107 protein-coding genes (2 of these 107 only partly in view) are annotated in these 112,741 nt (G+C 63.9%); 48 read left to right on the top strand and 59 right to left on the bottom strand.

Annotated features, from left to right (window positions below):
- A protein-coding gene (locus LB569_RS14990) for a LysR family transcriptional regulator (RefSeq protein ID WP_224692995.1) crosses the window boundary here: on the bottom strand, positions 1 to 640 show its 5' portion. Its footprint begins 263 nt before the window's first position; the window shows 640 of its 903 coding nt (coding positions 1–640); the start codon lies at positions 638 to 640; its stop codon lies beyond the left edge, outside the window.
- Positions 641 to 742: 102 nt separating this feature from the next.
- Between LB569_RS14990 and LB569_RS14995 the strand changes: the two genes are divergently transcribed.
- The 3 genes from LB569_RS14995 (at position 743) to LB569_RS15005 (ending at position 3,278) form a co-directional block, all read left to right on the top strand.
- On the top strand, positions 743 to 1,732 hold the full coding sequence (locus LB569_RS14995) for a zinc-dependent alcohol dehydrogenase family protein (protein WP_224692996.1): 990 nt from the start codon (positions 743 to 745) through the stop codon (positions 1,730 to 1,732).
- Between the two features lie 183 nt (positions 1,733 to 1,915).
- Positions 1,916 to 2,215 carry a zf-TFIIB domain-containing protein gene (locus LB569_RS15000; protein WP_140705369.1) on the top strand — a complete coding sequence of 100 codons (300 nt, stop codon included), beginning with the start codon at positions 1,916 to 1,918 and terminating at the stop codon, positions 2,213 to 2,215.
- A gap of 70 nt (positions 2,216 to 2,285) precedes the next feature.
- Positions 2,286 to 3,278 carry a Tim44 domain-containing protein gene (locus LB569_RS15005; RefSeq protein ID WP_224692997.1) on the top strand — a complete coding sequence of 331 codons (993 nt, stop codon included), beginning with the start codon at positions 2,286 to 2,288 and terminating at the stop codon, positions 3,276 to 3,278.
- 25 nt (positions 3,279 to 3,303) lie between these two features.
- Here LB569_RS15005 and LB569_RS15010 read toward each other — a convergent pair whose 3' ends face one another.
- Positions 3,304 to 4,401 (bottom strand): lactonase family protein, encoded by a 1,098-nt coding sequence (locus LB569_RS15010; RefSeq protein ID WP_224692998.1) that lies wholly within the window; start codon positions 4,399 to 4,401, stop codon positions 3,304 to 3,306.
- 201 nt (positions 4,402 to 4,602) lie between these two features.
- On the opposite strand from LB569_RS15010, the gene LB569_RS15015 reads away from it, so the two are divergent.
- The 8 genes from LB569_RS15015 to LB569_RS15050 all read left to right on the top strand — a co-directional run bounded on the left by LB569_RS15015 (position 4,603) and on the right by LB569_RS15050 (position 12,161).
- Entirely contained in the window at positions 4,603 to 5,154 is a 552-nt protein-coding gene (locus LB569_RS15015; protein ID WP_140705363.1) for a MaoC family dehydratase, read from the top strand.
- Positions 5,155 to 5,156: 2 nt separating this feature from the next.
- Positions 5,157 to 6,317, top strand: a complete 1,161-nt coding sequence (locus LB569_RS15020) for a CaiB/BaiF CoA transferase family protein (protein ID WP_224692999.1) — start codon at positions 5,157 to 5,159, stop codon at positions 6,315 to 6,317.
- A 20-nt stretch (positions 6,318 to 6,337) separates the two neighbouring features.
- Positions 6,338 to 7,483, top strand: a complete 1,146-nt coding sequence (locus LB569_RS15025; protein WP_181173683.1) for an extracellular solute-binding protein — start codon at positions 6,338 to 6,340, stop codon at positions 7,481 to 7,483.
- A 24-nt stretch (positions 7,484 to 7,507) separates the two neighbouring features.
- On the top strand, positions 7,508 to 8,695 hold the full coding sequence (locus LB569_RS15030; protein ID WP_224693000.1) for an ABC transporter substrate-binding protein: 1,188 nt from the start codon (positions 7,508 to 7,510) through the stop codon (positions 8,693 to 8,695).
- A gap of 81 nt (positions 8,696 to 8,776) precedes the next feature.
- Positions 8,777 to 9,514, top strand: coding sequence for an ATP-binding cassette domain-containing protein (locus LB569_RS15035; RefSeq protein ID WP_224693001.1), 738 nt, complete (start codon positions 8,777 to 8,779; stop codon positions 9,512 to 9,514).
- Positions 9,507 to 10,250 (top strand): ATP-binding cassette domain-containing protein, encoded by a 744-nt coding sequence (locus tag LB569_RS15040; RefSeq protein WP_224693002.1) that lies wholly within the window; start codon positions 9,507 to 9,509, stop codon positions 10,248 to 10,250. Before LB569_RS15035 ends, LB569_RS15040 begins: the two co-directional genes overlap by 8 nt.
- A complete protein-coding gene (locus LB569_RS15045; protein ID WP_224693003.1) occupies positions 10,247 to 11,191 on the top strand; it encodes an ABC transporter permease in 945 nt (314 codons plus the stop codon). Before LB569_RS15040 ends, LB569_RS15045 begins: the two co-directional genes overlap by 4 nt.
- Position 11,192: 1 nt before the next feature.
- Positions 11,193 to 12,161, top strand: a complete 969-nt coding sequence (locus tag LB569_RS15050; RefSeq protein WP_224693004.1) for an ABC transporter permease — start codon at positions 11,193 to 11,195, stop codon at positions 12,159 to 12,161.
- Between the two features lie 65 nt (positions 12,162 to 12,226).
- Here LB569_RS15050 and LB569_RS15055 read toward each other — a convergent pair whose 3' ends face one another.
- Positions 12,227 to 13,066, bottom strand: a complete 840-nt coding sequence (locus LB569_RS15055; protein WP_224693005.1) for an amidohydrolase family protein — start codon at positions 13,064 to 13,066, stop codon at positions 12,227 to 12,229.
- 64 nt (positions 13,067 to 13,130) lie between these two features.
- Entirely contained in the window at positions 13,131 to 13,916 is a 786-nt protein-coding gene (locus LB569_RS15060) for an IclR family transcriptional regulator (RefSeq protein ID WP_224538462.1), read from the bottom strand.
- A 167-nt stretch (positions 13,917 to 14,083) separates the two neighbouring features.
- Between LB569_RS15060 and LB569_RS15065 the strand changes: the two genes are divergently transcribed.
- From LB569_RS15065 to LB569_RS15100, 8 genes are all read left to right on the top strand, one after another.
- Positions 14,084 to 15,403, top strand: coding sequence for an ABC transporter substrate-binding protein (locus LB569_RS15065; protein ID WP_140705343.1), 1,320 nt, complete (start codon positions 14,084 to 14,086; stop codon positions 15,401 to 15,403).
- A gap of 126 nt (positions 15,404 to 15,529) precedes the next feature.
- Positions 15,530 to 16,426 carry a carbohydrate ABC transporter permease gene (locus tag LB569_RS15070; RefSeq protein ID WP_224693006.1) on the top strand — a complete coding sequence of 299 codons (897 nt, stop codon included), beginning with the start codon at positions 15,530 to 15,532 and terminating at the stop codon, positions 16,424 to 16,426.
- Positions 16,427 to 16,443: 17 nt separating this feature from the next.
- Positions 16,444 to 17,310, top strand: a complete 867-nt coding sequence (locus tag LB569_RS15075) for a carbohydrate ABC transporter permease (protein ID WP_140705339.1) — start codon at positions 16,444 to 16,446, stop codon at positions 17,308 to 17,310.
- Positions 17,311 to 17,313: 3 nt separating this feature from the next.
- Positions 17,314 to 18,411 carry an ABC transporter ATP-binding protein gene (locus LB569_RS15080; protein ID WP_224693007.1) on the top strand — a complete coding sequence of 366 codons (1,098 nt, stop codon included), beginning with the start codon at positions 17,314 to 17,316 and terminating at the stop codon, positions 18,409 to 18,411.
- Between the two features lies 1 nt (position 18,412).
- Entirely contained in the window at positions 18,413 to 19,525 is a 1,113-nt protein-coding gene (locus tag LB569_RS15085; protein WP_224693008.1) for a mandelate racemase/muconate lactonizing enzyme family protein, read from the top strand.
- 9 nt (positions 19,526 to 19,534) lie between these two features.
- Positions 19,535 to 19,864: an L-rhamnose mutarotase gene (locus LB569_RS15090; protein WP_224693009.1), complete on the top strand. Its 330-nt coding sequence runs from the start codon at positions 19,535 to 19,537 to the stop codon at positions 19,862 to 19,864.
- The gene (locus LB569_RS15095; RefSeq protein ID WP_224693010.1) at positions 19,857 to 20,933 is read left to right on the top strand and encodes a Gfo/Idh/MocA family protein; all 1,077 of its coding nucleotides are present in this window, start codon (positions 19,857 to 19,859) and stop codon (positions 20,931 to 20,933) included. The genes LB569_RS15090 and LB569_RS15095 overlap by 8 nt, the downstream gene beginning before the upstream one ends.
- A complete protein-coding gene (locus tag LB569_RS15100) occupies positions 20,930 to 21,379 on the top strand; it encodes a MaoC/PaaZ C-terminal domain-containing protein (protein ID WP_224693132.1) in 450 nt (149 codons plus the stop codon). Before LB569_RS15095 ends, LB569_RS15100 begins: the two co-directional genes overlap by 4 nt.
- Before the next feature lie 11 nt (positions 21,380 to 21,390).
- Here the strand turns inward: LB569_RS15100 and LB569_RS15105 are convergent, their stop codons facing one another.
- The 9 genes from LB569_RS15105 to LB569_RS15145 all read right to left on the bottom strand — a co-directional run bounded on the left by LB569_RS15105 (position 21,391) and on the right by LB569_RS15145 (position 32,146).
- Complete coding sequence (locus LB569_RS15105; RefSeq protein WP_224693011.1) at positions 21,391 to 22,188, bottom strand: ABC transporter permease subunit; 798 nt, start codon at positions 22,186 to 22,188, stop codon at positions 21,391 to 21,393.
- Positions 22,189 to 22,190: 2 nt separating this feature from the next.
- Positions 22,191 to 23,051: a 2-aminoethylphosphonate ABC transporter permease subunit gene (locus LB569_RS15110; RefSeq protein ID WP_224693012.1), complete on the bottom strand. Its 861-nt coding sequence runs from the start codon at positions 23,049 to 23,051 to the stop codon at positions 22,191 to 22,193.
- Complete coding sequence (locus LB569_RS15115; RefSeq protein ID WP_224693013.1) at positions 23,044 to 24,189, bottom strand: ABC transporter ATP-binding protein; 1,146 nt, start codon at positions 24,187 to 24,189, stop codon at positions 23,044 to 23,046. Before LB569_RS15115 ends, LB569_RS15110 begins: the two co-directional genes overlap by 8 nt.
- Before the next feature lie 32 nt (positions 24,190 to 24,221).
- Complete coding sequence (locus tag LB569_RS15120; RefSeq protein WP_224693014.1) at positions 24,222 to 25,250, bottom strand: 2-aminoethylphosphonate ABC transporter substrate-binding protein; 1,029 nt, start codon at positions 25,248 to 25,250, stop codon at positions 24,222 to 24,224.
- A gap of 254 nt (positions 25,251 to 25,504) precedes the next feature.
- Complete coding sequence (locus LB569_RS15125) at positions 25,505 to 26,515, bottom strand: 2-hydroxyacid dehydrogenase (RefSeq protein WP_224693015.1); 1,011 nt, start codon at positions 26,513 to 26,515, stop codon at positions 25,505 to 25,507.
- Between the two features lie 2 nt (positions 26,516 to 26,517).
- A complete protein-coding gene (locus LB569_RS15130; RefSeq protein ID WP_224693016.1) occupies positions 26,518 to 27,876 on the bottom strand; it encodes an aspartate aminotransferase family protein in 1,359 nt (452 codons plus the stop codon).
- Between the two features lie 70 nt (positions 27,877 to 27,946).
- Positions 27,947 to 29,404 carry a phosphonoacetaldehyde dehydrogenase gene (gene phnY, locus LB569_RS15135; protein ID WP_224693017.1) on the bottom strand — a complete coding sequence of 486 codons (1,458 nt, stop codon included), beginning with the start codon at positions 29,402 to 29,404 and terminating at the stop codon, positions 27,947 to 27,949.
- Between the two features lie 261 nt (positions 29,405 to 29,665).
- Positions 29,666 to 30,922, bottom strand: a complete 1,257-nt coding sequence (gene phnA, locus LB569_RS15140) for a phosphonoacetate hydrolase (RefSeq protein ID WP_224693018.1) — start codon at positions 30,920 to 30,922, stop codon at positions 29,666 to 29,668.
- Positions 30,923 to 30,946: 24 nt separating this feature from the next.
- On the bottom strand, positions 30,947 to 32,146 hold the full coding sequence (locus LB569_RS15145; RefSeq protein WP_224693133.1) for a 2-aminoethylphosphonate--pyruvate transaminase: 1,200 nt from the start codon (positions 32,144 to 32,146) through the stop codon (positions 30,947 to 30,949).
- A gap of 259 nt (positions 32,147 to 32,405) precedes the next feature.
- Here LB569_RS15145 and LB569_RS15150 point away from each other — a divergent pair, with 259 nt between their 5' ends.
- Entirely contained in the window at positions 32,406 to 33,275 is an 870-nt protein-coding gene (locus LB569_RS15150) for a LysR substrate-binding domain-containing protein (protein ID WP_127870513.1), read from the top strand.
- Positions 33,276 to 33,282: 7 nt separating this feature from the next.
- Here the strand turns inward: LB569_RS15150 and LB569_RS15155 are convergent, their stop codons facing one another.
- The 4 genes from LB569_RS15155 to LB569_RS15170 form a co-directional block, all read right to left on the bottom strand.
- Positions 33,283 to 35,760 (bottom strand): FAD-dependent oxidoreductase, encoded by a 2,478-nt coding sequence (locus tag LB569_RS15155; protein ID WP_224693019.1) that lies wholly within the window; start codon positions 35,758 to 35,760, stop codon positions 33,283 to 33,285.
- An 82-nt stretch (positions 35,761 to 35,842) separates the two neighbouring features.
- Positions 35,843 to 36,631, bottom strand: coding sequence for a DeoR/GlpR family DNA-binding transcription regulator (locus LB569_RS15160; protein WP_224693020.1), 789 nt, complete (start codon positions 36,629 to 36,631; stop codon positions 35,843 to 35,845).
- Positions 36,632 to 36,757: 126 nt separating this feature from the next.
- Entirely contained in the window at positions 36,758 to 37,339 is a 582-nt protein-coding gene (locus LB569_RS31945) for a hypothetical protein (protein ID WP_318013112.1), read from the bottom strand.
- A 1-nt stretch (position 37,340) separates the two neighbouring features.
- On the bottom strand, positions 37,341 to 37,808 hold the full coding sequence (locus LB569_RS15170) for a hypothetical protein (RefSeq protein WP_224693021.1): 468 nt from the start codon (positions 37,806 to 37,808) through the stop codon (positions 37,341 to 37,343).
- 35 nt (positions 37,809 to 37,843) lie between these two features.
- On the opposite strand from LB569_RS15170, the gene LB569_RS15175 reads away from it, so the two are divergent.
- Entirely contained in the window at positions 37,844 to 38,026 is a 183-nt protein-coding gene (locus LB569_RS15175; protein WP_224693022.1) for a hypothetical protein, read from the top strand.
- Between the two features lie 153 nt (positions 38,027 to 38,179).
- On the opposite strand, the gene LB569_RS15180 is transcribed toward LB569_RS15175, so the two are convergent.
- The 11 genes from LB569_RS15180 to LB569_RS15230 all read right to left on the bottom strand — a co-directional run bounded on the left by LB569_RS15180 (position 38,180) and on the right by LB569_RS15230 (position 48,846).
- Complete coding sequence (locus tag LB569_RS15180) at positions 38,180 to 38,860, bottom strand: GntR family transcriptional regulator (protein WP_224693023.1); 681 nt, start codon at positions 38,858 to 38,860, stop codon at positions 38,180 to 38,182.
- Between the two features lie 155 nt (positions 38,861 to 39,015).
- Positions 39,016 to 40,017: a N(2)-acetyl-L-2,4-diaminobutanoate deacetylase DoeB gene (doeB, locus tag LB569_RS15185; RefSeq protein WP_224693024.1), complete on the bottom strand. Its 1,002-nt coding sequence runs from the start codon at positions 40,015 to 40,017 to the stop codon at positions 39,016 to 39,018.
- Positions 40,018 to 40,022: 5 nt separating this feature from the next.
- A complete protein-coding gene (doeA, locus tag LB569_RS15190) occupies positions 40,023 to 41,201 on the bottom strand; it encodes an ectoine hydrolase DoeA (RefSeq protein ID WP_224693025.1) in 1,179 nt (392 codons plus the stop codon).
- A 136-nt stretch (positions 41,202 to 41,337) separates the two neighbouring features.
- Positions 41,338 to 42,330 (bottom strand): ectoine utilization protein EutC, encoded by a 993-nt coding sequence (gene eutC, locus LB569_RS15195; protein ID WP_224693026.1) that lies wholly within the window; start codon positions 42,328 to 42,330, stop codon positions 41,338 to 41,340.
- Positions 42,327 to 43,319 (bottom strand): hydroxyectoine utilization dehydratase EutB, encoded by a 993-nt coding sequence (eutB, locus tag LB569_RS15200; RefSeq protein WP_224693027.1) that lies wholly within the window; start codon positions 43,317 to 43,319, stop codon positions 42,327 to 42,329. Before eutB ends, eutC begins: the two co-directional genes overlap by 4 nt.
- Before the next feature lie 5 nt (positions 43,320 to 43,324).
- On the bottom strand, positions 43,325 to 44,104 hold the full coding sequence (gene eutA / locus LB569_RS15205) for an ectoine utilization protein EutA (RefSeq protein ID WP_224693028.1): 780 nt from the start codon (positions 44,102 to 44,104) through the stop codon (positions 43,325 to 43,327).
- A 3-nt stretch (positions 44,105 to 44,107) separates the two neighbouring features.
- A complete protein-coding gene (gene ehuD, locus LB569_RS15210) occupies positions 44,108 to 44,767 on the bottom strand; it encodes an ectoine/hydroxyectoine ABC transporter permease subunit EhuD (protein WP_224693029.1) in 660 nt (219 codons plus the stop codon).
- A 34-nt stretch (positions 44,768 to 44,801) separates the two neighbouring features.
- Complete coding sequence (gene ehuC / locus LB569_RS15215) at positions 44,802 to 45,461, bottom strand: ectoine/hydroxyectoine ABC transporter permease subunit EhuC (RefSeq protein ID WP_224693030.1); 660 nt, start codon at positions 45,459 to 45,461, stop codon at positions 44,802 to 44,804.
- Between the two features lie 160 nt (positions 45,462 to 45,621).
- Positions 45,622 to 46,473 carry an ectoine/hydroxyectoine ABC transporter substrate-binding protein EhuB gene (gene ehuB, locus LB569_RS15220; RefSeq protein ID WP_140705292.1) on the bottom strand — a complete coding sequence of 284 codons (852 nt, stop codon included), beginning with the start codon at positions 46,471 to 46,473 and terminating at the stop codon, positions 45,622 to 45,624.
- 70 nt (positions 46,474 to 46,543) lie between these two features.
- Positions 46,544 to 47,335 carry an ectoine/hydroxyectoine ABC transporter ATP-binding protein EhuA gene (ehuA, locus tag LB569_RS15225; protein WP_263494616.1) on the bottom strand — a complete coding sequence of 264 codons (792 nt, stop codon included), beginning with the start codon at positions 47,333 to 47,335 and terminating at the stop codon, positions 46,544 to 46,546.
- A gap of 125 nt (positions 47,336 to 47,460) precedes the next feature.
- Positions 47,461 to 48,846 (bottom strand): PLP-dependent aminotransferase family protein, encoded by a 1,386-nt coding sequence (locus LB569_RS15230; RefSeq protein WP_224693031.1) that lies wholly within the window; start codon positions 48,844 to 48,846, stop codon positions 47,461 to 47,463.
- An 83-nt stretch (positions 48,847 to 48,929) separates the two neighbouring features.
- On the opposite strand from LB569_RS15230, the gene LB569_RS15235 reads away from it, so the two are divergent.
- From LB569_RS15235 to hutH, 5 genes are all read left to right on the top strand, one after another.
- On the top strand, positions 48,930 to 49,421 hold the full coding sequence (locus tag LB569_RS15235; protein WP_140705286.1) for an Lrp/AsnC family transcriptional regulator: 492 nt from the start codon (positions 48,930 to 48,932) through the stop codon (positions 49,419 to 49,421).
- A gap of 129 nt (positions 49,422 to 49,550) precedes the next feature.
- Positions 49,551 to 51,044 carry an NAD-dependent succinate-semialdehyde dehydrogenase gene (locus LB569_RS15240; protein WP_224693032.1) on the top strand — a complete coding sequence of 498 codons (1,494 nt, stop codon included), beginning with the start codon at positions 49,551 to 49,553 and terminating at the stop codon, positions 51,042 to 51,044.
- Between the two features lie 36 nt (positions 51,045 to 51,080).
- The gene (locus LB569_RS15245; protein ID WP_224693033.1) at positions 51,081 to 52,460 is read left to right on the top strand and encodes an aspartate aminotransferase family protein; all 1,380 of its coding nucleotides are present in this window, start codon (positions 51,081 to 51,083) and stop codon (positions 52,458 to 52,460) included.
- Positions 52,461 to 52,469: 9 nt separating this feature from the next.
- Entirely contained in the window at positions 52,470 to 53,573 is a 1,104-nt protein-coding gene (locus tag LB569_RS15250) for an alcohol dehydrogenase family protein (protein WP_411970231.1), read from the top strand.
- A gap of 130 nt (positions 53,574 to 53,703) precedes the next feature.
- Entirely contained in the window at positions 53,704 to 55,200 is a 1,497-nt protein-coding gene (gene hutH, locus LB569_RS15255) for a histidine ammonia-lyase (RefSeq protein WP_224693035.1), read from the top strand.
- A gap of 17 nt (positions 55,201 to 55,217) precedes the next feature.
- Here hutH and LB569_RS15260 read toward each other — a convergent pair whose 3' ends face one another.
- From LB569_RS15260 to LB569_RS15305, 10 genes are all read right to left on the bottom strand, one after another.
- A complete protein-coding gene (locus LB569_RS15260; RefSeq protein WP_224693036.1) occupies positions 55,218 to 56,660 on the bottom strand; it encodes an NAD(P)-dependent oxidoreductase in 1,443 nt (480 codons plus the stop codon).
- Between the two features lie 55 nt (positions 56,661 to 56,715).
- On the bottom strand, positions 56,716 to 57,981 hold the full coding sequence (locus LB569_RS15265; protein WP_224693037.1) for an NAD(P)/FAD-dependent oxidoreductase: 1,266 nt from the start codon (positions 57,979 to 57,981) through the stop codon (positions 56,716 to 56,718).
- A gap of 22 nt (positions 57,982 to 58,003) precedes the next feature.
- Entirely contained in the window at positions 58,004 to 58,786 is a 783-nt protein-coding gene (locus LB569_RS15270) for an HpcH/HpaI aldolase family protein (protein WP_224693038.1), read from the bottom strand.
- Between the two features lie 17 nt (positions 58,787 to 58,803).
- Entirely contained in the window at positions 58,804 to 60,498 is a 1,695-nt protein-coding gene (locus LB569_RS15275; protein WP_224693039.1) for a GMC family oxidoreductase, read from the bottom strand.
- A gap of 10 nt (positions 60,499 to 60,508) precedes the next feature.
- Complete coding sequence (locus tag LB569_RS15280) at positions 60,509 to 61,987, bottom strand: aldehyde dehydrogenase family protein (RefSeq protein WP_224693040.1); 1,479 nt, start codon at positions 61,985 to 61,987, stop codon at positions 60,509 to 60,511.
- Positions 61,988 to 62,074: 87 nt separating this feature from the next.
- Positions 62,075 to 62,929, bottom strand: a complete 855-nt coding sequence (locus tag LB569_RS15285; protein WP_224693041.1) for an amino acid ABC transporter ATP-binding protein — start codon at positions 62,927 to 62,929, stop codon at positions 62,075 to 62,077.
- Positions 62,926 to 63,609 (bottom strand): amino acid ABC transporter permease, encoded by a 684-nt coding sequence (locus LB569_RS15290; protein ID WP_411910159.1) that lies wholly within the window; start codon positions 63,607 to 63,609, stop codon positions 62,926 to 62,928. The genes LB569_RS15285 and LB569_RS15290 overlap by 4 nt, the downstream gene beginning before the upstream one ends.
- Positions 63,610 to 63,659: 50 nt before the next feature.
- The gene (locus LB569_RS15295; RefSeq protein WP_224693042.1) at positions 63,660 to 64,502 is read right to left on the bottom strand and encodes a transporter substrate-binding domain-containing protein; all 843 of its coding nucleotides are present in this window, start codon (positions 64,500 to 64,502) and stop codon (positions 63,660 to 63,662) included.
- Between the two features lie 30 nt (positions 64,503 to 64,532).
- Positions 64,533 to 65,525 carry a proline racemase family protein gene (locus tag LB569_RS15300; protein WP_224693043.1) on the bottom strand — a complete coding sequence of 331 codons (993 nt, stop codon included), beginning with the start codon at positions 65,523 to 65,525 and terminating at the stop codon, positions 64,533 to 64,535.
- Between the two features lie 3 nt (positions 65,526 to 65,528).
- Positions 65,529 to 66,209 carry a GntR family transcriptional regulator gene (locus LB569_RS15305; protein ID WP_140705262.1) on the bottom strand — a complete coding sequence of 227 codons (681 nt, stop codon included), beginning with the start codon at positions 66,207 to 66,209 and terminating at the stop codon, positions 65,529 to 65,531.
- 112 nt (positions 66,210 to 66,321) lie between these two features.
- On the opposite strand from LB569_RS15305, the gene LB569_RS15310 reads away from it, so the two are divergent.
- The 3 genes from LB569_RS15310 to LB569_RS15320 all read left to right on the top strand — a co-directional run bounded on the left by LB569_RS15310 (position 66,322) and on the right by LB569_RS15320 (position 71,685).
- On the top strand, positions 66,322 to 67,752 hold the full coding sequence (locus LB569_RS15310; protein WP_224693044.1) for an NAD-dependent succinate-semialdehyde dehydrogenase: 1,431 nt from the start codon (positions 66,322 to 66,324) through the stop codon (positions 67,750 to 67,752).
- Between the two features lie 160 nt (positions 67,753 to 67,912).
- Positions 67,913 to 69,793 (top strand): ABC transporter ATP-binding protein, encoded by a 1,881-nt coding sequence (locus LB569_RS15315; RefSeq protein WP_411970232.1) that lies wholly within the window; start codon positions 67,913 to 67,915, stop codon positions 69,791 to 69,793.
- A complete protein-coding gene (locus LB569_RS15320; protein ID WP_224693046.1) occupies positions 69,793 to 71,685 on the top strand; it encodes an ABC transporter ATP-binding protein in 1,893 nt (630 codons plus the stop codon). The genes LB569_RS15315 and LB569_RS15320 overlap by 1 nt, the downstream gene beginning before the upstream one ends.
- Before the next feature lie 53 nt (positions 71,686 to 71,738).
- Here the strand turns inward: LB569_RS15320 and LB569_RS15325 are convergent, their stop codons facing one another.
- The 9 genes from LB569_RS15325 to LB569_RS15365 all read right to left on the bottom strand — a co-directional run bounded on the left by LB569_RS15325 (position 71,739) and on the right by LB569_RS15365 (position 81,774).
- Positions 71,739 to 73,163, bottom strand: coding sequence for a DHA2 family efflux MFS transporter permease subunit (locus LB569_RS15325; protein ID WP_224693047.1), 1,425 nt, complete (start codon positions 73,161 to 73,163; stop codon positions 71,739 to 71,741).
- 293 nt (positions 73,164 to 73,456) lie between these two features.
- Positions 73,457 to 74,239, bottom strand: coding sequence for an ABC transporter ATP-binding protein (locus tag LB569_RS15330; RefSeq protein WP_140705255.1), 783 nt, complete (start codon positions 74,237 to 74,239; stop codon positions 73,457 to 73,459).
- Positions 74,240 to 74,249: 10 nt separating this feature from the next.
- Positions 74,250 to 75,017, bottom strand: coding sequence for an ABC transporter permease (locus LB569_RS15335; RefSeq protein ID WP_224693048.1), 768 nt, complete (start codon positions 75,015 to 75,017; stop codon positions 74,250 to 74,252).
- A gap of 121 nt (positions 75,018 to 75,138) precedes the next feature.
- The gene (locus LB569_RS15340) at positions 75,139 to 76,149 is read right to left on the bottom strand and encodes an ABC transporter substrate-binding protein (RefSeq protein ID WP_224693049.1); all 1,011 of its coding nucleotides are present in this window, start codon (positions 76,147 to 76,149) and stop codon (positions 75,139 to 75,141) included.
- A 240-nt stretch (positions 76,150 to 76,389) separates the two neighbouring features.
- On the bottom strand, positions 76,390 to 77,682 hold the full coding sequence (locus tag LB569_RS15345) for a hypothetical protein (protein ID WP_224693050.1): 1,293 nt from the start codon (positions 77,680 to 77,682) through the stop codon (positions 76,390 to 76,392).
- 107 nt (positions 77,683 to 77,789) lie between these two features.
- A complete protein-coding gene (gene hutC / locus LB569_RS15350; protein ID WP_224693051.1) occupies positions 77,790 to 78,521 on the bottom strand; it encodes a histidine utilization repressor in 732 nt (243 codons plus the stop codon).
- 32 nt (positions 78,522 to 78,553) lie between these two features.
- The gene (locus tag LB569_RS15355) at positions 78,554 to 79,579 is read right to left on the bottom strand and encodes a zinc-dependent alcohol dehydrogenase (RefSeq protein WP_224693135.1); all 1,026 of its coding nucleotides are present in this window, start codon (positions 79,577 to 79,579) and stop codon (positions 78,554 to 78,556) included.
- 15 nt (positions 79,580 to 79,594) lie between these two features.
- The gene (gene hisD, locus LB569_RS15360; protein WP_224693052.1) at positions 79,595 to 80,917 is read right to left on the bottom strand and encodes a histidinol dehydrogenase; all 1,323 of its coding nucleotides are present in this window, start codon (positions 80,915 to 80,917) and stop codon (positions 79,595 to 79,597) included.
- Between the two features lie 83 nt (positions 80,918 to 81,000).
- The gene (locus LB569_RS15365) at positions 81,001 to 81,774 is read right to left on the bottom strand and encodes an SDR family NAD(P)-dependent oxidoreductase (protein ID WP_224693053.1); all 774 of its coding nucleotides are present in this window, start codon (positions 81,772 to 81,774) and stop codon (positions 81,001 to 81,003) included.
- 215 nt (positions 81,775 to 81,989) lie between these two features.
- Here LB569_RS15365 and LB569_RS15370 point away from each other — a divergent pair, with 215 nt between their 5' ends.
- The 7 genes from LB569_RS15370 to LB569_RS15400 all read left to right on the top strand — a co-directional run bounded on the left by LB569_RS15370 (position 81,990) and on the right by LB569_RS15400 (position 90,042).
- Positions 81,990 to 83,093: a histidinol-phosphate transaminase gene (locus tag LB569_RS15370; protein WP_263491219.1), complete on the top strand. Its 1,104-nt coding sequence runs from the start codon at positions 81,990 to 81,992 to the stop codon at positions 83,091 to 83,093.
- Positions 83,094 to 83,225: 132 nt separating this feature from the next.
- The gene (locus LB569_RS15375; RefSeq protein WP_224693054.1) at positions 83,226 to 84,509 is read left to right on the top strand and encodes an NAD(P)/FAD-dependent oxidoreductase; all 1,284 of its coding nucleotides are present in this window, start codon (positions 83,226 to 83,228) and stop codon (positions 84,507 to 84,509) included.
- 257 nt (positions 84,510 to 84,766) lie between these two features.
- A complete protein-coding gene (locus tag LB569_RS15380; protein ID WP_224693055.1) occupies positions 84,767 to 86,116 on the top strand; it encodes an ABC transporter substrate-binding protein in 1,350 nt (449 codons plus the stop codon).
- A gap of 96 nt (positions 86,117 to 86,212) precedes the next feature.
- Positions 86,213 to 87,151 carry a sugar phosphate isomerase/epimerase family protein gene (locus LB569_RS15385; protein ID WP_224693056.1) on the top strand — a complete coding sequence of 313 codons (939 nt, stop codon included), beginning with the start codon at positions 86,213 to 86,215 and terminating at the stop codon, positions 87,149 to 87,151.
- A gap of 80 nt (positions 87,152 to 87,231) precedes the next feature.
- Entirely contained in the window at positions 87,232 to 88,077 is an 846-nt protein-coding gene (locus tag LB569_RS15390; RefSeq protein ID WP_224693057.1) for a carbohydrate ABC transporter permease, read from the top strand.
- Positions 88,077 to 88,970, top strand: coding sequence for a carbohydrate ABC transporter permease (locus tag LB569_RS15395; RefSeq protein WP_224693058.1), 894 nt, complete (start codon positions 88,077 to 88,079; stop codon positions 88,968 to 88,970). The genes LB569_RS15390 and LB569_RS15395 overlap by 1 nt, the downstream gene beginning before the upstream one ends.
- 1 nt (position 88,971) lies before the next feature.
- On the top strand, positions 88,972 to 90,042 hold the full coding sequence (locus LB569_RS15400; RefSeq protein WP_224693059.1) for a Gfo/Idh/MocA family oxidoreductase: 1,071 nt from the start codon (positions 88,972 to 88,974) through the stop codon (positions 90,040 to 90,042).
- Positions 90,043 to 90,135: 93 nt separating this feature from the next.
- Here the strand turns inward: LB569_RS15400 and LB569_RS15405 are convergent, their stop codons facing one another.
- From LB569_RS15405 to LB569_RS15415, 3 genes are read right to left on the bottom strand one after another with little or no spacing between them, the layout of a single operon-like run.
- Positions 90,136 to 90,942 carry an SDR family NAD(P)-dependent oxidoreductase gene (locus LB569_RS15405; RefSeq protein WP_224693060.1) on the bottom strand — a complete coding sequence of 269 codons (807 nt, stop codon included), beginning with the start codon at positions 90,940 to 90,942 and terminating at the stop codon, positions 90,136 to 90,138.
- Positions 90,939 to 91,793 carry an NAD-dependent epimerase/dehydratase family protein gene (locus LB569_RS15410; RefSeq protein WP_224693061.1) on the bottom strand — a complete coding sequence of 285 codons (855 nt, stop codon included), beginning with the start codon at positions 91,791 to 91,793 and terminating at the stop codon, positions 90,939 to 90,941. The genes LB569_RS15405 and LB569_RS15410 overlap by 4 nt, the downstream gene beginning before the upstream one ends.
- 38 nt (positions 91,794 to 91,831) lie before the next feature.
- The gene (locus tag LB569_RS15415; protein WP_224693062.1) at positions 91,832 to 92,029 is read right to left on the bottom strand and encodes a hypothetical protein; all 198 of its coding nucleotides are present in this window, start codon (positions 92,027 to 92,029) and stop codon (positions 91,832 to 91,834) included.
- Here LB569_RS15415 and LB569_RS15420 point away from each other — a divergent pair.
- Genes LB569_RS15420 through LB569_RS15430 form a run of 3 tightly spaced genes read left to right on the top strand, consistent with a single transcriptional unit; the run spans position 92,028 to position 94,500 of the window.
- Positions 92,028 to 92,672: a cysteine hydrolase family protein gene (locus LB569_RS15420; RefSeq protein ID WP_224538573.1), complete on the top strand. Its 645-nt coding sequence runs from the start codon at positions 92,028 to 92,030 to the stop codon at positions 92,670 to 92,672. The genes LB569_RS15415 and LB569_RS15420 overlap by 2 nt on opposite strands.
- Before the next feature lie 44 nt (positions 92,673 to 92,716).
- The gene (locus LB569_RS15425; protein ID WP_140705221.1) at positions 92,717 to 93,265 is read left to right on the top strand and encodes a MarR family winged helix-turn-helix transcriptional regulator; all 549 of its coding nucleotides are present in this window, start codon (positions 92,717 to 92,719) and stop codon (positions 93,263 to 93,265) included.
- A 41-nt stretch (positions 93,266 to 93,306) separates the two neighbouring features.
- Positions 93,307 to 94,500, top strand: coding sequence for an amidohydrolase family protein (locus LB569_RS15430; RefSeq protein ID WP_224693063.1), 1,194 nt, complete (start codon positions 93,307 to 93,309; stop codon positions 94,498 to 94,500).
- 57 nt (positions 94,501 to 94,557) lie between these two features.
- Here LB569_RS15430 and LB569_RS15435 read toward each other — a convergent pair whose 3' ends face one another.
- Together LB569_RS15435 and LB569_RS15440 are read right to left on the bottom strand one after the other, a co-directional pair.
- On the bottom strand, positions 94,558 to 95,142 hold the full coding sequence (locus LB569_RS15435) for an amino acid synthesis family protein (protein WP_224693064.1): 585 nt from the start codon (positions 95,140 to 95,142) through the stop codon (positions 94,558 to 94,560).
- A complete protein-coding gene (locus LB569_RS15440) occupies positions 95,139 to 95,723 on the bottom strand; it encodes an amino acid synthesis family protein (RefSeq protein WP_140705215.1) in 585 nt (194 codons plus the stop codon). Before LB569_RS15440 ends, LB569_RS15435 begins: the two co-directional genes overlap by 4 nt.
- Positions 95,724 to 95,977: 254 nt before the next feature.
- Between LB569_RS15440 and LB569_RS15445 the strand changes: the two genes are divergently transcribed.
- The 6 genes from LB569_RS15445 (at position 95,978) to LB569_RS15470 (ending at position 102,633) form a co-directional block, all read left to right on the top strand.
- Complete coding sequence (locus LB569_RS15445) at positions 95,978 to 96,982, top strand: BMP family protein (protein WP_140705213.1); 1,005 nt, start codon at positions 95,978 to 95,980, stop codon at positions 96,980 to 96,982.
- A gap of 103 nt (positions 96,983 to 97,085) precedes the next feature.
- Positions 97,086 to 98,654, top strand: a complete 1,569-nt coding sequence (locus LB569_RS15450) for an ABC transporter ATP-binding protein (RefSeq protein ID WP_224538710.1) — start codon at positions 97,086 to 97,088, stop codon at positions 98,652 to 98,654.
- The gene (locus tag LB569_RS15455) at positions 98,651 to 99,691 is read left to right on the top strand and encodes an ABC transporter permease (RefSeq protein WP_140705209.1); all 1,041 of its coding nucleotides are present in this window, start codon (positions 98,651 to 98,653) and stop codon (positions 99,689 to 99,691) included. Before LB569_RS15450 ends, LB569_RS15455 begins: the two co-directional genes overlap by 4 nt.
- Positions 99,679 to 100,665: an ABC transporter permease gene (locus LB569_RS15460; RefSeq protein WP_140705207.1), complete on the top strand. Its 987-nt coding sequence runs from the start codon at positions 99,679 to 99,681 to the stop codon at positions 100,663 to 100,665. Before LB569_RS15455 ends, LB569_RS15460 begins: the two co-directional genes overlap by 13 nt.
- Before the next feature lie 10 nt (positions 100,666 to 100,675).
- The gene (locus LB569_RS15465) at positions 100,676 to 101,689 is read left to right on the top strand and encodes a nucleoside hydrolase (protein ID WP_140705205.1); all 1,014 of its coding nucleotides are present in this window, start codon (positions 100,676 to 100,678) and stop codon (positions 101,687 to 101,689) included.
- 11 nt (positions 101,690 to 101,700) lie between these two features.
- Positions 101,701 to 102,633: a nucleoside hydrolase gene (locus LB569_RS15470; protein ID WP_224693065.1), complete on the top strand. Its 933-nt coding sequence runs from the start codon at positions 101,701 to 101,703 to the stop codon at positions 102,631 to 102,633.
- Here the strand turns inward: LB569_RS15470 and fghA are convergent.
- The 7 genes from fghA to LB569_RS15505 all read right to left on the bottom strand — a co-directional run bounded on the left by fghA (position 102,630) and on the right by LB569_RS15505 (position 109,214).
- A complete protein-coding gene (gene fghA / locus LB569_RS15475) occupies positions 102,630 to 103,475 on the bottom strand; it encodes an S-formylglutathione hydrolase (RefSeq protein WP_224693136.1) in 846 nt (281 codons plus the stop codon). The genes LB569_RS15470 and fghA overlap by 4 nt on opposite strands.
- A 163-nt stretch (positions 103,476 to 103,638) precedes the next feature.
- Positions 103,639 to 104,199: an FMN reductase gene (gene msuE, locus LB569_RS15480; RefSeq protein ID WP_224693066.1), complete on the bottom strand. Its 561-nt coding sequence runs from the start codon at positions 104,197 to 104,199 to the stop codon at positions 103,639 to 103,641.
- Between the two features lie 199 nt (positions 104,200 to 104,398).
- A complete protein-coding gene (locus LB569_RS15485; protein WP_224693067.1) occupies positions 104,399 to 105,418 on the bottom strand; it encodes an NADP-dependent oxidoreductase in 1,020 nt (339 codons plus the stop codon).
- A gap of 25 nt (positions 105,419 to 105,443) precedes the next feature.
- Positions 105,444 to 106,769 carry an LLM class flavin-dependent oxidoreductase gene (locus LB569_RS15490; RefSeq protein WP_224693068.1) on the bottom strand — a complete coding sequence of 442 codons (1,326 nt, stop codon included), beginning with the start codon at positions 106,767 to 106,769 and terminating at the stop codon, positions 105,444 to 105,446.
- Between the two features lie 151 nt (positions 106,770 to 106,920).
- Entirely contained in the window at positions 106,921 to 108,036 is a 1,116-nt protein-coding gene (locus LB569_RS15495; RefSeq protein ID WP_224693069.1) for an alkene reductase, read from the bottom strand.
- A 32-nt stretch (positions 108,037 to 108,068) separates the two neighbouring features.
- Entirely contained in the window at positions 108,069 to 108,359 is a 291-nt protein-coding gene (locus LB569_RS15500; RefSeq protein ID WP_140705194.1) for an ArsR/SmtB family transcription factor, read from the bottom strand.
- A gap of 135 nt (positions 108,360 to 108,494) precedes the next feature.
- On the bottom strand, positions 108,495 to 109,214 hold the full coding sequence (locus LB569_RS15505; protein ID WP_224693070.1) for a Crp/Fnr family transcriptional regulator: 720 nt from the start codon (positions 109,212 to 109,214) through the stop codon (positions 108,495 to 108,497).
- A gap of 571 nt (positions 109,215 to 109,785) precedes the next feature.
- Here LB569_RS15505 and LB569_RS15510 point away from each other — a divergent pair.
- The 3 genes from LB569_RS15510 to LB569_RS15520 all read left to right on the top strand — a co-directional run.
- Positions 109,786 to 110,757, top strand: coding sequence for an SDR family oxidoreductase (locus LB569_RS15510; protein WP_224693071.1), 972 nt, complete (start codon positions 109,786 to 109,788; stop codon positions 110,755 to 110,757).
- Between the two features lie 10 nt (positions 110,758 to 110,767).
- Positions 110,768 to 112,480: an HAD family hydrolase gene (locus LB569_RS15515; RefSeq protein WP_224693072.1), complete on the top strand. Its 1,713-nt coding sequence runs from the start codon at positions 110,768 to 110,770 to the stop codon at positions 112,478 to 112,480.
- 107 nt (positions 112,481 to 112,587) lie between these two features.
- Positions 112,588 to 112,741: the beginning of a plasmid stabilization protein gene (locus LB569_RS15520; protein ID WP_224693073.1), read on the top strand. 164 nt of this gene lie beyond the right edge of the window; 154 of the gene's 318 nt are visible here — the first part of the coding sequence; its start codon is at positions 112,588 to 112,590; its stop codon lies beyond the right edge, outside the window.

Consider the following 112,741-nt stretch of genomic DNA (forward strand, 5'->3'; position numbering starts at 1 on the left):
CGATCGCGGTTTGTCCCTCGCGCGGAAACAGCCAGGGCTGAACGATCATGCCAAGCCGGCGGTAGACAATCGCCTGATGATCGGCGAGGTCTCCGATCCGCCGAGGTTCGCCTTGGATTTGCAGATAGGAAGGCGCGGCACAGACGACCATGTCCTGACGCGCAACGCGGCGCGCGATCACGCCGGCCTTGTCGTCGAGATCCCCGGTCCGGATCGCCAGATCGTAGCCATCCTCGGCGAGATCGACAAAGCGGTCGCTGAGCGACAGGTCGAGCTCCAGCGTCGGATACCGCCGCGCCAGTTGCAACAGTACGGGGGTGACGCAGTGACGGCCGAAATGCGCCGGCATGGTGACGCGCAATTTTCCGCGCGGCTCTGAGAGCTGGTCGGCGGCGAGCGCATCGGCGGCCTCGGCCTCGGCCAGCACCAAGCGGCAGCGTTCATAATAGGCACGACCGAAATCGGTCAGGCTCTGGCGGCGCGTGGTGCGGTTGATGAGACGCACGCCCAGCCGCTCCTCGAGAACCCGGACATGCTTGCCAACCATCGGCCCCGACAGGTCCAGCGCGGCCGCCGCGGCCACGAACGAACCGAGATCGACCGCCCTGACGAACACGGCCATGCTCTCGAGCCTATCCATATTCGGAACTCCTGGTTTCTACTGTTCTATTCGTATCATTATTTATCGCCTTCGACGTACGCGACATAGATCATTCGGTTCATATGATTTGGAGTCAACCGAATGACATGTGTCGTGCGCTTTCACCAGCATGGTGGCCCCGAGGTTCTGCGCATCGAGGATATCGACCTTCCGCCTCCGGGCCCGGGCGAGGTGCAAATCCGCGTCAAGGCGCTCGGGCTCAACCGCGCCGAGGCGCTGCTGCGGGCGGGCAGCTATATCGAGACACCCACCCTCCCCTCCGGCCTCGGGCTGGAAGCGGCGGGCGTCATCGAGACAATTGGCGAAGGCGTCACGGAGTTGGCGGCTGGCGATGCCGTCAGTATCATCCCGCCTCGATCGATGGTTCGCTGGCCGGCTTACGGCGAGCTTGTCACCTTCCCCGCCGGGCTCGTCGTCAAGCATCCGCCGTCCCTCGACTGGCAGTCCGCGGCGGCGATCTGGATGCCGTACCTCACCGCCTATGGTGCGTTGATCGAGATCGCCGGGCTGCGCGCAGAGGATTTCATCATCATCACGGCGGCGTCGAGCAGCGTCGGGCTTGCGGCGATCCAGATCGCCAACGGCATTGGTGCGACAGCTATCGCGGTGACGCGGACATCGGCGAAGAAGCAGGCCCTACTCGACGCAGGAGCGGCTGAAGTCGTGGTCCTGGCCGAAGAAGATCTCGCTGCACGATTGAAAAAAATCGCCGGGCCGCAAGGCGTGCGCGTGGTCTTCGACCCGATCGGCGGTCCGATCTTCGAGCCACTGACGGCGGCGATGTCGAAGGGTGGCATCCTGATCGAATATGCTGGCCTCAGCCGCGAACCGACGCCGTTCCCCTTGCCTGCCGTGCTGGGCAAGACATTGACGCTGCGCGGCTACCTCGTCCACGAAATCACTGGAGACCACGCAAAGCTGGAGGCCGCCAAGACGTTCGTCCTTGAAGGGCTGGAGACCGGCACACTCAAGCCGATCATCGACCGGACCTTTGCCTTCGACCAGATCGCCGAGGCGCATCGCTATCTCGAATCGAACGACCAGTTCGGCAAGATCGTGGTGACGGTGTGAGCAACAAATCACGCTTGCGGACAAGAATCGCCCTTGAAGGTGCCGCCTCGCATTCCTAACTTTCCCGTGCGGGCCGGGCCCCTCTGACTGTCGCTTCTGGCGACCGTGATGTCGGACCGCTTCAACGGGCCCGTTTTCCATTCTTTTCGGTCAAGGGCTCTTCTTTCTGGTTAGGAGCCCCGCATGACATCTTCCCTCCTTGGTATGGTTTGCCCCTCCTGCCGCGTCGCGCTCGTGATGAGCGAACGCCAGGGTATCGAGATCGACTATTGTCCGCAGTGCCGCGGCGTCTGGCTCGATCGAGGCGAACTCGACAAGATCGTCGAACGGTCCGGCAGGGAGGCGTCGCCCGCGCCGCAGCCACAGCCGGCAGCGTTCTCCCAGCCACACCATGGCCGGGACCGTGACGACGACTATTCCCGCTCGCATGGCCAACGCTATCCCAAGCGAAAAAAGTCATTCTTCGAAGAGCTGTTCGATTGACCATATGACGCCAGCCACACGGCCGGCGTCTTGCTGAATTTCCGAAACCATATCGACAAAGGTCCCCCCGATGATTTCCCGCACAAGCCGATTCGTCACCCTCCTTGCCGGCCTGTTCCTCGCTTTCTCCATGGTCGCGATCGATCATGCCGAGGCGCGTCGTGGCGGCAGTTTCGGCAGCCGTGGCACGCGCACCTTCCAGTCGGCGCCGCCGACCAGGACGGCGCCGGCTCCGACCACGCCGGTCGAGCGTTCGATGACGCCCAACACCGGTGTGAACAATGCGGCCCGGCAGCCGCAGGCCGGCCCACAGAGGCCCGGCTTCATGAGCGGCTTCGGCGGAACGATGATGCGCGGCCTGCTGATCGGCGGCCTGATCGGCCTGCTCCTGGGCCAAGGTTTCGGCGGCCTCGCCGGCATGTTTGGATTCCTGCTTCAGGCCCTGCTGATCGGTGGCGCAATCATGCTGGCCATCCGGTTCTTCCGGTCGCAATCCGCCCGAGGCCCCGCCCCCGCGCTCGCCGGGATGGGCAATGCCCAGGCTTCACGGTTCGAGAACCGCGCAACAGCGCCGGAGGAGACAGGCAGGGCTGGCTCCTTCACGATTCCGGGCTTTGGCGGGGGATCGGGCGGAGGCTCCGCTGCCACCGAATCCGAGGAGATCACGCTGGCCCAGACCGACCTCGACGCGTTCCAGCAGCTGCTGACCGAGGTCCAGGAAGCATTCGGCCGCGAAGACCATGCCGCATTGCGCCGGTCGGTGACGCCCGAGATGGTGTCCTATCTGTCCGAGGAACTGGCCGACAACGCCCAGAAAGGTCTCAGGAACGAGGTATCGGACATCCACCTGCTGCAGGCCGACATCGCGGAAAGCTGGCGCGAGGACGACCGCGACTATGCGACCGCCGCATTGCGCTACGAGTCGCGCGACGTGACGCGCGAACGGGCCAGCGGCAAGGTCGTCGACGGCGACGAGGATCATCCCACGGAGACGACCGAGTTGTGGACGTTTACGCGTCAGAATGGCTCGAGCTGGAAACTCTCGGCCATCCAACAGGCTTGATCCCAGCGAGTCTACCGGCGGGCGGTCAAGCCGCGATCCTGACGCACATCGGCGTGCCGATCTCGATGACGCGCCCGGTGTCGGTCAGCATGCCGCTGCCGGGGTCGCGGGCGAAGATCGAGATACGGTCGGCGTTCTGGTTGGCGGAAAACAGATGGCCTCCCGATGGCGTCAGCGCCAGGTTGCGCGGCGTGGCACCCCCACAAGGAACATAGTCGACAAGGCTCAAGCCGCCGGTCTCCTGATCGACGGCCATGATAACGACGCTGTCATGGCCGCGGTTTGAACCGTAGACGAAACGGCCATCCGGCGAGATCTGGATGTCGGCGCAATGGTTGTCGTTGCGCGCTTCGGCTGGCACTGCGGGCTTGGCGTCGAGGATCGACAGTTTGCTGGTGGGTTCGTCGAACGTCATCGAAATGATGGTCGAATCCAGCTCGTTCATGACGAAAACGAAGCGGCCATTCGGATGCAGCGCGAGATGGCGTGGGCCTGCACCGGGCGGCAGAGCGGATTCGGCAAGTCTGGTCAGATTGCCATCCTGCTCGATCCGATAGGAGACCAACCGGTCGATGCCGAGATCGGCAACGATGGCCACTCCGCCGGCGATGGTTTCGGTGACGCTGTGGGCGTGCGAACGCTCCTGGCGCGCCGCGTTGGGGCCGGTGCCCTTGTGCGACACGCCGGCCAACGGGGCCGACAAGGCGCCATCCCCGTCGAAACCATAGACCGCCACGGCGCGGTCCGGTCCACCCTCGCCCATACCGTAATTCGCGACCAGCAATTTCGTACCATCACGCGTGATGGTGTTGTGCGCCGTGATGCTGCCGAGCGACGGCTGCTTGTTCAGATAGGCGAGCCTGCCCGAGCGACGATCGAAGCTGTAGGCCGACACAGTTCCCTCGCGCCAGGCAAACACTTCCGAATTGGCGTAGATGCGCGAGCCGTCCGGCGTCACCGACAGGAATGTCGGATTGTCGACGTCGTTGGTCTCGGCCAGTTTCCGTGTTTCCAGCGTTTCCTCGTCGAAGCTGTAGACCCCGAGGCCGACGCCGCGCGCGCCCTGAAAATAAGGCGCCTCCCGGTTCAGGCTGCCGACGAAGACCAGACTGGCATTGCGCATGTTTTTCCTCCCCTGCCCGCCAGCCTCGAAGTGCTGTCGGAACAGCCAAAATTTCGCTTGTCCTCGCTTGCAACGCAACCCCATATGTGAAAATAGTATTTACAAAAGAAGATTGACGGGAGGAGACGTCGTGCAATCAGGCGCCTTGATGCGTGCTCGAATGCTTGCCCGGCCTCTCTCACGAGACCGATGGATTGAGCCATGAACGATTTCGCGCCGACCGTCGGCGTTGCCTCGACGCACCCCAGCAATATGCCTGCTGATCATGCCGCGTTGCCGGTGTGGAACGCCGAGAACTGGTTTTACGAAGACTGGCCGGTTGGCCAGAAAATCCGCTCGCTGCGGCGCACGATGGCCGAGGGCGACAGCCACCTTTTCAACACGCTGGTGCTCGACATCCATCCCTATGTGCAGGACCAGATGTTCGCGGAGAGCGAGGGCATTTTCGGCAAGCGGCTGATTGCCGGCGCGTTCGTCTTCTCGGCGGGGCTGGGGCTGGTCGCCACCAACTGCGTCAACGCCTTTTCCTATGGCTACGACAAGCTGCGCTTCATCAAGCCCGTCTTCATTGGCGATACGATCTATTCGATCCGTTCCAATCTCGACAAGCAGCCCCGCTACAAGGAGATGGGGCTGATCCGCGCCAGCTACGAGGTATTCAAGGGCGAAGGCGAACTCGTTCTCTATTGCGAGCATCTGCAGACGGTGAAGTACCGCAACCCTGCCGATTTCGTCGGAAAGACGGAGAAATAGCAATGCCGGCAGCAGCCGATTTGCCGCTCGCTGGGCTCGTCGTCGTCGACATGAGCCAGTTCCTGTCCGGGCCCTATTGCTCGCTCAGACTGCTCGACCTCGGCGCCCGCGTGATCAAGATCGAGCGGCCCGATGGCGGCGACCTGTCGCGCCGGCTCTATCTCAGCGACACCGAGATCGGCGGCGATTCCACCATCTTCCACGCCATCAACCGGGCCAAGGAAAGTCTTGCCATCGATTTGAAGAACGAGGCGGACCTCACGGCACTGCGCGGCCTCCTGGCCAAGGCCGACGTGCTGATCCAGAATTTCCGGCCGGGTGTCATCGAGCGCCTCGGCCTCGATTACGAAGCCGTCCGCCAGATCAATCCGCGCCTGGTCTACGCCTCGATCAGCGGCTATGGCGAGGAAGGTCCGTGGGTCAAGCGGCCCGGCCAGGATCTGCTGGCCCAGTCGCGTTCGGGCGTGATGTGGCTGAACGGCGACGAGGACCAGGGACCGGTGCCGTTCGGCCTCGCCATTGGCGACATGCTGGCGGGCGCGGCCTGCGCCCAAGGTATACTGGCCGCATTGGTGCGGCGCGGCATTACCGGCCAGGGCAGCCACATCGAGACCAGCCTTCTGGAGGCGCTGGTCGATTTCCAGTTCGAGGTGCTGACCACGCATCTCAATGATGGCCGCCGCCTGCCCAGGCGCTCCAGCTTCCGCAGCGCGCATGCCTATCTGTCGGCGCCTTACGGCGTCTATCCGGCCAAGGACGGTTACCTCGCCATCGCAATGACGCCGATCCCCAAGCTCGCCGATCTGTTGTCGCTCAGCGAACTGGCCCCCTATCGCGACAGACCGGCATCCTGGTTCACCGCGCGCGACGACATCAAGGCGATCATCGCGCAGAGGATTGCGACCAGGAGCATCGACGAGTGGCTCGCCATCCTGGAGCCGGCCGACATCTGGTGCGCCAAGGTGCTGACCTGGCCCGAGATGCTCGCAAGCGAGGGCTTCCAGTCGCTCGACATGCTGCAGACGGTGACGCGCGAGGACGACGTGTCGATCCTCACCACCAGTTCGCCGCTCAGGGTCGACGGCATCAGGGCCAAGGTCGATCGGGCGGCACCGCGTATCGGCGAGCACAGTGCGAAAATCCGCGCGGAGTTCGGCCTGTGAGCGTGCGTAAACTCAAGGGCATGACCTGGAGCCACCCACGCGGCTACGATCCGATGGTCGCGTGTTCATCCCTGTGGGAGCGGAAAACCGGCGTTGCCGTCGCGTGGGACAAGCGCTCGCTGCAGGATTTCGAATCCTTCCCGGTCGAGGAACTGGCGCGCGCCTATGATTTGATCGTCATAGATCATCCGCATGTCGGCCAGATCACGGCGGAGCGCTGCCTAGAACCGCTCGACGTCGCCGGCCGCGAGGCGGAGCGCACGGCGCTCGCCTCGGGCAGCGTCGGCCAGTCCTATCCGAGCTACAGCTGGCAGGGCCGGCAATGGGCGTTTCCGATCGACGCGGCGGCGCAGGTGCAGGCCTGGCGGCCGGACGCGCTCGAAGCGCCGGCGGCGACTTGGCGCGAGGTGCTCGATCTCGCACGGCAGGGCCGCGTGCTGCTGCCGTTGCGGCCGCCTCACTCGCTGATGACCTTCTACACGCTGGCCGGCAATCTGGGACGCCCTTGCGGGACCGACCCCTCCCACGATCTCATCGATGTCGAGACAGGCACAGAAGTCTTCGAAAGAATGCGTGAGATCGCGGCGCTGGTCGATCCAGCCTGTCTCGAGATGGACCCGATCGCCGTTTTTGAACGGATGGCGGAGGCCCACTCCCGGTTCGTCTGCGCACCGCTGATCTACGGCTATGTTCCCTACGCCGTTGCCGGTTTTCGCACCCATCGCCTGGCCTTCGCGGACATGCCGGTTGTCGGTGCCGGCGGCCCTATCGGCTCGGCGCTCGGCGGCACCGGAATAGCGGTGTCGGCCTTCTCGAAAGCCAAGGCGGCCGCGATCGATTTTGCCTACTGGGTCGCCAGCGGCGATGTCCAGCGTGGGCCCTATGCCGCAGCCGGCGGTCAACCCGGCCATGCGGCTGCCTGGGAAGACCGGACCATCAACGAAGCGGCCGGCAACTTCTATCGGGACACGCGCGCGACGCTGGAGGGCGCATGGGTGCGGCCGCGCCATGACGGCTACATGGCGTTCCAGCAAGCGGCGTCCGATCGCATCAATTCCGGCATGACATCGGGCCATTCGGCTGGCCAGGTCGTCGCCGATCTCATCAGCCTGTTCCGGGACAACTCTCCGGCGCAGGTGTCCGGCGCTGCCGGTGGAGGAGCCTGAACCAAACCGAACGGAGGAGACAAAATGAAGAACATGATCCGCGGCCTGTTGGCCGCAACCGCGCTGGCCTCGCTTGCGACAAATGCTCTTGCCCAGGATGTACAAGGCGTCATCGGTGGGCTGCCTGATGAACTCAAGGCGCAATATGACGGCGCGCCGCAGAAGGTGCTGCCTTCGGCCTGGGACAATTTCACCCCGCCGCCCAAGCCGTGGAAATGGTGCCACTCGGAATCCTACCAGGGCAATCCGTGGCGAGTGACCGTCACCAAGGAACTGAAGCGGCTTGTCGACGGGCTGATCGCCGACGGCACCGTGTCCAGCTTCGAAGTATCGGACTCCAACAACGACGCCAGCCAGCAGATCAACCAGATCCGCGCCTTCATCGACAAGAAGTGCTCGATCATCACCTCGATCCCGGGCTCGGCGACGGCACTTGACGATGCGATCGACGCCGCCGCCAAGGCCGGCATTCCGTTCATAACGGCGGCCGGGTCGGTGACCAGCTCGAACGCGATCAATGTCGATTCCAACTATGCGCGCTGGGGCTATGACATGATGACGGCGATCGGCAAGGCTGAGCCGGATGGGGCCAGCATCCTTTTGGTCGAAGGCATTGCCGGCCACCCGATCGTCGTGCAGGAGCGCCAGGGCGCCGACAAGGCGCTTGCCGAGAACCCCAAACTCAAGATCTCGCGCAACGTCAACGGCAACTGGACGGCCAACGTCACCAAGACCGTGGTGCTGCAGGCGATCGCGACCAACCCGGCGCCGATCGATGCTGTGTGGACAACCGGCAGCGAAAGCCGCGTCGTCGCGGAGGCCTTTGCCGAGGCCGGCCGGCCAGCGCCGCTGATCACCGGCTCGATCACGGGTGATGCGTTGGGCTACTGGAAGGCCAACCCGGACAAATACCGTTTCGAGGGCCATGCGGTATTGCCGCACTGGACCGCGCAGACGCTGTTTCGCGTCGGCGAGCGCATGCTCGACGGCCAGAAGCCGAAGCTGAACACGCTGCTGATCCCGATCCCGCCGGTACACAACGCCGATCTCGGCGCCTGGTACAAGGACTGCATGACGACGGATGCCGTCTCGATCTTCCCGATCCCGCCGAAGGATCCGATGCCGGAGGAATGGCTCGACGCCTATTTCTCCAACCCGGCACCGACCAAGGACTGGGACTATTCGAAGGTGCCGGATGCCTGTGCAAAATAGCGCCCGCTCGAAGTGACGTCCGCGACAGACCAGCTAGCCGGCTCCCTTCGGGAAGCCGGCCAGCCAGCTTCGAAACACGGCATGCTTGAAATCAGAAACATATCCAAACGCTATGGTGAGACGGTCGCGCTCGCGGATGCCTCGATTGCGTTCCGGGCGGGCACCATTCACACCATCCTGGGCGAGAACGGCTCGGGCAAGAGCACGATGGTCAAGCTGTTGTCCGGCATCGTGCAGCCGGACAGCGGCGCGATTGTTTTGCAAGGCAAGCCGTTCTCGGCGGGCAACCCCTCGGCCTTCAAGGCGCAGGGCTTCGCGACCGTCTTCCAGGAAGTGCTAATCGCGCCGGACCGCAGCGTGACCGACAACATTCTGCTTGGTCTCGATGGACTGGTGCGGCGCACGGTGCCGCGCAACGAACGCCGCGACAGGGCTGCCGCCGCGCTCAAACGCTTCGCCGTCACCGACGTTCCGCTCGACACGCCCGCCGGCCTGCTGCCGCTCGCCGCGCAGCAACTCATCGTCCTCGCACGTGCGGTCGTGCGTAACCCAAAAATTCTGATCCTCGACGAGGTCACCGCCGCGCTCGATTTCGCCGACCGCGAGTCGGTGTTTCTGCTGATGCGCTCGCTCGCCGCCGAAGGTTGCCTCATCCTGTTCATCACCCACCGTATGGATGAAGTGATGTCGCTGTCGGATCGCATCTCGATCCTGCGCGGCGGCAACGTGGTGCGCACCGAAGAGCGTGGGAGCTCGACACCGGCCGAATTGTTGAAAGCCATGGCGCCACGCACGGCGGCGGAGCTGGCGCATGGCTGATCGCGGCACCCTCACCGTTCGCAACCTCGTCATCGCGCCCGGCGCCAGCCCGATCACGCAAGCCATCGCGCCGGGCGAGATCGTCGGCCTTGCCGGTCTCGACGGACACGGCCAGGAACTGTTCCTGAAAATGCTCGCCGGCCTGGTACCGCCGCTTGGCGGCTCGATCACGCTCGACCTGCCCGGCGGGCCGCACAAGATCATCGGGTTCCGCAAGGCCGTCGCCAGCGGCGTCGCCTATCTGCCGCGTGACCGACGCGCGAACGGCATATTTCCCACACAGTCGGTGCTCGACAATTTCGCCGTATCGACCCTGTCGCGCGATACCCGCCTTGGCTTGATCAGTCCAGCGGCGCGCAAGGCGCGCTACGAACTCTACCGCGAAAAGCTGTCGATCGTGGCGCCCCGGCCCGATGCGCCGATAACCACCCTGTCGGGCGGCAACCAGCAGAAGGTGCTGCTGGCGCGGGCGCTGGCGCTGGAACCCGCGATCCTGCTTCTCAACGACCCGACGCGCGGCGTCGACGTGGCGACCCGCCATGTTCTCTACGACGTCTTTCGCGGGCTGGCCGCCGAGGGCATGGGGCTTGTCATCCTGTCCAGCGAGATCGAAGAGATCTTGCTCCTCTGCCATCGCGTGCTGGTGTTCAGGGAAAACGAGGTTGCAGCGGAAATTGCCGGCGAAGCCATGAACACCGATGGCGTGATATCGGCCATGTTCGGACGTGCGGCATGAGTACACGCCTTCTGTCTCTTTCGCGGAGCGTCGGTTTCGCCGTCGTGCTGCTGGTCATCCTGCTGGCGGTCAATCTCATCCTCAATCCGGCACGCTTCCAGCCGGGGTCGTGGGGCGCGCTGATCGGACTGGCGGCACCTTTGATCGGCGCGGCCATCGCCTCGACGCCGGCGATCCTTGCCGGACGGGGCGGCATCGATATCTCGGTCGGGCCGTTGATGGGCTTCGTCAACGCCGCTGTGATCGAGGTGCTGTTCCTCAAGGCCGGCATCTCGTCGCCGCTGCTGCTTGTCCCGGCGGCTCTGCTCATCGGCGCGCTGGTCGGCGTGGCCAACGGTTTTCTAGCGACCGTCGTGCGTATCCAGCCTATCGTCGCCACGCTCGGCACCTATCTGATCCTCACCGGCGTGACGCTGACGATCCTGCCCGCACCGATCGGCCCGGCGCCGGCCTGGCTGAAGGCGCTGGCGGGTCCTTGGTCGATGCTGCCGCTGCTGTTGATGTTCATTGCTTGGGGGCTGGTGCGGCGCATGCCTTACTACGACCAGCTGATGGCGGTCGGCAGCGACGACCGTGCCGCCTACACCGCCGGCGTCGACGTCACGCGCGTGCGCTTCATCGCCTATGTCATGTCAGGTGTTCTCGGCGGCTGTGCCGGGCTGATGCTGACGGCACTGATCGGTTCGGCCGACCCTAATATCGGGCCGACCTACACGCTGATCGCCATCGCCGCGGTCGCTCTTGGTGGCGTCAGCCTGGCAGGCGGGCGTGGCGGCGTCGCGGGTGCCGCGATCGGCGCCGTCGACATCTTCCTTTTGCAGAGCGTGCTGACGACATTCAACGTCTCGACCTTCGTGCTGCAGATCGCCTACGGCGCCATCCTCGTGCTGGCGGTGATGCTGACAGCAGCGCAGGAGCGTCTTGCCATGAGAGGGCGCTGACATGGCGGGCCGAAATCTGTTCGCGACAACCAACGCCCGCGTCGCCGGCGCCTTCTGTGTGGCAGCGCTCCTGCATCTCGCCGGCACGATCCTCATTCCCGGTTACTCCTCGCCATTTGCCGTGCGCGCCATGCTGGTGCTTGCTTCGCTGCTTGCCGTCGCCTCGATCGGCCAGACGCTCGTCGTCATCATGGGCGGTATCGATTTGTCGATTCCCTTCGTCATCGGCTTCGCCAACGTCGTGGCCGCACAGCTCTATGGCGATGGCTGGAATTTTGTCCTTGTCTGCGGCCTCGTCGGCGTGCTGGCATTGCTTATCGGCGGGCTGAACGGGCTGATCTCGCGCAGCCTCGATATCCAGCCGCTGATCGTCACGCTCGGCATCGGCATGGTCGTGCAGGGTCTCGTGCTGCTGTGGACCGCCGGCTTCCCCTCGGGCTCGGCACCGCAAGCGGTCTCCAGCTTCGTCTCGATCGGCGGATCGGCCGGACCGCTGCCGGTGCCGTGGCTGGTGCCGAGCCTCATCGTGCTGGCGGCGCTCGTCGTCCTGGTGCTGGAACGAACGGCTTACGGTCGCCGGCTATACGCGCTGGGCAGCAATCCTGGCGCCGCGCCGCTGGCGCTGATCGACCCGGTGCGCATGTGGGTGGTCACCTATGCGGCGAGCGCCTTCTTCGCCGCCGTGGCGGGCGTGCTGCTGCTCGGTTTCACCGGCTCGGCCTATGGCGATGTCGGCCAGCCCTATCTGTTCCAGACCATCGCAGCCGTTGTCGTCGGCGGCGCGGCACTGGTCGGAGGCCGCGGCAGCTATCTCGGCACGATCGCCGGCGTGCTGGTGCTGACCGAAATCAACACGCTGCTGATCGGCCTCGGCTTCCAGCCCTCGGCGGTGCAGGCGGCGCTGGGCTTCATCATCGTGCTGCTGGTCTCGCTGTACGGTCGCGAGCGGCACGTCTCGACGACCATCTGAGGGCGCCGGGTCTTGCCTCACGCAACTCCCGACGGAAAACCGCTACGCACTTTTCCTGGATTGCACTATTTCAACCGCCACAACTTGCGGGCATTTCCCGACAACAGCCTATCGCGCTCGGCAACGCTGCAGCCGGAAAGCAGCGCATGGGTCGCCGCCACCCAGGTCGACAGGCCGCCGCCAAGCGTGCAGACCGGCCAGTCGCTTCCCCAGACGACACGGTCCCAGCCGAATGCATTGATGGTGTGTTCGACGTAAGGCCGCAGCGTCTCGACGGTCCAGCTGGAGGCATCGGCATAGGCGACAACGCCTGAAATCTTGGCCATCACGTTCGGGCGCCGCGCGATCTCGCTCATATGCTCGCGCCAGGGGTGTTCGCTCTTGCCCTTGATGTCGGGGACGCCGCAATGATCAAGCACGAACTGGACGTCGGGCGCCAGGTCGGCCAGCGCGATCGCCTTGGGGATCTGACGCGGCAGCACCACGAGGTCGAAGGTCAGACCGGTGCCGGCAAGCCGCTTGATGTTGTCCCGAAACAGTGCGCCTTCCGAAAGATCGTCGGGGACGACGTGGAGGACGCGGCGGAAGCCCTTGACGAAGGGATTTGCCTGCTGGCGTTCGAGATAGGCCGGGAAATCCGCCTCCTCGGGCCGGCAAGATGCGATCGCTCCGACCAGCATGCTGCCCGCCTGTCGTGACAGGCCCTCGACATGGGCGGTCTCCGCCTCGATATCGGTCGGATCGACATCGACCTCCATGTGCAGCACGCGCCCAACACCTGCCCGCTGCGCCTCCGCGGCGTATTCCTCGTAGGAGAAGTCGCGGTTCAGCGCCGGCACACCGGCCAGCCAGGGATAGCGCAAGGCCGAGCGATCGATGAGATGCAGATGGGTGTCGATGATCATGGCGGGCTCCTCCCCTAGGCTCTCCGGATCATCTCACGGAGGAATTCTTCATTCAAATAAGAATTTAGACCGATGAGCCTACAGCCGACCCGGCGAGATGCGACAGCTTTTCGCAGGTTGCCAGCAACAGCTCGATGGTCCGCGTGATGTCGGGCGCGGACGGCGCATTGACTACGGTGATGTAGGGGATCGACAGCGCGGCAATGGCATTGCCGTCGGACCCGCGCACCGGTGCCGACAGGTTGAAGACGCCTGCCGTCTGCATGGAAGCCATCATCTCGTAGCCGCGGTCGCGGATCTGATCGAGCCGGGTAAAGAACTCGGCCGGCTGCGCCGTCTTGTCGGTGCTGCGGACGTGCTCCGAAATCATCATCCGCCGCTCTTCCGGTGAACGGAATGCGAGCAGGACATGGCCCGAACCGGTGTCGAAAAGGCTGATGTGGGAGCCGACACGGATCGAGATGCCCCAGTAATTCGGGGCCTCCTGTTGGCCGATGACGACAGCGGAACCACGATCAAAAACAACGAGTTGGTTAGCCTGCTGCGAGGTTTCGGCCAGTTCGCGCATCAGCGGTGTCGCGTAGGAAACCAGCCTGCGCACCGGCGCGTGCAGCTGCGCCAGGCCAAACAGCTTGAGCGTCAGCGAATAGCGGTCGCCATCAAGCCGCGTGACATAGCCGCGTCGCACCAGCCGGTCGAGCATGCGATAGAATTCATTAGGACTGCGGTCGAGCTTCTTGGCGATCTCGGCCTGGGTCAGACCGCCGTCGACGCCGGCCAACAGTTCGAGGATGTCTAGGCCCTTGTCAAGCGCCGGCGCGCGGTACCGCTCGTCTTCGCTGTCGTCCATGGCTCATCCCTTAGTGAATTCAATTCTTCATATACGCAGGAACGCGGCCGGCGGAAACAAATTTCGCCTTGACGTATGGATGAATGTTTTGTTTGTATATGAATGTAGCACTTCTTGTCACGTGACGAGTTGCCGGCGCCGCCAAGGCGCACCCAGGGAGGATACCAATGAACAGACTGCTTTCCGGCGTGTGCGCCGGCGCATTGGTGCTTGCGTCAGGCGCAGGCACCGCCCTTGCCGGCGACCTGCCCGGCAAATTCGAAGGCGTGACCGTCGACGTGAAACTGATCGGCGGCCAGCAATATGAAAAGCTCTACGAGCGCATCCCCGAATGGGAGAAGGCGACAGGCGCCAAGGTCAACATCCTGACCAAGAAGAACGGCTTCGATATCGACAAGGAGCTCAAGTCCGACATCGCCTCGGGCAGCACCAACTGGTGCGTCGGCTGGAACCATTCCTCCTTCGCGCCACAATATACCGGGCTCTACACCGACCTCAGCAAGCTCCTGCCGAAATCGGAGATCGACGCCTTCGTGCCGTCGACGATCACGGCGGCGACCATCGACGGCAAGCTGGAGATGCTGCCGCGCGCGCAGTTCGACGTCTCTGCGCTCTACTACCAGAAGAGCCTTTACGAGAACGCCGACAACAAAGCCAAGTTCAAGGCTAAATACGGCTATGACCTGGTGCCGCCGGACACCTGGAAAGAAGTCACCGACCAGGCCGAGTTCTTCGCCAACCCGCCCAATTTCTACGGCACGCAGTTCGCCGGCAAGGAAGAGGCGATTAATGGCCGCTTCTATGAGATGGTGGTCGCCGAGGGCGGCGAATATCTCGACAAGGACGGCAAGCCGGTCTTCAACTCCGAGGCCGGCATCCGGGCGCTCGACTGGTTCGTCAACCTCTACAAGGCCAAGGCGGTGCCGGCCGGGACCACCAACTACCTCTGGGACGATCTGGGCCAAGGCTTCGCCTCCGGCACCGTCGCCATCAACCTCGATTGGCCGGGCTGGGCCGGCTTCTTCAACGACCCGAAGTCGTCGAAGGTCGCCGGCAATGTCGGCGTCAAGGTCGCACCGAAGGGCTCTTCCGGCAAGCGCACCGGCTGGTCGGGCTTCCATGGCTTCTCGGTGACCGAGAACTGCCCGAACAAGGAGGCCGCGGCGTCGCTGGTGTGGTGGCTGACCAATGAGGACAGCCAGAAGCTCGAGGCCGCCGCGGGTCCGCTACCGACCCGCACCGCAGTCTGGGACTGGGACCTGCAGCAGGCGGCGAGTGATCCTTACAAGAAGGAGGTTCTGTCTGCCTTCCAGGAAGAAGCCAAGCACGCCTTTGCCGTGCCGCAGACGCCTGAATGGATCGAGATCTCGAACGCCGTCTATCCCGAGTTGCAGGCGGCGATCCTAGGCGACAAGACCTCCAAGCAGGCATTGGACGAAGCCGCCGCCAAGGCGACGCAGATCCTTCAGGACGCCGGTAAACTCTAGGCATTGCTCCCAAAGCCGCCTCTCCCATTCACAAATGGGGGAGGCGATCGCCTTTTGGCGGCACTGTTCGTTTCACCATATCGGGCCTCGGCCCAAGATTTGAATGCCAGACACCAGAGGAGCCCGATGAAGGGCCTCAAGCCATCCGCGCCGTTCCTGCTGCTGCTTCCGGCCATCGTCGTGCTGGCGGCGGTCGTCGTGGTGCCGCTGCTTCTGTCGCTCTATTCCAGCTTCACGCCGTTCCGGCTGACCAAGCCCGAGACGTTCTTCGTCTTCATCGGTTTCCGCAATTATCTTTCGATACTGGCCAACACCGATTTCTGGTGGGCGTTCGGGCGCACGGTTCTGCTGCTGACGATCGCGCTCAATCTCGAAATGCTGCTTGGCCTCGGCCTGGCGATGCTGGTCGAGAAGGCGACGCGCGGGCAACGCATCCTACGCACGCTGATGATGTTCCCGATGATGTTCTCGCCGATCCTGGTCGGCTTCCAGTTCAAGTTCATGTTCAACGACAATATCGGCCTGGTGAACAACGCCTTGCAGTCGCTTGGCATGACCAGGGATGCCATCCCGTGGCTGATCGAAGGCCATCTCGCCTTCATCGCCATTTCGGTCGCCGAGATCTGGTCATCGACGGCGATCTTCGCCATTCTCATTCTCGCCGGCCTGCTCGCCATGCCGAAGGAGCCGATCGAGGCGGCGCGCGTCGATGGCTGCACGCCGTGGCAGACATTCCGCTATGTGACGTGGCCGTTCGTGATGCCATTCGCCTACATCGCCATGACCATCCGCTCGCTCGACGTCGCGCGCGCCTATGACATCGTCAAGATCATGACCGATGGCGGACCGGCTGGCCGCACGGAGCTGTTGTGGACGCTGGTGGCGCGCACCGCCTATAGCGACGGGCGCATGGGCATGGCCAACGCCATGGCCTATTTCTCGATCCTGCTGTCGATCGCCTTCACCGTCTATTTCTTCAACAAGCTCGCCGCGGCGCGCACGCAAATCGGCGCCGAGTGGTGAAGGGCGGGGTGGTGAAGATGAACGAGAATTCTTCCGCCCGCCTGAAGCGCCGGCTGCTCGGCATCGTCTATCGCATCGGCCTGTTCCTGGCGATGCTGACCATCTGCCTGCCTGGCCTGTGGATCGTGTTGTCGTCGCTCAGGCCGACAGTCGAGATCATGGCCAAACCGCCGGTGTGGATCCCGCAGGAAATCTCCTTCGACGCCTATGTCGCGATGTTCTCAGGCATCGGCAAGGGCGGCATCCCGGTCATCGAATACTTTCGCAATTCGCTGATCATCTCGGTAACCTCGACGGTGATCGCGGTCGCCATCGGCATGGCGGGGGGCTATGCCTTCGCGCGCTACCGCTTCCGCGGCAAGTCGAGCGTGTTCCTCGGCCTGATGCTGACCCGCACGGTGCCAGGCATCGCGCTGTCGCTGCCGCTGTTCTTCCTCTATGTGCGGCTCGGCATCATCGATACGCATTTCGGCCTGATCCTGGCCTATGTCGCACTCAACGTGCCGTTCACGATCTGGCTGATCGACGGCTTCTTCCGCCAGGTGCCCAAGGATCTCGCCGAAGCCGCCCAGATCGACGGCTGCACGCGCTGGCAGGCCTTTTGGCAGGTCGAGTTCCCGCTCGCCGGACCAGGTATCGCATCGGCCGCGATCTTCGCCTTCCTGACCTGCTGGAACGAGTTCGCGCTGGCCTCGCAACTGACCCGCTCGGTCAGCGCCAAGACGCTGCCGGTCGGCCTGCTCGACTACACGGCCGAATTCACCATCGATTGGCGCGGCATGTGCGCGCTCGCCGTGGTGATGATTATCCCGGCGCTCACCCTCACTTTCATCGTCCAGAAGCACCTTGTCGGCGGCCTGACCTCCGGCGCGGTGAAAGGCTGATCCATGGCAACGGTTTCCCTGAAAAAGCTGACCAAGCGCTACGGTAATATGGAGATCGTGCATGGCATCGACCTCGATATCACCGACCGCGAATTCATCGCGCTGGTCGGCCCTTCCGGCTGCGGCAAGTCGACAACCCTGCGCATGATCGCCGGGCTGGAAGAGATCAGCGCCGGTTCGATCGAGATCGGCGGGCGCGTCGTCAACGATTTGCCGCCGCGTTCGCGCAACATCTCGATGGTGTTCCAGTCCTACGCGCTCTATCCGCACATGACGGTGCGCGAGAATCTCGGCTTTTCGCTCAAGATCGCGGGCGCCGCCAAGGACGATATGGACCGACGCGTCGCGGAGGCGTCGGCCATACTCGGCCTCGACACGCTGCTCGACCGCCGCCCCTCGCAACTGTCCGGTGGGCAACGCCAGCGCGTCGCCATGGGCCGCGCCATCGTTCGCGACCCGGATGTGTTTCTGTTCGACGAGCCGCTTTCCAATCTCGATGCCAAATTGCGCACGCAGATGCGCACCGAGATCAAGAAGCTGCATGCCAAGGTGCAGTCGACGGTGATCTACGTCACCCACGACCAGGTCGAGGCGATGACGCTTGCCGACCGTATCGTCATCATGCGCGACGGCCATATCGAACAGGTTGGCACCCCAGACGAAGTGTTCCGCCGGCCCGCGACGCGCTTCGTCGCCGGCTTCATCGGCTCGCCGCCTATGAACCTGCATGAGGCCACGGTCAGTGACGGCCAACTGGTCTTCGCCAGCGGCGCCAGATTGCCCCTCCCCACCCAGTTCAAGGCCAATGTCGCCGCCGGCGACAAGGTGGTGTTCGGGCTGCGGCCCGATGACATCTATCCGACCGGCCATGGCATCAGCTCCGGCGGTGCCGCGGACGTGCACCAGATCGAACTGCCGATCACCGTCACCGAACCGCTCGGCAACGAGACGCTGGTGTTCGTCGAGTTCAACGGCAGCGACTGGGTTTCGCGCATGCTGAACCCGCGCCCACTGAAGCCTGGCGAGCGGGTGACGATGAGCCTGGACTTGTCGCAAGCGCATCTGTTTGCCGTCGACACCGGCAAGACATTGCGGAGCTGAAATGGCCAGGATCGAAAAGATAGAACTGCGGATGGTCGACCTCGTCCCCAAGGTCAAGCGCACCGACGCCATCCAGAGTTTCGTCAGCCAGGAAACGCCGATCGTCACCATCACGGATTCCGATGGCGCGGTCGGCACCGGTTACAGCTACACGATCGGCACCGGCGGCTCGTCGGTGATGCGGCTGCTCTCCGACCATCTCGCGCCACGTCTCGTCGGCCGCGACCCTGACATGATCGAGGCGATCTGGCACGATCTCGAATTCGCCACCCATGCGACCACGGTCGGCGCGATCACGGCCATCGCCATCGCGGCGATCGACACGGCACTGTGGGATCTCAGGGCGAAGAAGCAGAACCTGCCGCTGTGGAAGCTCGCCGGCGGCGCCAAGGACCGCTGCCCGCTCTACACGACCGAAGGCGGCTGGCTGCACATCGAGACCCAGGCGCTGGTCGATGATGCATTGGCCGCCAAGGCCAAGGGGTTTCGCGGCTCGAAGGTAAAGATCGGCAGGCCGCATGGATCGGAGGATCTCGCGCGGCTCGCGGCAGTGCGCAGGGCGGTCGGTGACGGCTACGAGATCATGACCGACGCCAACCAGGGTTTTTCCGTCGACGAGGCGATCCGGCGCGCCGCGAGGTTGCGCGAACTCGACCTCGCCTGGATCGAGGAGCCGCTGCCCGCCGACGACATAGACGGACACATCAGGCTGTCCAACTCAACGCCGACGCCGATCGCCATCGGCGAGTCGCTCTATTCCATGCGCCATTTCCGCGAATACATGCAGAAAGGCGCCTGCTCGATCGTACAGGTCGATGTCGGCCGCATCGGGGGCATCACGCCCTGGCTCAAGATCGCCCATGCGGCGGAGGCCTTCGACATTCCGGTCTGCCCGCATTTCCTGATGGAATTGCATGTCAGCCTGACCTGCGCTGTTCAGAACGGCAGATATGTCGAGTACATTCCTCAACTCGACCAGTTGACCGGCAAGCGCATGCGCATCGAGGATGGGCATGCGCTGGCGCCCGACGAGCCCGGTATCGGCATCGATTGGGACTGGGACGCGGTCAAGGCCCTGAGCATCGCCGAATTCACCGCGGCGATCACAACATAAGGAGTTGATATGCAGCGGATGGGATTTGTACTCGGGCTGAAGCCGGAGAAGGTCGAGGAATATGTTCGCCTGCATGCCGCCGTCTGGCCCGACGTGCTGACCATGATTTCGGCCTGCAACATCAAGAACTATTCCATTTACCTGAAGCGGCCGGAGAACCTGCTGTTCAGCACCTTCGAGTACCACGGCACCGACTACGTGGCCGACATGGCAAAAATGGCGGCGGACCCGAAGACGCAGGAATGGTGGGCCGTCTGCATACCTTACCAGGAGCCGTTTGCGACCCGCAAGGAGGGTGAATGGTGGGCTTCGATGGACGAGGTCTTTCACCATGACTGAAGGCGGTTTCGACCCTGCCTCACTTGTCCAGGCCTGGGCCAAACCCTCACAACCCCGACCGATCGTCACTTTCGGCGCAGGGTCGATCGTCGGCGACGCGCATTTTCCCGCCTACCGGAAGGCGGGGTTTCCGATCGCCGGTCTCTACGACCCGGACCACGCCAAAGCGCGGGCCCTGGCCGAAAAATGGGAGGTCTCCGTCTTCCGCTCGGTGGAGGAGGCCGCTGGAGTGAACGACGCGATCTTCGATCTGGCGACGCCACCGGGACGGCATGCCGAGATTCTGAAGGCTCTGCCCGACGGCGCGGTCGCCCTGATCCAGAAACCGATGGGCAACTATCTCGGCGAAGCAACCGAAATCCTCGAAATCTGCCGCGCCGGGAATCTCAGAGCGGCGGTGAATTTCCAGCTTCGCTTCGCGCCGATGATGCTGGCGCTGAAGGACGCCGTCGCCAAGGGCTGGCTCGGCGAGGTCGTCGACTTCGACGCCTGGCTGGCACTGGCGACGCCGTGGCAATTGTGGGAATTCCTGCTCAAGGCGCCGCGCGTCGAGATCGCCATGCATTCGATCCACTATCTCGACCTGATCCGGCAATTGCTCGGCGACCCCAAGGGTGTTCACGCCAAGACGCTTGGCCATCCGAATCACAAAGTGGCGCAGACGCGCACCAGCGCCATTCTCGACTATGGCGACACGGTGCGCTGCGCGCTATCGATCAACCACGACCACAAGTTCGGGCGCCGGCACCAGGCCTGCGAGTTCCGCATCAGCGGCACCGAGGGTGCGGCCTATCTCAAGCTCGGTCTCAACCTCGACTATCCCCGAGGCGAGCCGGACATTCTGGAAATCTACCCGAAAGGCGGGAGCGATTGGATCGCAGTGCCTTTGGCAGGCGAATGGTTTCCCGACGCCTTTGTTGGGCGGATGGCCAATGTCCAGCGCTTTGCATCGGGCGAAGACGATGTGTTGATCAGCTCGGTCGAGGACGCCTGGAGCACAATGGCGCTGGTGGAAGCGGCCTATCGCTCGAGCGCGGCGCCAGCGACGCCGATCGCGGAAAGGCCCTGATGGAACAGATCACCTATTTCGAGGACTACGAGATCGGCTCGTCACGCCTCACCAGCGGCCGCACCATCACCGAGACCGACTTCGTCGTCCATGCCGGACATACCGGCGATTTCTTCCCGCATCATATGGACGCAGAGTTCATGAAGACGACGCCGTTCGGCCAGCGCATCGCGCATGGCACGCTGGTGTTCTCGGTCGGCATCGGGCTGACGGCGACGGTCATCAATCCCGTTGCCTTTTCCTATGGCTATGACCGGCTGCGCTTCATCAAGCCGGTGTTCATCGGCGACACCATCCGCACACGCACCACCATCGCGGCCAAGGAAGACGATCCGAAGCGGCCGGCTTCAGGACGCGTGATCGAGCGCTGCGAGGTGATCAACCAGCGCGGCGAAGTGGTGCTGGCTGCCGACCACATCTACATCGTCGAACGCAAGCCGGCCTGAGGCAATGTCCGCTATGCACCGGTGGCACGCTTGGTGATGCGCTCCAGCCCAAGCAGCAGGATCAGCGTCGCCGCTACCAGGATCATGGTCAGTGCGGCACCAGCAAAGATGTCACCGCGATCGGTGAGCGAGAAGATTGACACTGGCAGCGTCACCCAGCCCGGCGGATAAACCATGACGGTGGCGCCGAGCTCCCCCATCGACAGCGCGAAGCTCAGCCCGAAGGCGGCGACCAGATAGGGCGCGAGCAAGGGCAGCGTGACATGCCAGAGCCGGTAGGCCGGCCGTGCGCCGAGGCTCGACGCGACCTGCTCGAAGTCGGGCGACAGCCGCGCCAGCCCGGCCGAGACATTGCCGAAGGTGAAAGCCGAGATCAGCACGAAATGCGCGATCATGACGATGGCGATCGTGCCGTTGAGCAGCAGCGGCGGGTGGCTGAAGGCCACCAACAGGCCGAGGCCGACGGACACCGAAGGCACCGCGCTCGGGATGAAGAACAAAAGGCCGAGCAGCCGCTTCAAAGCAGGCCCTTGAAGACGAAGCGACAAGGCCGCCCAGGTGCCGCTGACCAGCGCCAATGCGCTTGCCGCGAAGCCGGTGACGAGGCTCGCCTTGACCGCGTTCAAGGCCGCGCCCTTGGCGACATCGGCGTAGTGCTCCGTGGTCAAGCCATTTGGCAGCACGCCGTTCCATTGGTCGGCGAGGCTGGACAAGAGGATGACAGCCAGCGGCGCCAGGAACAGCACGCCGAAGATCAGCGCGAAGATCACCCAGATCACCAAGCGGCCGGAGCGCGACCAGACCAGCATGGCTAGAATCCCAACCGGCCGGCGGCGAAACGGTAGAGGCCGAACAGGCCGAGCGACAGCGCGATGTTGACCACGGCGATGATGCAGGCGACCTGGTAGGCCGATTCCTGGATTGCCTTGCCATAGATCAGCAACGGCAGCGTGATCACGCCCTTAGCGCCGATGAACAGCACGATGCCGAATTCGTTGACAGTGAGCAGCAGGCAGAGGCTGCCGCCGGCGATGAGGGCGGGAATTGCCGCCGGCAGGATGATCTGGCGCACGATGCGGAACGGCCGCGCGCCAAGCACGCTTGCCGCTTCGATCTGGCCGCGATCGACCAATGAGAAGGCGGCGAGCAGCGGCCGCAGGATGAAGGGCGTGTAAACCGTGATTTCCGCCAGCACGACGCCCCAGGTCGAATAGAGGAAATCGACGGGCGGCAGCGGCAGCGAGAAGGCCTCCATCAGCCCGGAGTTGAGCATGCCGGCGGAGCCGTAGAGAAAAGTGAAGGCCAAGGTCACCAGGAAGGTCGGCAGGGCGATGAAGGTGTCGATCAGCCGGGCGATGAAGCCGCTACCGGGGAACGGCACGAAGGCCAGGATCAGCGCCAGCACGAGGCCGACGATCAGGCAACCGGCGGTCGCGGTGACCGAGATCGTCACCGTATTGATCAGCGCGTTGACGAAGAAGCGCGAATGCAGGACGCGGATGATCTCCGCGACATTGGCGACACCGGTGTCGTCGAGGAAGGCCTGACGTATAATCAGCGCCAGCGGGTAAAAGAACAGCAGCGCCAGCAGCGCCGCCGGTGGCACGATCCATAGTCGGCCCGGCTCTCGCTTCCTCGCCGTCGGCGCAGCAATGGCGAGCGCTTCAGACACTGGCATCTTCCGGAAGAAGCGACGTATCGGCCGGCGCAAAGAACAGCGGCACCTTTGCGCCAGGTTCGGGCAAGGCGACAGGCAGTTTCGTCGCCGAGACACGCACCGGCGTGCCGTCGACATCGAGAACCAGATGGGTAAGTTCGCCCTGCCAGTGCACTTCGCTCAGCGTGCCGACAATGCGGTTGGTGTGCTCGCTGTCTGCCGTCAGGCTGAGATGCTGCGGCCTGATGCAGAGCAGGCTCTTGTCGCCGGCCTTCTCGTCGCGGCCGGCCCCGGTGAGCACGGCATCACCATGCCTTGCCGTGGCAAAGCCCTTCGGGCCGGCAGCTTCGGCAACCGTCACCGGCAGCAGGTTGGCGCGGCCGAGGAACTCGGCTGTGAAGCGGTTTGGCGGGCGGCGATAGAGTTCGGTCGTCGGCCCATGCGAACAGACCCTGCCGTCACGCATGATGGCGATCTTGTCGGCAAGCGTCAGCGCCTCGGTCTGGTCATGGGTGACATAGAGGATGGTCAGGCCGGGCAGGCTGCGGTGCAGCCGGGCGATCTCCTCCACCATGTTGCGGCGGATCTGCGCGTCGAGCGCCGACAGCGGCTCGTCGAGCAGGAGCACGCGCGGCCGCACGGCCAGGGCGCGGGCAATTGCGACGCGCTGCTGCTGGCCGCCCGAAAGTTCGCGCGGATGACGCCGGGCAAATGTCGCCATGCCGACGGTGGCGAGCGCATCCTTCACCCGTTCGCCGATCAACGCCTTGTTGGCGCCTTGTGCCCGCAGGCCAAAGGCGACGTTGTCCTCGACGCGCATATGCGGGAACAGCGCGTAGTTCTGCACCACCATGCCGAGGCCGCGCTCATAGGGCGGCAGGTCGGTGACGTCGGTCGCGCCGATGCGGATGCGGCCGCTTGCCGGCCGCACGAAGCCGGCCACGGCGCGTAGTGCCGTGGTCTTGCCTGAACCGGACGGGCCGATCATCGCCAGGATTTCGCCCGGCGCGATGTCGAGGGTCAGCGGATGCAGGACGACATGGGCGCCATAGGCGACGCTGACCTTGTCGAAGTGGACGTTGGAGCCGACGCCGCGAATTTTCGCGGCGTCGATATCCATGACACTGGGACCTGTGAAAGCGACGGCCGACATGGCTTGGTCCTCCGGATTTCTGCCCTCGGGTGTCAGCTTCCGGTCGCTTCGTTCCACTTCTGGACGTAGTCGGGGAGCTTCTTCAGCGCCTCGTCCCAGTTCGGCGACCAGATGGTCAGGCCCTTCATCGCCTCCTGCAGCTTGGCGAAGTTGGCATCGGACGGCGCCACGTCCTTGCGGGCGGGCATGCCGATGGCAATCGAGCTTACGGTCGACTGGGCTTCCTTGGACAGCAGGAAGTCGATCAGCTTCTTGCCGTTGTCGCCATTCGGCGCACCGGTGACCAGTCCGATTTCGTAGGGCAGCGCGAAGGTGGAGCGCACGCCGTCGGGACCGGCAGGCCAGAACACCTTGATGTTGGGATTGTCGGCCATCTGCGACATGTTCATCTGCAGGTCGCCATTGGCGACGTGCAGTTCGCCCTTGTTGACCAGCGCGGTCAGCTTGCCGGTCGAGGCGGACGGGCCGACATTATTGTCCTGCAGCTTCTTCATGAATTCGAAGCCGGCGTCCTCGCCGCCGAAGGCATGGATGATCTGCAGCATGACGGCAGTGCCGTCGCCGGCCTGGCCGGGGGTCGAATACTGGATCTTGCCCTTGAACTTCGGATCGAGCAGGTCGTTGTAGCTCTTCGGCGCTTCCGACAGCACGGCGCTGTTGTAGATGAAGTTCATGTAGTTGTTGACCAGCGGCCGGTACTTGTCGGTGCCGCCGTCGATCTGGGACGCGGCTTCGGGCTTGTAGTCCTGCAGCAGGCCATCCGCGGCGGCGCGCTGGATGAAGGGCGGCAAGGTCACCAGCACGTCGGCCTGCGGGTTCGACTTCTCCTTGGCGACGCGCTCGACGACGCCACCCGAGCCTGCCTCGATGTATTGGACGGTGATGCCGGTGGCCTTGGTGAAGGCGGCGAATTCGGTCTCGTACCAGCTGCCATTGCCGTCATGCAGGCCGTCGGCGGAGTAGACGGTGACGACGCCGTCGGCGAGCGCCGGGCCGACGAGAGCCGCCGATGCGAGCAATGCGGTGAAGGCCGCGACCATGGTTGCGTTTCGTGATTTCATGACGAGTTCCCCTTTGATTGAAGGCACATTCTGCGATGCACTAGGACCAACCGGCCTTGGGTCTCTTATGGACGTTGAGCCGGTTGGATGTCTTCGTTGCGACAACTCTGGGGATCGGGGATCGATAAGTAAAATCTATTTATTTTATGAGAGCCAAACTTCCTCTGATATTTGTCATGGAACTGTCGCATCCACGTCGTGGATAGAAACGTGGCCGGGCGGAGACCGGCTATGAGCTTGAAAAATATCGGTTATCAGCCGAACGTAATGCCTGCCGTCTGCGCCCGCAATCGCGGATCATGTGAGCGAATGGTCACCGGCCGCCCGTCGAGAATCTCGAAGCACCGCGCGAGCGTGTCGTCTTCCAGCCGGCGCATGGCCTCGTGGGTGAAGAAAGTAAGATGCGGAAACAGGATCACATTGTCGCGACCGAACAGCGCGCTCATCGGATGGCCTGACTTCGACAGCGGCTCCACCGAATAAACATCGAGGCCGGCCCCGCCGATGCGCCCGGCAACGATCGCCTCGACGAGGGCCGCCTCATCGATCAGCGCGCCGCGCGAGACATTGACGATGATTGCCGAGGGTTTGAGGCAGGCGAGTTCGTGCTCGCCGATCAGGCCGCGTGTCTGGTCGTTCAGCACGCAATGGATGGAGACAAAGTCACAGGCGCCCAGCATGGCATGGAGATCGTCCGCCTTCTCGATGCCGGCGGCGTGCATCGTCGCCGCATCGACACCGGGATCAAAGCCAAGCACGCGGGCGCGAAATCCCTGGCCGGCCATCCGCGCCATGCTGCGGCCGATCTTGCCGCAGCCGACAAGCCCGAGCGTGGCGCCGGAAATATCACGCCCCAGCCAGCCCTGCTCGGGCCAGATCCAGCCATCGCGCGCCATTGCCTGCGTGATCGCCGGCAGCCGCTTGGCCAGCGCAATCATCAGCGCGAAGGCGCCTTCGGCAACGGTTTCCTCGGCATATTCGGGCACGTTGACGACGGGAATACCACGCCGCATCGCGGCGGGGATGTCGATGGCATCGATGCCGACGCCATATTTGACGATGCCCTTCAGCTTCGGCGCCGCATCGATCACTCGCGCGGTGATCGGCGTATAGCACATGAGCAGAAGATCGGCGTCGGCCACTGCCTTGATGAGATCGGCTTCGGGAATGCCATCCGGCAGCGTCACCAGGTCGACGCCTCTCGCCCGCAGGCCGGCGTCAATGCCGGGGCATTCGAGTTCCCGGTCGGTGCGGACGGCCTTCACGGTCAGGCCGCCAGCACCGCGGCTTCGACGATGTCGAGCGCCCGGTCGAGATCGGTCTTCGAAATGACCAACGGCGGCGAGAGTGTCAGCACGTTGCCTTGGCTGACCTTGAAGCTCAGGCCTTGCTCCAGGCAGGTGTAGAAGACACGTTCGGCGAGCTCCCGCGCCGGCAGGCGTGAAGTACGATCCGCGACCAGTTCGACGCCCACCATCAGCCCCCTGCCCCTGACAGCGCCGACATGGGGCGAGCGCGCCATCAGATCCTGCATCCGCCCCAGCATATGGCGGCCAAGCTCGGCCGAGCGCTCGACGAGCCCCTCCTCCAGGATGATGTCGATGGTGGTCAGCGCGGCACGCGTCGTCACCGGGTTCTTCTCGTGGGTGTAGTGGCCGATGGCGAAGCCGCCGGTGACGTCGAGATCGCTGCGTGCGATGACGGCGGCGAGCGGCAAGATGCCGCCGCCGAGCGACTTGCCGAGGACGACGATGTCTGGTGTCACGCCGTCATGCTCGTGGGCGAAGAATTTGCCGGTCTTGCCGAGGCCCGTGGGAATCTCGTCGAAGATCAGCAGCGTGCCGTGCCGGTCGCAGGCCTCGCGCACCCGCTTCCAGAAACCGGGCGGCGGTGGATTGGGCGTCGCGCGCATCGGCTCGGCGATAACAGCCGCCACGTCCTGCTCGCGGCCGAGCACATAGGCGATCATGTTGGCGCAGGCGAGGCCCGATGCCTCCAGGGAATCGTGGCCATAGGGGCAGCGATAGCCGTCCCAGGGCGCGACATGCTCGGTGCCGGTCATCATCGGACCTGATATGTGCGAGCGGAAGGTCGCTTCGCCGCCCACACTGGCGGCGCCAAAACCGGCGCCGTGAAAGGCATCCCAGAACGATACAGTCTTGAAGCGGCCGGTGGCGGCGCGCGCGATCTTCAGCGCGACCTCGATGGCGTCGGAGCCGCCGGTGGTGAACAGCACCTTGCCGAGATCGCCCGGCGCGAGGGCCGCCAGTCTCTCCGCCAGTTCGACGGCCGGTTCGCAGGTGAAGCGGCGTGGCGCGAAGCAGAGATCGTCGAGCTGCTTCTTGATCGCCGCCACCAGTCTGGGGTGGCCGTAGCCGAGATGGTGGACGCTGTTGCCATGGAAATCCATGAAGCGGCGGCCGGCGGTGTCCTCGATCCAGATGCCTTCAGCCTTGGCGATCGTCGAAAGACAAGGGCTGGACAGGCTCTGGTGCATGAACGCGGCAGCATCGCGGTCAAGCAGGCCGCGAATGCGGGGATCGTCCTGGCCGGCATCCCAGCGGCCGCGCGCCGCCGTGGTGTTGGAATCGCCCTCTGTATGCACAAGCTCGGATATCGCGGCCATCGCCCTCTCCAAAACGCGAATGAGGGAGCGTTGGCCGCTCCCTCTGTTTCTGTCCGTCAGTCGCGTCCGGTCAGGACCACGGCAACGAAAATGTCTTCACATTGGTGTAGCTCTTCATCGCCTCGATGACGCCTTCCTTGTAGCCATTGCCCGAATCCTTGATGCCGCCGAAGGGCGACATCTCGATGCGATAGCCCGGCACTTCCCAGATGTTGACCGTGCCGACCTCAAGGCCGGCGATGTATTTCTGCATGCGGGGAAACGAGTTGGTGCAGACACCAGACGACAGGCCGAAGGCGGTCGAGTTGGAGAGCGCGATCAGCGCCTCGTCATCGTCGGGCGCACGCACGATCGGGATGATCGGCCCGAAGGTCTCTTCCATCACCAGTTCGGATGTGTGCGGCACGCGGTCGACGACGATCGGCGGCAGCAGCGCGCCCTGGCGGCCCGGATTGTAGAGGATCTCTGCGCCCTGCTCGGCGGCCATGTGGACGCGGGTTTCGAACAATGCCGCCGCCTTCTCGTGCACGACGGTGCCGAGATCGGTCGAACGGTCCATCGGGTCGCCGAAGCGGATCTTCTTCGCCCGCTCCAGCACCAGCGGCACGAAACGGTCGGCGACGCTTTCCTGGACGAGGATGCGCTTCACCGCGGTGCAGCGCTGGCCGGAGTTTTTCGTCGCTCCGGCCACTGCCAGGTCCGCCGCCTTTGCCAAATCCTCGTCCGACAAATCGTTGAGGATGATCAGCGGATCGTTGCCGCCGAGTTCCAGCACCTGGCGTTTGTAGCCGGCGGTGCGGGCGATCATCTTGCCGACCGGCACACCGCCGGTGAAGGTAATCAGGTCGATGTTCCCGTTGGTGATCATCTCGTTGCCGATGTCGGCCGGCCAGCCGGTCACCACCGACAGCATTTCCGGCGGCAGGCCGGCTTCGTAGAGGATGTCGGCCAGAAGCAGCGCCGTCATCGGCGTCAGTTCGGTCGGCTTGACGACCACGCAATTGTTGGTGGCGATCGCCGGCGCCACCTTATGCGAGACCATATTGAGCGGGTGGTTGAACGGCGTGATCGCCGAGATCGCCTTCAGCGGCTCGCGCATGGTGAAGATCTTGCGCGCCTTGCCGTGCGGGGTCAGGTCGCAGGAAAAGATCTGGCCATCGTCCTGGATGCACATCTGCGCCGACAGCGTGAACACGTCATAGGCGCGGCCGACTTCGTAGAGCGAGTCGGTCTTGGAGATACCGAGTTCGAGCGTGATGAGATCGGAGATTTCCTCGCGGCGCGACGCCAGAGCTTCCGCCGTGCGAAACAGGATCTGCTGGCGCTCGTAGCGCGTCAGCTTCGACCGGTAGCCGGCGGCGATTTCGAAGGCCTGGCGGGCGTGTTCGGCCCCGCCGGCGGGGACGGTGCCGACCACAGCATTGGTATAGGGGTAGTGGACGGGGACGACATCGTCGGCGTCAACCTTGCGCCCGGCGATCCGCATCGGCTCGTGGCGGACTGTGACGGAAGTATCGAGTTTGGTCATGTCGATTCCTAGATGCTCAGAGAGCCAGGTCGATTTTTCGTAGGGAATGGCATCGCGTCCTCCAATGGCTTCCCCCACTCCGTCGCCGCTTCGCGGCGCCACCTCTCCCCCCTCCGGAGGGAGAGGAAGGGAGCCAAGGCCGGCGAAGCGGCACCTTTCCTCTCCCCCGTCGATCGGGGGAGAGGTGGCCCGAAGGGCCGGAGTGGGGGTCGACCAGCACTATCATCGGTGGCTACACATCTTGCCGGCGGTCCAACTCCGCTACGCCAGCGCCGCCGCCATCGTCGCATAGTAGAACGCGTCAAAATTGCGCAAGGTCGGCTCATTGGGCAGATCCGGCAGCACGCGATTGACGATGAACGGCACCTCCTGCTCGGTCAGCCCGCCATGCGAGCGCAGCGGCTCATTGAGGGCAGCGAGATCATGACGATGCTCTGATGTGCCGATCGTCTTGTTCTCGGTCGAGATCAGCACGATGTCGCCGATGCGGTCAGCCGGCAGTTCAAAGCGCTCGCAGGCATCGGGCCTGTCGAGGACCAGCATGATGCCGTCGACCTTGGCAAGCCGCGCCATGATGTCGGCCTGGTCGGCGCCATCAGGCAGATAGGCGGTGGCGAAAGAGCCGAGAGCGCCATGGTGCACGACATAGGGGTCGGTGATCGGCAGGATGACGCGGGCGGCGTCCTTGCCCAGCCATTCGTCTAGGAGGTCCTGAACGTAGACCACGGCGGGCGAACCATCGGCCTTGTGCTTGGGCTTCATGCCGTGGTCGGCGGTAACGACGATGGCCGCGCCCAGCGCATCGAGCTCGGTCAGGTACTTGTCGAACATTTCGTAGAAGGCATTGGCCTGCGGCACGCCGGGCGCATATTTGTGCTGCACATAATCGGTCGTCGTCAGGTACATGATGTCGGGGCGGTATTCCCTGAGCAGCTGGACGCCGACGGCGAAGACGAATTCCGACAGTTCGGCCGAATAGACTTCCGGCACAGGCAGGCCGAAATGCTTCGAGGCATTGTCGATGCCGTGCTCGGCCACTGTCGTGGTGTCCGACTTTTCAGCCGAGAAGCACAGCGCGCGGCCTTCGTCGAAGGCGAGGCCCTTGCCGAGCAGCGCACGCAGCTTGTCCTTGGCGGTCACCACCGCGACCTTGGCGCCGGCATCGTAGAAGGCCTGGAAGACGGTCGGCGCGCGCAGGAAGCGCGGGTCGTTCATCATCACTTCCTTGCCGGTCTCGCGCTCGTAGAGATAATTGCCGCAAATGCCGTGCACCGACGGCGGACGACCGGTGGCGATCGACAGATTGTTGGGGTTGGTGAAGCTCGGAATGACCGAGTGCGCGAAACGCACCGTGCCCTTCTGCTTGATCCTGACCAGGGCCGGCATCAGTCCGGCCTTGATTGCCTCGTCGAGATAGGCCGGCTCGCAGCCATCAAGACAGATGGCGATGGCGGGCACGCGCGGCCAGGCATAAGTGCGGCCATTGACCGCGACATTGATGGGAGACATCTGGTTCATCAAAAATCCTCGAAATCGGCCGCTTCAGGCGGCTAGTTTGGCGCGCTCGGCGATTGCCGCGGCAGGTGGAGCGGCGGTGTCGACGCCCATTTCATCAAGCGACTGCGCCGCCGCCTCGACGACGCGGCGCATGACATGCTCGTCCATCTGGCCGATGCAGCCGACGCGGAAGGAATCCACGACGGTCAGCTTGCCGGGATAGATGATGAAACCCTTGTCCTTCATCAGCTCGTAGAAGCGATCGAAGGCGAAGTTGGCGTGGGCCGGGTTGAAGAAGGTGACGATGATCGGCGACAGCCAACGGTCCCGGAGCAGCGTCTCGAAGCCGAGTTCGCGCATGCCCGCCACCATGACGTCGCGGTTCCTGACATAGCGGGCGCCGCGGCCGACGACGCCGCCTTCGGCCTCGTGCTGGCGCAGCGCCTCCAGGAACGCGGCGACGACATGGGTCGGCGGGGTGTAGCGCCACTGGCCTGATTTGTTCATGTGCGCCCATTGCGCGTGGACGTCGAGCGACAGGGAATGGCTACGCCCCTTGGCGGCTTCCAGTTCGCTCTTGCGGGCGATGATGAAGCCGAAGCCGGGCACGCCCTCGATGCATTTGTTGGCCGAGGAAACCATCGCCTCGTAGCGGATCTCGTTGACGTCGAGCGCGACGGCGCCGAAGGCGCTCATGGAATCGACCAGCAGCTTGCGGCCCTTGGCATGGACGGCTTCGGCGATCTCGGCGACAGGGTTCAAAATGCCGGAGCTGGTCTCGCAATGAATGGCGATGACATGCGTGATCGCGGGGTCAGCCTCGAGCGCGGCCGCCACTTCGTCGCCGCGCGGCGGCAGGTAATCGCCCTTGTCGATCAACGTATAGGCACGGCCGAGATACTGCATGGTCTGCGCGGCGCGCAGGCCGTAGGCGCCGTTGGCCAGGACCAGAACCTTGCCGTCCCTGGGCACGAACGAGCCCAGCATCGCCTCGACACAGAAGGATCCGCTGCCTTGCATCGGCACGCAGTCGAACTCGCCTTTCACGTCGCCGGTCAGCGCCAGCAGGCGGCGGCGCATGTCTGATGTCATGGCGCGGAAGTCACCGTCCCACGATCCCCAGTCGCGCAGCATCGCCTGCTTGACCGAATAGGCCGTGGTGAGTGGCCCTGGGGTCAAAAGATAGGGCTCGCCCAGTGCCGGCCTGGCCAACGGCTCAGCGGCAAATATCGTCTCGGCGCGCATGGTGTCCTCCGACAGGTCGCTGCTTCTTTGATGTGGCGTCATTGTTGGTCCGGACGACATATTTGTAAAATCGTTATTTTGTATCGATGTATAGATTAGAACGATGGTCGAAACGCATTGGACAGGCTGCCTGCTGGTCATGACACGACTGTGAACATCAGCGCCTTCATCCCCAGACATCAGGGAAATCGTTTATTCCCGTCTTTTGGATAGCAAGGCTTATGATAAGGTGCGGTTTCGGGACCTGAAAGGCACAGATATGCGCTACGTCCAGTTGCGGGCCTTTCACCAGGTGGCGATCTCCGGCGGCTTTTCGCGGGCGGCCGAAGCTCTGTTCCTGACGCAGCCGGCGATATCGGACCAGGTGCGCAAGCTGGAGGAAGAGTATGATGTTCTGCTGTTCAACCGGAACAAGAAGCAGGTCACGCTGACCCATTCGGGCCAGAAACTGCTCGAAATAACCCACCGCATGTTCGACACCGAGCAGCAGGCGCTCGAGCTTCTGACCGAGTCGCGCGCTTTGCGTTCCGGTACGCTGCGCATCGTCGCCGATGCCGCGCACCACCTGCTTCACATCCTCGGCAGCTTCCGGGCCCGCTATCCCGGCGTGCAGGTCTCGGTCCGCGCCGGCAACACCGAGACGGTGATCAGCAGCCTTTACAGCTATGATGCCGATATAGGCGTGCTGGGCGAAGTGCCCGCCGGGCGCGACTTCGAGGTGCTGAAACTGAATTCGACGCCGATCATCGCCTTCACCTCCATCGATCATCCGCTGGCGGGGAAGAAGTCGCTGACCTTGAAGCAGCTCGCACAGGAATCACTCGTCATGCGCGAGCGCGGCTCGAAGACGCGCCAGAAGCTCGAAGACCTGGCCGCCGCGTCGAAGGTCGAACTGCGGCCAGTGATCGAGGCCGAGGGCCGCGAGGCCGTGCGCGAGATCGTCGCCTCGGGCGCCGGCATCGGCTTTGTCTCGGCGGCCGAATTCGGCCAGGATTCGCGGCTCGTCCCGATCACCATCGACGCGCCCGAGACCTTGATGGACGAGGCGCTGATCTGCCTGCGCGAGCGCAGCGGCGGCAAACTGGTGCGCGCCTTTCTCGACATGGCGCGCTCGATGTCGGCGGATTAAAATTTTTCTAGGCCGCCGCCTGCATCTCCGTTGCATCCGCCTTCACCCGTTCCGATTTCGGATCGTAAGGGCTGCGCAGGTGCACTGTGGCTGGATGGCGTATTCCGGCTAGATCGATCTCGAAATGGCCATCGCTCAAGAACGAGGCGTCTACGCCCGTTTCCTGTTCGATCAGCCCAAGCGCCACGGAGCGACCGAGCGTATGGCCGTAAGCCGCTGAGCGGGCTTCGCCGACCGGCTTGCCGTCGCGCAGGATCAGTTCGCCGCCCCACAGCATCGGTTCGGCATCATCAAGGGTGAACAGCACGATGCGCTTGGCCGGCGCTGTCGCCGGCTTCGCGGCGATGAGTGCATCGCGACCGATGAAGCCGCCTGGCTTGTCCATCGCGACGGCAAAGCCGAGCCCAGCCTGCCAGGGGTTGATGTCAGGCGTTAGCTCGCGGCCCCAGGCGCGAAAACCCTTTTCGATGCGCAAGGCGTCGAGCGCGTAGTAACCGGCATCGGTCAGTCCGAATTCACGGCCGGCTTCATGCAGCGCTTCGTAGACGCCGACCGCGAATTCGGTCGGCACGATCAGTTCCCAGCCGAGCTCACCGACATAGGTCAGGCGGTTGGCGTAGGCCGTGGCATAGCCGATATCGATTTCGCGGATCGTGGCGAAGGGGAAGCCGGTGTTGGAAAGATCCGCCGATGACAGCTTGCCCAGGAGGTCGCGCGAACGCGGCCCCATCAACGCCAGCACCGCATAGGATGAGGTGACGTCGGTCAGAACGGCATGCGCGTCCGCCGGGGTGTTCCTGACGATCCAGTCGGCGTCGTGGACCGCCTGCGCGGAACCGGTGACGATGAGGAATTTTTCCGCGCCAAGCCGCATCACGGTGAGATCGCTTTCGTAGCCGCCGCGCGCATTGAGCACGCCGGTGTAGACCGACGTGCCGACCGGCACATTGATGTCGCCGGCGCAGATCCGGTTCAGCACCGCACAGGCATCGCGCCCCTGGACAAGCAGTTTGGCGAAGGAGGTCTGGTCGAAGACCGCGACCGCTTCGCGCGTCGCCTTCATCTCGCGCCGCACAGCCTCGTGCCAGTTCTGGCGGCCGAAGGCGTAGTCATTCTCGGCCTTCTCTCCCGCTGCAGCGAACCAGTTGGCGCGCTCCCAGCCCATCTTGGAGCCGAAGCATGCGCCCTTGGCGGCGAGCCGGTCGTAAAGCGGCGAACGGCGGAATGGCCGTGCTGTGTCCAATTCACGGTTCGGCCACGGCATCGCGTAATGCAGGCCAAGCGTCTCCTTGATCCGATCATGCAGCCAGCGCGGATTGTTGTTGAAGGCGGCGAAGCGCCTGATGTCGACCGGCCAAAGATCCATGGTCGGCGCGCCGTTGACGATCCATTCGGCCAGTGCCCGGCCCGCGCCACCGGCGCTGGCGATGCCCATCGAGTTGAAGCCGGCGCCGACATAGAAATTCTTCAGCTCCGGCGCCTCGCCGAGGAGGAAATTGTTGTCGGGCGTGAAGCTTTCAGGACCATTGTAGAATTTCTTGACCTCGGCCTGCGCCAATTGCGGCACGCGCACCAACGCGTTTTCCATCAGGATCTCGAACTGGTCCCAATCATCCGGAAGCAGAGCGAACTCGAAATTCTCTGGAATGCCGTTCATACCCCACGGTTTGGCATGCGGCTCGAAGCCGCCCATCACCAGGCCGCCGACCTCTTCCTTGAAGTAGATGAAGCCGTCGGGGTCACGCATCACGGGCAGGTCCGGATGGACGCCCTCGATCCGGCCAGTGACGATGTACATGTGCTCGGCCGAATGCAGCGGCACCGAGACGCCGCACATCAGCCCGACCTTGCGCGCCCACTGGCCGGCGCAGTTGACGACGATCTCTGCTGCAATGCTGCCATGGTCGGTCTCGACACCGCAAGCGACGCCGTTTTTCACCGTGATGCCGGTGACCTTGACCCGCTCGAAAATTTTAGCGCCACGATTGCGCGCGCCCTTGGCCAGCGATTGCGTCAGATCCGTCGGATTGGCCTTGCCGTCTCCGGGCAGCCAGACGGCGCCGACGAGATCGTCGGTTGCCATGACAGGCCAGAGATCGCCGGCTTCCCTCGGCGAAATGACATCGATCTCGACCCCTTGGGCGCGCGCCGACGCGGCCGTACGCTTCAACACCGTCATGCGGTCGGCGGTGCGCGCAACAGACACGGATCCGCAATTCTTCCAGCCTGTGGCAAGACCGGTCTCGGCCTCGAGTTCGCTGTAGAGCTGCGTGGAATAGCGGATCAGGCTGGTCATGTTGGAATGGCTGCGCAACTGGCCGACAAGACCAGCCGCGTGCCAGGTGGTACCGCCACTCAGCTGTCCCTGCTCGAGCAGCACCACATCGCTCCAGCCCAGCTTGGTCAGGTGATAGGCGACCGAACAGCCAATGATGCCGCCGCCGACAATGACGATTCGAGCCTGGGTGGGAAATGCATGTGCCATGACCGTTCCGCCATTTGAGGGATGGCCGAGACATTATCACGGAAAAACCAAATATCAACTCATAAAGTCACAAAACATCACATCAAACCGCAACAACGAGTTCAGGACCCTTTTGCGAAAGCGCAGCGGCAAGCGCTGGTTCGGGATTGGAGTCGACGATCACCCCGGCAGCATGTTCGAAATTCGGAATCCTGAGCGGCGTCAGCTTGCCGAACTTGCTGGCGTCGAGCACGAAATAGGCCTTGCCGGCGAGCGCGATCATGCGGCCGCGCTGCTCGGCTCCGGCGCGGGTGAAGTCGGTGACCTCACCGTCAGGGGACAACGCGCCGCCCCCGAGAAAGGCGATGTCGACGCGAAAGCGGGCCATCGCATCGAGCGTGTCGATGCCGGAAGCCGCCTCCTCGCCCGGGTCGACTTCGCCGCCCAGCATGTGCACGCGCATGCCGGGAACGTGGCATAGGTGCAGCGCTATCTTCAGGCTGGCCGTGCAGATCGTCAGATCGCGCATATCCGTGAGGGCATGCGCGACGGCCAAGGTGGTGGTACCGGAATCGAGAAAGATCACCATGCCATTCCTGACCAGACCAGCGGCCGCCTTGCCGATCGCTGCCTTGCCATCAGCGTTTTCCCGGCTGCGCAGGCTCATCGCCGGTTCGCTGGGCTCGAAGCGGGCGGCGCCGCCATGGACGATGCCGAGCCTGCCCTGGTCCGAAAGCAGCTTCAGGTCACGGCGGATGGTTTCGCGCGAGACATCGAAGAACCCGGCCAGTTCGGCGACGCTGACGGAACCCTGCGCACTCAGCCGCCGCAGGATCTCATCATGGCGGCGCGGGGCAAGGGCACGTGCCGGCAGATGGCTGACGGGAGACATGGCGATCCTCGTGTCAAGCATTGATGTTGCAATATGTGGCAGCGAATGTGAGCAGAAGCAAATTGTCGCCAGGCTTCACGCGATTTTCCAGCCTCGAAGTGCGGGCGGACAGACCGTGAAGGACGTTCAACGGGTCTGCGGCAGATCGAGCGCGGAGCGCACCCGGCCGACGCCGCGCCTGTAGAGCATCGCACCTTCGGCTGAGGCGAGCAGATCGGCATGCGGCGTGAATTCAGCGATGCGCTTGTTGAAAGCAACCTCGCCGCAACCTGGTACCATGCAGTCGATCTTCTGCTTGGGGCATTGGCTGAATTTGCACAGCCGGCCGAGATAGATATTGCTGCCGGGTTCGATCAGAAAAACGTCCAGCTGATGATCGGCGACGCTGATCCCCATGCCTTTCTCGAACGCTTCGCGCAAGGCAAGAGCGCCGGCGCGACGCAGTTCGCCAAGCCGCTGCTGGGAATCGAGCCAGAGCGCCAGGTCAAGATCGCCACATTCGTGCCAGACCTCGATCCGCGAACGCCGGAATTCGGAGAAACGCGGCACTTCTTTCCAGAGCGGCTTGGCGACAGAGCCGATTACCGCCACCGCAACCACCTCCTGGAAGCGCATCCAGGCATCGGTGACTATATCCGCCGCGGCACGAAACTGCCGCTGGCGTTCCACCATATAGCGGTCCTGTTGCTCGATGGCCGCGCGGCGCATGTCAGGCCAACAGCTTCATGAAATTGCGCTTGCGACCGAAGCGGATCTTCACATCCGCCAGATAGGCGGCATGCGCCGATGCACCGTGCAGCCCGGCCATGCGACCAATCAGTGCTGCCGCTTCGGCATATGCGCCATCACCGCCCAGTTGGGCCATTTGATCGACGCGTGCAGCGTAAACCATCAGTGCCTCTCTCGGATGCGTCGCCTCGCTGGACCGCGCAAGTTTCTGCTTCAGCCCTTCCGACGCGCCATGGTCGTGCACATTGAGCCAAGCCCTTTCAAACTGCTTCTCCTCCATCAGGATGCTGATGAGCAGATCAGCCGGAAAATGCCAGGCGGAAGACTTCGCGCGTGTCAGCCTGGATTGAAGATGCTTGATGGCTTTGTCGCGTGCCGCCGCCCCGGCAGCCTTACACAGACGCTGATAAAGTTCGAGGCTCGGCGCCTTCTCGAAGGCACGCCACAAATGCGCCTCGGCGTCGCCATCTCGGCCGGCCTTGGATGATCGAGCCGATTCGGTTGGCGGCGATGAATCGAGGCTTCAGAACATCCGCGATGAAACGCTCGCAGGCAGCGGTGATGATCAGTTTCTCGTCAGAGGAAAGCCGCTTGACCCACATTTATCGCGCTGCCCGCCTTGCCATCGAGATCGTCCGCGCCCTAACCGCCATGAAACCATGTTAATCGCCCAAGGCTGCGATGCAAGGAGTGCGAGCTGCCCGCCTCAGTGCAAGCGACCGGATGAAGGGCGGCTTAGTCCACCAGCGCCGAAGGCAGTGTCGTCGATCTCCGAGACCCTATTCAGACTGTCAAAGGCATTCGAACCACTCTTTCGGCCTACGATTTTCGCGCCAGCCCGCCGCGCTCTATCGCATTGACGAGCGTCTCACTTCCCTCGCGGAGATGCTGCCTCAGAACGCCCAGGGCTTTCTTGCCGTCGCGCTGGCGGCAAGCGGCCAGTAGGTCGCGATGCTCCGTCTGCGAGCGGGTGCGGTAGTCCAAATTCGACAACAGGATGCGGACATAGCGGTCGGCCGCGTTGTGATGCGCCTCGATCAGGTCAAGCAAACGGCGGTTGCCGCAGGCATCGTAGAGCGACAGGTGAAAGACCCTGTTCAGGGCGCCCCAGCGACCGACATTGCGCTCGGCATCGATCTGGTCGAGAGCCTGCTCGGCTTCTTCAAGCTTGGCGCCGGGCAGGACCGGAACGGACAGCCGGAGCGCCTCGCATTCGAGCAATTCGCGCACCGCGTATATTTCGGCGATCTCGGCTCCATCCATCCCGGCGACATGCGCGCCCTTCGTGGGATGGATGGAAACGATGCCCTCGGCTTCCAATTGGCGAAGCGCGTCCCGGATCGGCATGCGGCTGAAGCCGAACTGCTCGGCCAGTTCATCCTGACGCAGCGTTGTGCCTGCCTTCAGCGATCCGCTGGCTATGGCCTCGCGCAGGACATTGGCAACCTGTTCCGCCACCGTCTGAGGCCTCTCGATCAGGCCTTCCATAAATCCGCGCAATCGATGCTCCTTGCCACCGATCCCCAGCGTAGTGGAAAACATCAGCGGATATAAGTATCCCCGTGTACGGGAGCGCTTTGGTTTCGGGGCCAGAAGAGTGAAACCAGGGATTGTCGATGGAGCGGTCCGCCCCGGTGTGGTCGGGGCGGAATTGGTCAATCGACCTTCACGGCGACCACCGCGGCACAGTCGCCGGCCTTGACCAGTCCGGGGAAATGGCGCGCCGCCAGCAAGCCCGACATGTTCGCGCGGATCTCCTGGGGGGCGACACCAGTGCGGCCGGTCGAATGGATACGAGCCAGCACCGCGCCCTCTTCGACGGACTCGCCGAGATCGACCATGGTTTCGATCATGCCGTCGTCCTCGGCGAAGGCGAAACAATCGCCCGAAGGCATGTCGAGCCATTGAGTTCTAGTCTTCTCGACCGCACCATCGACAATGCCCGCATGGCGCAGCACGTTGAGAATGCCACGCCGGGCGATCCGCACCGTCTCGGCACGCGATGTGCCGCCGCCCCCGAGTTCGGTGGTGACGAAGACCTTGCCCATCTCCTCGGCCGCCGTGTCATACATGCCGACCGCATCGATCTCGGTCATGCGCATCGAGAACGGCGCCGAAAAGGCCTCGACCGCCGCGAAGGCTTTTTGTTCCTGCGCCTTGTCGGGCAGCGTGTGCGCGGCGCAGAACGGCAAGAAATCCAGCGTTTTGCCGCCGGAATGGAAGTCGAAGACGATGTCGGCGCGGGGAAGCAACTCGCGTTGGAAATAATCGGCGATCTTCTGCGTCACCGTGCCGTCCGGCCGGCCGGGAAAGCTGCGGTTCATGTTGCCCTTGTCGATCGGTGAGGTGCGCGTGCCTGCCCGGAAAGCCGGATAGTTCATCGCCGGCACGATGATCACCGTGCCGCTGATCCGGCTGGGATCGAGCGTTCGGGCGAGTTCGTAGAGCGCGAGCGGCCCCTCATACTCGTCACCATGGTTGCCGCCGGTCAGCAGCGCCGCCGGCCCCTTGCCGTTGCGGATGACGCAGATCGGGATCATCACCGAGCCCCAGGCCGAGTCGTCGCGGCTATAGGGCAAGCGCAGGAAACCATGCTGAACGCCGTCGCGGTCGAAGTCGACGGTCGGCGCGATCGACGACGGGCGGAGACTGGACATCGGGCTCAATCCTTCACCACCAGCTTGCGCGGCACATTGGCCAGGCACTCGACGCCGGTTTCGGTGATCAGGATGGATTCGGTGATCTCCAGTCCCATCGTCTCCAGCCAGAGGCCGGTCATGAAATGGAAGGTCATGCCTGGCCTGAGTTCGGTGCGGTCGCCGGGACGCAGGCTCATTGTGCGTTCGCCCCAGTCCGGCGGATAGGACAGGCCGATCGAGTAACCGGTGCGGTTGTCCTTGACGATGCCGTATTTTTTCAGCACGGCGAAGAAGGCATTGGCGATATCCTCGCAGGCGTTGCCTGGCCTGGCGGCGGCCAGGCCTGCTTCCATGCCTTCCAGCGTCGCCTTCTCGGCATCGAGGAATTCCTGCGTCGGCTTACCGAGGAAGACGGTGCGCGACAGCGGGCAATGATACCTGTTGTAGCAGCCGGCGATCTCGAAGAAGGTGCCCTCGCCCCGCTTCATCGGCTTGTCGTCCCAGGTCAGGTGCGGCGCCGAGGCATCCGCGCCCGACGGCAGCAGCGGAACGATCGCGGGATAGTCGCCGCCGATGCCGTCGACGCCGCGTGTGCCGGCATCGTAAATCTCGGCGACCAGATCGCATTTCCGCATGCCAACTTCGATCTTGTCGACGATGCGCTGGTGCATCGCCTCGACGATACGGGCTGCCTTGCGCATATAGTCGATTTCGGTCGGGCTTTTCACCGCGCGCTGCCAGTTGACCAGCGCGGTGGCATCGACGAAACGGGCGTTGGGCAGATGCTTCTGCAAAGAGGCGAAGGCGGCGGCGGAGAACCAGTAATTGTCCATCTCGACGCCGACGGCAAGCTTGCCCCAGCCGCGATCGCTCAGCACGCTGGACAAGAAATCCATCGGGTGGCGTTCTGTCGACTGCACATAGTGGTCGGCATAGCCGACGATGTTGTCCTGGGCGAGGTAAGCGGTGCGCTTGGCGCCGTTGGCGTCCTGGCCACGGCCGTACCACACCGGCTCGCCCGACGGCGGCACGATCACTGCCTGATGCACATAGAAGGACCAGCCGTCATATCCGGTCAGCCAGGCCATGTTGGAGGGATCGCTGACAACAAGGAGATCGACGCCTTTGGCTTCCATCGCCTTGCGCGTCTTGGCGAGGCGATCCGCGTATTCGCTTCGCGAGAATTTCAGGTTCGGCTGCATTTTGTTGGTCCTCGTTTGTTGGGCCTGGAACCCGCTTCAACTTTGTTGAATCTGTCTCCAGGTATTCTTTTGTCGGAGCATGATCCGATCGGAAAACCGGTTGCCACTTTTCCGGATCATGCTCCCGCGGCTAGCATCAGCTTTCGAAAATGGTTCCCGCATTGGTTGCCAGCGCGCGATCGCGGGCTAGCGTGGCGATCGCGGTGTCCTGCACGCCGGTGCCGGTGAGATCGGCAATGGTGATATCGCTGGCCGAGCGCCGGCCGTGTTTTTGGCCGGCGATGATCTGGCCGAGTTCGGTCACATCAGCCTCTCCAGCCATCACACCGGCCGCGATGGCATGGTGGAGTTCGCCCAGCCGCCGCGTCTGCCTCGCGCTGTCGGCGACATAGAGATCGGCCATGCGCAGAATGGCAGGCGCGATCTCGTTCTTGTGCTCGGCATCCGAGCCCATGGCGGTGATGTGCTGGCCGGCCGAGACAACCCCCGCCTTGATCAGCGGCTCGGTCGAAGGCGTTGTGGTGACGATGATGTCGGCACCGGCAATCGCGTTGGCCGCGTCTGATACAGCGCGTACGTCGATGCCGAGCCTTTCGCGCAAGGCGGCTGCGGTCACTTCCGCCTTGGCGGCATCGCGCGCCCAGATGCGGGCCTGCGTGATCGGCCGCACCAGCTTCAGCGCTTCGAGTTGCAGTGACGCCTGGACGCCGGCGCCGAAGATCGCGGCGACGGACGCGTCCGGCCGCGACAGATGTTTGGCCGCGACGGCTCCGGCGGCAGCGGTGCGAACGTCTGTCAGATAGCCATTGTCGAGCAACAGCGCTTCGACCAGACCGGTCTTCGCTGACAAAAGTACCATCATGCCATTGACGCTGGGCAGGCCGAGCTTGGGATTGTCGAAGAAGCCGGGGCTGATCTTGATGGCGAAGCCGTCGATGCCGGGCACATAGGCTGTTTTCACGTCGACCTCGCCGCGATGCTCGGGGATGTCGAGCCGCAGGATCGGCGGCATGGCCACCGGCAGCGTGGCAAGCGCGCGGAAGGCATTTTCGACACAGGCGACGGCATCGAGATCCAATGTCACGATCTCGCGCAGTTCAGCCTCGGTGAGGATGGTCATCCGGCTCATGCGGCGCGCTCCGAAATTGACGGCATTTCCCCGCAGACGATTTTCCTGTGCAGGCCCATGTCGATGTTGCGGCCGGACAGCAGAACCACCACCGGCGCGCTCGCCTTGACCTTGCCGGCGAGCAGCGCCGCGATGCCGACGGCGCCGGCGCCTTCGACGATCTCGCGTTCCTGTTCATAGGCATGGCGAATGCCGGCGACGATTTCGTCCTCACTGAGCAGGACGACATCGTCGAGCAGGTCGCGGCACATGGCGAAGGTCAGCTGGTTGTCGAGGCCGATGCCGCCGCCGAGCGAATCTGCCAGCGTCGGCAATTCCTCGACCAGAACGGGACGGCCGGCATCGAGGCTAACCTTCATCGCCGCGCCGCGCGCCATCGACACGCCGATGATTTTTGTGCCGGGGCTAACGCCTTTGATTGCGGCCGCTACACCCGAGGCTAACCCGCCTCCGGAGAGTTGCACCAGTACCAGAGCGGCATCCGGGACCTGCTCGATCATCTCCAAGCCGAGCGTGCCTTGCCCGGCAATGATCGCGGGATGGTCGAAGGGTGGCAGCATGACCAGTCCCTCCTCCGCCACCAGCCGCTCGACCTCCTGCTGCGCGTCGTCCTGGCTGTTGCCGACAATTCGGATTTCCGCGCCGAGGCGGCGGATTTCGTCGAGCTTGTTCTGAGGCACCAGATGCGACATGCAGATCACCGCGCGCATCCCCTCGAGCTTCGCGGCGTGGGCGAGCGCACGGCCATGATTGCCGGTCGATGCCGCGACGACGCCGCGCGCCTTCTCCGCGGCATCAAGGGATGCAACGGCGTTGGATGCACCGCGCAATTTGAAGCTGCCGGTGGTCTGGCGATGCTCGAGCTTGAGATGAACCGGCACGCCCAGTCGTTCGGAAAGACTCGCCGAAAGCACGGTCGATGTGCGCTCGACCTTGCCGGCAATTCGCTCGCGCGCGGCACGGATATCGCCAAAGGTCACTGTCGCCATGGTCGTCAGCCGGGCGGCAAGGGCAGCGTCATCAGACTGCCGAATTCGGGATGGGCCGTCTCGTCACCGCACAGCCGCAGACAGTTCCAAGCGGTCGCCTGGTTGCTGGTCACCACCGGACGGCCGATCGCCTTTTCCATGCCTGTGACCGCGAGTGCACCGCGCAGCGCCGTACAGGACACGAACAGCGCATCGGCCTGCGGATGCATCGCCTGACGAGCGAGGTCGACAAGCGCTGCCGGGGCAATGCGCGCCATCTCGCGGTCGTCCTCGAAGCCGAGGCAGGTAAAGCTGACTATCTCGAAACCTCGCTCGGCGAAATAGGTCGCCATCGGCCTGGAGGTTTCGACGGTATAGGGCGTGAGGATGCTGATCCGACGCACGCCGAAGGCGTTCAGCCCGCGCACACCGGCCATTGTTGGTGTGACGACAGGCACGCCTGGCTTGGCGGCCTGGATCGCCGTCTCGATCTCGGCATCGCCAATCACCACCGAGGCCGACGTGCAGGAATAGCAGACGGCGTCGAGCTTCTCGTCAGGCAGGATCAAGGCCGCGCCCGCCGTCAGCGCCGGCTGCATCTTGCGCAAATTCTCAGGCGTCGTCGGATTGGCATAGGGAGCGCGCGTCACATAGACGCCGATCCGTTCGCTGGCCACCATGCGGCGAAAATCCGGCTCCGTCGTATGGTCGGTGGCCAGGATGATGAGGCCGACGCGCCGCTCCAGCGGACGCTCATCGAGCGCTGGCCGGTTGGGCACAAGTTTGATCTGGGGCAAGGGCTTCATCTTCTATCTTTCGATCTTGCCATAGCGGCGTTCCAGCCAGCGCAGCATCACGACCGAAATCAGGCTGATGGCGAGGAAGAATGCGCCGACCAGTGTGATCGGCTCAAGGTAGCGATAATAGGTGTTGGCGACGCTCTTGGCCTGGTTCATCAGCTCCAGAACGGTGATCGCCGAGAGCAGCGGCGTCTCCTTGAACATGGCGATGAAATAGTTGGCCAAGGCCGGGATCATCGGCGGAATGGCCTGCGGGATGATGATGTGGGACCAGGTCTGCCGGGCGCTGAGATTGCAGGCCTTGGCGGCTTCCCACTGGCCACGCGGCACATTGTCGATGCCGGCGCGATAGACCTCCGCCGTATAGGTGCCGTAGTGCAAGCCGAGCCCGATGACGCCGGCGACCAGCGGCGGCAAGAGGATGCCGATGTCGGGCAGCACGTAGAAGATGAAATAGAGCTGCACCAGGAGCGGTGTGCCACGGATGAATTCGGCCACCCAACCAACGCCGCGCGACAAGGCCTTGTTGGGCGAGCGGCGCGCCAGCGCGATGCCCAACCCGACAATCGCCGCCAGCACCGAGCCGAGCAGCGTCGCCAGGATGGTGATCTTCACCCCCTGGATCAGGGTCGGCATGATCTCCCAGACGAAATTCCAATCCCAATCCATCAGCGGGCCCGATTCATCAGGAATGCTCTGGCCATCAGACGCGCACTCCGTCGAGGCCGCGTGCCATGCGGCGTTCCAGCGAGCGCACACCCCATGAGATGAGCAGCGCCAGGATGAAATAGATGACGAGAATGGTGGTGAACGGCACCATGGTATTGCCGGTCTGGGCGCGCACCACCTGCGCCTGGAAGGTCAGGTCGGCGAGCGAGATCAGCGAGACGACCGATGTCGCCTTGAGCAGCTCGATGGCATTGTTGCCGAAGGTCGGCAGCATCACCAGAAATGCTTGCGGCAGGATGACGTGGCGCATGCCTTGCCAGCGGCCGAGATTGAGGGCGATACAGGCCTCATGCTGCTCGCGGCCGATTGATTGCACGGCGCCGCGCACCACTTCGGCGGCATAGGCGCCGACATTCAGACCCAGCGCCAGCACGCCGGCCTGCAACGGGGTCAGCTCGAAACCCACCAGGGGCAAGACAAAATAGGCGAAGAACAGCTGCACGAAAATCGATGTGCCGCGGAAAAATTCGATATAGGCGGTGGCAAGCGCGCGCAGTGCAAAGTACCGCGACAGCCGCCCCATGCCGGCGAGAAAGGCCATGACAAGGGCAAGCACCGACCCCATCAGCGTCAGCTCGATGGTGACAAGCGCTCCCTGCATTATCAGGCCGAAATAGCCGGACCACTGGGTCATCTGGGTTCCAACGTTGGCGATTGGCTTCCTTCTCCCCGTTCACGGGGAGAAGATGCCGGCAGGCAGATGAGGGGCAGCGCTAGCTTCTCCAAACTTGGCGCCGCCCCTCATCCGTCACTTCGTGACACCTTCTCCCCGTGAAACGGGGAGAAGGTAAAAGTCACTTCGCGGCGCAGAGCTTGTCGCGCGTGGTCGACATCGCGGCGGCGGCCGAGAAGCCGTAGGGCTCGATGATCTTGGCGAACTCACCCGACTTCTTCATCTTGGCCAGTTCGACGTCGAAGGCGTCGCGCAGGGCCTCGTCGCCCTTCTTGAAGGCAGCGCCGTCGCAATAGACCGGAGCGCCCTGCACCGGCGCGATGACTTCGAGGTTCGGATCGGCGGCTTTCTTCATCAGGTCGTTGATCGAGAGCACGGGCAACGAGTAGGCGTCGATGCGGCCGTCCTGCACCATCTTGAGGCCGCTCTGGCCATCCGGCACGACGATGACACGTTCACGCGGCACGCCGGCGTTGAGCGCCAGCTTCTCCTCGGTGCCGCCGCCGGGCGCGCCAATCGTGGCGGACGTGTCCTTGGCGACATCCTCGTAGCTCTTGAAGCCTTTCGGATTGCCTTTCTTCACCAGCATCGCTTCGGCGTCGCACAGAACCGGCTCGGAATAGGCAACCGCCGCGCAGCGCTCCGGCTTCATGAACAGGCCGGCGGTGACGACGTCGAAGCGGCCGGCCTGCAGGCCGGGGATCATGGCGCCGTATTCCGAGATCGAGGCGGCGACATCGGCGACGCCCAGGCGCTTGAAGATCTCGCGCGCCACGTCAGGCGCCGCACCCGAAACCTTGCCGTCGGCGGCGACCGCCGTATAGGGCGGCTCGTTGGCGATGGCGAGGCGGGCGAAGCCCTGCGACTTGAGCTGCTCGAGCTTGCTGTCATCAGCCGAACCCGGGATCGAGGCGGCCAGAACCGCCGTCAGTGCAAGACCGGCGACGCCGGCCAGAATGCCAAGTTTCTTCATCGTTCCCAACTCCTTGTTCTTGTCTTGGTTTGCGTGATTTCAGGACGGCATTCGCCGCCTTGGCATGCGGTCAGACTCGGTGTCCGGCCGCGATGATCTTCTTCAGGAAGCCTTGCGTGCGTTCCTGCCTGGGATTGCGGAAAATCTCGTCGGGCTTGCCTTCCTCGACTATTCGGCCGCGATCGAAGAACAGCACCCGGTCGGCGAAGTCGTGGGCGAACCCCATCTCGTGCGTGACCAGCAGCATGGTCATGTCGGTCTCGGCGCAGAGCCGCCACAAGACGTTGAGCACCTCCTCGACCAGTTCCGGATCGAGCGCCGATGTCACCTCGTCGAACAGCATTATCTGCGGCTGCAAAGCGAGCGCACGGGCGATCGCCACGCGCTGCTTCTGGCCGCCGGACAGTTGCGCCGGCATCGCCTTGGCCTTGTCGGCCATGCCGACCATGTCGAGCAGTTCCATCGCCCGCTTCTGCGCCGCGGCGCGCGGCATGCCCTTGGTCAGCATAGGCGCCAGCGTCACATTGTCGATGACGCTCTTGTGCGGAAACAGGTTGAACAGTTGGAAAACCATGCCGATCTTCTGGCGCATCCGGGCGAGATGCCGCTCGTCGGCCGGCAGCAGCTGGCCGTTGCGTTCGATGTGGTAGAGCTGCTCGCCCTCGATCTGGATATGGCCTCCGTCGATACGCTCCAGCGTCATCAGGATGCGCAGGATGGTCGTCTTGCCGGAACCGGAAGGGCCGATCAGCGCCAACTTTTCGCGCGGCATGACCTGCATCGACAGGCCGTCCAGCACCTTGAAGCTGCCGAAACTCTTCGAGATGCCGTCGATCTTGATGATGGGCGTGGTTGCGGACAAATGAATTTCCCCGTGCAGGAGAAGCCTGTGCCCTTAACGATGGGGAACGCGCGAAATCATGTCAATTGATAAAATAATATCATGACAATATTTGTGATTCCGCACAATTTCGGAGCATTGCGAGCCTAAATCGCCAGCAGCAGATGCTCCGGATCGCCAAGCAACAGCTTGGTGACAACGCCGAGACCGGCGCGCAGTTCCCCCTCGGTGGTCGATCCCAGCGAGATGCGCACCGCCGGATGCCAGGGCGCATCCGAAATGCGGAACGAGGTGCCTGGTGCGATGGCCACGCCTTGCAACCTGGCCTGGGCGACAAAGCTCTCCTCGGAACGGTCGGCAGGCAGTTGCAGCCAGATATGCAATCCATCGCGACGGGCATGGTAGTCGACGCCGGCAAGCACCTCGGCGGCAATGTCCTGCCGCCGCCGCAGCGCTGTGCGCTGCCAGCGCACCAGTTCCATCGCGGTGCCGTCGGTCACCCATTTGGTGGCGATCTCTGCCACCATTGGTGTCGCCATCCAGTTCGAGACCAGGTGCCGGTTGGCGACGGCGGCGACGTAACGGTCGGGCGCGGCGAGATAGCCGATGCGTAGACCGGGCACGGTGATCTTGGTGAAGGAGGTGACGTAGAGCGTCCGCTCCGGAGCGAAGGCCGCGACCGGAGGCGGCCGGTCCTCGACCAGCGGGCCCAGCACATCGTTTTCGATAATGGCGATGTCATGCTTGCGCGCCACCGCCGCGATCTCTTCGCGCCGCCGTGCATCCATCAGCGTTGCGGTGGGATTGATCACCGACGGCTGCACGAAGACAGCCCTAATGTCGGACAGCTTGCAGGCCTCGTCCAGCGCTTCCGGAATGAGGCCGTTGCCGTCGATCGGCAGGCCCTGCAGGTTGAAGCCGAGATAGCGGGCGAGCGGCACCAGCGTGTGGTGACCAATGGCCTCGGTGGCAACGGTCGAGCCGGGCGGCGCGACGCTCATCAGTGCTACCGTCATGCCGGCGGTGGCGCCGTTGGTCAGGCTGATGTTCTGCGCGGAGGCTTCGAGCCCGCAAAGTTTCAGCCATTCGACCGCCACGGCGCGGTGGCGCGGAAACACCATGTTTGGCCGGAACGACAGCGCCGAACTCGACGGCAGGTTTTCGGCCAGCCATCCGAGCGCCTGCTTCATCCGCTCCAGATGCATCGGCTCGCAGACCGGCTTCAGGATGGAAAGATCGATGACCTCGCCAAGGCGTTCGGGCAGATAGGGCGGCTCGGGTTCGCGGCGCTGTGTCTGGACGAAGCTGCCGCGGCCGATCTCGCCCGAAATCAGGCCGCGCCGGATCAGTTCCTCATAGGCGCGGTTGACCGTCTGCACCGAGAGCTTGAGATCGTCCGCCAGCCGGCGATGCGTCGGCAGCCGCGCGCCATTGGCCAGGCGCCCGTCATGGATGGCGCGCGCGAACTGGTCGGCCAATGATTGATAGGCTGGCCGACGGATCAGCGCGGGATCGGGTTGCCACAATGTCATGACTTATTAGAGATCGAAATCAGTGCAATTGACAATCGAAATAATGCGCCCTCATGGTACGATGGACGAAAAAGTGGGCGCTGATGACTGCTGCGAAACTCGACGCGATCGACCTCAAAATCCTCGACGCCATCCAGCGTGACGGGCGCATCACGAAGCTGGCGCTGGCCGAGCAGGTCGGGCTTTCGCCGACACCGTGCTGGATGCGGCTGCGCAAGCTGGAACAAGCCGGGATCGTCTCGGGCTATCACGCCCGCATCGCCATGCGCGTCGTGGCGCCTGTCGCCACGGTGCTGATGGAGGTGACGCTGGCCAGCCACCGCCAGGCCGATTTCGACCGCTTCGAGCGCGTGATCCGCGACATCCCGGAGATCGTCGCCTGCTGGTCGGTGGGCGGCGGCGTCGACTATGTGCTGAAGGTGATGGCGCGCGACATCGACGCCTACCAGCGCCTGGTGGATTCCCTGCTCGAGCGTGAGATCGGCATCGACCGCTACTTCACCTACATCGTCATCAAGACGGTGAAGGATGATATCGCCCTGCCCATAGCGGACCTGTTGCCGCCGTTGACGTAGACCGGAGAGATCGACTGCCCTCTCGTCGCAATAGAGAGATTCTCTCTACGGTCGGGCGTCCAAACAGCCTCTCTGTCTGCCGGTGATGGGTAGTCTTCCCGGATCAAACCTAACCGGGAGGCTTCGACCATGTCCGCGCATTTCGCCCGCTCGCATCGCCATGAAGCGCTCGACCGGCTCGCCGACCGCCGGCTGCTGCGCGAACTTGCCTATGTCGATGGCCATTGGACGGCGAGCGAGACGGCAGAGAGTTTCGAGGTCACCGATCCGGCTACCGGCGCAACGGTCGCCTTCGTCGCCGCGCTCGACTCAGGGCAGACGACGAGAGCGATCGATGCCGCCGCTCGCGCCTTCCCGGCCTGGCGAGCGCTCCTGCCGCAGGAACGTTCGAAAATCCTGCGAAAATGGTTCGAGCTGATGGTCACCGCCAAGGATGACCTGGCTCTGCTGATGACGCTCGAGCAGGGCAAGCCGTTGAAGGAGTCGCTGGGCGAGATCGATTATGCCGCCTCCTTCGTCGAATGGTATGCCGAAGAGGCAAAGCGTCTCAACGCCGAGAGTGTCACCAGCCATCTGCCGAACGCGGAAATGATGGTGCGGCGCGAGCCGCTCGGGGTTGTCGGCGTCGTTACGCCATGGAATTTTCCATCGGCCATGCTGACCCGCAAGGCCGCCGCAGCACTGGGCGCCGGTTGCACCATCGTAGCGCATCCCTCCTCTGAAACACCGCTCTCGGCGCTGGCGCTGGCCGAACTCGGCGAACGCGCCGGCCTGCCCGCCGGCGTCTTCAACATCGTCACCGGCAAGGCCGCGACGATCGTCGGCCGCATGTGCGATGACCCCCGCGTGCGCGCCGTGAGTTTCACCGGTTCGACCGAGATCGGCCGGCTGATCGCTGCCCAGAGCGCGCCGACGATGAAGCGGCTGGTGATGGAGCTCGGCGGCCACGCGCCGCTGATCGTCTTTGCCGATGCCGATATCGACAAGGCGGTGACCATTGCCGTCGACGCCAAATTCGCGACATCGGGCCAGGATTGCCTCGCCGCCAACCGCATCTATGTCCAGCGTCCGCTCTACGACCGCTTCTGCGCCGCATTTGCCAGGCGCATCGAGACGCTGCGGGCCGGCAATGGCTTGGCTGATGACATCGACATCGGGCCGCTGATGCATGAGCGCGCCGTCAAGAAGGTCGAGGAGCAGGTCGCCGACGCCGTAGCCCTTGGCGCGCGCTGCCTTGCCGGCGGCAAACGCCATCAGGCCGGGCCGCTGTTCTACCAGCCGACACTGATGGTAGACGTCCCTGACGAGGCGCTGATCATGCGCGAGGAGACCTTTGGTCCGGTCGCCGCGGTCACGCCCTTCGACAGCGAGGACGAAATCGTCGCCCGCGCCAATGCAACCGAGTACGGGCTGGTCGCCTATGTCGTGACCGAGAACGGCGCGCGCCAGCAGCGCATGGGCCGCGCGCTCGACTACGGCATGGTCGCCATCAACCGCGTCAAGATCACCGGCGCGCCGATCCCGTTCGGCGGCGTCAAGCAGTCCGGCATCGGCCGCGAAGGCTCACGCCACGGGCTCGAAGCTTTCACCGACCTCAAATACCTCTGCCTCGATGTAGCGTAAGCTGCGCGGGCCGCATTTTCCTCAGGAGTCAAAAAGATGCTCGACCAGTCCAACGAACTTTCCGCCTGGGATCGCGATCACTTCTTCCATCCCTCCACCCATATGGGCACGCATGCGCGGGGTGAATCGCCGACGCGCATCATGGCTGGTGGCGAAGGCGTGACCGTCTGGGACAACAATGGCAAGAAGAGCATCGATGCCTTCGCCGGCCTCTATTGCGTCAATGTCGGCTATGGCCGCCAGAAGATCGCTGACGCCATCGCCGCGCAAGCCAGGAACCTTGCCTACTACCACGCCTATGTCGGGCATGGCACCGAGGCCTCGATCACGCTTGCCAAGATGATCATCGACCGCGCGCCGAAGGGCATGTCGAGGGTCTATTTCGGCCTCTCCGGTTCGGATGCCAACGAAACCAACATCAAGCTGATCTGGTACTACAACAACGTGCTCGGCCGGCCGGAGAAGAAAAAGATCATCTCGCGCTGGCGTGGCTATCACGGCTCGGGCGTGATGACGGGATCGCTGACCGGGCTCGACCTCTTCCACAATGCCTTCGACCTGCCGCGCGCGCCGATCCTGCACACCGAGGCGCCCTACTATTTCCGCCGCGCCGACCGTTCGATGAGCGAGGAGCAGTTCTCGCAGCATTGCGCCGACAAGCTCGCGGAGATGATCCTGGCCGAAGGGCCTGAAACCGTCGCCGCCTTCATCGGCGAGCCGATCCTCGGCACTGGCGGCATCGTGCCACCGCCCGCCGGTTACTGGGAGAAGATCCAGGCGGTGCTGAAGAAGTACGACGTGCTGCTGGTCGCCGACGAAGTGGTGACGGGCTTCGGCCGGCTCGGCACCATGTTCGGCTCCGACCATTACGGCATCAAGCCCGACCTGATCACCATCGCCAAGGGCCTGACTTCGGCCTATGCGCCGCTGTCGGGCGTCATCGTCGCCGACAAGATGTGGCAGGTGCTGGTGCAGGGTTCAGACAAGCTCGGCTCGCTTGGCCATGGCTGGACCTATTCGGCGCATCCGATCTGCGTCGCAGCGGGCGTTGCCAATCTCGAACTGATCGATGAGATGGACCTGGTGCGGAATGCCGGGGAGACCGGCGCTTATTTCCGTGCCGAACTGGCTAAGGCCGTCGGCGGTCACAGGAACGTCGGCGAGGTGCGCGGCGACGGCATGCTGGCAGCGGTGGAGTTCGTGAAAGACCGCGACGACCGTGTCTTCTTCGATCCTTCGCTCAAGATCGGACCGCAGGTCGCCACGGCCCTTGCCGCCAGCGGCGTCATCGGCCGCGCCATGCCGCAGGGCGATATACTCGGCTTCGCGCCGCCGCTCTGCCTGACCCGCGAGGAAGCCGACATCGTGGTGGCCAAGGCCGCCGATGCCGTGAACAGCGTATTTGCCAATCTCTGAGACCGACCCATGAATGCCATGACCAAAACCCTCCCCGCCACCATGGCCGCCGTGCTGCTCACCGGGCACGGCGGACCTGAAAAACTCGTCTACCGCACCGATGTCAAAGTGCCTGTCCCCGCTTCAGGTGAAGTGCTCATACGGGTCAGCGCTTGCGGGATGAACAACACCGATGTCTGGGTGCGCCAGGGCGCCTATGGTACCGAGGAGGATGCGGACGCGGTGTCGACCTGGCGAAGGCAGGGCAATACGCTTGTTTTCCCGCGCATCCAGGGCACCGATACTGTCGGCACCATGGTCGCCGTCGGCGAAGGCGTATCGCCCGACCGTATCGGCGAACGGGTGATGGTCGATTTCTCCATCTACAACCGCGACGACGATTCGCTGGCCGACATCGACTATATGGGCCACGGCCGCGATGGCGGTTATGCCGAGTATCAGGTGGTGCCAGCAGACAACGCGCATGTCGTCGACACCGATATGAGCGACGTCGAACTCGCCACTTTCTGCTGCGCCTACCTTACCGGCGAGCAGATGCTGGAACGCGCCGCGCTCAAGGCCGGCGAGCGCGTGCTGGTCACCGGCGCCTCCGGCGGCGTCGGTTCCGGCATCGTGCAACTGGCGCGGGCGCGTGGCGCCATTCCCTATGCGGTCGCCGGCAAGGGCAAGGAACAGGCCGTACTCAACATCGGCGCCGAGGCCGTCATCACCCGTGGCGTCGCCGACCTGCCGCAAGCCGTGGCGGAGGCGACAGGCGGGCAACCGATCGATGTTGTCGCCGATCTCGTCGGCGGCGCGATCTTCAACGACCTGCTGCGCATCCTGCGACCAGAGGGCCGCTACACCACGGCCGGCGCGATTGCAGGCCCGGTCGTCCAGCTCGATCTCAGGACCATGTATCTCAAGCAGCTGCAACTGCATGGTTCGAGCCAGGGCACGCGCGCCGATTTCCGCCGCATCGTTCGCTATATCGAGGAGGGCAAGATCAGACCGCTGGTCGGTGGCGTCTACAAGCTCTCCGATTTCCACCAGGCGCAGGCCGATTTCGTCGCCAAGGATTTTGTCGGCAAGCTGGTGGTGGTGCCGGACGCCGTCGCGGGGCGATCCGTCTAAGTCCAGAATTTCCCCTCGCCTGCCACTGTCATAATCGGAATGGCTTGCTGTCCAGCCAGCAAGCCGCCACAAACGGTGACGCCCGCCGCGCCATCGGCCCGGGCATCCGGTCACGGGATACAGGCGGGACATGACAGTTCGAATGATCCTGCTCGACGCCAAGCCGCTCAGCGCGGCCGACGTTGCCGAGATCGCACGGCGGAACGCGCGGCTGGTGCTGGGCGAAGAGGCGATGCGCCGCATCCGGGCGAGCCGCGTGCTCATCGAGCACCTCACCGGGCTCGGCAAGCCGATGTACGGCGTCACGACGGGCCTCGGCGCCTGTGTCGACACGCCGCTCGCGCAGGCCGATCTGATCGCCTTCCAGCACAGCGTTCCGCTCAGCCACAGCATGGGGATCGGCCCCGCCCTTCCAACCGAGGCGGTGCGGGCGCTGATGACCGCGCGCATTTCAGGCATGGCCGCCGGCGGCACCGGCACGTCCGAACGCGTGGTCTTGGGCCTCGTGGCGGCGCTCAACGCCGGCGTCCATCCGGTGATCCCGACCTGGGGATCGATCGGGGCGGCGGACCTCGCCCATCTCGGCCACATGGCGCGGGCGCTGCGCGGCGACGGCGAGACCGAGTTCCAGGGCAGGATCATGCCTTCCGCCGAGGCGCTCGCGCTGGCCGGGCTCGAACCGCTCGACCTGCGCGAGAAGGACGGCCACGCCATCATCGTCGCCAACAGCCTGTCGACCGGCACCGCATGCCTGTGTCTCGAAGACGTCGCCAATCTCATCGACTGGGCGCTGGCCGCGGTGGCGCTCAACTACGAGGCGTTTCGTTCTTCCCTCACCGCGATCGATGAGGATGCCCTCGCCGCCCGGCCGGCCTTCGGCCAGCGCGAGATCGGTGCGCGGCTACGCAAGGAACTGACAGGAAGCGGCCTGTGGAAGGACAAGGCGGCGCGGCGGCTTCAGGATCCGCTCAGCTATCGCTGTGTGCCGCAGGTCTGGGGCGGCCTGCTGCATGCATTCGAACAGGCGAAGCTGGCGACCGAAATCGAACTCATCCATTCGGGCGACAACCCCGTAATCCTGCCTGGAGACGAACGCGTCGTCTCGAACGGCAATTTCGACCTCACGGCGATGACGCTGGCCTGGGAGCATCTCGGCCAGGCGCTCGCGCATTGCGCGGTCGGTACAGCCAACCGCTGCATGAAGCTGATGTCGCCGACGATTGCCGAGCTGCCGCGTTTCCTGTCGGCCAGAGGCGGCAGCCGCCAGGGCTACGCGGAACTGCAGAAACCGCTCGCAGCGCTAGAAGCCGAGATCCGGCATCTGGCCAATCCGATGTCGCTCAGCCCGCTGGCTGTCTCGGACGGCATCGAGGACCAGTCGTCGATGGCGCCGCGCGTGGTGGCCAAGACCGCCGAGATCGTCGAACGCCTACGCTACCTCGTTGCGATGGAGCTGATCTTCGCGGCGACGGGCGTGGAGCTGCGCGGAGTCGTCGACAGCATGGGCGAAGGACCGCAACGCACCTTCGCCGCCGTGCGCGCGCTCGTCAGCCCGCTCGACGACGACCGCGAGATGAGCACCGACATGACGCGGGTCGCCCGCATGGTGGCCGGTGCCCGGGACTGAGAAACTCCAGCGACGGCCTATTGCTGAAACGGCCCCCTGAGATGGAGGTTCTCGGCCAGAAGGCAGAAGCGGTCGATCAGCCGGACAAGCTCGTCGCCCTGTCCGGCGACAATCTTGCCCCGTTCGGCAGGCGGGGTATCCGAGAGCGCTTTCCACAACCGGCTTTGCCGATCGCAGACATCCGCCAATTCAGCGCAGTCGCTGGCGGCCAGTTTCAAAAAATGGTCCGCCGTCACCGGCCCGATGCCGGGGGGCGTGGTCGCGCCAAGGGAAAGATAGCCCGGCGGAACGGTGCCTTTCGCATTCGTCACCGCGTTTCTGCGGATGACGTCGAAGATCTGGTCGACGGCCTGTTTGGCGCCGGCGACACGCGAGGGATGATCGGTGTCGGCCGCGGCATGCGGCAGCAGCTCAAGCCTGGCGCCATGCTTCTCGACGAGGCCGAGATAGGGCAGCATCGGGCCGGACAGGCTGCCGGTCGAGGCATCCCTGAACAGATCGGCATCGATGGCGGCGTGGCGTAGCCGGCCTGTATTCAGAGCTTCATCAAGAGCCTCGATGTCGACAAGCTCGCCGCGATCGTAGTTGACCAGCACGGCGCCCTTGTTCATGCGTGACAGGACGTCCGCGCCGATGAGCCCGGCATTGGCGTAGCGCCCGGTCTGCGCATCCTGCTTGCCCAGGCCGACATGGACGCTGAGCACATCGGCGCCGTCAGCTGCTTCGACAAGGTTCGGCGCAAAGGCAAAGCCCTCGACTTCTATCCAGTCGCGATGCCGAGGCCGCGCATGGATCACCACCCGCATGCCGAAGGCGCGGGCGAGCTTGGCCACCTCGCGGCCGATATTGCCGTAACCGATGACGGCGATCGTCTTGCCTTCGAGCTTTTCGGTGGGGAAATCGCGCAGTTCCCTGCCGGTGTCGAAGGCGCCTCGCGCGACACGGCTGTGCAGCGTGTCGACCGGCAGATCCGGCAGCACTTTCAGGATCGCCTTCATCACCATCTGGGCGGTGGCGCGGCTGTTGATGCCGGGCGTGTTCATCAGCACGGCGGTGCCGCCCTCGCCACTGCCGCCACCCCACGAGCGCGAGCCCATATTGCCGGTGCCGGCGCCGATCCGCACGCCGGCCAGCGGGAAGACGGTTTCGGCGGGGAGGAAGGTCGCGGCGGCAATGACGGCATCATAGCGGCCGTCGCCGGCGGCTACGATCAGCTCCTCGCGGGTGCTGAGATCCGGCTGGTAGAAGAAATGAACGCGCCCGCGTTCGAGAGCATCCTTGTCGGCAAGTCCGGTCGCATGAAAGCGGCCGCCCTTGGCTTCGATATGGGCACGCACCTCCGAAGGGTCGGGCTTTCCGTCGGCGTCGAAACGCAGGCCGATCAGATCGCAGATCAAAACGGCGTAGGCGCGTTGCGGATCGATCGACTCGACGGCGTGTGTGTCTGTGGTCGCGGTCACGTCGTTCCCTTCATGCAGGACGGAAAGGCCTGCTGGTGAAGCAGGCTCTGAACACTCAGAACCTATCCGCCCGGAACGGCGTGAGATCGATCACCGGCGGCAGACCAGCGGCGAGTTGCGACACGATCTTGCCGGTGACCGCGCCGCCGATCAGGCCCTGATGGCCATGGCCGAAGGCGTAGATGACGTTCCTGGCCCGCGTCGCGCGGTCGATGACCGGTATGCTGTCGGGCGTGCCGGGGCGATGACCCATCCAGCGGGTGACCTCACCGACCTCCAGCCTCCTGAACATCGGCCGCGCCTGCTTGAGGAGCACATCCGCGCGGTTCATGTTCGCCGGCGCCTTCAGGCCGGCGAACTCGACGTTGCCGGCGATCCGCAAGCCGTCCTCCATCGGCGAGGCGACGAATTTGCGGTCGGCCGAGATGGTCTGGATGCGCAGGCCCGTATCGGCGCCCCTGGCCATGATGTGGTAGCCGCGCTCGCTCTCCAGCGGAATGCGGTCGCCCAGCTTGCGGGCAAGCTCCCCCGACCAGGCGCCGGCGCACAGCACCACGGTTTCGACGGGCATGCGCCCGCCACCTTCGAGCCGCAGCGCCGACGGGCCGTTGGCGGCCATGTCGAAGCCGATCACTTTTGCCCTGACGAAACGCGCACCTTGTCGCGCCGCATGTTCGGCGAGTTTCGCGACAAGCCGGCCGGGGTTGGGGCACTGCCCCTGCTCGGGCAAATAGACGGCGCTCTTGAAGATCGGCGCCAGGGCCGGTTCGAGCTGCCGGATTTCGTCGGCACCGAGGATGTCGACCTTGACGCCATGCTCGCGCCGCAGGCCGAGGCCGTATGCACCTTTTGCCGGTCCATCGGCCGTTTCATGGACGAAGAGCTGGCCGCGTTTCTGCAACAGGTCTTCGCAGCCGGCGGCCTTGATCAGCGGCTCGTAGCACTCGAATGTGTAGCGGTGCAGCGCACGCATCGCTGCCGAGATCTGCTCGACGCGCGGTTTACGGCTCGCGGCCAGGAAGCGCAGCAGCCAGGGCAGCGCGTGCGGCAGATAGGCCAGCCGCACGATCAACGGCCCTTCCGGGTCCATCAGCCATTTCGGCACATTGTGAAGTACGCCCGGCATCGAATTCGGGATGCAGGATCCCGGGCAGATGCCGCCGGCATTGCCGAAGGAGCATTGCTCCTCCGAGCCCGGCAAGGCCGGATCGACCACCTCGACGGCAAAACCCTGCTCGATCAGATAGTTCGCGGCGCAGACGCCGATGATGCCGGCGCCGATGACCGTCACCTTGCCGCGCGGCGTGCCTGTCGATGTCATGGCGATCGATCCGCAGTCCCGATCAGGGCGCGATCGCGCTCGGCGTGCCGGCGCGGAAGGCCGGCAGCGAGCGCGAGACCATCTGCTGCAGCATGCGGAAGTCGGAGAGATAGGCCATGAAGCGGTAGCCCAGCTTACGCATGTCGACGCCATAGGCGACCGAGCCGCAATGGATGCCCGGAATGACGCCGGCCTCCTTGCATTTGGCGGCGATGTATTCGATCGCCTCGTAGACCGCGGGATAGCGCGGATCGAAGCCGGGAGCCTCGCCCATCGTTACCGCGAGATCCGAGGGGCCGACGAAGATGGCGTCGAGGTTGGGCGTCTTCAGTATCTCTTCGAGGTTCTTCACCGCCTGCTCGCTCTCGATCATCGCCATGGTGATGACGGTGTCGTTGGCGTGCTGGAAATAGTCCGCGCCGGCGTAGAGCGAGGCGCGCAGCGGGCCGACGCTGCGGCCGCCCTTGGGGAAATACCGGCAGGCCTTGACGAACGCGTCCGCTTCTTGCGCCGTGTTGACCATCGGGCAGATCACGCCATAGGCGCCGGCATCGAGCACCTTGCCGATGATCGCCGGATCGTTCCACGGCACGCGCACCATCGGCGTGGTGTCGGTGATCGAGATCGCCTGCAGCATCGGCACCATGTCGACATAGTCGGTGGCGCCGTGCTGGAGATCGACGGTCAGCGCGTCCCAGCCCTGCTGGGCCATCAGTTCGGCCGAGATCGACGAGGGGATGCCGAGCCAGCCGGTCACCACTTCGCCGCCAGCGGCCCAGATGTCTTTCACCTTGTTCTTGCGCATGGAATTCAGGTCCTTTGCTACTGTCTGGAATTCAAAATCAGGTCCGCCGCCTTTTCAGCGATGGCGATGGTGGTGATGTTGGTGTTGGCGGTGACAATCGTCGGCATGATCGAGGCATCGACGACGCGCAGGCCCTGCACGCCGCGCACGCGGCATTCGGCGTCGAGCACCGCCAGCGGATCGCCGTCGGCGCCCATCTTGCAGGTGCCCGAGACATGCCAGCCCGACCAGACGGATTGCTTGACCCAATCGGTGATCAGCTCTTCATTGCCGAGCATCGCCTGGATGCGGTCCGTGGTGCCGAACTTGCGCTTGAGCAAGGTCTCGCGAAAGAAGGGCGCATAGTCGAAGAGGTAGGCCGCGGTCGCGGTCTTGATCCAGTTCGACGGCTTGCGGACGCTGAGCGCTCGCGCCTCGTCGCTGTAGCCGGCCAGGAACCAGGTGTTGACGTGCTGCTGGACGTCGGGCGATTGCATGATCCTGCAGATGCGCTTGAAACCATCGACAAGGCGCATCAGGTCGCGACCATCGGAAGCAAGGTTCAGATCGACGATCGGCTCGTCGGTCTGAACCGAGGACTTCAACGTCACCGTGCCGCGCGAATAGGATTTGTTGACGCAGACATTGAGTGCCCCCATCGCCTTGCCAAGAGGATGCCAGCCGGCCCGGTTGACCGGCATCAGGAGCATGTCGCCCGGATGGCAGTCGGCGTGGTTGGAGGAGTATCTGACGCCCAGGAAGATATGGCGCCGCTGGCCGGGCTTGAGGCGCGCGGATTTCCTGAAATGCGCGCCGACGGCCAGATGCGGGTGGTCGGTGAGGTTTTCGCCGACACCGGGGCGATCGGCGATCACCTCGATGCCCAGCCGCTTCAATTGCGCGGCCGGCCCGATGCCGGCGCGCAGCAGGATGGCCGGCGAGTGCAGGGCGCCGGCCGAAACGATGGTCTCACCGGCACTGTAGGTCCTGGTCTGGCCTGATATCGTGACCCTGGCGCCGGTGATGCGCGTTCCCTCGGTCACCAGCCCTTCGACGAAGGCATTGGCGAAGATGTGCAGGTTCTTGCGGGCGCGCACCGCGCTGTCGAGATAGCCGATCGCCGTCGACACGCGGCGGTCGTTCTCGTTCGACAGCGGCAGCGGGAACGAGCCATCTTCGAAGCTGGCATTGTAGTCCGGCCTATAGGGATATTCGCTTTCCGTTACCTTGAGGACGGAGCGGGTGAAGCCTGCCCAATCCTGGGGAAAGACGCGGCGGATCGGAATGCGCCCGGTCTTGTTGTGAAGCTCGCCGTCGAAGTCGAGATCGCGCTCGAGCTTCTTGAGGTAGGGCAGCATGCCGTCCCACCCCCATCCGGGCAGGCCGAGCCCTTGCCATTCGTCATAGTCATGCGGCAGGCCGCGCACGGCGAACTGGCCGTTGATGCTGGAGCCGCCGCCCATCACCCTGGCCTGTTCGAGCTTGGCCGTCTTGACCACTTGCGCGTTCTGCTTGGGCGAGCGGTTGAAGACGCGCAGTTCCGTCCAGTGGTATTTCGGATCGAAATAGGAAAGGCCGGGATAGCTGTCGGCGATCACGTCCGGAACATCGTCCGGCGGGGTGTCGGGTCCGGCTTCGAAGAGCGCCACCTCTTTGGTGCCGTTTTCCGAAAGACGGCTGGCAAGCACGGCTCCAGCCGAGCCGCCGCCGACAATGATGTAATCGAATTGCATGTGCTTGCTCTCAGGCGTAATTGGCCCAGATGGCCTTCTGGCGCAGGAACGCCTCGATGCCGGCACGGCCCATATCCTTACCGAAGCCGGAGCCCTTGTAACCGCCGGCCGGATAGGTGAATTCCGGACCGCGCCCATGCTGGTTGATCCAGACCATGCCGGCCTCGATCGAATCCGCCGCCTTGAGCGCCTTCTTCAGGTCCGTGGTGTGGACGCTGGCGGCAAGCCCGTAGACCGGATGCGCGGCCTGCGCGAGCCCTTCCTCCAGGTCGGAAAAACTGCGCACCGTCAGCACCGGGCCGAAGAACTCATCCTTGAAGCCGATATTGTCGTCGGAGACGTTTTCCAGGATCGTCGGCGCGTAGAAGCTGCCTTCGTTGCGGCCTTCGAGCACCGTACCGCCGGTGACGACGGAGGCGCCCTGACTGATGCTTTCGCGAACCATCGTGTCGATGCGATCGAGCTGCTTGCGGCTGATGATCGGCGCGAAGGTGGTCGCCTCGTCCCAGGTCGGGCCGGCCTTGATCGCCTTCGTCCGGGCGATGACGCGTTCGACAAGCTGGTCGGCGATCTTGTCCTCGACGATCAGCCGGGAACCCGCCGTGCAGACCTGGCCGGCATTGTCCATGAAGGCAGCGGCGACACGGCCGGCGACCGCGTCGATGTCGCCGGCATCGGCCAGCACCAGTTGCGGGCTCTTTCCGCCGAGTTCGAGCGTGACCGGCTTGATGCCGGACTGGGCGGCAAGCGTCATGATGGCGGCGCCGGTCTGCGTCGACCCGGTGAACGAGATCTTCAATATATCGGGATGGCGCACGATTGCCGCGCCCGTCGTGTGGCCGTAGCCATTGATGACGTTGAACAGGCCCTTGGGAAGGCCGGCCTTGGCGGCGAGGTCGGCCAGCGCCAGCAGGCTGTGCGGGGTCAGTTCCGACGTCTTCATCACCACCGCATTGCCCGCGGCCAGCGCCGGTGCGAATTTCCAGGCGGCCGTGATCATCGGAAAATTCCAGGGAACGATCGCGCCGACAATGCCATAGGGCTCGTGTTTCACGATGCTCAACGCATTCGCCTCGGTCGAGGTGACCGTGCCTTCAATCTTGTCGCAGAATTCGGCGTAGTAGCGCACGACGCCGGCGGTGCGGATCGCGTCGCGAACAATCGTCATCGAGATCAGGCGGCTCGACCCCATCGCTTCCAATTGTCCGAGATAAATGGCGTTCTCTTCGATCAATGCGGCGAAACGCATCAGCACGGCGGCGCGGTCGCGCGGCGCGATCCTCGCCCAGCGGCTTTGCGCCAGAGCCTTCTTCGCGGCGTCGACGGCCAACTGCACCGCGGCTTCGCCGCCGTCGGTGATAATGCCCATATGCTGAAGGTCGGAGGGGCGCAGAACCTCGATCTCCGCGCCGGGCAGCTCGACATATTGGCCACCGATGTGGTGGCCCCTGGGGATGGCGACTGCGGCCGGGTCGAAACTCAGTGTCATTGAATGCTTTCCTTCTGCGGCCGAGGCGATCGCATGGGCTGGAACGAACATCGCATCGGCGATGTCGCTTGATGGTTGCGGCAGCGATCAGGCCTTCTCGGCCTCACGCGCCTCGAGGAACGGGCGAAGCAGGTCGGCCGATTCATGGAAGCGGCCGACGAACGTCTTCAGACGCGGATGTTCGGGATGCAGCAATACCTTGGCGGGCGGGCCCTGTTCCGCTACCAGTCCCTGATCGAGGAATACCACCCGGTCGGCGACCTCGAAGGCGAAGCCGAGCTCATGGGTGACGATCACCATGGTCATGCCGCTTTTGGCCAGTTCCACCATCGCCTTCATGACCTCGCCGACGAGTTCTGGATCAAGCGCCGAGGTCGGCTCGTCGAACAGCATGACCTTGGGCTGCATGGCCATGGCCCTGGCGATAGCGACGCGCTGCTGCTGGCCGCCGGAAAGCTGGCGCGGATATTTGTCCACGTGCTGCGCCAGGCCCATCAGATCGAGAAGCTTCAACGCTTTCTGACGTGCCTGTTCCTTCGGCTCCTTCTTGACGATGACCGGGCCTTCCATGACGTTCTCCAGCGCCGTCATGTGCGGGAAGAGGTTGAACTGCTGGAAAACCATGCCGGTCTTGGAGCGGATACGGTTGACCTCCTGGGCCGGTATCTGGGCGACGCTCTTGCCATCGGCCTGCCTCATGAACAGCGTCTCGTCATCGATGACGATGCCGCCGCTGCTCGGCATGTTGAGCAGGTTGATGCAGCGCAGGAGCGATGTCTTGCCCGATCCGCTGGCGCCGATCAGCACGACCACCTCGCCTTCGACGACCGACAGCTCGATGCCGTTGAGCACCCGCTTGTCGCCGAACTTCAGGCAGATGCTCTCCAGCCGCAGGACCGGTTTGCCGCTTTTTTCGGGGTTATTCGATTGGGTGATGCTCATTTTACGCTGGCCCCGCTCTTTTCGAGTTTCCGCGACAGCAGCGTCAGCGGCACCAGGATGATCAGGAAGATGACGCCGACGGCGGTGTAAACTTCCATCGGCCGATAGGTGAAGCTCGATATGTAGCTCGCCTGATAGAGCAGGTCCGGGACCGTGATCATCGACAGCAGCGTCGTGTTCTTCATCTGGATGATCGACTGGCCAGCCAGCGGCGGGATCATCTTGCGGAAAGCCTGCGGCAGGATGATGCGCCGCATGCGCTGGCCGTAGGACATGCCGATCGCCGTCGCCGCATCGGTCTGACCGGGATCCACGGACTGAACGCCGGCGCGCAAGATCTCGGCGTAGAAGGAGCCGACATAGCAGCTCAGCCCGATGAACCCGGCCCAGAATTTCGTGACATTGATGCCGGCGAAGATCGGGAATGCATAGTAGACCCACAAAAGCGTGACGAGCAGCGGAATGTTGCGGAAAAACTCGACATAGATCTGGCCGAGGACGACCAGTGGCTTGAACGTGCTCAGTTGGATAAGCCCGATGAACAAGCCGATCAGCATGCCCGCACCGATGGTGATCACGGTGAAGTAGAGCGTCATCAGAAGGCCCTGCCAGAGCAGCCCGATATTGTTGGTTATGACGGTGTAGTCGAACAGCATGTTGTCCTCACTGGTGCGATGCACGTCCAGTGGCGGCCTGACCGCCGCACCAGGCGGCGGTCAGGCCGTTGCGATCAGAAGGAAAAACCTGCCGGAAGGATCGACAGGTCGATGCCCCGAGCTTCCCACGAACGGGCAAGCTTGCCCTGGGCGAGGCCGAGCGAACGTTCCTGCAGGATCCAGTTGGTCAGGAAGTTGATGTAACCGGCATTGCCGGGCTTGCGTGCGACGGCAAGCGTTGCCGGGTTGCGCAGGATCGGCTCGGGAAGCGAGACATTGCCGATCTTCTGGTTGGTGATCTGCAGCGCATCGAAAATGGACAGCACGACACCATCGGCGCGGCCAGCCTGGAGTTCCATCAGCGCCAGGCCGCGATCTTCCACCGGCGTGACCTTGGCCTTCGGCAGCAGCGCTTCGGCGACGACCTGCATGGTGCTGCCCTTCTGCACGACGACGGTCTTATCCGGCGAATTGAGTTCGGCCCAGGTCTTGACCGGCTTGCCGGGAGGCGTCAGCACGGCCCAGGCGTCGGTGAACAGCGGCTCCCAGAGATAGTCGACGACGAGGCCGCGCTTCGGGTTCGGATTGACGCCGATGGCGATGTCGATCTTGTTGGACTGGAAATCGGCGGCCAAATTGCCCCAGGTCGTCTCGACCGGTTCGAGCTTGACGCCGAGCTGGGTCGCGATCTCGCCCAGGAATTCGTAGTAGAAACCGCTCCACTGGCCGGTGGCCGGATCCTTGATGTAGCCCGGCTCCTCGCCGGTCATCACCGGAACCTTGAGCACGCCGCTGGCGCGGATCTGGTCGATGACGGCGGATGGATTGTCGTCGGCCGAAGCGGCGATCGGTGCCGTGAGCAGGCCGAGGCCAATGGTCAAAGCGGCCATGAACGTACGCATTACTGTCAGTTTCATCTCATTCCCCTTTTCTGAGTTTATTGGTGATTACCGGCTTAGAAATCCCTGCGAGAGAGGGTCGCTCTTCTCGAAGTAAATGGTCTGGGTCGAGGTGATGAAGGCGGCGCCCTCGATCTCGATGATCATCGCCTCGCGGCCTTGCTCCTCGACACGCCGTTGCAGGCGCGCCTCGAACGGAATGCCGAAGATATTTTTGGCGTGATAAGTCTGGTCGGGGCCGATCAGCCCCTTCCCAAGCAGATGGGTCAGGCGCGCCGACGTGCCCGTGCCGCAAGGCGAGCGGTCGAACTTGTTGGATTCCAGGACGAGAAAATGCGTCGCCGAGGTTTCGCTGTCGGCATCGTAGAACAGCACGCTCGGCGCGGCCGCGCCCGCCAGCAGCGGCATGTCCCTGGTTGCCGCCTTGATCGCGTCCTTGATCCTGGAGCCAGCCAGCATCAAGGCCGACGCATTGTCCGGGACCAGCCTGAAGCAGAGCGGGGCCGCGTCCACCAGCGCGTACCACATGCCGGCATAGACGATCGCGGCATCGACCTGGCCGACACCTTCGACGGCAACGCCGAGATGCTCCAGCCCGACATAGCTCGGCACATTGGCAATCCGCACGCGGTCCAGCGAGCCGTCCTTGTTCCAGACCAGATGAACCGAAACGACGCCCGCCGGCGTTTCCAATGTGAAGCTGTCACCTGTCTCGGCAGAAATCTGCCCGGTGAAGGCCAGCGTCCGGGCAAGGCCGATGGTGCCGTGACCGCACATGTCGAGATAGACATAGGACGAGATGAAGAACGCGCCGTAGTCGGCCAAATCCGAGGCGACCGGCACCAGGCCGACCATCGCCGCATGGCCGCGCGGCTCATGCAGAAGCGCCGGGCGGAGATGGTCGAAGCGCTGGCGGAAATCGTCCCGCTTCTCGCGCACACTCGAACCGGACAGTTTCGGCACGCCGCTCAGGATCACTCGGGTGGGGTGGCCGGCGGTGTGGGAATCGATGACGCTGAACGCTGACGAGAAGCTGGACACGACCTAGCCCTCTCCGAAGGCGTCGCGAATGCCGGCCCGCATGCTCTGCCAGATTTCCCGGATGAGGTTTTCGGTCATCGCCTTGGCGCTTTCGCCATCGCCCGCGGTGATCGCATCATAGATGCGGGCGGTGTCGTCCAGGGATAGCTGGATGATCTTGGGATCCTGCTCGTAGGCGTGATAGCGATAGCGCAGGGCCTGCTTTTCCAGACCGCCCAGCAAGCGTGTCAGGGTCTTGTTGCCTGCCAGCGTGTAGGTCAGCAGAGAGCCGCGCACGTCGACGATGAAGAACTGTCGCGCATCGTTCCTGGCCTGAGCCTGCTTCAGCTCCGACAGAAGGTTCTTGAACTCGGCCTTCTTTTCAATGTCGGCGGATTCGGCGGCCTGTTTGGCGACCAGCCCCTCGAGTTCGATGCGGCAAGTGTAAACCTCGTCGAAATCGCGTTGCGTCATGGGCGAGACCCAGATGCCGCGCCTGGCCTCACGCATCACCAGACCGTCGCGCTCGAGCAGCCTCAGCGCCTCGCGCACCGGCGACCGGCTGACGCCGTAGCGCGCGGCGACCGTCTCCTCGGTCAAACGCTCCAGGGATTTGAGGCGACCGAAGATGATCTCCTCCTCAAGCATCTCGGCGAGGTTCTCGGGGATCGCGACCGACAATTTCTGGATGCGCGCTAAAATCATGTCGACACCATACTGTATACAATGTATAGGTCAAGCCATAGCGGAAACTTTCTTGTGACGTGCAATCTGCCGGCGGCTTTCCGCGCACCGCCGGGCCGGAAAGGGCCAGGACATGTATCCAGAGACGATCGAGTTGCTGATTGACGGCGCGTGGTGCCAGGGGTCGGACGGCAAGTCCGAAACATTGGTCAACCCCGCCACCGAAGAGGCGTTGGCAACCGTGCCGCATGCCACGGAGGTCGATCTCGACCGCGCTCTCGCGGCCTCGCTCAAAGGCTTCAGGCTATGGAAGACGATGACCGCCATGCAGCGCTGGGCGATCATGGACAAGGCCGCCGATCTGATCGAGCAGCGCAAGGACACGATCGCCCGCACGCTGACCATGGAAAACGGCAAGGCGCTGGCCGAGGCCACCGGGGAGGTGCAGTTCGCGGCGGATGCGACCCGCTGGTATGCCGAGGAAGGCAAACGCGCCTATGGCCGCATCGTCCCTGCCAGGCTGCCCGGCGTGCGGCAGATGGTGTTCAAGGAACCGGTCGGGCCGGTCGTCGCCTTCGCCGCATGGAACTTTCCGGCCAGCAATGTCATCCGCAAGATCGCGGGCGCGCTTGGCGCCGGCTGCTCGATCATCCTGAAGCCGGCGGAGGAAACGCCGGGAACGGCCGTGGCCATTGGCCGCTGCTTCCAGGACGCGGGCCTTCCGGCAGGTGTCCTCAACATCGTTTTCGGCGAACCGGCGAAGGTTTCGTCCTACCTGATCGCCTCGCCGATCCCCAAAAAGGTCTCTCTGACCGGCTCGACGGCGGTTGGCAAGTTGCTGCAGAAGCAGGCCGCGGATACGTTGAAGCGCTGCACCATGGAGCTTGGCGGTCACGCCCCGGTCATCGTTTATGAGGACGCCGATCTCGACAAGACGCTCGACACGGTCGTCGCCTTCAAGTTCCGCAATGCCGGCCAGGTCTGCACGTCGCCAACCCGCTTCTACGTGCATGAGGCCGTCTATGACCGCTTCATCGGAGGCTTCGCGGCCCGCGCCGAGAAGCTCAAGATCGGCAACGGCCTCGATTCAGGCGTCCAGATGGGACCGATGATCGCGCCGCGGCGGCTCGATGCCATGGACGCCCTGGTCGGCGACGCGACGGCGCGGGGGGCAACCGTCGTCAGCGGCGGCAAGCGGATCGGCAACAAGGGCTACTTCTTCGCCCCGACGTTGCTGCGGGACGTACCGGACACGGCGCGCATCATGTCGGAGGAGCCGTTCGGTCCGATCGCGCCGACCGCCACCTTCTCCACGTTCGACGCCATGATCGAGCGGGCGAATTCGCTGCCTTACGGTCTGGCTTCCTTTGTCTTCACCCGTAACCTCAGCCTCGCCCAGAAGACCGAGGCAGCACTGGAAGCCGGCATGGTCGGTGTCAACCATATGATGGTGTCGACGCCGGAAACGCCGTTCGGCGGTGTCAACGAATCCGGCTATGGCTCGGAGAGCGGCATCGAAGGCCTCGACGCTTATCTCAGGACAAAATTCGTCACCGAGATGTAAGGTCGACGCGCCTGACCGCATTTCGTGGCGATGGTGACGGCAAATGGCGGGCATCGCCTTTCAGGTACAGTGCGATGCCGCCATTGGCCCCTTGAACGGGTAAGTCGGACGCGCGTAAAATCGCGCTATCTGATTGAGTCTGCTACATTCGTTCGGGCTAATGTCCGCAACGGTCTGGGTATTTTCCTTGCTTACGGATGCAACCAGCGCGGCCAAGCGCGGCAAATCATTTGCCCATGTGGCGGAGGCCTCCTGGGGCAAGGGCCTCAGCACCTTGCTGCGCATCGTACGCATGACGCTGCGCCACCCCTGGCAGGTTGCCGTCACGCTCATCTCGACCTTCATCGCCGCGACGCTGCAGCTTTTCATTCCACGCCTGCTGGGACGCGCCATCGACCAGGCGCAAGGCGTGATGGCCGCCGGTGCCGGCACCGCGGCCGAGCAGGCGCTGTGGAACACGGCGCTGACGCTGCTGGTCGTCAGCATCCTGCGCGGCCTCTTCACCATGGCGCAGAATTACTATGGCGAGGCCGTCGGCCACCAGACCGGCTATGAGCTGCGGCTCGCCTTCTACGAGAAGATCCAGCGGCTGAGCTTTTCCTACCACGACAAGGTCCATACCGGCGACCTGATCACGCTCGGGCTGCTCGACCTCGACGGCGTGCGCATGTTCTTTTCGACAGGCATCCTGCGCGTGGTCCTGCTTGGCGTGCTGATCGGCGTCGGCGCCTATCTCCTGATCAGCACCGATCCCGTGCTCGGGTTGCTCAGCCTCAGCTTCATGCCGTTCGTCGCCTGGCGCTCTTCTGTGACGCAGCTCCGGCTGCGCAGCACCTGGCTCACCTTGCAGGAGCGGCTGTCGGTGCTGAGCCGGGTGATGGACGAGAATCTCGGCGGCATCCGTGTGGTACGCGCCTTCGCGGCGCAGCGGCATGAGTTGGCCAAATTCGACCGCGCCAAGCAGGCTGCGCTGGAACTCGCCAACGAGCGCGTCGACATCCGCGTCTCCAACACCGGCGCCATGAACTTCTCCTTCCTGGCCTCCATGGGCCTGGTTCTGTGGTTCGGCGGCCAGAAGGTGATCGCGGGGCAGATCAGCGTCGGCACGCTGGCCCAGTTCCTCACCTTCATGACCATATTGCAGATGCCGGTGCGCCAGCTCGGCCTGATGGTCAATTCCTTCGCTCGCGCCTCGACCTGCGGCACGCGGCTGTTCGAACTGCTCGATGCCGAACTCGACATCAAGGACGCGCCCGACGCCAGGGAGCTCGTCATCACCGACGGTGTGCTGCGCTTCGACAATGTCGGTTTCCGCTATGAGGGCGCAGGCGAGCGTCCGACGCTTTCCGGCGTTTCCTTCGAGGCCCGGCCCGGCGAAACCGTCGGCATCGTCGGCCCGCCAGGCAGCGGCAAGTCGACCATCGCGCATCTGATCCCGCGCTTCTACGACGTCACCTCGGGCGCGATCACCATCGACGGCCAGGATATACGCGGGGTCACGCTGCAATCGCTGCGCAAGGCGGTCGGCGTCGTGCAGCAGGACGCGTTCCTGTTCACCACCTCGATCGAGAACAACATCGCCTACGGCAACCCCTGGGCGCGCGAAACCCGCATCGGCCAGGCAGCCGAGTATGCCCAGCTGCACAACTACATTATCGGGCTTCCGGCCGGCTACACCACCGTCGTCGGCGAACGCGGCGCCTCGCTGTCCGGCGGCCAGCGGCAGCGCCTGACCATCGCGCGCAGCCTGATGCTCAAGCCATCGGTGCTGGTCTTCGACGATTCCACCGCGGCCGTCGACGCCGGCACCGAGCAGCGGATAAGAACGGCGATGAAGCGCTTCGCCCGAGATCGCGTGACGCTCATCATTTCGCACCGGCTGAGTTCGCTGATGCATGCCGACCAGATTCTATTCATCGAGGGCGGACGGATCGTCGAACGCGGCACGCATGAGGACTTGCTGGCGCTCGGCGGACGCTACCGCGCGCTCTACGATCTGCAACTGCGGCCGGACGACAATCGGCTCGAGGGAGCCGCCTGATGTCGCCCCAGGACGACCACGAGAGGGAAGACAAAAGCGGCCGCCCGACCAAGGCTGTCGTCGGCTCGCACCGCGACGAGGAAGAGGTTTTCGGCAAGGTCTACGATCCGCGCATCGTCAGGCGCATCTGGAGCTTCGTCAGACCATACCAGGGCCGTATCTTCATCTCGGTCGCCGCCGTGCTGGTGTTCACGCTGACGCAACTGGCGATCCCGCTGGTCATCCGTTACGCAATCGATCACGGCATGGCGCCCGGCAAGCTCGACCGCTCGGTGATGATCACCGCGATCATCGCTTTCACGGTGATCATCCTCATCAATTACGCGGCCAGCCATGTGCAGGAGAGCGTCGTCGGCAAGGTGGCGGAAAACGTGCTGTCCGACCTGCGCCGCGCCATGTTCAGCCATTTGCAGCGGGTCTCGCTGAGCTTCATGGACAAGACCGAGGTCGGCCGGCTGATGTCGCGCCTCCAGGGCGACGTCAATTCGATGCAGGAATTTCTCGAAACGTCGGTCATGTCCGTCGGCGACATCGTGCTGTTGTTCGGCATCGTCACCGTCCTGCTCTGGCTCGACTTCCGGCTCGGGCTGCTGACACTGTCGACCATGCCGATGCTGTTCATCGTGCGCCTGTTCTGGCTGCCGCGCGCCAAGGTCGCCTTCATGGCGGCGCACGAAACCAACTCGATCGCCAACGGCGCGCTGGCCGAAGGCATCCACGGCGTGCGCACGGTGCAGAGCCTGGAGCGCCAGCATGTCAATTTCGACCTTTACGACGAGAAGGTGCTGGCCAATCTCGATGCCCATCTGCGGTCGGCGAAATACGCGCAGGTGATGGTGCCGATCGTCGATACGCTGACCGGCATCGCCATGGCGACGGTCATTGTCGTCGGCGGTTCGATGGTGCTATCGCACAGCCTCGACGTCGGCGTCATGGTGGCGTTCCTGTTCTATATCCAGCGCTTCTTCGACCCGATCCGCTCGCTCACCATGCAGTACTCCGTCATGCAGCGCGCCATGGCCTCGGGCCAGCGCATCTCCGAAGTGCTCGACGTGCCGGTGGATGTCAGCGACAGGGAAAACGCGGTGGCGCTGTCGCGCGACATGGACGGGTCGGTCGAGTTCAAGAATGTCACCTTCGGCTACCGGCCGAACCAGCCGGTGCTGAAGAACATCACCTTCCGTGTCAATCCGGGCGAGACCGTCGCGCTTGTCGGCCCGACGGGATCGGGCAAGTCGAGCTCGATGGCATTGGTGCACCGATTCTACGACGTTTGGTCGGGTGAGGTCCTGGTCGGCGGCCATGATGTGCGCGACCTGACGCAGGATTCGCTCGGCGACCAGGTGGCCATGGTGCTGCAGGAGCCGTTCCTGTTCTCCGGCACGGTGCTGGAAAACATCCGCTACGACAAGACATCAGCCAGCCGCGAAGAGGTGGTGCGCGCGGCACAAGCCGTCGGCGCGCACGACTTCATCGAGCAATTGCCCCAGGGTTACGACACCGAGCTCGAACAACGCGGCGGCAATCTCTCGCTCGGCCAGCGCCAGCTGATCAGTTTTGCGCGAGCGCTGGTGGCCGACGCCAAGATACTGGTGCTCGACGAGGCGACAGCCAGCATCGATTCCTACACCGAGATGCTGATCCAGAAGGCGCTGATCAAATTGCTTGAAGGCCGCACCGGGCTGGTCATCGCGCATCGCCTCGCCACCATCCGCGGCGCCGACCGCATCATCGTTCTGCAGAATGGCGAGATCGTCGAAAGCGGCAACCACGAACAGCTGATGCGGAAGAAGGGCCTCTACGCCCGGCTCTACAACATGAACTACGCGTCCTTCGACGACATTTCCGAGGAAGAGATGGGAATGGACGCGGCGGCCGGAAAAGCGACGTGAGCGGTATCGGCTGGGTTCGACCGGGAATGCCTCCAAGCCCTTCCCGACAGGGCCTAGTTGCGAGATCCCCTGACGTGGCCGCTGACCTGAACGCCGTCCTCGGCGCGCAGATATAGAAAGCCGGGAATGGAGATCAGCGGGATGATCGCGGTCAGCAGGAATACCTGGTGAAAGCGTTCCGGCGTGAGCACGTGGCTCTCGCCGGCAATCAGCCCCAGCAGCATGGCGGCGATCGAGACGCCGAGCGACACGCTGAGCTGCTGCAGCACGCCGCCGAGGCTGGTGGCGCGGCTGAGCTTGTGCGCCGGCAGATCGGCATAGGACAGGGTGTTGGAGGTCATGAACTGCGCCGACCGGACGATGCCGAACAGGAAGACATAGAAACCGATCCGCCAATGCGGCGTATCGGGGCCCATCAGGGCAAAGCCCGCCACGGTGGCCGAGCCGACTATGGCGCTGCCGATCAGCACGACACTGAAGCCGAAGCGGCGCAGCAGTGGCGACAGCAGCGGCCGCATGAGCAGCGCGCCGAAACTGCCGACGAATGTCAGCGAGCCTGACGTGACCGGGCTCATGCCGAAGCCGACCTGCAGCATCAGCGGCAAAAGGAACGGAACGCCGTTGAGACCCACACGGCACAGGCCGCCCGCCAGCGTGCCGACCCAGAACGAACGGAACCGAAACAGCGTCAGGTCGACGGCCGGCGCCACGACGCGGCGCGCATAGCGCCCGAAGGCGAGCAGCAGCAGGACGGAAGCGGCCAGCACCAGAACCGTCGCGGACACGGGAATGATCGGCCGGCCGATGTTTTCCAGCCCGAATTGCAGCAGCGCCACGCCGCAACCCACCATCAGGAACCCGGCAAAGTCGAAGCGCTGCACCGCTTCCTCGTGGAAATCGTCGACGAAGCGCAGCGCCGCCAGGATTCCAACGCAACCGAACGGCACGTTGACGTAGAATATCCAGCGCCACGACGCGTAGGTGGTCAGCAGGCCGCCGAGCAACGGCCCGATGACTGGCCCCATGATGGCCGGCAAGGTCATGTAGGTCATGGCGGTGATCAGGCCGCTGCGCGGAAAGCTGCGCAGCAGGATCAGCCGCCCGACCGGCGTCATCATGGCACCGCCCAGCCCCTGCAAGGCACGCATGGCCAGCAGCATGCCGAAACTGTCGGCCATGCCGCACAGCGCCGAGCCGAGAGTGAAGGTGAAAAGCGCCAGCGCGAACACCCTGCGCGCGCCGAACCTGTCGGCGAACCAGCCGCTGACGGGAATGAACACGGCGAGCGTCAGTATATAGGTGGTGATCGCCAGGTTCAGCCTGACCGGCGTCGTGTCCAGGCTGTGCGCGATGGCCGGGATCGCGGTGGTGATGATGGTGGAATCGAGCTGCTCCATCAGAAAGGCGATGGCAACGATGATCGGGATGATCAGCCTCAGCCTCGGGTCGCGCTCGGTGGCAAATTGAGGCTGGTCCAATACTCTGGCCAATTCCGTCATGCAGGTGGCTTGTATGCCCTGGCCAAAGTGGCGCATCCCGGATCAAAGGCAAGATTGCCTTGTATGGGCCAGCCGGCCCGATCGCAGGCCGTCTTATGGTCCCACAAACAGACGAGCGGTAGTCATTTCCGCTTCGCGGGAAGTCAACAAATCTTGACCGGCGCCGTGAATTGACGGGCATCGGCAAGACAGTCGACGGTGCCACGACGCCGCGCGAAGACATTGCCGTTTTTGGCGGATGCCGTCTTGGGTCGTCTTCAAGATGCCAGGGACTACGCCATTTCAGGTCGTCTTGATGCCTCGCGGATCGCCTTGTGCACCTCGCGCTGCAAATCCATGAAGGCTGGCGTTTCCATCACCTCTTCCCGGCGCGGGCGCTCGATGTCGACGTTGAAGGTCTTCATGATGCGTCCGGGGCCGATGCCCATGACGACGATGCGGTCCGACAGATAGACGGCCTCCTCGACGTCATGCGTGACGAACAGCACGGTGAGCCGGTGCTCTTCCCAGATCTGGGTCAGGAGTTCCTGCATCTGATGCCGGGTCAAGGCATCGAGTGCGCCGAAAGGCTCGTCCATCAGCAGCATTTTGGGGCGATAGGAAAGCGCGCGCGCGATGGCGACGCGCTGCTTCATGCCACCCGAAAGTTCCGACGGGAAGCGATCGGCACTTTGCGACAGCTTGACGAGATCGAGATGCTCGAGCGCGATCTCGCGACAGCTCGTGCGATCATAACCGGCGGCCTTGAGGGCAAACTCGATATTCTGCCGCGCCGTCAGCCAGGGAAGCAGCGTGTAGGACTGGAAGACGACGCCGCGGTCGAGGCCCGGCTGCAGGATCGGCGCGCCGTCGATGCTGAGATCGCCGGCGTCGAAATCCTGCAGTCCGGCGACGATCGACAGCAGCGTGCTCTTGCCGCAGCCCGACGTGCCGACGAGCGAGACGAACTCATTGTCGGCAAGGTCGAGATTGATGTCGCGCAGCACTTGTGTACGCCGCTCGCCGGTGCCGAAGCTCTTGTCGAGACCGGCGATCCGCAATTTGGGAACAGTCATCGGCGGTTCCTCATTGCGAGTGGCCGTCCTGCCGGAACAGCACCTTCTCCAATGCCTTCATGACCTGGTCGGTGATCAGGCCGAGCACGCCGAGCAGCAGGATGTAGCCGATGATGGTGTTGGTCTGGAAATAGCGCTGCGACACGGTGATGCGATAGCCCAGACCGGACGTCGCGGCGACGAGTTCGGCCAGCACCAGCCAGGTCCACGCCCAGCCGAGACTGATGCGCAGCGTGTCCCATATGCCCGGCAAGGCGCTGGGCACGACGATGCGCGTCAGTATCTTGCGGTCCGGCAGGCCGAGCGTTCGCCCAAGACCGATGAAATCGGCGGGCACCCGTTTCACATTGTCCATGATCATCAGCACCTGCTGGAAGAACGTGCCGATGAAGATGATCAGGAATTTCTGGGTGTCGCCTGTGCCTGCCCACAGGATGGAGAGCGGCACAAAGGCGACGACCGGCATGTAGCGGATGAAATCCACCAGCGGCTCGATGGCCGCCTCCCAGGAGCGGAAACTGCCGATCAGCACGCCGATCGGTATGGACAGTGCCGAGGCGAGGAGGAAGCCGATGGAAATACGGTAGATCGAGGCCCTGAGATCGAGCCACAAGGTGCCGTCGGCTGCGAGCTTGGCAATCTGGGTCGCGACGCTGCCGGGTGACGGCAGGAAGATGGGTTTCACCCATCCGAGCCCGGTCGCCGCCCACCAGGCAAGGCCAAGGCCAACAAAGACGGCCACCGCTATGGTCAGGAAGCGCGCCCTCGCGATGGGCACGCCGATCCCGGAGGATCGGCGTCTTGCCGGTCTTGCGGCCGGCGCCGGTGCCGTGCGGGCCAAGCCGGTTTTCGCGGGAGGCGCCCCGGTCATCCGCGTTACCACCGCGATCCGGATCTCGTCACTGCGCCGCCTTGACGAAGGACGGATCGATCATCTGCTCGGGTGTCACATCGGCCTGGAGCAGCTTGGCGTTCTTGGCGGCCGCTTCGACATCGGCGAATGTCTTGGTGGTAAACTCGCCGGTGAGCGCCGTCTTGTTTTCGGCGAGCGAGTAGTAGCGCACGCCGTCGAAAGCGGTATTGAGGTCCTTGACGTCGGAACCGACCGCCTTGGCGATGATGGCCCGACCACCAGGCGTGTCGGCGTTATAGTCCTTGAGCGCGGCGTCCCAGCTCTTGATCATGGCCAGCACCTGGCCGGGCCGCGACTTGATAACCTCGTCGCGCACCACCAGCACGTCGCTGATCAGGCCGGGATCCTCGCCGGCGGTGAACAGCAGCTTGACGTCCTTGTTCTGCGCCATGGCAACGGTGAGATAGGGCTCGTAGGTGACCGCGGCCGGTACGCGGCCGGCGATCAGGGCGCCGCCGGCATCGGCGGCGGGCATCGGTACCGGCTGGATATCGGCGACCGACATGCCGTTCCTGGCGAGCGCGTATTTGAGCAGGATGTCGCTCGTCGTGCCTTCCTCGAAAGCGACCTGCTTGCCCTTGAGATCGGCGATGGAGGTGACGTCCTTGCCGGCGACGATGGCATCGGCCGTCATGGAGACATCGAGCAGCAGCACGATCTTCACCGGCAGACCGGCCGCGACCATGCCCATCGCCGTGTGGGTGGCGATATTGGCGGCGTCGAGCTGGCCGCTGGCGAGTGCGGCGTTGATATCCTTGTCCTCGGCGAAATTGACGATCTGGACGTCCGACAGGCCATTGGTCTTGAACAAGCCCTTGGCGTCGGCGACGTGCCACTGGCCATATCCGAGCCAGGGCTCGATGCCGATCTTGAACGATCCCGCCTCGGGCGTCGTGGGAATGGCCGCATCGGCAGCATAGGCCGCGGGTGCGGCGGCGAGCCCGACGGCAACGGCCATGGCCAACGCGCGAAATTGTCCTGCTAGGTTAAGCGTCATCTTTCGTTCCCCTTGATGATCAGACCGCTTTTCTACCCAGGGCGTCCGGTCTGGTGAGATTGCGGGGGTCTGCTCTTGCGGCATTGTGCCTCGGCGTCTTACCCGCCACTTCATGGTTGAAGTGCTGACACATTTCAGCCTCAGCGGCAGCGGATGTCAAGGCTAAAATACATACATGCATATACAAGTTGGAGCGGCTAGAATTTTACGTTGATCAGCGCGAGTCCTCCACCCGACCCCTTATGCTTTTTCGGGATCGATCCGGTCAAAAAAACCGGTCACCCGGTCGGTTCCGCCATCGGGCTCGCTGCCGACCATAACCGCGACTGAAAAACCAATGAGAGACGAGACCGGCGTGTGGCTTCGCGCGCCAGCCCGCAGGTTCATGACCAGGGTCGGCGACAGGAACAGCCCCAAGCGCAGCACGGTTCGCCAATCCGCCGGCAGCATGCCGCGACGCTTGAGTTTCAGCAGCAAGGGCCGCCACAGGTCGACCGCCTTCACTTCCAGAAGGTCGCTGCGGACCGGGCTCAAATCCCAGTCCGTGTCGACATGCAGAAAATCGCCATCCAGCCGCGCTCGCGCTTGAAAAGCCTGTGTCGCCATGGCCGGATCGTAGAGCCAGAACGGGTGGGCGAAGATGTTGTGGAACGTCGCCTTCACCTCGGCCAACAGCGTGGGGATGTGCGAGCCGGCAAAGGCGGGATCGAAGAAGGACAGTTCCGCCCCTCCTGCTTTCTCCACGTACCAGACATTGGCATTGTGGGCGTCGCCATGCGCCACCACACCGCCGGCATCGGCAAGCCTGTCCGGCCGCAGGCGCTCCGCGGCGGCGTCGAAAAGTTCGCCGATGCTGCTGATGTAGCGCCGGCCGTTGATGACGAACTTCAGCCGGGAGAACTGGTCCCAACCAAGTTCCACGCCGGGAAAGACAAACGGCTTGCCGACGTAGAAATCGGCCAGGCGGCCCCCTGGCGACAAACGCGTATCGGCGTCGATCAGCCGCTCGTGGAACAGCCGATGGATCGGCTCCGCCGACACCTGCGCGACGGTCACCGGATGCAGCGTTTCCAGATAGACATCGAGCAGCCTGGCGGACAGGTCGCGCTCGGCAAGAACCGCCTCGCGCCGTCCGCCGGCATCGTCCCTGGTATCCAGCGCGAACAGCACATCCGAAAATCTCGGATCCGTACGCCGGCGATAGACAAGGATCTGCTCGCCGGGCTGGGCGGACATGTGCACGGGCTGGTCGACCGGCAGGCCGGCGCGCGACAGGATTTCGGCGCGATAATATTCGCCGGCCATCGCCTCTTCCCGTTCCTCCTGATGAAACTTGAAGAAGTATGCTTGACCCTCGCTGTCGAAGAAGCCGTTCAACGAATTAAGGCTGTATTTGTCGACATTGATGCGGACATTGCCGGGGTTCATTCCAAACAGGTCGCCCAGCAATGCCGACAGCGCACGTTGCGCTTCGGCGACATCATGCTGCGCGAGAGCCCTGATCCGCGCCGTGCGGCTCGGTGTCGCCGTCATCAGTCGTTCCTTCCAGGCGATCCGCCGGTCAAGCGTGACGCGATTATTATCAGTACATGTACATACATTAGCGGCCAAACCTTCTCGGGATGCTTTGGCTATCGACTTCATCCTGTCCTGGAAGGCGAGTAGCGGCTGCCAAGCGAATAGCGGCTGCCGGCATAGGTCAATTTGCTGATCGTGGCCACGACCGCCCCCGTCCATGTCCGGCGATGCAGGAGAAGGCAGCAACTGCCGACGTCGATTGCCAGATGCCGCGCGGTCTCCTTGTCGGCCGGGATGGCGGAGATGATATGCTCGACCTCGGTCACCGGGGTCTTCTGCATGAGATAGTCATAGGTTGCCGTCTTGGCGAAGTCCTGCTTGTCATAGTCGGGTATCAGGCCCGGATTGACGAAGCGCTCCTCCAGTTGCACCGGCAGGTCGTTCTCGAAATTGACGACGACGGAGTGATAGATCGAAACCCGCTTCGCAAACTCGAACGACAGAGCGAGTTCCTTGGTCGGCATGATGGTTTCGAGGACGAGGACTTCGGAACGATGCCTGTTGCCGCGCTCGACGATCTCGGCGGCGATGTTGTTGATCTCGATCAGCGTCGATTGCGGCCGGGGTGGCGCGATGAACGTTCCGACGCCCTGCAGCCGGATCAGGAATCCGGCGGCGGTCAGCTCTCGCAGAGCCCGGTGAACCGTCATCCGCGAAACGCCCAGCGAAACCACCAGCTCGTTCTCCGACGGCAGCTTGCGATCCTTGCCCCACCGGCCTGTTCCGATGTTGGTCAGGATGTAGTCCTTCACCTTCTCGTAAAGGGGGCTCGCCGTGTCGGGCAAATCGATCATTTCAAAAGTCCTTTCCGGCAAACTATTGGAAATCAACGATGTTCGGCAGGTTGCCGCATGCGGATGATTGTTTTCAAGCCATCGCTCTTGCCCGCAAGCAGCCGCTCATAGGCGGCTGGAATCTCGTCGAGGCCGATCTCACGATCGATCAGCGCCAGCAGCGGCTCACTGAGTTCCCCCAGCATCCGTACGGCCACGGGCAATTCGTCGGCAAAGGCATGGCATCCCAGCAACGCGATTTCGCGTTCGACCAGAAGATTGGGATCAATGTCGAGACGCCCGTGGAAGATGCCGACCATGGCCACCGTGGCGCCGGAATCGAGCACGCCGAGCAGCTTATTGAAGGCAGCTATACTGCCGGTCGCTTCGACGGCCGCCAGCAGCGAAGTGTTGGCTGTTGCGGCGGCAATGGCATCACGGTCGAGATCGACGATCGTGGCGCCCGTCACCCGCGCCACGCGGGCACAACGTGCCTGGTTGCGGTCGGCGACAAGTACGGTGCCGGCGAAAGTTCGGGAAAGCAGCAGCGCGGCAAGACCACCGATCGGCCCGCAGCCGACGACAAGCACCGCGCTCGCCGTCTTCGGCAGACGCCGCACCGCGTGCAGCGCGACCGCGAGCGGCTCGGCCATGGCGGCGACCCGTTCGTCAAGGCCGGCGTCGATCACGTGCAGCAAACGTGCGGGCAACACCACCTGTTCGGCAAAACCGCCATCGCAGATTTCGCCAACGAAGCCCAGCGCGACGCAGAGATGCCGCCTGCCGGCATGGCATTGCGCGCAGTCTCCGCACCAGAAACGGGAATCGGCGACCACCCTGTCGCCGACGGCGATTGTACCGACGCCCTCGCCGACAGCGATCACCGTGCCGGTCAGTTCGTGGCCGGCCGTCGAGGGCGACCGGCTTATCCATTGGCCGGTGCGGAAATTGTGCAGGTCCGAACCGCAAATGCCGGCGGCATCGACGCTGAGCTTCACCCAGCCGGCATCTGGAATGCCAGGTGCCGCGATGTCCTCGACGCGCAGATCCCCAGGTCCATAAAGCCTTGCCGCCTTCATCGCCATCGCCTCCCCTCAGCCGGCGAGATAGCGGTCGCGGATTTCCGAGACCGCGTTTTCGTGCGAGCTGAAACCCTCGTAGCGGGCGAGCCTGCGGGCATGCAGCGCCAGTTCAGGATAGGCGGCCGAGGTGACATAGCCGACCGACGAGCGCTTGACGAAATCCGTCACCGAAAGCGGCCCATAGGTGCGCGCCCAGCGGCTGGTCGGCAGCACGGCATTGGGCCCAAGCACGAAGTTTGCAAGGGTCACGGGCGTATGCGGGCCCATCAGGATCTCGGCCGCCTCCGTGATGTGGCCGAGATGCGCGAATGGCTCCGTCGAGAGGATTTCGAGATGTTCGGGCGCATAGTCGTTGATGAAGCGGTAGGACTCTTCCAGCGATGCGGTCAGGACGATGCCGCCGCGCTTTCCCGTCAGCACCGCGCGCGAGAATTCGACGCGCTGTTCGGTCATGCGCGACCAGTGTTCGGGAAGTGCTGCAAGTGCTGCCTCGGCAACCTTGCGGCTGTGCGTCACCAGATAGGCCGAGGAATCCGGTCCGTGCTCGGCCTCGATCAGCAGATCGAGCGCGGCAAGGCCGCCATCGACGCTGTCGTCGGCAAAGATGATGGCTTCCGACGGTCCGGCCGGCAGACCGGTGTTGATGATCGAGGACAACACGCTCTTGGCCGCCACCACCCAGGGGCTGCCGGGGCCAACGATCTTGAGCGCCGGCTTCACTGTCTCGGTGCCGTAGGCGACGGCGGCGACGGCCTGCGCGCCGCCACATTTGTAGACGGTGTCAACCCCGGCGAGACGAGCAGCGACCAGCGTGGCCGCATCCACGGAACCGTCCGCTGTCGGCGGCGTCACGATCGCTATCCGCGGCACGCCGGCAATGACGGCCGGGACCGACGTCATCATCGTCACCGAGGGAAAGGCGCCCTTGCCGCGCGGCACGTAAAGCGCGACGGAGGCGATCGGCGTATACCTGTCACCGGCATAGGCGCCCGGCCGGACCTCCTTGAGCCACATGGTTTCCGGCTTCTGCTCCTCGTGGAAGCGCCTGATGTTGTCGATGCCGAAGCCGATGCTCTCCACGACTTCCTTCTCGACCTTGTCGAATGCCGCGTCGAATTCCGCTTCCGACACCTTCAGTTCGCCTTCGGCCACATTGGCCTTGTCGAGTTCCCTGGCAAAGCGGATCAGGGCGGCGTCACCCTCGTCCCTGACCGCCTGGATGATCGGGCGGACTTTTTCGACAAAGACCGACAGATCACCCTCGGCGCGTTTCAGCAACCCGGCCCGCTGGGTGGCATCGAGGGACGACAGATCGTGGAAGCTGATGTCGGACATGGATTTTTCCTTCAGTTCAGAGCGCATTGTGCCGACCGGTCACATCGCGGAAGACATTCAATTCGAAACATCGGCGATCCCCCTCAGATCGAGGCGAGGAAACCGCCATCCACCGGAATGGACTGGCCGGTTATGTAGGCGGCGGCATCCGAGGCAAGGAACACGGCGACGCCGTGCAGGTCGCGGAGGTCGCCGAAACGATGCTGCGGGATCTTGGCCAGCATGGATTGCCGCCAGGTCTCGTTGTCGTAGAACGCCTCCGTCATCGCCGTCCTGAAGTAGCCCGGGGCGATGGCATTGACCCTGATGCCAAGCTGCGCCCACTCCGCCGCCAGCGCCCGGGTCATGCCGAGCAGGCCCGACTTGGACGAGCCGTACGGCACCGCCGTCGGGATGCCGACTTCCGACGTCAGCGAGCAGAGGTTGATGATGGCGCCGGGCCGACCGGCATCCCGCATCTGCCGCGCCGCGGCCTGGGCGCAGAAGAACGCCCCTTTGAGATTGGTGTCGACGATCCGGTCCCACAGCGCCTCGTCGACATCGAGCGAGGGGCGCACCTCCTCCACCCCGGCATTGTTGATGAGGATGTCGAGGCCGCCAAGCAGGCGGGCTGCCTCGCCAACGGCCGCGCGGCAGCGCTCGACATCGGTCACATCAAGGGCAATGGCATGCGCGACCCCGCCGGCGGCGCGGATGGCCGCCGCCGTCTCGTCGAGCGAGTCCAGGCTGCGCGCGGTGACCGCGACGTCGGCGCCGGCCGCGCTGAGCGCCTCGGCGAGGCTGCGCCCAATGCCACGACTTGCGCCGGTCACGAGCGCCTTCCTGCCGGAGAGGTCGAAAAGAGCAGCGTTGCGCATATGATCCTCCTTGGCCGCTCCGGTCGCGTTGCGCAGAGACTATCAGGTCAACTTACATATACAAGCATATACAAACGACATTGAGTGCGATAGTGGTTACGTCGTCCGCCCCCGGGCTCGATCGCATGCTTGGCTCGCCCGGACGAGATCCCGCGGCGGCGATTTGTTCGAGGCTTGCGGACAACAGCATCGGCCCGCGATGGAGGAGACCAAACTTGTCCAAAGCTTCAGACATGGTCAGAACCGAAGTCAAGCGTCTGTCACCTTACAATTCCGGGCTGACCATCGGCGAGGTGATGCTGCGATACGCCCCGGCCAGGATCGCCAAGCTGGGCTCGAATGAAAACCCCATCGGCCCGAGCCCGACCCTGGCCAGGATGATGCAGGGCGGCTCCGAAATGTTCCGGCTCTATCCGGATCCGACCGGGCGCGAACTGCGGCAGGCCATCGCCGCCAGACATGCGGTCGGCGAAGACCAGGTCATTCTCGGCAACGGTTCGGAGGATCTTCTCTCCGTCATCAGCCGTGCCGTCCTGCGGCCGGAAGATGCCGTCGTCACCCTCTATCCATCGTTCCCGCTGCACGAGGACTATGCCACGCTGATGGGCGCGAGCGTCAAACGTGTCGGCGTCAACGACGATCTCAGCATCGATGTCGACGCGCTCATTGAGGCCGTGCGCGAACGGCCCCGCATGCTCCTGTTCTCGAACCCGATGAACCCGGTCGGCAGCTGGCTCTCCGGCGGCGAAATGTCGAAGCTCCTGGATGCTGTCAGCGACGAGACGCTGATCGTCATGGATGAGGCCTATGCCGAATATGCCGAGGGCGACGACTATGTCTCGTCCCTGCCCCATCTGAGCAAACGCGATCAACCCTGGATCGTGCTGCGGACATTTTCCAAGGCGTTCGGCCTGGCAGGGCTGCGGATCGGCTTCGGCATTGTCGGCGACCCGCAATTGCGCGCGCTGCTCGACAGGGTGCGCACGCCGTTCAACGCCAATGGCGTCGCGCAGGCCGCCGCGCTGGCGGCGCTCGCGGATGACGAGCACCTGGCCAAGGTCGTCGCGCTGGCCAGGACGGAGCGGGCACGCGTCGAGAGTTTCCTGACCGGCAAAGGCCTCGAAGTCGCTCCGTCCCGGGGCAACTTCCTGTTCTTCGACTGCCGGCAAGATGCCACCGCCTTCGTCGAAGGCCTGCTGCGGGACGGCGTCATCGTCAAACCCTGGAAGCAGGAAGGCTTCGACACCTATGTGCGCGTCAGCATCGGCTCGCCGTCGGAGAACGACCACTTCATGACCGCGCTGTCGCAATTGTTGTGATCTCCCGAGCCCCGGCGGAATTGCCTGGCGCACCCGACACCAAAGTCTGGGTCTGCCGCGCGTGCACGATATCGGGCAATTGAAAACCAGCTTGCCCGTCAAGCCCGCCGCCCTATCGTAAGAGCCCGTCATATGCTGGAAAGCAGCCCGCCCAGGAGCCTCTACCGCGAAACGGCCAGCGGCACCGGCAACTATCCTTCCCTGGCCGGTGCGCAGCGCGCAAGGGTCGCCATTGTCGGCGGCGGCTTCACGGGCCTGTCGACCGCCTTGCATCTGGCGGAAGCCGGCGACGACGTCTGTGTGCTCGAGGCCCACCAGCCGGGCTCTGGTGCGTCGGGCAGGAATGGCGGCCAGGTCAATCCCGGGCTCAAATACGATCCCGGCACGATCGAGGCGATGTTCGGCTCCGACCTCGGGTCGCGGATGATCGACTTCTCCTACGGTGCGCCAGATTTCACCTTCGACCTCATCAAGCGCCTGTCGATCGAGTGCGAGGCCCGGCAGAACGGCACCATACGCGCGGCCGTCCGGCCGAAGCCGGAAGTCGCGGTGCGGACCACAGCGGCGCAATGCGTGCGACGGGGGATGCCCGTCGAAATGCTGGACGCCGAGGCCATGGCGGCGCGAACCGGAACCGACAGATACATATCCGGCATGTTCGACGCCCGCGGCGGCGATCTCCATCCCCTGAAATACACGCTGGGCCTTGCTGCGGCGGCCCAGAACGACGGCGCGCGGATATTCGGCGATAGCGAAGTCCTCTCGCTTGGCCGCGAGGCCGGGCGATGGCTCCTCAAGACGGCAAGCGGGTCCGTCAGCGCCGACAAGGTTCTTGTCGCGACCAATGGCTATACCGGAGCCCTGTGGCCGGGCCTGGAGCAATCTTTGGTGCCGGTGTTCAGCGCCATCGCGGCGACCGAACCGCTGCCGCCGGCGGTGGCGGCGGCAATTCTCCCGCACAGGCCCGTCGTCTACGAGGCGGGCAACATCACCGTCTATTACCGGATCGACGCGCGGAACCGGCTTCTCATGGGCGGCCGGGGACCGATGAGACCCATCGGGGATGCTTCCGCCATCCGCTACCTCACCGACTATGCGCCGCGGCTCTGGCCGGCGCTCGCGGGAACTGCGTGGACACATGGCTGGAACGGCCGGGTCGCGATCACCGGGGATCATCTCCCGCACGTTCACGAGCCGGAAGACGGCGTGCTGATCTGCCTTGGCTACAACGGCCGTGGCGTCGCCATGGCCTCGGCGATGGGCAAGGCGCTGGCAAATCGCCTTCGCGGCGACGCGACCGCTCCCTTCCCCATGCCGATATCGGGACTGAAGCCCATCCGGTTCCATCGCTTCTGGCCGCTTGGCGTCAAGGCGGCGATCCTTTCGGGCCGGGTGAAGGACCGGTTCGGCCTCTGACGAGACAAGCCGGCCCGGCCTGACGGCCCATGGGATCGCAGCCTGGCTAGGCCGCGATCGGTTTGTTGCAACGTCGTTCCAGTACGCGAACGCGAGGCTGAGCCATTTTTGGCCCCTCCAGGTGCCCGCCACGGGCCGATCAAATTATAGGCACACTTGCCGATTGACAAAAATCATAACAGGCGACCAAGATCATATGACCATCAACGATCTTGGTCCCGAGGTTGCCCCTCGGCATTGGCGAAAAGGAGAGCCAGATGCCCGTTCAGCAGAGAGTGACCCATCGTTCGAAACAAAGCCCCGTCAGCTTCATCCTTGCCACCGCGCTAAGCCTCGGCCTGATCACCGGACCCGGCATTGCCCATGCCGACGGGATCACGCTCAAGGTTTTCGGCGGCTCAGCCCTTGACGAACTCGCACCGCGCCAACCGCCGGACGAACAGAAGAAAATCCAGCAGCAGGTCATCGACGGTTTCCTCAAAGCCAATCCCGACGTGACCGCGGTCGAATGGGACGCGCAGGGACCGCAGACCGATTCGATCCAGCGCCTGATGACCGCCAAGCTGGCGAACCAGGAAATGGACCTGATCGCCTGCCCGGCCTTCTACACCAACGGCGCCTATGTCAGGCGCAAGCTGATCATACCGATCACCGACAAGATCAAGCCGTTCCAGGACCGGATCGACGCCGCGGCACTTGGCGCCTTCACCATCAGCGGACAGGTCTACGGCGTGCCGATCTCGACGCTGTCGACATCGACGATCTTCTACAATGTCGACCTGTTCCAGAAGCTCGGCGTCCCGGTTCCGCCGACCTATGACGACCTCAAGGCAGCCGTGCCGAAGTTGAAGGCCGAAGGCGTGATCCCGCTCTTGCATCAGGGTTCGAACACCGTGATGTGGCCGATGTGGTACTTCGAGACCTTGTCGCAGGCCTCGGGCGACGCCGTCGGCAAGACCCAGAAGAACCTGGAAGGCACGGCGAAATTCACCGACGCGCCCGATGTCGAAGGGTTCAAGCTGATCAAGCAATGGGTGGACGACGGCATCCTGTCCAAGGATTCGCTTTCGGTCGACCAGGACGGCATGCGGGCCGCCTTCGCCGCCGGCAAGAGCGCCATGTATTATGGCGGCACGTGGGAAATCCCATCGCTCCAGGCCAGCGTGAAGACGTTCAAATGGGGTGTCTTTGCCTTTCCGAAAATGGACGGAACGCCGGGCGCGCCGGGCCATGGCGGCGGCGCCGACAACGGTATGTGCGTCTCCTCGTCTATCCCCCCCGAGAAGCTCGATGCGGCGGTCAAGTTCATCGAATATCTGACAAGGCCCGAGGTGGCGACGCTCTATCTTGCGCCGGAGCAGCCGATCGCCGCCTCGATCAAGGGCGTGCCGCAAGTCGACGACGCCTATGCCGTCGAACTGCGCAAGCAGGCCTTCCCGAGCACGATCAAGTTCCTCGACTGGATCTGGCCTTCGGAAGTCGCGACCGCCACGGCTTCGGCCATCGCCGGCATCGTCGGCGGCACGACGACGCCGGAGGACGCCGCCGCCTCGATCCAGGCCACCTTCGACGACCTCAAGGCCCAGGGCAACTGGCCGCCCAAATAGGGCATCCAGGCGCGCGCGCCCCTGCCAAGCCATCAGCGAGGCACAAACAAACAGAGGCCGCCCGTTTCGGGCAGCCTCATCAATCGGAGACAACACATGACGCAGACCCGCGCCGACCGGCAGCGCTTCTCGATCGGCTATCATCTGAACAGCTGGGACCTCACCGGCCTGCCGCTCGGGCCGGCCATCAAATTCCTGGCCGAACAGGGGTTTGGCTGGTTCGAGATCCTCGCCTTCACCAGCCTGTCGGACCAGTACGCCCGCAAATACATGCAGCTCGGCAATCAGGCGCCGATGGGGGTCACCACCGACACCGACATATTGCGGCGCTACGCGCTGCTCTCGGAAGGCCAGAGCGAGCATGGCATCAAGCTCTCATCCTTCTACGTCAATGCGATCTTCACCAATCCGGTCGCATGGCCCTATGAGCGCGACGTGCTGGTGGCGCTAACCAGGATGCTGAAGGGTTTTGGGTCACCGGTGCTGGTTCTCGGCGGCGGTCCCTCGGAAGCCATCGCCGGGCCTCACACTCCCGACGACTACCGCGCCTTTTGCCGGGCCCTAGAGGATATCGGCCGACGGACAAAAGACCTTGGCATCGAGACGGTCTATCATCCGCATCTCGACACCTTCATCGAGCGCCGCGACCAGCTCGATCGCATGATGGATGAACTGGACACCGATCTCGCCGGGCTGTGCATCGATCCGGCCCACCTTGCCCACACCAATTCCGATCCGGTCGACGCGGTCAGGACCTACATGTCGGCGGTGCGATACATGCACTTCAAGGACACCAGGGTCGATCCGGCTCTGAAAGGCTATGACCGATATGGCGCGTTTTGCGAACTCGGCGCTGGCGTCGTCGATCTTGCCGGCATCGTCGACGTCCTGCTGGAGGCGAACTACGACGGCCTCGCCATCATCGAACTGGATGCGTCGAAGAAGACGGCGGAGCAAAGCACGCTGGAAAGCATTGCCTATGTCAGGGACACGCTCGGGCTGGTCCTGACGCCGCAAGGCGCCAAGGCCGCATGACCACGCGATCGCAAGAGCCTACCGCTCCTAGATCCGATCCCTGGCGCTTTCTTGCCGGGGACGGTGCGGTTGCCTTCTTGATGATCCTGCCCGCCGCGATCCTGTTTTGCCTCTTCTACCTCTGGCCCTTCGTCAACGGTTTCTGGCTCAGCCTGCACAATTGGGACGGGTTTTCCGACCCGACCTGGGCAGGTTTTTCCAACTACACACGCCTCGCGCATGACCGCATCTTCCTCGGTGCGCTGCGCAACAATCTGATCTTCGTCGTCGCCGTCGTCATCCTGAAGAACATGCTCGGCCTCGGGCTGGCGCTGCTTCTCGACCGGGCGCTGGTCGGCCGCGCTTTTTTTCGTGCCGCCGCCTTCGTCCCGGTGACGATGTCCTTCGTCGCCGTCGGGCTGCTCTGGTCCTGGATCTACAATCCGGTCTTCGGCCTGCTCAACGGCGCTCTCGATCTATTCGGTCTCGGCGGACTGAAACAATCATGGCTCGGCGATGCCGACATCGCGCTCTATTCGATCATCGTCGTCGACGTCTGGAAATGGCTCGGCTTCCATGCCGTCATCTACCTGGCGGGGCTGCAGACGATCCCTTCGGAACTCTATGAATCGGCCAAGATGGACGGTGCCGGTCCACTGCAGCGCTTCCGGCATGTCACCATCCCGATGATGATGCCGATCGTCTTCATCAACACCATTCTCGGTCTTTCCGGCGCCTTCGTACGCAATTTCGACATCGTCTATGTGCTGACCAAGGGCGGCCCGAACCACGCCACCGAGGTGGTGCTCACCTACATGATGAGCAAGGCTTTTCAGGACGGGGCCATGAGCTACGCGGCGGCGGTCGGATACGTGCTGTTCCTGATCGTCGGGCTGGCCAGCGTCGGCCTGCTCGCCATGATGCGGCGACAGAGGCTGGATATCTGATGAGCAGCGCGGCCAAGCCTTCGCTCACACTCGATAGTGACGCGGCGCGCCGTCCCCGGCGCCTCGGCGCGAGCGGCGTGCTTGAAGTCGCCGGCCTCTACGCGGCGCTCACCCTGGTGCTCATCGAGACGCTCTATCCCTTGCTTTGGGTGCTGTTCGGCTCGCTCAAGACCAAGGAGGAGATGCTGAGCAACATCTGGGGTCCGCCGTCGAGCCTGGTGCTTCAGAACTATGTCGATGCCTGGCGCATCGCCGGCATGGGATCGCGCATCGTCAGCAGCGTGCTGGTCACCGGCTCGGCCCTGGTTATCCTGGTCGTCGTGGCAACGCCCTGCGCCTATGCCTTGGCGCGGCTGCGGTTTCCCGGGCGCGGCCTGGTGCTCGCGGTGGCGGTAGCGGCCATGCTGGTGCCGCCGCAGGTGATGGCCATTCCGCTGTTCATGGTGGCGCGAGACCTTGGCCTGATCAACAACCGGCTCGGCGTTGCCTTCGTCTATGCGGCGACGTCGCTGCCTTTGTCAGTGTTCATCCTGCGCAGCTTCTTCGTCACCCTGCCCGCCGACCTCGAGGACGCCGCGCGCGTCGACGGCGCGAGCCGGCTCGAAATCCTCATCCACATCATGCTGCCGCTGGTTCGGCCGGGCGTCGCGCTGATCGTGATCTTCGGTTTCATCGAGATCTGGAATGATTTCTTCCTCGCCTTCCTGCTGCTGCGCGACCCCTCCGTGCAAACCATCCCGCTCGGCCTGGTCTCCTTCTTCCAGCAGTACGATTCGCTCTGGACGCTCTATTTCGCCGCGTTGACGATCACGACCCTGCCGGTGATCGTTGTCTTCCTCGCCATGCAACGGCAGTTCATCGCCGGCCTGACGGCCGGCGCCGTGAAGGGTTGACATGCAGGATCGCGTTATCGGCGTTGGCGTCATCGGTTGCGGCGAGATCGCCCAGCTGATGCATTTGCCGTATCTCATGGAATTGCCGGCGTTTCGCATCGCCGCTCTGTGCGACATCTCGCCGGGCACGGTCGCCAAGGTCGCCGACCACTATGGCATCGCCGCGCGCTATACGGACCATCGCGCCCTGCTCGCCGATCCCAATGTCGATGCTGTGGTGACCTGCACCTACGACCATGGCGAAATGGTCGCCGACGCTATCCGTGCCGGCAAGCACCTGATCGTCGAGAAGCCACTCGCGTTTACGCCCGAAGAGGCACGCCCGCTGGTCGAGCAGGCGGAGCGCAGCGGCCTCGTTGCCCTTGTCGGCTACATGAAATTTTACGATCCCGGCTATGAGGCCGGCCTGGAGCACATTGCCGCCATCGGGCGGCCGAAGTCGATCCATGTCCATGATTTCGCCGGCCGTTTCGACCGCTATGGCAAGCTCTACACGCAGATCCGGGTCACCGACGTACCAACCGACGTGCTTGCGGCGGGGCGCGATGCGGTCGCGCGGCGCGTCGAGGCCGCACTCGGTGCCGATCATGCCGGCTATCGCGATCTCTATCTGCTGCTGCTTGGCCTCGGCAGCCACGACCTTGCGGTCATGCGCGGTGCCTTCGGCACGCCCGATCGCGTGGTCCATGCCCAGCAGACCGGTCCGAACCAGTTGCTGGCCGTGCTCGACTATGGCGGCGTCCCTTGCCTCTTCGACATGGCGCTCGCCCAGTATGAGTGGTGGGACGAGTGGATCCATGTGCATGGCGAGCGTGACGAAGTGCGGATCGAATTCCAGAACCCCTATTACCGCAATGCCTCGGCAACGGTGCGCCTGCGTGAGGCAACAGGCGAAACGGCGTCCGAGCGCGTCATACTAGGTCTCCCCGACACCTCGTTTCGTCGGGAATGGCAACACTTCGCCGATTGCATCCTGGCCGGAGCAAAGCCACGCACGCCGCTTTCAGGCGGTCTCGCCGATCTCGACCTTGCCGTCCAGATCATCCAGGCGATGCCGCCAAAGCGGCTTTAGAGCGGCTCAGCGTGGAATCGCTGAACCGCTCTAACCCTTTGTTTTTACGCAATTCCGGACGGAAAACCGTTATACACTCTTCCTGGAATTGCTCTAGCGATACTTCGGAAACACGTTGCCGGCCGGGGCATTGGCCCAGCTCTGCAAGGTCTGGCCGCCGTCGATCAGCCAGTCGACGCCGGTGACGTGCCTTGCCTCGTCGGAGGCGAGGAAGGCGACCGCGGCCGCGACATCCTCCGGCTGGCCGATCCGGCGTAAGGGAATCCGGTCGGCGAAATGCTGGACGCCGCTCTTGAAATCGCCGTCGCCGGAAGCCGGCACGCCGAGCGTCGTCTCGATGACACCAGGACAGATAGCGTTGACGCGGATGCCGTAGGGCGCGGCATCGAGTGCGGCGACCCGCGTCAGCCCGACCACGCCATGTTTGGAGGCGACATAGCCGGCGCCGCCTGACAGGACGTCCCATCCGGCCATGGACGACCCCATATTGACGATCGAGCCGCTGGTTCCAGCCTTGATCATGGCCTGGAGCGAGGCCTGCAGGACAAGGAAGATACCGCGCAAATTGATGCGGATGATGGTGTCCCAATCCTCCACCGGCAGCTCGTGCACGGGAGCGACGACACCGGAAATACCGGCATTGTTGAACACCACATCCAGCCCGCTCAACGCCTCGACGGTCGTTTCGACAGCGCCGCGCACGCTGTTCTCGTCTGTGACGTCGGCTTCGATGGCGATGATTTTTTCGCCAAGCGAGCTTGCCAGTTGCCGTGCCGCCGCGCCGTTGCGGTCAACGATGGCGACCCGCGCGCCCTCGTCGAGGAAACGCCGGACCGCCGCACTGCCGATGGCGCCGGCGCCGCCGGTGACGAGGACTTTCTTCTGGTCGAACCGTTTCATCCCTGGATCTCCGGCTTTGGATAGGACCGCCATGAATGCTCCGGCTCGAAGCCGATCGTTTCGCGCGCATGGGCCGTGTCGAGCACCGAACCGAAACCGGCGATCGGCCGCGACAGGGGGACAGCTGGATAGACCCGGCGCACGAGCGGCCCGGTTTCCTCCTCCATGAAGGTGTCGGCGGCGCTGAGCAGCACGCGCAGATGGCCTTCACCTTGCCATTCGAGTGCCCGCAGGAAGCCTTGGCCCGCATCGCGCGCGTCGAGATAGCTCCACAGGTCGCGGGCGCTGTCGGCGGTGGCGCGGCGCGGACCGACGCCGGCGAAGAAGGACTGCGGCGTCTGGATCCATGGCATGCGGATGCTGACCGCCGAAAAAGCGCCGCGGCACACCGCCGCGTCGACGATCTCCTCTCCCAGCCATTTCGACAGGCCGTAGGGGTCCTGCGCGCCTACCGGGTGGTTCATATCGACCGGCAGATAGGGTGGAATGACCGCCTTCTCGAAGAAGGGATAGCCGAAGACGCTGAAGGACGAGGCATAGACGAAGCGCCTGGCGCCGGCCAGGGCGGCGGCCTCGACGACATTGTAGGCGGTCGTGATGTTGGTCTTGAACACCTCGCCGCCGGCTCGCCCGGTGGGCCTCGGGATGGCCGCCACATGCACCACGGCATCGCAATCGCGCACCAGCTGCAGGGTGGATCCCAGATCCGTCAGGTCGGCGATGACGTGCCGCCATGCGCCGCTGGCCGGCGCCACCACATCGATGCCCAGCACATCGTGGCCGGCCGCGACCAGGGCCTCGGCCACGTGGCGGCCAAGCAGACCGCTGGCCCCAGTGACGATTGTCTTCATATCATGGCCCTCGACCCGACAAGACAGGCGATTTGATATCATTGATGATCATACAAATCGAGCACATGATTGCCATTCCTTGTCAAGGGCATGTCGCGCCGGACAAATAGCGCATACGCTGGTGCGAGCGGCGCGCGCAAGGCTGGCGACCACAGCTTTGCGTCGAACGGGATTGACTTGGCACCCGCCAAGGTTTTTTGTATGAGCATCAACGATCGACCAAAGGAGATCGCCATGGCCGTGGACGTTTTTTCCTCACACAGGCACGACGACACGGTGCGCCTCGATCGGCATCGTGCGGCGATCATCGTCATCGACATGGTCAATGAGTTCTGCAAGCCCGGCGGGGCCATGGTCCTGCCGGGCTATGAGACGCTGGTCGCACCGCAACTGGCCGTCATCGAAGCCGCGCGCGCCGCCGGCGTCCCGGTGATCTGGGTTCACGACGCGCACCGGCCGGGCATGCGCCGCGAGCGCGAGTGGGTGAAGCGCACGCCGCATTGCGTGGAAGGAAGCTGGGGACCGGAAATCATCGAGGACCTCGGCGCCCGCGATGACGAGATCCACGTCATCAAGCGGCGCTACTCGGCTTTCTTTCAGACTGATCTCGACCTGACGCTAAAGGACATGCAGGTCGACCAGCTGGTCATCTTCGGCGTGGTCACCAACATCTGCGTGCGCTCGACCGTCCACGACGCGTTTTTCCAGGGTTATGAAGTGGTGGTGCCGAGCGATTGCTGCGCGGCGACAGGACCGCGCGAGCAGGAAAGTTCGCTCTACGACATAGCGACGCATTTCGGCGTGGTCAGCGATTCGGCCGACGTCGTCGCGGCGCTTCGCGACGGGACGTCGCTGCAACCGGCTGAAGTCGCGGCTTGAGCCCCGGTATCGGCAGCATCCAAGACAGCCAACAGGAGTCCGGTTTGACGACCGAAAAGAAATCCGAGAGAGACGCGACACCGAAGCGGCAGCGCGACAAGGCGGCGCCGTTGAGCCGCGAGCAAGTGCTGCAGCGATACGCGGACACCGGATACGCGTTGGACCTCCACCCGGCGCACGTCATCCGCAAGGCGCATCAGCGCGCGACGCTGCGTTTCCAGCAGGTGATGGCCGGCGAAGACCTTTCACCGACCCAGTTCGCGGCGCTCGCCACCATCCTCAAACATGGCGAGGTCTCGCAGAACCATCTCGGCCGGCTGACGGCGATGGACCCGTCGACCATCAGCATCGTGATGCGCAAGCTGCTCAAGCACGGGCTGATCACGCGCAGCGCTTCCGACACCGACCAGCGCCTGTCGATGATCGCCCTGACCGAGAAAGGAACCGAATACACGCTCGAGCGGCTGGAACGCAGCGTTGAAGTCGGGCGGCGCTTCCTGTCACCGCTTTCACCCGCCGAGCAGGCGACGTTGCTCCGGCTGCTCACGCGCATCAACGACGACAATCCATCGAATGGCGACAGCGGCAAATAGGTCGCGTCCGGACTTTTCCATAGCAGCAGAAGTGAGACCCGATGTCGTCCGACCCCAAGTCGCCTGCCAACACGCTCGTCGTCCGCAACATCGGCCTGATGCTGAGCGGTGACCTTTCAAAACCAATTATCGATGCCGACACCATTGTCGTTGCCGACGGACGCATTTCCGCCATTGGCAAGGCCAGCGAGGTCGACAGCGGCAGTGCGGCGACGATCATCGACGCGATGGGCTGCGCGGTGGCGCCGGGGCTTATAGACAACCATGTCCATCCGGTCGCTGGCGACTGGACGCCCAGGCAGAACCAGATCGGCTGGATGGATTCGACCGTGCATGGCGGCGTCACGTCCATGATTTCAGCGGGAGAGGTCCACACACCGGGCCGCCCACGTGACCTTGTCGGGCTGAAGGCGCTGGCGATCGCGGCGCAGCGCACCTTCTCCAACTTCCGGCCTAACGGTATGAAGATCCTGGCTGGCGCCCCCATACTGGAACCGGGCCTGGTCGAGGAGGATTTCCGTACCCTCGCCGAGGCCGGCGTGACGCTTGTCGGCGAGGTCGGGCTTGGCGGCGTGAAGGACGGTCCGACCGGCCGCCAGATGATCGGCTGGGCGCGCAAATACGGCATGACCTCGATGACCCATACGGGCGGCCCATCCCTGCCCGGCTCCGGCCGCATCGGCGCCGATGTCGTGCTGGAGGTCGACGCCGACATCGTGGCTCACGTCAATGGCGGACCCACGGCACTGCCGGAAGCCGAGATCCGGCAGATCTGCGAGAACGGCTCGCGCGCGCTGGAAATCGTCCACAACGGCAATCTGCGCACCGGCCTGTTCGTGCTCGACCTGGCAAGGCAGCGCGGCGAACTTTCGCGCGTCATCCTAGGCACCGACAGCCCGGCCGGATCGGGCGTGCAGCCGCTCGGCATCCTGAGGACGCTGACCATGCTGGCCTCGCTGGGCGGTATCGCCCCGGAAGTGGCGTTCTGTCTTGCCAGCGGCAACACGGCGCGCGTGCGCGGACTGGCTGACCGCGGCATCATCGAGGTCGGCCGTGCCGCCGATCTGATCTTCATCGATCAGGCGATCGGCGGCGCCGGCGACGGGCTGCTCGACAGCGTGGCGCTCGGGAATTTGCCTGGCATCGGCATGGTGGTCATCGACGGCGAGGTGCGGACCGGTCGCAGCCGCAACACCCCGCCGGCGATTCGGGTGCCGGAAGTCAGGGCTGCCTGACGACATTTGGGCATCGAGATGGAGAACCTCCGCGAGGTTCTCCGCAATTGCGCTGGATTAGCTCACGCCGTCCTTGCCGACGATCTTGTCCGTGGTCAGTCCGCCGACACGCGGGTGGGGCCTGCCTGAATCGGTGACGGCGATGGCGACGACGATCTCGTCGGCGCGCGGTGCATCGGGAACGCGAACCTCCATGCCGTCGAAATGGCTGCGCACCCTCGCCGCGTCCTTGTGGCCGAGCGGAATGTCGAGCGGCACGCCGAGCCCACCGCGCTTCTTGGACGAGGGAATGAGCGCGGCACCCTTGCCGAGCACATCCCGGAACGGAGCGCCGAGCTGTGGATGGAGGATGGCGGCGGCATGTTCAAGTTCGCCGTCGGCGCCGCCGGCGGCGGCCTTGCCGAAGCTCTCCACCTCACCGCCGGCGATGCCGAGAGCGGCGACGGCACGTCTGGGCAAGATGTCGCCCAACGCCTCGCCAACGGCACTAAGGGCCGACAGATCCTCGACAAAAGTGCCGGCATAAGGGTTACGGATCACCGCTATCGCCGCGGCGCGCCGCGTTGGCGGATCGACGGGGCGGCCGCCTTCGATCAGGGTTTCCTCGACGATGGTGATGATGCGGCGGATTTCCGGGCTCATCGCAATCCATCCTCGCCCTTGATGTCGGCCGCCGCCAGGCCGCCGACGCGTGCGTGGACACGCGCACCGGTGGTCATCGCCAGGATGACCGCCATCTCGTCGCTGCGCGGCGCGTCGCCGACGCCGATCTCGATGGCGTCGAAATGGCTGCGCACATAGGAGGCGTTTATGTGCGTGATCGGAATGTCGATGCGGGTTCCGGGGCCACCGACCTTCTTGGTCGAGGGCACGATAGCCCTAGCGTTGCCGAGAAGTTCGCGCATCGCGTAGCCGCCCGGATTGTGCCAGAGCGCACCGTGTTCGAGTTCGCCGGCGGCGCCGACGACGGCACCTTTGCCATAGCCTTCGATGGCCGCGGTCCCCTCGCCCATGGCATCGATCAGGCGCCGCGCCATTTCGAGGCCGAGCGGCTTCAGATCCTCCATGAATCCGGTGATCTCCTCCACGTAGCGCCCGGCGAAGGGGTTGGCGATGACGGCCACGATCGCGCCGCGCTTGGGCGGGCGCGCCGAAAGCGGGCCGCCCTCATGGAAGATTTCTTCGACCTGAACCAGAAATTTCCTGACCACAACAGCCGGCATCGCGCGTATCCTTCGTCCCGTCACTCATGAAAACTCGTTAGAGTATCAACAATTATGCATCACCGGTGTTTGTCAAGCGCCGACACCGACGATGCAGGGAAAGCCGCAAGAAAACTGCACCGGAGGGCGATTGACAGCCTGTATGACCGCTCATAAACTCATATGACCATCAACGAACTCGCCGGTATTCCGGTAATATGTGGGGATGGTCAAGGCGTGGCTTCAAAAGCTGAAAAAAGCTGAAGGGGAATGATATGACAAGGGCGCTCAAGAGTTTATTTCTGGCCGGCACGATGCTGGCCATTTCGTTGGGATCGGCCGCCGCACAGGCCAAGGTTTCCGTGGCCGCCATCTCGGGATACTTCGCGCAGGGCTTTGGCGTTTCGATCGTCAACGGTCTCAACAAGGCCAAGACCGATTTCGGCATCGACCTCAAGCTGGTCGACACCGGCAATCGCGCACTGGACTATCAGGAGCAGTTCGAAAACCTTGCCAAGGGCAAGCAGTACGACCTCATCTTCGTGATGGGCTGGGAGCTGGTGGATTCGCTGCAGAAGGTCAGCAAGGAATATCCCGACCAGCGCTTCGTGTTCATCGACGGCGTGCTCGACAATCCCAACATGATCTACGCCAACTTCGCCGAGGAGCAGGGCTCCTTCATCGCCGGCGCGCTGGCCGGCATGATCGAGGCCAAGGGCAGCGAATTTCCCAAGATCGGCGACGGCAAGGCGATAGGTTTCGTCGGCGGCCGCGACATCCCGGTGATCCGCAACTTCCTTGGCGGCTACGAACAGGGCGCCAAGCATGCGGCGCCAGATGTGAAGGTAAACTCCGTGTTCGCCGGAACCTTCGACGACCCGGCCAAGGGCAGCGAGCTTGCCCAAGCGCTTTACGGCCAGGGCTCCGACATCGTCTACAACGTCGCCGGCCCAACGGGTGAAGGCGTGATGCAGGCAAGTGCCGCCGCCGACAAATATTCGATCGGCGTCGACATCGACATGTGCGGCACGGCTCCCGGGAATGTGCTCGGCAGCATGCTGAAGCGCGGCGACATCGCCGTCTACACGCTGATCAAGGACGAAGTCGGAGGCCACAAGGTGACTGCCGGCACCCGCACGTTCGACCTCGCTTCGGGCGGCGTCGAGTTCAAGGTCTGCGACGATATCGCCGCCAAGATCCCAGCCGACGTGACCGCCAAGCTGGACGAGATCAAGAAGGGCATCGTCGACGGCAAGATCGCGATCGCGAAGGCGAAGTAGGCAGCAACAGCGCATCCCTCCCAAGAAAGCGCTACGCTGATCCGCCGCGGCTTGCCGCGACGGATCAGCGTCCAGTTTATCAGAGCCCCCAATCTGGGAGAGCATCGTGTCGAACGCGCCGGGGTCACCGCCCCCCCAAAACACTGCCGCGATGGCCGTCGAGCTGGCTGCCATCACCAAGCGTTTTGGCGCCTTCATCGCCAATGACGGCATCGACCTGGCCGTGCGCCGGGGCGAAATTCACGCCATCATCGGCGAGAACGGTGCCGGCAAGACGACGCTGATGAACATCCTTTTCGGCCTGCTCCAGCCGGACGAAGGCTCGATCCGGTTGAATGGCGAGACGACCGTGGTCGCCGACCCTGCCGCCGCCATCAAGGCCGGGCTTGGCATGGTGCATCAGCATTTCAAGCTGGTGCCTTCGCTTTCGGTCGCCGACAATGTCTTTCTCGGCATGGAAATCCGCCGTCACGGGCTGATCGATCATGCGGCGCAGATCGCGCGCACGCATGAGCTCTCGAAGCGTTTCGGGCTGCATGTCGACCCCACGGAGCGCGTCGGACTGCTCTCGGTCGGAATCGAGCAGCGCATCGAAATCCTCAAGGTTCTGGTTCGCGGCGCCCGCATCATCATCCTCGACGAGCCGACCGCCGTGCTGACGCCGCAGGAAAGCCGCGAACTGTTCCAGACGCTGCGCAGCTTCGTGGCCGAGGGCATGACGGTGATCTTCATCTCGCACCATCTGGAAGAGGTGATGGAGGTGTCCGACACGGTGACGGTGCTGCGCAACGGCAGAAAGGTGGCGACCCGTCCGACGTCAGAGCTCAGCAAGGACGAACTGGTGCGCATGATGGTCGGCCGCGAGGTCAGTTTCGACCGCCGGCCGCGCGCCCAGTTACACGGCGACGCCGTCCTCGAGGTCAAGGATCTTTGGGCGCGCGACGACCGCCGGCTGCCGGCTGTTCGCGGCGCCAGTTTCACGGTTCGTGCCGGCGAAGTGGTGGGGATCGCGGGCGTGGCCGGCAATGGGCAGACGGAGCTGGCGGAGGTGCTTTCGGGCCTGCGGCCGGCAAGCCACGGCGAGGCATGGCTCAAGGGCCAGGATCTCACCACGCTTTCGCCGGCCGCGATACGCGAGACGGGTCTTGCCCATGTGCCGGGCGACCGGATGGTGCGCGGAGTCGATCGCAACGCATCGATCGCGGCAAACACGCTGATGGGCCGCCAGCATCGCGGTCCGTGGAGCCGCGGCGGCGTGCTCGACTGGAAGGCGATCGCCGGCAACGCCGGAGCGCTGATCAAGAGCTTCGACATCCGTGCCCAAGGGTCCGGCGATGCCGTCAAGCGGCTGTCGGGCGGCAATATCCAGAAGGTCGTGCTGGCGCGCGAGTTCACCAACGGCGCCGACTTCCTGCTGATCGACCAGCCGACGCGCGGCGTCGATATCGGCGCCCAGGAGGCCATCCATGACGAGATCATGCGCCAGCGCGCGGCCGGCCGTGCGATCCTGCTGATTTCCGTGCAGCTTGACGAACTGGCCGCACTTGCCGACCGCATCCTGGTGATGTTCAACGGGCGGATCATGGGCGAAGTCGCCGGCGACGATGCCGACGAGGACCGGATCGGCATGATGATGGCGGGCGTATCGCCTGAGCTGGAGCCCGCACAATGAGTGACCGTTTGCGCGCCGTTTCCGGTCAGGTCATCGCCGTAGGCGTTGCGTTGCTGCTGGGGGCGATCATCATCCTCATGGTCGGCGAAAGCCCGGTCCGTGTCCTGATGACGCTGCTGCGCGGCGCTTTCGGCGACCAGGAAAAGATTGCCGGCACCTTGCTGCAGACGACACCGATCCTGATCTGCGGCGTCGCCGCCTGCATCGGCCTGCGTGGCGGCATGTTCAATGTCGGCATCGAAGGCCAGCTTTTCCTTGGCGGATTTGCCGCCGCCTGGGTCGGCTTCAGCTTTTCCCTGCCCGCGGGCATCCACACGCTGGCAGCACTGGCGCTCGCGATCGTCGCGGGCGCTGCCTGGGTTGCCATCCCCGCCTATTTCCGTGCCCGCTACAACACCAACGAAGTGGTCTCGACGATCCTGTCGAACTACATCGCCGTGCTGCTCACTTCCTACTTCACCATCTTCCTGTTCAAGCGGCCCGGCGGTTGGTCGGAGACGCCACCGATCCTGGCCACAGCCTATCTACCGGAGATCTTTTCATTCTCGCGGCTGAACTGGGGGCTGGCGATCGGTCTGCTGCTGGCGGTCGGCGTCGCGCTGGTCTTCCGCTACACCAGTTGGGGTTACGGCGTCACCATGGTTGGGTCGGCGCCGAAATTCGCCGAATATGGCGGCGTCAACGTGAAACGGCAGGGCTTCATCGTGCTGCTGCTTTCGGGCGCCGTCGGCGGGCTGGCCGGCGGTGTCGAGACGCTCGGCGTGCATCACCGGTTCATGGAAGGCTTCGCGCCCGGCTTCGGCTTCGACGGGCTGATCGCGGCCCTGCTCGCCAACGGCTCGCCGGTTGCCACCATCGTGACGGCGCTGTTCTTTGGCGCGCTGCGCAGCGGGTCGCTGCTGCTCGAGGTCGACACCAGCGCCTCACGCGAAATCATCACCGTGATCCAGGCGCTGATCATTCTCAGCGTATCGGCGCAGGTTCTGATCAGGCGCCGCGGCGACAGCCAGGCGGGGGAGCGGCGATGGAAATTCTAGACAAGCTCATCAACGTCGCGCTCATCGCGGCGACGCTGCGCACCACCGCGCCCATTCTCCTGGTGGCGCTCGGCGGATCGTTCACCACCAAGGCCGGCATCTTCAACATCGGCCTCGAGGGCCAGATGCTGGTCGGCGCCTTCTTCGCCGTCATCGGCTCGATCTGGACGGGTTCGGCCTTCGCGGGGGTTGCCTGTGGCGTTGCCGCGGCCCTTGCCTTCGCGCTCGCCTTTGCCGTTTTGGTGGTGACGTTCCGGGCCAATGAAGTGGTCGTCGGGCTGGCGCTCAACATCCTTGCCGGCGGCATGACGATCTCGCTGATGAAAGCGATTTTCGGCACGCGCGGATCGATCGTCGGTCACGGCATCGTTGGCCTGCCCAAGGTGCAGATACCCGGCGCGCAGGCACTGCTCGGCTCATGGGCACCACTGATCTCGGGGTTCACGCCAATCGTCTATGTCGCCTTCATCGCCGTGCCGCTGCTGGTGCTGTTCTACAACCGCACCCGGCTCGGGCTCTACATCCGCGTCGTCGGCGAAAAGCCCGAAGCCGCCGAAGCGCTCGGCATCTCGATCACCCGCGTCCGCTACATCGCCTCGCTGCTGTGCGGTTTGCTGGCGGGACTGGCGGGCGCGCATCTGTCGCTCGGCTACATCACCATGTTCACCGAGAACATGTCCTCGGGTCGCGGCTTCATGGCGGTGGCGATCCTGATCTTCTCCAATGGCGACCCGCTGAAGGTGCTGGCCGGCTGCCTGCTGTTCGGCTTCGCCGATGCCTTCTCGCTGCGCCTGCAGACCTTCGGGTTTCCGTCCTACCTGGTGCTGACCGTGCCCTATGTGGTGGCGCTGACGGCACTGTTCGCGCTGTCCTACCGGGCGCGGCCAAAAATCATCAAGGAGACGCTGGCGTCGATGCAGAAACTCTTGTCGGTGGACAGGAACAGCGCCCCGGTCGACAAAAATCCGCAATGAAGGAACTCTCATGGAAAGCATAATCCTCGACGTGGATTCTGCCGGCGACGACATTCTGGCCGTGCTGTTTGCCGCGGCGAATCCCAATGTCCGGCTCGAAGGCGTGACCACGGTTACAGGTGCCGCAGGCCCGATCGAGCAGGTCACCAATGTCGTGCTCAACACGCTGACGCTGGCCGGGCGCGACGACATTCCGGTTCATGCCGGCGCCTGGCGGCCGATCGTCGGCAATTCGAAGGCCGACATGGAAGCGCCGGTCCATTTCGAGAAGCGGCTCGTTGCCCGCTTCGGCGACCGGCTGAAGAAATTCAATCCGCCGGCGCCGACCCCGTCACGCCAGGCGACACCGGGGCACGCGGTTGATTTCATCATCGAGACGGTGATGGCAAACCCCGGCGAAATCACGTTGGTGACGACGGGGCCGCTGACCAATGCGGCGATGGCGCTGCTGCAGGAGCCGCGCCTGACGGGCGCGCTGAAGCGGCTCCTGGTGCTTGGCGGCAACTTCCAGACGCCGGGCAACATCACGCCGCTGTCGGAGTACAACATCTGGGCCGATCCGGAAGCCTCGCGCATCGTGCTCAACGCCGACGTCGACAAGATCCTGGTGCCGCTCGACATCTGCGAGGACAACCGCGTCGCCGCCTCGATGCTGACGCGCGACGACATCGCCGACATGCAAGCCGTGGCGCGGAAGAATTCCGTGCTGGAGATGATCGCCGACAGCTTTCCGATCTACATCGACATCTGGCGCGAATTCTTCGATCTCGTCGGCTTCCCGATGGATGACGTCATCACCGTGGCGCTGGCTTTCGACCCTGCCCTTGCCACGATGACCGAACCGCTCTTCGTCGACGTCGTGCTGGACGGGCGCCTCGCTCGCGGACAGACGGTTGCCCATCGCGGCCGGCAGTTGCTGCCCGGCGGCGGTCCGAAGACCACCCGCATCTGCACCGATCTCGACGGCCGCCGCTTCCTGGACATCTTCAAGCAAACCATCGCGCGCTACGAACAAGCGGCGTGAGGACCGACAAAATGACCATTGCAACTCCCATCCTGTTCGACTGCGACCCCGGCCACGACGACGCCATTGCGCTGGTCATGGCGCACCGCTCTCCGGCCATCGAATTGCTTGGCGTCACCACGACATGCGGCAATGCCGAGGTCGAGAAGACGACCGCGAACGCCTTGCGCATCCTCGAATATATCGGCGCCGGCGACGTGCCTGTCGCTCAAGGGTGTCACCGTCCGCTGGCGCGGCCGCTGGTGCTCGGCACCGCCGATGGCCCGAGCGGCCTCGAGGGCTCGCCCTATCTGCCGCAGGCTACGATCAAGCCGGTCGACCGGCACGCTGTCGACTTCCTGGCCGACAAGCTCCGTGCCGCGCCGGAACCGATCCTGGTCGTCGCCACCGGACCGCTGACCAATATCGGCCTGATGATCCTCAAGCATCGCGATGTGCTGCCCAAGATCAAGGAACTGATCTGGATGGGCGGTGTCTTCTACCGCAAGAGCGAGATCATCACGCCGACGGAATTCAATGCCTTCTGCGACCCGGAGGCGCTGAAGATCGTGCTGGACAGCGGCGTGCCGATCCTGATGGTCGGCCTCGACGTCACCATGCAGGTGCTGATCGAGGCGCCGCAATATGCCGAACTCGCCACGATCGACACGCCGCTCGGCAAGCTCGTCAACGACTGGCTGCTGTTTTACGAGAAGCTGCACCGCAACTCGATGGGTGTCGGCGGCGCCATGCACGACCCGCTGGCGCTGGCGCTCGCCATCGACCCGACGCTGGTGCGCACGCGTCCGGCCCATATCGGCGTCGATCTGTCGGGCACCTATGCTTTCGGCGCGACGGTTGCCGATTTCTGGGGCGAGCGCGGTGAAAAGGACAATGCGCGCATCGCCCACGAGGTCGACGCGGACCGCTTCTTCAAGCTGATGTTCGACCTGCTGCGGGATTAGACCTCAGCATCCAACAATCTTTGGGCGTGCCATTTCAGATGGTCGTCCATGAATGTCGAAATGAAGAAATAGGAGTGATCGTAGCCGTCCTGCATGCGCAGCGTCAGCGCAATGCCGGCCTTGGCGCAGGCCGCCTCCAGCAGCCAGGGCCTCAGCCCGTCATCGAGGAATCCATCCGATGTTCCTTGATCGACGAAGAATTCCGGGAAGCGGTGACCATCCTCGATGAGCAAGGTGGCATCGTAGCGTCGCCATGATTCCTTGTCCGCGCCGAGATATTTCTCGAAGGCCGGCTTCGACCAGCCGGCGGTGCTCGGCTGCACGATCGGCGCGAAGGCCGAGCAGCTCTTGAAGCGTTCGGGTTTCCTCAGCGCTATCGTCAACGCGCCATGCCCGCCCATCGAGTGGCCAAAGATCGCCTGGCGCGTCATGTCGGCCGGAAATTCCGCCGCGATCAGCGCCGGCAATTCCTCGGTAACATAGGAATACATGCGATAATTCCTGGCGAAGGGTTCTTGCGTCGCATCGAGATAGAAACCGGCGCCGCAGCCGAACCGCCAATTGTCCTTCTCGTCGGGGACGTCGGCGCCACGCGGGCTGGTATCGGGACAGACGACGATCAGGCCAAGCTCCGCGGCCATCCTTCTGTACTCGCCCTTGTCCATGACATTGGCGTGGGTGCAGGTGAGGCCGGAGAGATACCAGACGACGGGGCAAGGCTTTTCACGGGCCTGCGGCGGCACGAACACGGCAAAAGTCATGTCGCAGGCGCAGGCATCCGAAGCATGGGAATAGACGCCCTGCACACCACCATGCGATCTGGCAGCGGAGATGACTTTCATCCGATCCGACACGTGTTTCTTCTCCGCCAACAGGACTCAACCGTAGCTTGTCTACGGCATCGGCCGTGACCACGGCAACCTTGGCGGATTGGAGATCGCGTCTCGGGCCGGTGCGATCGATCGCCGGCGCCTCAAGGGCGAGGTGGATATTTCCCGCAGCGCGCTATTCGGCGGCGATCCTGGCGCGTTGCCGTCCGAAGAGCGCCACGCCGACATCGTCCACCGCGAGGCCAACGCGGGCCCGGATCGCCTCGGATGCCAGCACGCCGTCGACGAAATCCTTCTCCGAGGCGTAGACTGCCGTCGGCAGCGTAAAGGCTTCGAAGAAGCCGAACAGCGGCCGCAGCTGATGCTCGACGATCAGCGCATGGCGGTCGCCGCCGCCGGTCGCCGCCAATAGCACCGGCTTGCCCTTGAGGGCCGCCGGGTCGACGAGATCGAAGAAATGCTTGAACAGACCGGTATAGCTGCCCTTGTAGGTGGGCGAGCCGACCACCAGCACATCGGCGGCCAGGATCCGCTCGAGAACGGCGCGAGCCTGTTCGTCCAGGTCACGTGTCCCTTTGGCATTGCCAAGGCTGGGACCGAGATCGACGACGTCATGGGTGCTGGCGGAGAGGCCGTATCGCCCGGCGATCTCGGTCACGATATGGTCCACGAAGCCGCGGGTCTTTGAGGGCCGCGTGAAATTGCCGGAGAAGCCGACAATGGCCGGATTGTTCATGATGGATGCCTTGTTCCGTGTTCGAACCGGTTGGCAGAATGTCCATAGTTTTTATAGACATTGCTGCTGAACGAAAGGAATTGATGGTCGCCATTGGACGAATTCGGAGAAGATTTTTCTTCCGGAGGGGCCGCCCTTAAAGAAGGCGATTTGCGGTTCCGGCAGCCACCTCCGTGAATGGCCCGATCCCGGGAGATGACTATTCCGCGACCCGCACGATGAGCTTGCCGAAATTCTTTCCTTCGAGAAGCCCCAGAAAAGCCTGCGGCGCATTCGCTATGCCGTCCACGATATCCTCCCGGTACCGCACACGTCCGGACGCTATCCATTCGGCCATCTCGCGATAGAAGGCTGGGCGCTGATCGACAAACTCGCGCTGGATGAAGCCCCTTATCGTCAGGCTGCGATGCAGCACCTGCTGCATCAGCACCGGCAGCCGGTCGGCGCCGGCATCCACAGGGATGTTGTACTGCGCGATCAACCCGCAGACCGGCACGCGCGCGAACTCGTTGAGCAGCGGAAACACCGCGTCCCATACAGTACCTCCGACATTCTCGAAGTAAACGTCGATGCCTTCGGGACAGGCAGCCTTCAGCTGCTCGGCAAAATTATGGGCGCGGTGATCGACGACCGCGTCGAAGCCGAGTTCCTGGCGCACGAAAGCACATTTTTCGGCGCCGCCGGCAATGCCGACCGCACGAGCCCCCTTGATGCGCGCAATCTGCCCGACAGCTGATCCGACCGGGCCGCTGGCGGCCGCCACCACCACTGTCTCGCCGGCCTTTGGCCGTCCTATGGTGAGCAGGCCGGCATAGGCGGTGAAGCCCGGCATGCCGAGCACTCCGAGCGCGGTGGTGACGGGCGCCGCCGCAGGATCGAGCTTGCGCAGCCCGACACCGTCGGACACGGCAAAGCTCTGCCACCCCGAGTGGGACAGCACGATATCGCCTTCCGCGAAGCCGGCATGGCGGGATTTGACGACACGCGCCACCGTGCCGCCCTCCATCACGCCGTCGATCTCGACCGGCTTGGCGTAGGACCTGGCGGCGTTCATGCGGCCGCGCATATAGGGATCAAGCGACAGATAGAGAATCTGCAACAGCAGTTCGCCCTCCCCCGGCTCGCCGATGGCACCGGATTCGACGCGGAAATCGCTCGGTTTCGGCCGGCCTTGCGGCCGCGCCGCAAGCACGATGCGGGTGTTCGTCAGCGTCGTCATTGCATAGCTCCCCTCGAATGACGTCCTACCCGAAGAACCGGTTGGGAGGCCGCTTCAGGCCGAGATTCTCGCGCAGCGTCGATCCCTCATATTGCTGCCTGAATATGCCCCGTCGCTGCAGTTCGGGCACGACCTTCCCGACAAAATCGTCAAGCCCGGCAGGCAGGTAGGGAAACATGATGTTGAACCCGTCGGAGCCCTCGGCGACGAGCCATTCCTCCATTTCGTCGGCGATGGCCTGTGGCGTGCCGACGAAGGCTAGGCCGGAATAACCGCCCAGCCTTTGCGCCAGCTGCCTGACGGTGAGCTTCTCCTGGCGCGCCAGTTCGATGACGCGCTCACGGCCGCTCCTGCTGGCGTTGGTTTCGGGGATTTCCGGCAGGGGCGCGTCCGGGTCGAAGCCCGACGCATCATGCCCGAGCGCGATCGACAGCGAGGCGATGCCGCTTTCGTAATAGACGAGACTGTCGAGCCTGGCCCGCTTGGCCTGTGCTTCCTCGGCGCTGTCGCCGACGATGACGAAGGCTCCGGGCAGGATCTTGATGTCGTCGCGCGAGCGGCCGAGTTTCTGCGCCCGGCCCTTGACGTCGGCAAAGAAGCGCTGTCCGGCGGCGAGGTCGGCATGGGCGGCGAAAATGACCTCCGCCGTCTCGGCCGCCAGTTGCCGTCCGACTTCCGACGCGCCGGCCTGGACGATGACCGGCCAGCCCTGCACCGGCCGCGCGATGTTGAGCGGGCCCCGTACTGAAAGATGCTCGCCCTTGTGATCCAGCACATGCAGCCTGGCCGGATCGAAATAGAGCCCGCTTTCGGCATCGCGGATGAATGCGTCGTCGGCAAAGCTGTCCCACAGGCCGGTCACGACATCATAGAACTCCCGAGCCCGCCGGTAGCGCTCGTCATGCTCGACATGATCGTCGAGACCGAAGTTGAGCGCCGCGTCGGGGTTGGACGTGGTGACGATATTCCAGCCGGCGCGGCCGCCACTGATATGATCGAGCGAAGCGAAGCGGCGCGCGACATGATAGGGCGCGTCGAAGGTCGTCGATGCCGTGGCGACCAGCCCGATATGATCGGTGACGGCGGCCAGGGCCGATAGCAGCGTGAACGGCTCGAACGACGTCACCGTATGGCTGCGCCGCAGCGCTTCGATCGGCATGTTGAGCACGGCCAGATGATCGGCCATGAAGAAGGCGTCGAACTTCGCTGCCTCCAGCGTCTGGGCGAAGCGCTTCAGATGGGCGAAGTTGAAATTGGCATCGGGATAGGCGCCGGGATAACGCCAGGCGCCCGTGTGCAAACTGACCGGGCGCATGAAGGCGCCGAGCCGCAACTGCTTCTTGTGTGTCATGGCTACGCGTCCGGCCGGTATTGCTCAAATTATTGCGCCAACGGCTTGCCGATCCACAGAGATCGCCTTGCCCGATGGATCGATCGGCCGAAGGTCCGGCATGGCGGGATCGACCGCGATCCGCCGGAACTTCGGCCCAGTCGGCAAGCTGCTATGCCGCTGTCGGATAGTCCGTATATCCCTTCGAACTGCCCCCGTAGAATGTATTGCTGTCAGGCGCGTTCAACGCGGTGCCCTGCCGCAATCTGCCGACGAGATCGGGATTGGCAATGAACAATTTGCCGAAGGCGACCAGATCGGCACGCCCCTCCTTCACGGCAGCTTCCGCGAGTTCCCTGTCATAGCCATTGTTGACCAGCCAGGCGCCGGCGCCGCCCGCATCGCGATAGGCCGCCTTGAAGGAGGCGTAGTCGAACGGCCGCTCGCCCTGCTGGAAATCGCGCGCCCCGCCCGTGGCGCCTTCAACGACGTGGACATAGGCCAATCCATGGCGGCCAAGTTCCTTGGCCACGTGTTCGAACAAGGGCTGGGGTTCTGGATCGGAGGAGTCGTTTGCCGGCGTCACCGGCGAGAGCCGAATGCCAGTCCGGCCGGCGCCGACTTCAGCGACGACCGCCTCCACCACCTCGAACAGGAAGCGGGCACGGTTCTCGATCGAACCGCCATAAGCGTCGGTGCGATGGTTGCTGCCCGAACGCAGGAACTGGTCAAGAAGATAGCCATTGGCCGCGTGGATTTCGACGCCGTCGAAACCGGCGACCTCGATTGCCGCCTTCGCGGCGCGCCGGAAGTCCTGCACGATGTCCTGGATCTCGCTTTCCTCCAGTGCCCGCGGCTCCGACGTCTCGGCAAAGCTGCCGCTGCCGTCCTCCGCGACCAGGAAGGTCTTGGATTTCGCGCGTATCGGCGACGGCGCGACAGGCTTGCCGCCACCCGGCTGCAGCGATGTGTGCGAAATGCGGCCCACATGCCAGAGCTGAACGACGATCTTGCCGCCTTCGGCGTGCACGGCGTCGGTGACCTTCTTCCACCCGGCGAGCTGTTCGGGCGCGTAAAGACCCGGAACGTTCGCATAGCCTTGGCCCTGATGCGAGATCGCCGTCGCTTCCGTCACGATCAGGCCCGCCGTCGCCCGCTGGCGGTAATAGGTGACGGACAGATCACCCGGAACCGCGTTCGGCGAGCGGTTGCGCGTCAGCGGCGCCATGACGATGCGGTTGGCAAGGGCGAGGTCGCCGGCCGCAATCGGGTCGAAAAGTGTGGTCATCGGATGCCTTTCATTCTCAAGCAAGTGCAAGTTCAGATATCGGAGAGCGAAGCGCGGAAAGCGGCGATCGTTTCATCGTTGCGCTTGTAGAAAACCCATTGACCGAGGCGGCGCGTGGTCACCAGATCCGCCGATGAAAGGGTGGCGAGATGGGCCGACACGGTCGATTGCGAGAGACCGCAACGCTCGAACTGACCCGCGCAAACCCCCATCTCCAGAGGATGTTCCTGGCTGGTGAAATGCTTTTCCGGCTCTCTCAGCCAGTTCAGGATTTCGCGCCGAACCGGATGGGCCAGTGCCTTCAGGATGGCATCGTGATCCATGGACTTCCTATATCGCCAACAGCCGATATTTATATCGCTCCCATGCGATGTGTAAGGAATGGCATTCTGTTTTTGGACGCTGACGCGGAACACTCGCCCTGCCGAGACAGCGCAGAGGCCGAACCGGCCTCGTGATCATCTGGGCTCGCGTCGCATGCTGAGATAGGTCGGATCGAACTCGGCTATAGTCATCAGCCGCTCCCAGTCTAGGATCGTGACCATGTGGCTCGTCCAGCCGATGGCGCCAAGGTTGCGCAGCGCACCGATGACCCGGTTCATATGAACCACCGAAAGGCCGAGGACGTCGGCGAGTTCCGCCTGCGACAGCGGCAGCCGAAAGGTCATGCCTCTTGTGTGCTTGACCACCTGAAGCCTGACGAAGAGCTCGCACAGCAGGTGCGCCAGATGCGCGGTCTTGGAACGACGGCCCATGGCCACGATCCATTCCCGGTGGATGGCGCCGTCGACCAGCGTGTCCAGCCACAGGAGCCGGGTCAGGTGCGGCGCCTGCTCGGTGATGGCGCGCAATTTGCTGTGGTCGGCCGCGATCACATGGCATGGCGACAGCGCGATGATGCCATGGTCCATGGTCTTCAGGAGGAAGGCATGCAGATCGACGAAATCGCCCGGTACCTGCAACGAGGTAAATTGCCGGCCACCATCCTCCAGCACCTTGTAGCGTGCGGCGAGGCCATCGACGATCAGCGTGCTGTAGGTCGGTCGTGAGCCTTCCACGACGATGTCTTCGCCGGTGGCAAAGTTCCTTTCAATCGACATGGCTTCGGCGAGCAGCGCCTTCTCTCCATCCGAGAGGGCGTCGTGCTGACCAAGGTTCAGATAAAGCGCTTCGAGCATGCGAGGGGCCGATCCGGGGTTCGGCCTCAACGTGCCAGGCCATCAGGTGGTTGCAGCCGTTGCACGCGACGGCGACCGTTGGCGAAAAGGGGTGACCATAACCGTTTGTTCGGAACCTGATCGCCCGGCGGCTGTTTTCCGTTCAGCCACACACGGAGGAAGCTATGGCACGCGACAGAACCGAATATGAAACCGGCGCGCGGAAGTATCCCGCCAGGACCGGCCCGGATCCGAACGATGATTTCTCGTCTGACGCAGCCGGCAACAAGCCGCCGGGAGGGGGAATGGGGCTTACGCGACCGGCGGACCAGACAAATGAAGAGACACATCAGTCAGAAGGACAGAACCCGCCTCGCAAGGCGACACCCAGCCCCGCAACGGAGAAGACATCCGGCGCGGGTCCGGCGATCTCCGAGCATTCGAAGGACGCGAAGGCTCCAAGGTCGGGCCGCCAACCCGGCGCCTACGTCAAGGACTGACAAGGGCGTGCGGCGATACCCCTGACTGCCTATGCGTCGCGCAGACCCGTCGGTCTGCCGCGCGTGAACTTTCTTCAGCCGAGGTCAAGACCATGCAGACGAAGTCACAAACGGGCGGTGAAGCCGCCAAGCAGCGCCATATCCAGCGCGGCATCGATGCCAAGGACAAAGCCAAGCGCAATGGCAAGGCCGAGCACGCCATGCAGGCTGGCGCGCGGGCCTATCCCGAGCCACCCTTTCCCAAGCAGCATCACGCCAAACCCGGGCACGAATGGGCAATCGAGCCCGCCCCGCTCTATGATGCGCCCTATTATCTCGGATCGCGGAAACTCGAGGACAAGGTGGCCCTCATCACAGGCGGCGATTCAGGCATCGGCCGCGCGGTGGCGGTGTTGTTCGCCCGCGAAGGCGCCGACATCGCGATCGTCTACTTGGCCGAGGACAGGGACGCCGAAGAGACGAAATCCGCCGTCGAAAAAGAAGGCCGGCGCTGCATCCTGATAAAGGCCGACGTCAGCGAACGGCAGGATTGCCACGATGCCGTGGCGGCCACGGTCAAGACATTCGGCCGCATCGACGTGCTGGTAAACAACGCCGCCTTCCAGATCCATTCCAGCGACTTCGGCGACCTGACCGAAGAACATTTCGACACGACGCTGAAGACCAATCTCTACGGCTATTTCCATATGGCGCAGGAAGCCGTGCCGCACATGAAGCCGGGCTCGGCGATCGTCAACACCGGTTCGGTTACGGGCATAGACGGCTCGAAGCAGTTGGTCGACTATTCGATGACCAAGGGCGGCATCCATGCCTTCACCCGTGCGCTTTCGGGCAATCTTATCGCCAAGGGCATCCGGGTGAACGCGGTCGCGCCCGGTCCGGTGTGGACGCCGCTCAATCCGTCCGACAAGGAAGCCGACGACGTCTCGAAATTCGGCGCCGACACGCCGATGAAACGGCCGGCACAACCGGAGGAACTGGCTCCCGCCTATGTGTTCCTCGCCTCTGCGCATTGCTCGAGTTACATCACCGGCGAAATCCTGCCGATCGTCGGCGGCTATTGAGGTCGGCGCAATGTATTTCATTGCCCTGGCGACGGATTATGACGGAACGCTCGCGCATGACGGGACTGTTTCAGGGAAGACGCTCGCCGCGCTGGAGCGGTTCAAGAAAAGCGGCCGCAAACTGCTTCTGGTGACCGGACGCGAATTGCCCGACCTCAAGCGCGTGTTTCCTGAGATCGGCCTGTTCGACAAGGTCGTCGCCGAGAACGGCGCCCTGATCTACACGCCGGCGAGCGAAGAGGAGCGGGTGATCTCGCCGTCGCCGGAGCCCAAATTCGTAGCCGGACTGAAAAAGCAGGGGGTGAAGCCACTTTCGGTGGGACGGTCGATCGTCGCCACCTGGGAGCCACATCAGGCGACCGTGCTCGACGTCATCAAGAAGATGGGGCTCGAACTCGAAATCATCTTCAACAAAGGCGCGGTGATGATCCTGCCGAGCGGCGTCAACAAAGCCACCGGGCTGGCGGCCGCGCTCGAGGAACTTCGCCTGTCGCCGCACAATGTGGTGGGTGTGGGCGACGCCGAGAACGATCATGCCTTCCTGCAGGCCTGCGGCTGCAGCGTTGCGGTCGACAATGCCATTCCCGCGGTCAAGAGCACCGCAAACCTGGTCACGCGCGGCGCACGCGGCAAAGGCGTCGAGGAACTGATCGACAAGCTGATCAAGCGCGACCACGGGATCGTGCCGAAGCGTCATGACGGCATTGTCCTGGGATCGTCGGGCGGCGACGACATCTATCTGTCGCCAACCGAAACCGTGCTCATCGCCGGCAGTTCGGGCATCGGCAAATCCACCCTGGCCACCGCGCTGACGGAACGCTTCGTCGAGAGCCGGTTCCAGTTTTGCGTCTTCGACCCCGAGGGCGACTATGATGGCCTCGAGGGTGCCGTTCGGCTGGGGGACGGATCGAGCGCGCCGACAAAGGCGCAGGTGCTGGATCTGATCGCCAAGGCCGACAGCAATGTCGTCGTCAACGGGCTCGCGCTGCGTGTCAACGAACGGCCCGATTTCTTTGCCGACCTGCTGCCTGGCCTCGGCAGCTTCCGCCGCCGCACCGCAAGGCCGCATTGGCTGGTCATCGACGAGGCGCACCATCTTCTTCCGAAGCGGCGCGACGACACGCGCTCCGTGCTCTCCCTGGAACTGCCGGGCACGATCCTGATCACCGTCCATCCCGAAGCGATTTCGACCGACGCCCTGCGTCTGGTTACGGCCGTCATCGCCCTTGGCCCGAAGGCGAAGGACGTGGTGAAGGCCTTCTGCCGCGAGACCGGCATCGAGGCCCCCAAGGACATTCCCACCCCGAAGGGCGACCGGGTTCTGTTCTGGCGGCCGGGAGCGGGCAAGAAAATCAAAACGGTCAAGGTGATCGAACCTCGCCAGTCGCTCAAGCGCCATAGCCGCAAATATGCCGAGGGCCAGCTCGACGAGACCGGCAGCTTCTATTTCCGTGGTCCCGATGACGCGATGAACCTGAGGGCCCACAACCTGATGATCTTTGCCCAGATGGCCGAAGGCATAGACGACAAGACCTGGGAGTTTCATCTGCGCGCGGGCGACTATTCGAAATGGTTCCGGCAGCAGATCAGGGACAAGGACCTCGCTCGCGAAACCGCCGAGGCGGAAAAGGACAGCAAGCTCTCGGCCGAGGAGAGCCGGAAGCGGGTTCTGGATGCCGTCCGCCGGCGCTACACGGCACCCGCGACGGCGCCCGAGGCGTAACAGCCGGCCACGGTCCTGGGCGATGTCAGGAACGGCCGGTTCGCCGCCCGCGTTGGAACCCTGGCGCTAACCTGACGTTCAACCTCCATCGAGAAGGAGAAACGATCATGCCCCGAGGCGAGAAATCCAAGTACACCGACAAGCAGGAACGCAAGGCCGACCATATCGCCGAAGGCTATGAGAAGCGCGGCGTCTCCGACAAGGAAGCCGAGCGACGCGCATGGGCGACGGTCAACAAGGACGATGGTGGCGGCAAGAAAG

Origin of the sequence: Mesorhizobium sp. BH1-1-4 (assembly GCF_020165665.1) — a bacterium.
Classification (GTDB): domain Bacteria; phylum Pseudomonadota; class Alphaproteobacteria; order Rhizobiales; family Rhizobiaceae; genus Mesorhizobium.

What these genes read in the sequence shown, in the direction of transcription:
- LB569_RS14995 (WP_224692996.1), top strand. Translation starts at nt 743, where the DNA reads ATGACATGTGTCGTGCGCTTTCACCAGCATGGTGGCCCCGAGGTTCTG.
- LB569_RS15000 (WP_140705369.1), top strand. Translation starts at nt 1,916, where the DNA reads ATGACATCTTCCCTCCTTGGTATGGTTTGCCCCTCCTGCCGCGTCGCG.
- LB569_RS15005 (WP_224692997.1), top strand. Translation starts at nt 2,286, where the DNA reads ATGATTTCCCGCACAAGCCGATTCGTCACCCTCCTTGCCGGCCTGTTC.
- LB569_RS15010 (WP_224692998.1), bottom strand. Translation starts at nt 4,401, where the DNA reads ATGCGCAATGCCAGTCTGGTCTTCGTCGGCAGCCTGAACCGGGAGGCG.
- LB569_RS15015 (WP_140705363.1), top strand. Translation starts at nt 4,603, where the DNA reads ATGAACGATTTCGCGCCGACCGTCGGCGTTGCCTCGACGCACCCCAGC.
- LB569_RS15020 (WP_224692999.1), top strand. Translation starts at nt 5,157, where the DNA reads ATGCCGGCAGCAGCCGATTTGCCGCTCGCTGGGCTCGTCGTCGTCGAC.
- LB569_RS15025 (WP_181173683.1), top strand. Translation starts at nt 6,338, where the DNA reads ATGACCTGGAGCCACCCACGCGGCTACGATCCGATGGTCGCGTGTTCA.
- LB569_RS15030 (WP_224693000.1), top strand. Translation starts at nt 7,508, where the DNA reads ATGAAGAACATGATCCGCGGCCTGTTGGCCGCAACCGCGCTGGCCTCG.
- LB569_RS15035 (WP_224693001.1), top strand. Translation starts at nt 8,777, where the DNA reads ATGCTTGAAATCAGAAACATATCCAAACGCTATGGTGAGACGGTCGCG.
- LB569_RS15040 (WP_224693002.1), top strand. Translation starts at nt 9,507, where the DNA reads ATGGCTGATCGCGGCACCCTCACCGTTCGCAACCTCGTCATCGCGCCC.
- LB569_RS15045 (WP_224693003.1), top strand. Translation starts at nt 10,247, where the DNA reads ATGAGTACACGCCTTCTGTCTCTTTCGCGGAGCGTCGGTTTCGCCGTC.
- LB569_RS15050 (WP_224693004.1), top strand. Translation starts at nt 11,193, where the DNA reads ATGGCGGGCCGAAATCTGTTCGCGACAACCAACGCCCGCGTCGCCGGC.
- LB569_RS15055 (WP_224693005.1), bottom strand. Translation starts at nt 13,066, where the DNA reads ATGATCATCGACACCCATCTGCATCTCATCGATCGCTCGGCCTTGCGC.
- LB569_RS15060 (WP_224538462.1), bottom strand. Translation starts at nt 13,916, where the DNA reads ATGGACGACAGCGAAGACGAGCGGTACCGCGCGCCGGCGCTTGACAAG.
- LB569_RS15065 (WP_140705343.1), top strand. Translation starts at nt 14,084, where the DNA reads ATGAACAGACTGCTTTCCGGCGTGTGCGCCGGCGCATTGGTGCTTGCG.
- LB569_RS15070 (WP_224693006.1), top strand. Translation starts at nt 15,530, where the DNA reads ATGAAGGGCCTCAAGCCATCCGCGCCGTTCCTGCTGCTGCTTCCGGCC.
- LB569_RS15075 (WP_140705339.1), top strand. Translation starts at nt 16,444, where the DNA reads ATGAACGAGAATTCTTCCGCCCGCCTGAAGCGCCGGCTGCTCGGCATC.
- LB569_RS15080 (WP_224693007.1), top strand. Translation starts at nt 17,314, where the DNA reads ATGGCAACGGTTTCCCTGAAAAAGCTGACCAAGCGCTACGGTAATATG.
- LB569_RS15085 (WP_224693008.1), top strand. Translation starts at nt 18,413, where the DNA reads ATGGCCAGGATCGAAAAGATAGAACTGCGGATGGTCGACCTCGTCCCC.
- LB569_RS15090 (WP_224693009.1), top strand. Translation starts at nt 19,535, where the DNA reads ATGCAGCGGATGGGATTTGTACTCGGGCTGAAGCCGGAGAAGGTCGAG.
- LB569_RS15095 (WP_224693010.1), top strand. Translation starts at nt 19,857, where the DNA reads ATGACTGAAGGCGGTTTCGACCCTGCCTCACTTGTCCAGGCCTGGGCC.
- LB569_RS15105 (WP_224693011.1), bottom strand. Translation starts at nt 22,188, where the DNA reads ATGCTGGTCTGGTCGCGCTCCGGCCGCTTGGTGATCTGGGTGATCTTC.
- LB569_RS15115 (WP_224693013.1), bottom strand. Translation starts at nt 24,189, where the DNA reads ATGTCGGCCGTCGCTTTCACAGGTCCCAGTGTCATGGATATCGACGCC.
- LB569_RS15120 (WP_224693014.1), bottom strand. Translation starts at nt 25,250, where the DNA reads ATGAAATCACGAAACGCAACCATGGTCGCGGCCTTCACCGCATTGCTC.
- LB569_RS15130 (WP_224693016.1), bottom strand. Translation starts at nt 27,876, where the DNA reads ATGGCCGCGATATCCGAGCTTGTGCATACAGAGGGCGATTCCAACACC.
- phnY (WP_224693017.1), bottom strand. Translation starts at nt 29,404, where the DNA reads ATGACCAAACTCGATACTTCCGTCACAGTCCGCCACGAGCCGATGCGG.
- phnA (WP_224693018.1), bottom strand. Translation starts at nt 30,922, where the DNA reads ATGAACCAGATGTCTCCCATCAATGTCGCGGTCAATGGCCGCACTTAT.
- LB569_RS15145 (WP_224693133.1), bottom strand. Translation starts at nt 32,146, where the DNA reads ATGCGCGCCGAGACGATATTTGCCGCTGAGCCGTTGGCCAGGCCGGCA.
- LB569_RS15150 (WP_127870513.1), top strand. Translation starts at nt 32,406, where the DNA reads ATGCGCTACGTCCAGTTGCGGGCCTTTCACCAGGTGGCGATCTCCGGC.
- LB569_RS15155 (WP_224693019.1), bottom strand. Translation starts at nt 35,760, where the DNA reads ATGGCACATGCATTTCCCACCCAGGCTCGAATCGTCATTGTCGGCGGC.
- LB569_RS15160 (WP_224693020.1), bottom strand. Translation starts at nt 36,631, where the DNA reads ATGTCTCCCGTCAGCCATCTGCCGGCACGTGCCCTTGCCCCGCGCCGC.
- LB569_RS31945 (WP_318013112.1), bottom strand. Translation starts at nt 37,339, where the DNA reads ATGCGCCGCGCGGCCATCGAGCAACAGGACCGCTATATGGTGGAACGC.
- LB569_RS15175 (WP_224693022.1), top strand. Translation starts at nt 37,844, where the DNA reads ATGATCGAGCCGATTCGGTTGGCGGCGATGAATCGAGGCTTCAGAACA.
- doeB (WP_224693024.1), bottom strand. Translation starts at nt 40,017, where the DNA reads ATGTCCAGTCTCCGCCCGTCGTCGATCGCGCCGACCGTCGACTTCGAC.
- doeA (WP_224693025.1), bottom strand. Translation starts at nt 41,201, where the DNA reads ATGCAGCCGAACCTGAAATTCTCGCGAAGCGAATACGCGGATCGCCTC.
- eutC (WP_224693026.1), bottom strand. Translation starts at nt 42,330, where the DNA reads ATGAGCCGGATGACCATCCTCACCGAGGCTGAACTGCGCGAGATCGTG.
- eutB (WP_224693027.1), bottom strand. Translation starts at nt 43,319, where the DNA reads ATGGCGACAGTGACCTTTGGCGATATCCGTGCCGCGCGCGAGCGAATT.
- eutA (WP_224693028.1), bottom strand. Translation starts at nt 44,104, where the DNA reads ATGAAGCCCTTGCCCCAGATCAAACTTGTGCCCAACCGGCCAGCGCTC.
- ehuD (WP_224693029.1), bottom strand. Translation starts at nt 44,767, where the DNA reads ATGGATTGGGATTGGAATTTCGTCTGGGAGATCATGCCGACCCTGATC.
- ehuC (WP_224693030.1), bottom strand. Translation starts at nt 45,461, where the DNA reads ATGACCCAGTGGTCCGGCTATTTCGGCCTGATAATGCAGGGAGCGCTT.
- ehuB (WP_140705292.1), bottom strand. Translation starts at nt 46,473, where the DNA reads ATGAAGAAACTTGGCATTCTGGCCGGCGTCGCCGGTCTTGCACTGACG.
- LB569_RS15230 (WP_224693031.1), bottom strand. Translation starts at nt 48,846, where the DNA reads ATGACATTGTGGCAACCCGATCCCGCGCTGATCCGTCGGCCAGCCTAT.
- LB569_RS15235 (WP_140705286.1), top strand. Translation starts at nt 48,930, where the DNA reads ATGACTGCTGCGAAACTCGACGCGATCGACCTCAAAATCCTCGACGCC.
- LB569_RS15240 (WP_224693032.1), top strand. Translation starts at nt 49,551, where the DNA reads ATGTCCGCGCATTTCGCCCGCTCGCATCGCCATGAAGCGCTCGACCGG.
- LB569_RS15245 (WP_224693033.1), top strand. Translation starts at nt 51,081, where the DNA reads ATGCTCGACCAGTCCAACGAACTTTCCGCCTGGGATCGCGATCACTTC.
- LB569_RS15250 (WP_411970231.1), top strand. Translation starts at nt 52,470, where the DNA reads ATGAATGCCATGACCAAAACCCTCCCCGCCACCATGGCCGCCGTGCTG.
- hutH (WP_224693035.1), top strand. Translation starts at nt 53,704, where the DNA reads ATGACAGTTCGAATGATCCTGCTCGACGCCAAGCCGCTCAGCGCGGCC.
- LB569_RS15265 (WP_224693037.1), bottom strand. Translation starts at nt 57,981, where the DNA reads ATGACATCGACAGGCACGCCGCGCGGCAAGGTGACGGTCATCGGCGCC.
- LB569_RS15270 (WP_224693038.1), bottom strand. Translation starts at nt 58,786, where the DNA reads ATGCGCAAGAACAAGGTGAAAGACATCTGGGCCGCTGGCGGCGAAGTG.
- LB569_RS15275 (WP_224693039.1), bottom strand. Translation starts at nt 60,498, where the DNA reads ATGCAATTCGATTACATCATTGTCGGCGGCGGCTCGGCTGGAGCCGTG.
- LB569_RS15280 (WP_224693040.1), bottom strand. Translation starts at nt 61,987, where the DNA reads ATGACACTGAGTTTCGACCCGGCCGCAGTCGCCATCCCCAGGGGCCAC.
- LB569_RS15285 (WP_224693041.1), bottom strand. Translation starts at nt 62,929, where the DNA reads ATGAGCATCACCCAATCGAATAACCCCGAAAAAAGCGGCAAACCGGTC.
- LB569_RS15295 (WP_224693042.1), bottom strand. Translation starts at nt 64,502, where the DNA reads ATGAAACTGACAGTAATGCGTACGTTCATGGCCGCTTTGACCATTGGC.
- LB569_RS15305 (WP_140705262.1), bottom strand. Translation starts at nt 66,209, where the DNA reads ATGATTTTAGCGCGCATCCAGAAATTGTCGGTCGCGATCCCCGAGAAC.
- LB569_RS15310 (WP_224693044.1), top strand. Translation starts at nt 66,322, where the DNA reads ATGTATCCAGAGACGATCGAGTTGCTGATTGACGGCGCGTGGTGCCAG.
- LB569_RS15315 (WP_411970232.1), top strand. Translation starts at nt 67,913, where the DNA reads ATGTCCGCAACGGTCTGGGTATTTTCCTTGCTTACGGATGCAACCAGC.
- LB569_RS15320 (WP_224693046.1), top strand. Translation starts at nt 69,793, where the DNA reads ATGTCGCCCCAGGACGACCACGAGAGGGAAGACAAAAGCGGCCGCCCG.
- LB569_RS15330 (WP_140705255.1), bottom strand. Translation starts at nt 74,239, where the DNA reads ATGACTGTTCCCAAATTGCGGATCGCCGGTCTCGACAAGAGCTTCGGC.
- LB569_RS15340 (WP_224693049.1), bottom strand. Translation starts at nt 76,149, where the DNA reads ATGACGCTTAACCTAGCAGGACAATTTCGCGCGTTGGCCATGGCCGTT.
- LB569_RS15345 (WP_224693050.1), bottom strand. Translation starts at nt 77,682, where the DNA reads ATGACGGCGACACCGAGCCGCACGGCGCGGATCAGGGCTCTCGCGCAG.
- hutC (WP_224693051.1), bottom strand. Translation starts at nt 78,521, where the DNA reads ATGATCGATTTGCCCGACACGGCGAGCCCCCTTTACGAGAAGGTGAAG.
- LB569_RS15355 (WP_224693135.1), bottom strand. Translation starts at nt 79,579, where the DNA reads ATGAAGGCGGCAAGGCTTTATGGACCTGGGGATCTGCGCGTCGAGGAC.
- hisD (WP_224693052.1), bottom strand. Translation starts at nt 80,917, where the DNA reads ATGTCCGACATCAGCTTCCACGATCTGTCGTCCCTCGATGCCACCCAG.
- LB569_RS15365 (WP_224693053.1), bottom strand. Translation starts at nt 81,774, where the DNA reads ATGCGCAACGCTGCTCTTTTCGACCTCTCCGGCAGGAAGGCGCTCGTG.
- LB569_RS15375 (WP_224693054.1), top strand. Translation starts at nt 83,226, where the DNA reads ATGCTGGAAAGCAGCCCGCCCAGGAGCCTCTACCGCGAAACGGCCAGC.
- LB569_RS15380 (WP_224693055.1), top strand. Translation starts at nt 84,767, where the DNA reads ATGCCCGTTCAGCAGAGAGTGACCCATCGTTCGAAACAAAGCCCCGTC.
- LB569_RS15385 (WP_224693056.1), top strand. Translation starts at nt 86,213, where the DNA reads ATGACGCAGACCCGCGCCGACCGGCAGCGCTTCTCGATCGGCTATCAT.
- LB569_RS15390 (WP_224693057.1), top strand. Translation starts at nt 87,232, where the DNA reads ATGATCCTGCCCGCCGCGATCCTGTTTTGCCTCTTCTACCTCTGGCCC.
- LB569_RS15395 (WP_224693058.1), top strand. Translation starts at nt 88,077, where the DNA reads ATGAGCAGCGCGGCCAAGCCTTCGCTCACACTCGATAGTGACGCGGCG.
- LB569_RS15400 (WP_224693059.1), top strand. Translation starts at nt 88,972, where the DNA reads ATGCAGGATCGCGTTATCGGCGTTGGCGTCATCGGTTGCGGCGAGATC.
- LB569_RS15405 (WP_224693060.1), bottom strand. Translation starts at nt 90,942, where the DNA reads ATGAAACGGTTCGACCAGAAGAAAGTCCTCGTCACCGGCGGCGCCGGC.
- LB569_RS15410 (WP_224693061.1), bottom strand. Translation starts at nt 91,793, where the DNA reads ATGAAGACAATCGTCACTGGGGCCAGCGGTCTGCTTGGCCGCCACGTG.
- LB569_RS15420 (WP_224538573.1), top strand. Translation starts at nt 92,028, where the DNA reads ATGGCCGTGGACGTTTTTTCCTCACACAGGCACGACGACACGGTGCGC.
- LB569_RS15415 (WP_224693062.1), bottom strand. Translation starts at nt 92,029, where the DNA reads ATGGCGATCTCCTTTGGTCGATCGTTGATGCTCATACAAAAAACCTTG.
- LB569_RS15430 (WP_224693063.1), top strand. Translation starts at nt 93,307, where the DNA reads ATGTCGTCCGACCCCAAGTCGCCTGCCAACACGCTCGTCGTCCGCAAC.
- LB569_RS15435 (WP_224693064.1), bottom strand. Translation starts at nt 95,142, where the DNA reads ATGAGCCCGGAAATCCGCCGCATCATCACCATCGTCGAGGAAACCCTG.
- LB569_RS15440 (WP_140705215.1), bottom strand. Translation starts at nt 95,723, where the DNA reads ATGCCGGCTGTTGTGGTCAGGAAATTTCTGGTTCAGGTCGAAGAAATC.
- LB569_RS15445 (WP_140705213.1), top strand. Translation starts at nt 95,978, where the DNA reads ATGACAAGGGCGCTCAAGAGTTTATTTCTGGCCGGCACGATGCTGGCC.
- LB569_RS15455 (WP_140705209.1), top strand. Translation starts at nt 98,651, where the DNA reads ATGAGTGACCGTTTGCGCGCCGTTTCCGGTCAGGTCATCGCCGTAGGC.
- LB569_RS15460 (WP_140705207.1), top strand. Translation starts at nt 99,679, where the DNA reads ATGGAAATTCTAGACAAGCTCATCAACGTCGCGCTCATCGCGGCGACG.
- LB569_RS15465 (WP_140705205.1), top strand. Translation starts at nt 100,676, where the DNA reads ATGGAAAGCATAATCCTCGACGTGGATTCTGCCGGCGACGACATTCTG.
- LB569_RS15470 (WP_224693065.1), top strand. Translation starts at nt 101,701, where the DNA reads ATGACCATTGCAACTCCCATCCTGTTCGACTGCGACCCCGGCCACGAC.
- fghA (WP_224693136.1), bottom strand. Translation starts at nt 103,475, where the DNA reads ATGAAAGTCATCTCCGCTGCCAGATCGCATGGTGGTGTGCAGGGCGTC.
- msuE (WP_224693066.1), bottom strand. Translation starts at nt 104,199, where the DNA reads ATGAACAATCCGGCCATTGTCGGCTTCTCCGGCAATTTCACGCGGCCC.
- LB569_RS15485 (WP_224693067.1), bottom strand. Translation starts at nt 105,418, where the DNA reads ATGACGACGCTGACGAACACCCGCATCGTGCTTGCGGCGCGGCCGCAA.
- LB569_RS15490 (WP_224693068.1), bottom strand. Translation starts at nt 106,769, where the DNA reads ATGACACACAAGAAGCAGTTGCGGCTCGGCGCCTTCATGCGCCCGGTC.
- LB569_RS15495 (WP_224693069.1), bottom strand. Translation starts at nt 108,036, where the DNA reads ATGACCACACTTTTCGACCCGATTGCGGCCGGCGACCTCGCCCTTGCC.
- LB569_RS15500 (WP_140705194.1), bottom strand. Translation starts at nt 108,359, where the DNA reads ATGGATCACGATGCCATCCTGAAGGCACTGGCCCATCCGGTTCGGCGC.
- LB569_RS15505 (WP_224693070.1), bottom strand. Translation starts at nt 109,214, where the DNA reads ATGCTCGAAGCGCTTTATCTGAACCTTGGTCAGCACGACGCCCTCTCG.
- LB569_RS15510 (WP_224693071.1), top strand. Translation starts at nt 109,786, where the DNA reads ATGCAGACGAAGTCACAAACGGGCGGTGAAGCCGCCAAGCAGCGCCAT.
- LB569_RS15515 (WP_224693072.1), top strand. Translation starts at nt 110,768, where the DNA reads ATGTATTTCATTGCCCTGGCGACGGATTATGACGGAACGCTCGCGCAT.